This window comes from Pantoea sp., from assembly GCF_028283705.1.
Taxonomy (GTDB): Bacteria; Pseudomonadota; Gammaproteobacteria; order Enterobacterales; family Enterobacteriaceae; genus Pantoea.
Genome location: NZ_JAPWKD010000015.1, coordinates 1 through 115,343, shown reverse-complemented (window position 1 = coordinate 115,343; position 115,343 = coordinate 1). Strand labels below are relative to the sequence as shown.

Below are 115,343 nucleotides of genomic sequence, written 5' to 3'. Positions count from 1 at the left end.
TCGTCACCCACAAATACCGGAATACGTCCGGTAAAAGGCGCTTCCCGCATAAAGTCGCGAATGGCCGCGCCTTTATCGATTCCCTGCGGTTTCAGTTCCACCACGCATTTTCCCGGCTGGAGCGCCAGCTCCGGAAAACGTGCCACCGCCTCTTCAGCCAAACTGATGACGGCCTGTTCATACTCCATCGCCCGACGATAATGCAGCGCAAACGCCATGCCTTTGACTTCCAGTTGCGTGCCGGGCCATTGATCCATGGTCTCCTGCAATTCCCGTTGCAGCGTTTGCGCAATCTCGACGGGCAGTGACTGGCAATGCATCCTGCCGCTGGCATCACGCCGTTCCGCACCATGCACACCCGCTGCCGGGACTTCCAGTGGCGCAACCAGCGCATCCAGTTGCGCAACGGGACGACCAGACACCAGCGCCAGCGCGCCATGGTTCAGATTGGTGAGTTGTTGCAGATGCTGGCGCACCGATGCGGGAATCGAAACCGACTCGGGCTGAGGCTGAATTGCCGCCAGCGTGCCGTCGACATCAAAAAAGAAGGCATATAACCCGCCGCTTAGCGACGGCAGGGTGCTGTTCTCATGTACCGCAGGGGTCACATCACTCCTCCTGTATCAATGGCTGATAGCAATATCGATGTTCGGAGGCAGGTTGGGTGTGATCCGCCAGGGTCAGTGATAAGTCACAAACGGCGGGGAGGGTTTTCCGGCAGGACGGTATTTCGATGGGTAACGCTCCACAAACAAACAAGTTTATTAGCAACACAGCAACCAGACTAAGAACATCGTCAGAGTTAAGTGTAGACGGCGATGGGGATTTTGTCAGACGAGCTTTCCGCCGCAACTAAATTCACTGGTGGAACAACCGGCTAACGATTTAGGGTGAGTACCGGCTTGATCCCGACTCACAATTAATTACACTGTATATAACAACAGTATTTTTGAGTGTCTATTATGAAGTTTCTCTCTCCTGCCCTCACCGCCAAAGTCCTTCACCTGCCGCTGTTTCTGGATGCGGTACCCTGTGGCTTCCCTTCCCCGGCTGCGGATTATGTTGAGCGCAAACTGGATATGAATGAATATCTGGTCGCGCATCCTAACGCCACCTATTTTGTCCGGGTGGAAGGGGATTCGATGCGTGATGCCAATATCAGCGAAGGGGATTTGCTGGTGGTTGATAGCGCGCTGGACGCAAAACATGGCGACATTGTGGTGGCTGCGCTCAACGGTGAATTTACGGTTAAACGGTTACAACGCGTGCCGCGCGTGCAGTTACTGCCGATGAACCCGCGCTACGCGCCGATTATCCCTGGCGAAGAAGAGCAGCTGGAGATATTTGGCGTGGTGACTTTTATCATTTATGCCGCACGTTGAATGTAACGCCCGGTGCAGCGACGCAATTTAGTGTTGCGCAATAAATTGCGTCGCTGCAGAAAACGCATTGTTAACCAGCCATTTCCCGTTTAAACACCGCCAACGTATGCGCTTTTACCCGGACGAACTCCGGGTGGCTCATCATCTCGGCAGTGCGCGGACGGGGTAGCTCAAACGGGACAATTTCGGCAACACGCGTCGGACGGCGCGTCAGCAGCAGGATCTCATCCGCCAGAAACACCGCGTCTTCCAGATCATGCGAGACAATCAGCATTGTCACGCCAGTTGCCAGCTGGACCTGTTGCAGTTTATCGCGGATAAACAGCGTCATCTCAAAATCCAGCGCCGAGAATGGTTCATCCAGAAACATCACTTCTGGTCCGGTTGCCAGCGCACGCATGATGCATACCGTTTGCTGTTGCCCACCGGAAAGTTCATAGGGATAACGCTGCAAATCGAAGCGAATATCAAACATCTCCGCCAACTCTGCCACGCGCTGTTTCACCGCCGCCGCTTTCATCCCCTGCCGTTTTAACGGATAAGCGATGTTCTGCCAGGCGCTTAACCAGGGAAAAAGCGCATCACGGTAGTTCTGAAACACATAACCAATATTGGTCTCGGCCAGGGTTTTACCGTCGAACAAAATTTGCCCGCGATCGACCGGAATCAATCCGGCAATCATGTTCATCAGCGTCGATTTACCACAGCCGTTGGGGCCGAATATCGAAACAATCTTCCCGCGCGGTAAATCGAGGTTGAGATCCTGATATAACGGTTGTCCGGCAAAGCTTTTATCGAGTCCGCGAATCGTCACATGGGTATTGGGCTGAGGATAATCGGGTTTGTTCATGCTTTGCCACTCCAGTGCACACAGCGTTTTTCAATCAACAGAAAACCCAGATTCAGCAGATAACCAAATGCACCGGTGATCAGAATCGATGCGTACATATCTTTAATATTGAATAACTGCTGCGCATCAATAATGCGATGTCCCAGTCCGGTTTCCGAACCAATAAACATCTCGGCGACGATGACGATCACCAGTGCCATCGAAACACCGGTCCGTAACCCGACAAAGGTTTGCGGCAGGCTTTCCATCAGCATGATGTCTTTAAACACATGCCAGCGTGAAACGCCCATCACCTGCGCCGCCATAATGCGCGTCTTCTTTGCGTTCATTACCCCGTAGGCGCTGTTAAACAGAATCACCAGTACCGCCGCAAAAGCGGCAATGGCGATTTTGTTGGTATCGGTAATGCCAAAGATCAGCATAAACAGCGGGATCAGCGCCGAAGAAGGGGTTGAGCGGAAGAAATCCACCAGAAACTCGACGCTACGATACAGTCGCTCGCTACTGCCCAGCATCACCCCCAGAGGGACGCCGAGCACTGCGGCGACAATAAATGCCATCAACGTGCGGTAGAGCGTATCCCCGATGTCCCGATTCATGCTGCCATCAGCCAGCGCGCTAAACAGATAGCCCAGGGTTTCGCCGGGTGAAGGCAGCAATACCGGGTTAAGCCATTTGGCGCTAACCGCCGTCTGCCACAGCAGAAATAACAGCAACGGACCGATCAACGGCAGCAATCTGCGACGCCATATCTGCATCATTGTACTTCTCCTTATGCCCGATAGATCAGGGATTCCACTTGCAGCGGCTTGCTGAAAATTTTCCGTTCAGTGAACACGTCATAAAATTTCTGGAACCATTGCAGGTTGCTGCCGGTTAACTGGTCATACATCACGAATCCCGGCAACGGCACCTCTTTCACCAGCGCGGCCTCAATCCCGGTGTAACCTGCCACATACTGGCGCGCCTCATCCGGTTGTTGCTGGATAAATTTGACCGCGGCACCATAGGCATCAATCACCTGCTTCGCCCGCGCCGGATCGGCCTTGATAAAGCTGCTGGTGAGTGCCGCCGCGCCACCAAACCACGGCGCGCTGGCATCGCCCAGCACATATTTTGCAATCACCCCGGTTTCCAGCACTTTCCCCATGCCCTTCATGCGCGCGACGGTGCCGGTCGGCTCCAGCGTATACACGCCATCAATTTGTCCGGCGGCTAACGAAGGCGCATGCTGCCCCACCGGCAGCTCGATCACTTTGGTATCGGTGAAGCCATTTTTTTCCAGGATGATCTTCGCCATGGTGACGTTCTGAATGCCCGGACCGCTGGCGATACGCTTACCTTTCAGATCGCTGATGGATTTTGCAGTGCTGTTGACGGGTACCAGAAACTCGTCCAGCACCATTTTTTCATTGGAAGGGTTAGAACAGATGATTTTGAACAGGTCCGGGCTGGTAATGGCTCCCAGGCCGAGCGCGCCGGTGGCCGTGCCATTAGCGCAACCATGGATCCGCCCGGTGATCATCGCTTCCACCACCTGCTGCGGGCTGGCAAATTTCACCGCTCGCACATTGACGCCAGCCTGTTTAAACAACCCTTTCTCAATACCGGCATATAACGGCAGACCACCCACAATCGGCCAGTAGCCAATCAGGATTTCGTCATCTGCCGCCTGAGCGGATGGGCTGCCCAGCATGCCGCTGAGCGCGACGCCACCTAATGCCAGCATGGAATATTTCATCATCTGGCGACGCTGAGCGTTAATCTTCTCTTTATCATTGTTGTGCAAGGTGTATTCCCCCAGGTCATTGGCCGGTATGCGGCCTTGTATACAAGCCTGAGGAAATGAATGCAGAAGTTGTGCCAGTTTAATCAGGACGCGTCATGCGCTGCCTGTGCGTCCGTTTATCCGTACCAGAGAAAAGTCATGGTGCACCAGACGCACCATATCCGGACAAGCCTGCATGCGCGGGTGATTATCGATGCCCCAGAAAATACATCATGATGACAACCGCAAACAGCAGCAGATTGATGCCCCCCAGCCCTGCCAGCAGCCATTTAATGCTGTTCAGCATCTTACCTGAGCGCTGATGATGTGTGGCATGCTGTTGCTGTAAATCTGTTAACTGCGCAGCCAGCTGCTGCTCCAGCCGGGTCTGGTGTTCTGTCGAGGTCAGCAGGTGAGCAATAATACGTTTACCCTGCTCCCTGAAGCCGTTCTCCAGTCGCTGTTCGTATTCCTCCCTGGCGATGGCCTGCTCCTCTTGATATTCCTGTTGCGCATCCGCCAGGGTGCTGATGGAAAGTTTGATCTCCCGTTTTAACGATTTTAATGACTCGCCAGCCTGATACGAGACGTTATCATTAATGGTTTCAATGACCGCTTTCTGCTGCGCCAGCTCACGTGTCAGCAAGGTCAGAAACAGTTCCTGCACCAATTCATCCAGCATCCGCTCGTCATTATCCTGCGCAATAACCGGGTCATGTTCCACAGACATGCACTACTCTCCTAATGCTCTGACATATTCGTAGTCTTTCTTTAACGCACGGGCCGCGAGTACCCAGGCCAGTCGCTCAGCCTGACCAATATCCGTACGCATAATGTGTTGTTCGATCAGGATGGCCCGTTCATTTTTTGCCACCCTAATCAGTTCCTGAAAGCGACGACTCTCGCCAATCAGCTGCTGATAATGATCCTCGTCACGCGTATGGCTGTGCGTTAATTCCTGTTGCTGCGCAATGATGCGCGCCAGTTTATTGGCCACCGCCGTCAGTAGCTTGTCTCGCCGGGTGGCGTGGTGTTGTAAACGTTGCTGGCGACGGCGATGTTCATTGATATGTCTCTCCAGCTCACTACGCTGGAAATTAGCGGCTAATGTGGTGATCAGTTTCAGGTGCTGTTTGATCGCGTTGATCGTTTCCTGATAGTCATGCTTATAGTTGCTGGCAAAGAGATAATTATCCGCATGATAGCCATGCAGCTTTTGCTCAATCGCCGTGAAGGCATGGTGGTTAATCTGTTGCGCAGCGAAATGGGCAGGCAGGCGCTTTAACGCCGGATGAAGTGCCATCTCTTCTCTTGCCTCAGCAATCATTTTCAGTAAGGCACTGACCTTTCTTGCTCCCATCGGTGGCACAGCGATAGGTTGATGCGCGCTGCGCGCCTGTCTTTTATTTAGTCGTTCGCGTAGCCGCTGCAATCTGTCCAGGCGTGTCTGGCTCTTTGCCAGATAGGGGGCATATTCAGCCAGAGCGCGCGACAGCTGCTGTTGTTTACGCTGGTAATATTCCCGTTCTTTGTCCAGCGTGCTGTGCAGCTCTGAGTACTGCTGTTGCAACCTGTCCCGGTAGCGGATAATTAATTCAGGTAACGCGTATCCCGTACGTAAACGAGAAAGCGGATGGACCGCCTGCAGCATATTATGGCGCAGGTCGGTTAATATCTGCTCGCGCAACCGCTGGCAATAGTCACCATAATCGTCACCCCCCTCAATCAGGGTTTGCCAGGAGTGACCACATTCGAGCGGATAAATGTGTTCGCGCATTTCCGCCGGGAGTTGCAATTCCAGCGTATTGATTTGCCCAAATAAATAAGCCTGCAGCCAGCATTTATCGGGGGAAACACGACGCAACATTTCCCGGATGGAACTGTTGCTAAAAGTCCGGGTTAACACAATTTTGTAGCGATGTGGCTGCCAGAACCAGTCAGCCAGTAGGTCATTGCCCAACTCCTCGGGTTTCAGAAAGCCTAAATAATCCGCCTTGCCGGTCAGCAGGATCACATCCGCCGAACGAATAAACTGGCTGGCAAGCTGAGACACATATTCCCTTTCATTGTCATCCGCAGCCTGAATACCCGGCAGGTCGCGGATTAACAAGCCATGTTGCCGCTGCTGCGGATGGAAGAAATGTTGCGGAATAAATACGTCAATGCTGTCGAAATCGCGTCTGCCCGCCTGAACCTCTTCACGCAGGCTGGCGAAAATATCTGCCGCCCCGCCATCCGACCAAGCGGTTGTTCCCTGGTCTTTGTGGCTAAAATACCAGGCATCATCCCGTGATATCCGGTAACGGTAAGTTCGCGCCGTTGACGCTTTACCTAATGTCTGCCCACCACGCAGCAGCTGGTTAAGCTCTTTAAAACATTCATCCCTGACGCCCAGTAAGGTCAGAATCAGGGATGTTTTTCCCACCTGCGTCGGACCATAGACAATCACCGATATCTGGCGGGAGATGTCTGCATGAGGCTGGATTAACCGCTCGGCATCAACCTGACGCAGCAGGTTGATGTAGCTATTTTCCGCCCAACGATAGCGCTCACGGCAAATATCACGCCAGATATTGTTTGATACTGGCTTCATACTGCCGGGCTTCCTTCTGTACCGTCGTGAGTCCCTGAATAGCTAACCAGAGATAGCTTTTCTGCGTGAGGACATCCTGCACACCAAATAAACGGTTGAGGTTGATTTCAATCAGCTGACGCAGATCGCCCATCGTGTCCTGATAACGCTCGATGATGACGTTTTCATTATATTGCGCCAGTTCCTTCATCATCCGTTCAATATACCAGGCCTGGGCTTTATCACTCTCACTCACCACGCCCGCCACCTGATACAACGCAAAAACCGCCGCGCCGACCAGCATCGCTTTGCCTGCTATCGCGACAGGCGTAAATACGCCGCTATCCTCATTCTGCGGTGTGCCCACTTCACCATCCAGTGTGCCGTCCGCTGCGTCGGCACCGATAAACGCCATCAGCGCGGTCTTCACCGGGTGGATGCTACTCTGCGCGCTAAAAATCGCGTCGAGAATTTGCTGTGGCCGCAACGCGCTGGTTAGCTCTGACGCTGCGGGCATCGCCTGGTTTATTGCCACCCAACCGCGTGCATATTCCATCGTCATGGCAGGCAGCACTTTTAATAGCGTGGAAAGCTGGTCTAACTGCGGCGGCGCATCCCTTGTTGCAGCCGATCCCAGCAGATGACGCAAAGGGGCCAGCGAGGACGAATTATCCTCCTCAGCCACCGACAAATATCCCATTGTCGCTGCGGGCGAAGTCAACCGTTGGGGTGACAGCGTCTCCTGAGAAAGACCGTAATGCCTTAACTCACGGCGGTTGAGCGTTTCCAGAGCGACCATATTGTGATCGGCCAGAGACTGCTGCTCAAAGCGGGCTTGCCAGGCGTCCAGTACCCGATTTTTGCGTTCACGATCAATCTCCGCTCCCTGCAATATCAGACGACGACCGAGTCCTTTTAAATTATTGGTCAGCCCTTCTTCTTCTTCCTGATAACGACGCTGGCAATAATCAGTGGCTTGTTGCCGATGCCCGTCCGTTTCTCTTTTGATGGCTTTACGCAGCTGCTGTTCATAGCGCTCGGCTGCTTTATCGAACGCTTCAAGAATAGCAACGGTACGCTCCTCGCCACTGTCCTGCTCCGCGTACAGCAGATTCAGGTTATCAATAATATCCGCAACATCGTCATTGACCAGAGCCATCAAACGTTCGATCGCGGCCGCTTCGGAAGCGGCGCTATTATGGATACCTTCAGCAAATGCGGCGCGGAGTTCGCCTGTCCACTGCGCTTTATTATCGACACCGGCAGCGACCACCGGTGATGAGGTCGCATGAAACAGTGCGGCGGCGCTCGCTTTTACCTCGGCCTTCTCCGCATCGTTCAGGCTTTCTGTTTTGGTCACAACGATCACCGGAGAACGATCGGCGAACACACTGCGCAGATCGTTCACCAGCAGGCTTTGGTTCGTATTTGCCATTAACGTCGGATCAGTGACCAGCAACACGCCTCTGGCGTTGACCATGACATGCCGCATCATGCCCTGCCAGCGATGATTCTGGCTGTTGCTGATCTCGTAACCGGGCAGCAGTGCCCAGACCATCTCTTCATCAATAAAACTGTCTGACTTATTAATGATTAATTTCGGATAGAGGATTTTTCCCCCTTCTATCTCCTGATTCACCATTTGCGACCAGTCACGCAGCATCTGTTTCAGCTCATCGCCACTGCGCGGCTGGCTGTCAAAAATTTCACCGGTTTTGTGGTGAGCACAGACATAAATAAATTGCGGATAATCACCCTGCACATCATGCCGCTGCTCAATAAATAACGGTATCTGCTCGCCCCGCCCCGGATTCGCCTCCAGCCAGCTATCGTCAATGCCCAACAGGCTTTTTGCCAGAGTGGTTTTACCCGCGCCCTGCGTACCGGCAATAGCATAGATAGGTTGTTGATGCAGCATCAGCGTCAGCTCAACCTGACGTAACACGTTTAAAATTTTATGGGTATTTTCGCTGCGCTCATTGCATTCAATTGAGACACGCAACGCAGTACGCAATGCTTTTGTGAGGTTTGCTAATGTATGGGTGATGAGTGACATATCTGGCGCGGTGTCCTTGTTCGCAGAGGGATGGCGAGCAGAAAAAGGGTAAAATTCAGGAAATGCTCTTATGAGCATCGGCCTGAGACAGAAAATCTTTAATGAAAGATAACGCGGATTTTTCGCGGGTACGGCAACTAAATTCTCCACAACTTCAAAGCCTTTGCGTTTATCTCCTGCTCACCCCTTGATTGCGAAATACAATTGAAAAATACTGTATATAAACACAGTTAACATGAAATTCATTATGTACGCACTTGTCGATGTCAACTCTTTCTACGCCTCATGCGAAACCGTGTTCCGCCCGGACCTGCGCGGCAAGCCGATTGTGGTGCTGTCCAACAATGACGGCTGCATCATCTCGCTGAGTAAAGAGGCCAAAAAACTCGGTATCAAAATGGGTGCGCCCTACTTTAAGCAGCGTGAAGAATTAATGCGCCATCAGGTGGTGGTGTTCTCCTCCAACTATGCGTTGTATGGCGATATGTCGGCACGTGTGATGGAGACGCTGGAGTTGATTACACCACGCGTTGATGTCTATTCAATTGATGAAGCCTTTGTCGATCTCACTGGCGTCGACAACTGCATCTCACTGGAAGCGTTTGGTCGGCAGATGCGCGATCGTCTGTATAAAGAGACGCATCTGCGGGTCGGCGTAGGTATTGCACCGACCAAAACTCTCGCCAAGCTGGCGAACTGGGCTGCCAAACGCTGGATCAAAGCGGAGAGCGTGATGGACCTTTCCGCCCCGGTGCGTCAGCGCAAGCTGATGGGGATGGTGCCGGTGGATGAAGTGTGGGGCGTCGGTCGCCGCCTGGCGAAAAAGCTCAACCTGATGGGAATTGAAAAAGCCCTGCAACTGGCGGATACCCCGACTACATTGATCCGCAAGCAATTTGGCGTGGTGCTGGAGCGCACGGTACGCGAACTGCGCGGCGAACCCTGTCTGGCGTTTGAGGAGGTGATCCCCAATCGGCAAAACATCCTCTGCTCGCGCTCGTTTGGCGACCGGGTGACCGATTACGGCGATATGCGTGAAGCCATCTGCAACTATGCCGCACGTGCGGCAGAGAAATTACGCAGCGAACGGCAATATTGCCGCCATATCGGTACGTTTATCCGCACCAGCCCGCACGATCCCCATCATCCGTACTATGCCAATTCAGCCAGCACCGCACTGGTCACGCCGACCCAGGATAGCCGTGACATTATCCATGCCGCATTGAGCTGTCTGGATAAAATCTGGATGCCCGGCAAACGCTATCTGAAAGGTGGTGTGATGCTGGGGGATTTTTTCAGTGACGGTGTGGCGCAGTTTGATCTGTTCGCCGACTATCAGCCACGACGCAATAGCGAAGAGTTAATGCAGCTGATCGACAGTCTGAATGCCCACCAACGCGGCGCATTGTGGTTCGCCGGTCAGGGAATGCAGAAAACCTGGTCGATGAAACGAGCAATGCTGTCACCCGCCTATACCACGCGGTTTTCTGATGTGCCGGTGGTGCGTTAACCTGCGCGGCTACGATGTCGGCCAGCTCACTACATTAAACCCCTCTTCCGGCTGCGGGGCGACAAAGTAGCTGTTGATCAGCGCGAACTGCGCATCGGTGGCAGCGAAATCATGTTCACCAGTCGCATTACGTGCATGCAGCCGCGTTTTGCACAGATCATCCGGCACATCGAGAAAATGCAGCTGATGCGCAGCCTCGGCGGTCTGGATCACCGTTTTCATCCACTGCCGGTTTTGCAGCGTATTGGCGGGAAAATCCAGCACCACCGATACCCCACAACGCAGCAGCGAGATCAGGTGTGGCGTCATGGCGTTACGCAGTTTCGCGGCACAGCGGACATAATCCGCCACCTCACGCATTTCATCGGCAAACAGATGCGCCAGCCAGGCATCTTCACTGATGATCACCGCACCCGTTTCCTGAGCCAGCCGATGTGCCAGCGTCGATTTTCCGGCAGCAACTTTGCCGCACAGCAGATGTAAAGTGGCGGGGGATTGTGTTAACGCGCGCGCAGACGCCATAAAGCAGCTCCTTTTAAGATGACGGCTTACCATGCCTGCAATTGACGCGCAGGTAAAGCCCTGTCCAGGGTTCGCTACACTTAAAACATCCTTCAAGAAAAAGGAGCAGCACAATGAACCAGAATCTGCATAAAATCGATTTTCCGGTCAGCAAAGCGCGGAAATATCTGGAGCCAGGACCGGTGGTGCTGGTCAGCTCGCAGTTTGGCGATCAGCACGACATCATGACGCTCGGCTGGCACACTGTCCTGGAGTTCTCGCCGTCGCTGGTGGGCTGTATGATCGCCGGAGGCAATTACAGCCATGAACTGATTCGGCAAAGTGGCCAGTGCGTGATCAACGTTCCCTCATCCGATTTAATCGATAGCGTAGTGGCGATTGGTAACTGCCACGGCGATCGTATCGACAAGTTTGCTGCCTTTAAGCTGACCGCAGAACCCGCGACAAAAGTTAACGCGCCGCTGATTCAGGAGTGCTTCGCCAGTTTTGAGTGTCAGCTGTACGACGATACGATGGTGGATAACTACAATCTGTTTATCTTTGAGGTAGTCAAAGCGCATGTAGCGGAGAAGCCGGAGTTTCCGCCGACCCTGCACTATACCGGTGAAGGTCGTTTTACCGTGATGAGCAATCTGTTGCTCGATAAACACCGCGACTTTAAGCCAGAAATGTTAATCTGAACAAGGTTGATTTCATGAAAGCGCGCCCCCACAGTAACGCTTTCGCCCTGACAGGAGTAAAGACATGGCAATTGAATACGCGGTGATCGCGGGTGGCTGTTTCTGGTGTACCGAAGCGGTATTTAAAGGTCTGATTGGCGTTGAGTCAGTCGAAAGTGGTTATACCGGCGGCACCCGTCCTCATCCCACTTACGAGCAGGTATGCAGCGGCGCCACCGGCCATGCCGAAGCGATCCGTATCGGTTTCGATCCGGCGCAGATAGGCTACGGCGATCTGCTGGATATCAGCTTTGTCACCCATGACCCAACGCAGCTTAACCGCCAGGGCAACGACATCGGCACCCAGTATCGTTCTGCTATCTTCCCGGCCAACGCCGAACAGGAAGCTGAAGCCATCGCGGCTATCGCCCGCGCGCAGGAAGATAATAAAGATCCGATTGTCACCACCATCGAACCACTGGGGGAATGGTATCCGGCGGAAGATTATCACCAGGATTACTGGGATGGCGCAGGTCAGCGCAACGGTTACTGCCTCGCCGTGATCCCACCGAAGTTGCAGAAGCTGAAAAAAAGCTTTGCTAACCGCGTGAAACCACAGAGCGAATGACCGTCCGGGTGCGTGCTTGCACGCACCCCTAAAAAAACCGCGACGATACCTGCCTATGCCAGAACCCTATTCTCCACCGGATTTCCCACCGCGTAAGCGACCGATGAAACTCAATACGCTGGTCACGCTGATGCTTAGCACCGTGATCGCGCTGGTGTTGCTCAGCGTCCACCTTATTTACTTCTTTCAGATTGGTGCCACCACGCGCGCGCAGCTGGAAGATAAAGCCATGGCGGTGGCACGCACCCTGGCCGATTCGCCGGAAGTACAACGCGCACTGTTGCTGCCGCCCAATGTCCTGTTAATTCAGCCCATCGCCGCAGAAATCCAGCAGAGTAATAACCTGCTGTTTGTGGTGGTAACCAATATGCAGGGCATTCGCTATTCCCATCTCAACCCGGAGCTGGTCGGCCAGCATTTTATCGGTGACGATCTCGAACCTGCGTTGCGTGGCCATGAAAATGTCTCGGTGAATCAGGGGGCGCTGGTCAAAGCCCTGCGCGTGTTTACCCCGGTGTATAACGCGCAAAAACAGCAGATTGGCGTGGTGGTGATTGGTATTTCCCTCAGTGCGGTGACTGACCAGATAAACCAGAGCCGCTGGAGCGTGCTATGGACGGTGTTGATTGGCGCGCTGGTGGGTGCACTCGGTACCTTTATTCTGGTGCGGGTGCTGAAACGTATTCTGTTCGGCCTCGAACCACATGAAATCTCCACGCTGTTCGAGCAACGTCAGGCGATCCTCAATTCGGTGAAAGAAGGTGTGGTGGCGGTGGATGACCAGGGCGAGGTCACGCTGGTCAACCAGGCGGCACAAAAACTGCTGAGTGCCGAGATCGCCACCAGCGCCATCAGTGCCGACCGCATTTACGATGCCTCGGTGATCAACACCCATTTGCAGGATGTACTGCAAAGCGGCCGTCCGCGCCGTGATGAGGAATTGAATGTGAACGGCCATGTGTTGCTCAGCAATACGGTGCCGGTGCGCAGTCAGGGACGGATTATCGGCGCGGTGTGCACCTTCAGGGATAAAACGGAAATCAGCCAGCTGATGCAGCGCCTGAGCGGCATGGTAAACTATGTCGATGCGCTGCGTGAACGCTCGCATGAATTTATGAATAAGCTGCATGTGATCCTCGGCCTGCTGCATATGAAAAATTATGCGCAGGTGGAAACTTATGTGCTGAAAACCGCCAATAACTATCAGACCGAAATTGGTTCGCTGGTGCAGAAAATTAAGTCGCCAGTGATTGCCGGGTTCCTGCTGAGCAAGATCAGTCGCGCATCGGATCGCGGGCATAGCCTGACCATCAGCGATGCCAGCTTTTTGCCCGACTGTGGCAACGAGCAACAGATGGCGGTGCTGATTACCGTGATTGGCAATCTGGTGGAGAACGCGCTGGATGCACTGGGTGACCAGACTGAAGGTGAGATCCATGTGATGTTGCATTATCAGAATGGCTGGCTGGCGTGCGAGGTGAGCGATGATGGCCCCGGCATTGATCCATTGATTTTGCCTACCATTTTCGCCAAAGGTTTCTCCACCAAAGGTGACGATCGCGGCGTCGGCCTGTTCCTGCTGAAGCAGCAGACCGAAAGCCTGGGCGGTGACGTCAGCGTGGAGTCAGAACCCGGCGTGTATACACAATTTTTAGTTCAGCTACCCTGGGATGGAGGAAATCAAACCGCATGATCAACGTGTTAGTGGTTGACGATGATGCAATGGTCGCAGAGCTTAATCGCTGCTATATCGGCCAGGTGCCCGGCTTTACCTGCTGTGGTACTGCCGCAACGTTACAGCAGGCGAAAGAGAAGATCCTCAACAGCGAACCTCCGGTCGATCTGGTGCTGCTGGATATTTATATGCAGCAGGAAAACGGCCTCGATCTGCTGCCGGAACTGCGTAAAGCCAACTGCCCGGTGGAGGTGATCATTATCTCTTCGGCTGCGGATGCCGCCACCATCAAGACCTCGCTACATTATGGCGTGGTGGATTATCTGATCAAACCGTTCCAGTTCCCGCGTTTTGAAGAAGCGCTGACCCAGTGGCGGCAGAAAAAATCGCTGATGGATAACCAGCATTATTATCAGCAGTCCGATGTCGATTTACTGATTCACGGTAGCCCGGCGACGCAGCATGACAGCAAGCGCCTGCCGAAAGGACTGACACCCCAGACGCTGCGCACGCTGTGTCAGTGGATTGATGCCCACCCGGGCACAGAATTCTCCACCGATGAGCTGGCGGCGGAAGTGAACATCTCCCGCGTCTCCTGCCGTAAATATCTGATCTGGCTGGCGCAGATTAATATTCTGTTTACCAGCATCCATTACGGTGCCACAGGCCGTCCGGTATACCGCTATCGCCTGCAACCGGAATACCATTCGCTGCTGCAACAGTATTGTCAGTAACGCAGCGGCCACGCGGTGTCCAGTTGCTCAAAGCGAAACTGACGCGGTGAAGAACAGATAATTTCCCTGTCGCGCGTGACAAAAATCGCGTCGAGTTCGGGCTGGTCAGCAAGATACGCCAGCCCCTGCTCCACCCCCATGCCATACAGCAGCGTGGTGTAGATATCGCCATCCAGTGAACGATTGGAAATCACCGTGACGCTCAGCAATTCATTGTCGAGCGGATAGCCGGTACGCGGATCGAAGATATGATGCCAGCAGCGGCCATCCCGTTCGAAATAGCGTTCATAAATACCCGATGTCACCACGGACTTCCCCTGCACCCGTAACACACCAAGCAGCTCATCCTCCCGGCCAAAGGGCTTTTTCAGGCCGATGCCCCACCCTGCGGGATCATGCGGTGGCGACCCCAGCGTCTGGACGTTCCCGCCGAGGTTAATCAGCGCCTGCTGCACGCCCTGCTGGCGTAAAAAGCGTTGCACGCGATCGGCAATGTAACCTTTGGCAATCGCACCGAGATCAATCTCCATGCCGGGCTGTTGCAGGAATACCGATCGTTCAGCTTCATTCAGCACCACCTGACGCGGATCGGTCAGGGGCAGTAACGCCGCGATCGCCTCAGCAGGGGGCACCTCATGGCCCTGGAAACCGATTTTCCAGCGCTTGACCACCGGGCCAATGGTGAAATTGAAGGCACTGCCTGGCATCAGGCTGACCGCGTGGGCGATGCTGATCAGCGCAAACACCGGCTCACTGACCATTACCGGATGGCGGCCCGCAGCGTGGTTGATCGCCATCACTTCAGAATCAGCACGATTGACGGTGAACAGATTCTCCTGCTGTTTAATCAGCCGGAACACCTGTGCCGCAAGGGGTTGGTTATCTTCGAAGAGTTTAAGCAGAATGGGCGACCCCATCAGAACGGCGGAATACGCATAAACGCCTGCGTCTGTAGTCATTATCGCCTCATTCAGGTGTAGCGGCGCGATTTATTGCGCAGGTCTTAAAATCACGCCGCTACGAATGGCTTGTTGTAAGCCGTTGTTTAGCCTAATGCCAGTGCCGCAGCGTTACGTCCGGCTTTGATACCAAAGATGATGATATCAGCAACCGCGTTACCCCCGATACGGTTGGCACCGTGGATACCGCCAACCACTTCACCCGCCGCCCAGGCACCCGGAATCACCTGTTTCTGCGCATCCAGCACTGCGGTGTCGGTATTGATGGTGACACCGCCCATGGTGTGGTGCACCCCTGGGGCGATGCGGATGGCAAAGTAAGGTCCGTGATTGAGCGGATGACGCAGCGCGGTTTTACGGCCAAAGTCTTCGTCATTCTGCTGCTCAACAAACTGGTTGTAACGATTCAGGGTGGTTTGCAGCGCTTCCTGATCCATATTCAGTTTCACCGCCAGCTCGTGCGGAGTGGGGGCGCTGATGACAAAACCTTTGGCAATGTACTCATCCGCCGCTTTGTTGTTCTGACGCACCTGTTCATCAAACATGATCCACGCGCTTTTTTCCGGCAGCGCGATAATCTCGGCGGAAACTTTGTCGCGGGTTTCCATTTCATTGTAGAAACGCTTGCCCGCCTGGCTCACCAGAATCGCACCACCACCACGCATCGCTTCGGAAATCAGGTACGAGGTAGTTTGTTCGACTGTCGGGTGAATCTGGATCTCGCTCATATCGACGGTATCCGCACCTATTTTCTGCAACATGGCGATACCGCTACCGGTGGCCCCTTTGTGGTTGGTGGTGACAAAGCCATCCAGTTCAGGGCGGTATTTCACTACCATTTCACGGTTGGCGCTGAAACCGCCGGTCGCCACAATCACGCTTTTCGCGTTGAGAATACGGCTGTCATTGTACTCATCCACCACTTTCACGCCGCTGACCGCGCCGTTTTCGAACAGGATTTCCGCCACTGAGGTTTCCAGCAACACTTCGATATTGCGCTGGTTAACGTTCTTCACCAAACCACTGATCAGGAAACCACCGACAGCGGAGCGATCTTCCGGACGGTGGGTACGGTCAATACTCATCCCGCCGGTGATGGTGATATCGCACAACTCAATGCCTTTATCAGTCAGCCAGTCAATCGCGCCGGGCGCCTGCTCAACGAACTCACGCAACAGCACCGGGTTGTTTTTGAATTTACCGCCTTTCAGCGTCTCGTCATAAAACAACTCTTTGCTGTCCTCGATGCCTTTCAGGCGCTGATAACGGGTTTCTGCCGCGTTCATACCGACGGACGCTTTGATGGTATTCCCGCCGATAGTCGGCATCTTCTCGATAATCACCACGCGAGCACCATCATCATGCGCCTGGATTGCTGCGGCCAGACCGGCACCGCCGCTACCCACTACCACCACATCGTAATTAACTGGCGCATTCGGGTTACCGCCCTCGTCAATCACATGTTCTTTGCTGGAGGTTGCCAGTGCACGCGAGACGGCTTTTTTCAGCGCCTCACTCTGGGTGGTAGCGCCAGTTACCGCATCCACATGCGGGCTGTTCGCTACCAGAATACGGGAACGCAGGCTTTCAAAGGTACTGGTGAAATCGACGTCCAGCGTGGCATCCGGCACCAGCGAGATATCGGTGATACGGTCGGTATCCAGCGTCACGTTGATTTTCAGTTTCAGCGCTTCAGCTTCCACTTTTTCCTGGAACACGCCCGCTTTGTATTTACGGCCGGTATCGCTGGTATCGCGGATCATCGCGTCCACCAGCGAGAAGCGCCACAGCGGCTCCGGGATAACCAGTTCTTCGCGTTTGGTGCTGTCGATAAACAGCTCCATATGTTCGTTTTTGATCACGCGATCGGCCCAATCCGGGTAGGCGATGCAGGCTTTACCAATCGCCACCAAATCGAAACCGTACTCCAGCGCTTTCTCCGCATCTTCTTTGTTGACCACGCCGCCAACGCCAATCACCGGTACTTTCGCCAGCACAGGTGAACGCAGCGCCCGATATTTGGTGATTAGCGGCGTCGGATCTTTGGTATCGACAATTGACGGACGCAGCAGTTGGCCGACGGAGAAGTGCACATAATCGAGACCGCGCGCCGCCAGTTTTTCCAGCAGGTACATGGTATCGTCAAAACGGATGCCCGGTACTTCCAGCTCTTCCGGCGAGAAACGATAGCCAATGATAAAGTCAGCTGCCGCAAAGCGGTCCGCCATTTTATGGGTGATTTCCAGCACTTCCATGGGGAAGCGGGCGCGGTTGTCGCGGCTGCCGCCCCATTTGTCATCGCGCTGGTTGGAGTTCGGTGAGTAGAACTGCTGAATCAGGTAGGTGTTGGCACCGTGGATCTCAACGCCATCGAAACCGGCTTTGATGGCGCGGTTCACCGCATCACCGAATTTGGTGATCATCACCTCCACTTCTTCCGCCGTTAGCGCCTGGGGAGTCGGTGCGCCTTCACGCGGGGCGGCAAGGGCGCTGGGCGCTACCGGGGTTTTACCACCGATCAGCGCGGGATCCACCATGCGACCACCGTGGTAAATCTGCAAAATCGCTTTGGAACCCTGGGATTTGATGGCGTCGGCAATTTTCGCCAGGCCGGGGATTTTGTTGTCGCTATCGATGGCGATGGCACCGGGGAAGGCCGGGCCTCGGTTGTCGATAAAACAACATTCGACAATCACAGTACCGATGCTGCCCGCACGTACGCGATAGTAGTCCACCAGATCGCTGGTCACACCGCCGTCAAAATAACCGGTACAGGTGGTCATCGGTGCCATCACCAGGCGGTTTTTCAATACAGCGCCTTTCGGCAGAGTGAGTGGATTAAGAATCGGGGTGAGCGTATTCATGATAACAACTCCAAAATTTAAAAGTTTCGAATTCTTTGACAGACGCAGTTATTTCAAATTTATTTAAGAGGTCCGATTTCATACCAACAATATACCAATTTCTTTAGTTACATAATTAATAAGTTTAGTTATTTAACTTTTAAATTATTCTGTAAATAAACACAACAGCTGAATATGCGCCACTTAAAATGTTAGCGAAAGGTTGTCAAAAATCAATTTTTTCATTTACATAGAAATTAATTTATGATAAATCATAACCTTATGAGACACATCTTAGGCAGGAAGGCCCTGTCCCTTGAGCTTCATGGTGTTCTGGCTTCACCAGAAACGAATTAAGCAAAGGTAAAAATATATGACAAAGACAAAAAGGATTTAATACTGAATCGATTTTTTGATCCAGATCAAAATGGAGTTTTTAATAAATCGCATCATATTTACATTACGCAATCTTCTCTCTTCAATATTGCAATTCAGGAAGCATTAAAGACGTAACGGCAGCTTAAAAAAGTATCAGCTGAGCATTAATAACGGTAACACCTGTTGTCCCGGAACGTTAATCGCATTCTCCACAACTTGCAGACCAAAACCATGAAAACACAAACTACCCAGAGTGAACCCCTAAAAGCGCCGCCTGCCGCGCCGGGGAATAAAAACCGGCTCATTATGTTATGCCTGCCGGTGGTGATCGCTGTGCTGCTCCTCCTGGTGCCAACTCCCGCAGGGCTGGAGCCTTACGCCTGGCACTTCTTCGCTATCTTTGTCGGGGTGATTGTCGGCCTGATCTTCGAACCGCTGCCTGGTGCAGTGATTGGCCTGACCGGCGTGGTGGTCATCGCGTTGTTCAGTCAGTATCTGCTGTTCAGCCCGGCGGAACTGGCCGATCCGAAGTTCAAAATGGCCGGCCAGTCGTTCAAATGGGCGGTAAGCGGCTTCGGGAACTCCACCGTGTGGCTGATCTTCGGTGCCTTTATGTTTGCCGCCGGTTACGATAAAACCCAGTTCGGTCGCCGTCTGGCGCTGATTCTGGTGAAATATCTTGGCCGTCGCAGCCTGACGCTGGGTTATGCCATTACCTTTGCTGACCTGTTGCTGGCACCGTTCACTCCTTCTAACACCGCACGTAGTGGCGGGACCATCTATCCGATTATTGCCAACCTGCCTCCGCTGTATGGTTCAAAACCCAATGACCCCAGCGCACGCAAAATTGGTTCTTATCTGATGTGGGTCGCTATCACCGCCACCTGTATCACCAGCTCGATGTTCCTGTCGGCGCTGGCTCCGAACCTGCTGGCGCTGGCGCTGGTAAAAAGCGTAATTGGCTTCGATATCACCTGGGGCATGTGGTTCCTTGCCTTCCTGCCGTTGGGTGTGCTGCTGATCCTGACCATGCCGCTGCTGGCTTACTGGCTCTACCCGCCAGAAGTGAAACTGAATGACGAAGTGCCACGCTGGGCAACTGCCGAGCTGGCGAAACTGGGCAAACTGTCACGCAATGAAATCCTGCTGCTGGTGTTCGTGATTTCCGCGCTGCTGATGTGGATCTTCGCCACCGACTGGATTGAACCGGCGATGGCCGCCCTGCTGGTAATCGTGCTGATGCTGTGGACCGGCGTACTGAACTGGAGCGACATCACCAGTAATAAAGCCGCATGGAACACCTTCGCCTGGTTTGCCACCCTGGTGGCGCTGGCCGATGGTCTGGCTAAAGTTGGCTTTATTGCCTGGCTGGGTAAAGAAGGTGGCCAATTGCTGCAAGGCTATGACCCACAAGTTTCCGCCGTGGTACTGCTGATTGCCTTCTATGTTCTGCACTACCTGTTCGCCAGCACCACCGCGCACACCACCGCGCTGCTGCCTGCCATGCTGACCATTGCGGCGGCTATCCCAGGCATCAATATGCCGGTGTTCTGTCTGATGCTGTGTACCTCACTGGGTGTGATGGGCATCATCACCCCGTACGGTACTGGCCCCAGCCCGATTTACTACGGTAGCGGCTATCTTCCTACCAAAGACTACTGGCGTCTGGGCACCATCTTCGGCGCACTGTTCCTGGTATTGCTGATGGTGATTGCTTATCCGTGGATGGTGCTGATGTTCTGATGATGTTGCTTCGATGTTAAAAATCGCAGCCGCGAAAGAATGTTAAAATGCTATGATACTCGCCAGTCAGCCCCCAGGCCGGGCTGGCGAGAGAAAAAACCTATAACGAATCGCTAATGATGCAGCCCGTCTTCTCTGTAGCTGGCGGGCTTCACATAACTGAGTGAGCCAACATGTCGAATAAACCCTTCTTCTATCAGAATCCTTTTCCTCTCGCCAAAGATGATACTGAGTACTACCTGCTCAGCCGCGATTATGTTTCCGTGGCAAATTTCGATGGCGAAGAAGTACTGAAAGTCGATCCCAAAGCGCTGACTGTGCTGGCACAGCAGGCATTCCATGATGCCTCTTTTATGCTGCGTGCCTCCCATCAGAAACAGGTGGCGGCAATTCTGGCGGATGACGAAGCCAGCCAGAACGACAAATATGTCGCGTTGCAGTTCCTGCGCAACTCCGAAATCGCCGCCAAAGGCGTGCTGCCGACCTGCCAGGACACCGGTACCGCCATTATCATGGGCAAAAAAGGTCAGCGTGTGTGGACCGGTGGCGGCGATGAAGCCGCACTGTCGCAGGGCGTGTATAACACCTTTATCGAAGATAACCTGCGTTACTCACAGAACGCCGCGCTGGATATGTATAAAGAGGTGAATACCGGCACCAACCTGCCCGCGCAGATTGACCTCTACAGCGTCGATGGTGACGAGTATAAGTTCCTGTGTATTGCCAAAGGTGGCGGTTCCGCCAACAAAACCTATCTGTATCAGGAAACCAAAGCGCTGATCACCCCGGCCAAACTGAAGAACTACCTGGTCGACAAAATGATGTCACTCGGCACCGCCGCCTGTCCGCCCTACCATATCGCGTTTGTGATTGGCGGCACCTCAGCAGAAAGCACGCTGAAGACGGTGAAGCTGGCCTCCACCCACTACTACGACTCGCTGCCGACCGAAGGTAATGAACACGGTCAGGCCTTCCGTGATGTGCAGCTGGAGCAGGAACTGCTGGAAGCCTCGCAGAAGCTGGGACTCGGTGCGCAGTTCGGTGGCAAATACTTTGCTCACGATATCCGTGTGGTACGTCTGCCTCGTCATGGCGCCTCCTGCCCGGTTGGCATGGGCGTTTCCTGCTCGGCGGACCGTAACATTAAGGCGAAGATTAACCGCGAAGGGATCTGGATCGAGAAACTGGAAGACAATCCGGGTCGCTTTATCCCGGAAGCGCTGCGTCAGCAGGGCGAAGGCGAAGTGGTGCACGTAGACCTCAATCGCCCGATGTCAGACATTCTCACCCAGCTGTCGTCGTTCCCGGTATCCACCCGTCTGTCATTGAACGGTACCATTATCGTGGCGCGCGACATTGCCCATGCCAAACTGAAAGAACGCATTGATAACGGTGAAGGTCTGCCGCAGTACATCAAGGATCATCCGGTGTATTACGCTGGTCCGGCCAAAACGCCGGAAGGTTATGCGTCTGGGTCACTTGGCCCGACGACCGCCGGTCGTATGGATTCCTATGTAGATCTGCTCCAGGCCAACGGCGGCAGCATGGTGATGCTGGCGAAAGGTAACCGTAGCCAGCAGGTAACCGATGCCTGCCATAAACACGGCGGCTTCTATCTCGGCAGTATCGGCGGTCCGGCCGCGGTACTGGCGCAGCAGAGCATTAAGAGCCTTGAGTGCGTCGAATACCCTGAACTGGGAATGGAAGCGATCTGGAAGATTGAAGTGGAGAACTTCCCGGCGTTTATTCTGGTGGATGATAAAGGTAATGATTTCTTCCAGCAGATCCATAATCAGTGCGCGGCCTGCGTGAAGTAACCTTCCCTGAGGTGCGCAGCAATGCGCACCCTTTCCTCCCCCCGCCGAATTACGCGATAAATCGCGCCGCTACACATTGGTGCACGCTGCACTCTGGCATAGCAGCCGGATGATCACATGAACGCGCGATTTCTTCGCCTCTACGCTAAATCGTTATTAATTAACTGATTAATTTTCTCCTTCTCATGGCACAAATATTGCTCAATTTAATTATCTGATTAATTAAATTCGTGGCATGCGCCACATTCACGCCAACACCAGGAGAACGTTATGACGGTCGATGAAGCGATAGCGCTGTTTGACGCGCAACGCGAAAAGATCTGGTTTGAACAACCGGCAGAAATTGCCGCACTCGGTAGGGGGGAAGTGCCACGCGGCACCGGTGCCCGTGGTCAGTACCTCAGCACCATCATTTTTGCCGAAGGGGAAACCCGCACGCTGGCGGATGAAATGCTGTGGGGGCTGATCCGTGTCGGGGAAGACAACCCGACAGCGGATCTGAAAACCCTGCAATTGCTAATCAAAGAAATCATGGGTTACAAAGCCAACTTCTTTGACTTCGTCAGCCTGCCGGATGCCGCCCGAATGCTGCACACCTATGTCGAGGTGGCTGGCGAGTGTGAAACCCTGAGCGATCTGGTGCGCTTGTCCCACAGCGCCCTGTCCTGGGCTAACCGCCTGCATATGTGGGTTGATTTTATTCTTCCCTGGGGTCTCGGGGACGGTTTTCGTCGCGTTAAAGCCTGACTGGGAGAGAAAACATCATGAAACTGGCTATGCATGTTGCCGACAAGAAGATTTGCGTCATCGAAGTATGGGAAGACAAAGTGCCCAATCTGGCGAAAGTGTTGCGCGAAAAACTGCCGCTGAAAAGCGTGCTGCAACACGGCAAACTGATTGGCGACATGGTGTTCTTCACCCTGCCGATCGTCGCTCCGTGGGAAAACAAATACCTGACGCAGGATGTCGGTAAACTGCGGCGCGAACAGTACGGTGAAGTCACCGGTGCCGTGTGCTACTACAGTCCGCGCCAGCAGATGTGCGTGGTGTATGGCGACGATACAGCTGACGAGCCGCTGCCGATCTCCTATATCGGTCAGGTGATCGAAGGTAAGCTGGAACTGCGCGTCACCGGGCTGGAAACCTGGTTCGATCAGGGCCGCATTGTCGAACTCAGTATTATCGATTAAAGATAAAGCAGTGCCTGCATGGCGCTGTCAATCTGTGCCGATGCCTCCGCAAATCGAGCGGGTGCACCGGCACAATGCCCATAAGGTGAAACCAGCGGACGTAACTCGCCCTGACGCAATTCCGCCACCTCCAGCGCCGCCTCTTCCAGCGTAAAATAGCGATCGTTGTCGCACGGCATGACGATGCAACGCGCGCCAATCTGCGCCAGCGCCGCGCGCCAGTCGCCCCCGGCCAGCAAACCGACATCAGCGTGATACCAGCTATACAGCGCACTCAGCAAATCATTGGCGTCCAGCGCCTGATGATCCCGTTCCCAGTCCACCAGCAGCGCCTCCAGTGAGTCAAAGCCCAGATCGTGCCAGCGTGCCTCGCGGAAGAACCCGGCGGAATAGGCCCAGCCTGCGTAAACCCGGCCAAAAGCCGCCAGGCCGCGCAGCGGCGGCGTTGAGTAATGACCCTCAGCAAACTGCGCGTCACAGCATAGCGCCGCACGCACCCCATCGAGAAATACCTGATTATTCGGCCAGCAACGGGCTGAACCACACACCGCCAGCAGGCTCTGCACCTGTTGCGGTCGCGCCACGGCCAGATGCCATGCCTGCATCGCGCCCATTGACCAGCCATACGCCAGCGCGATTCGATGAATGCCCAGGTGTTCAAACAGTAACCGTTCCTGCGCACGCAGATTATCCAGCAACGTGACGCGGGGGAAAGCCGCACCCGGCTGTAAAACTGAATTGGACGGTGATGTTGAGACGCCATTGCCCAGCTTATTCACCAGCACGATAAACCAGCGCGCTGGGTCGAGGGTTTTCCCGGTGCCAATCAACGGCAGATAGCTGGCATGGGTGCCGCTGTAATAACTAAAAATCACCACCGTGTTGTCGCGATTGGCGTTAAGCTGACCAAAGGTTTGATAGCCGATGCGGGTCTCAAGCAGCGTTTCACCGCTAACCAGCGGCAGCTCGCCGAGTCGATAAAAAGCGCATAAACCCATGCCGTTCTCCGTTATCGATATGATAGAGTTAATTAATTAGTTAATTTCATAAGGATGTCGCCATGAAGGATGCCCCAGCCGCAGAACCCGGCAGCAGGAAACCCCGTAAAACCCAGCGCGACGTGGCAGAGTTGCTGCAATCGTCGGCATTTGATCTGTTTGCTACCCAGAATTACTCATCAGTGCGGATTAAGGATATCGCCACCGCTACCGGGCTGAATTCGGCGCTGATTTATTACTATTTCGGTTCCAAAGAAGACCTGTTTATCAAGGTAATTGAATCGGCGGTGGAACGTGCTTTTGTGCAGTTTGACGACATCAAAGCCAACGCCAATGGCCCGCGTGACCTGATCTTCCTGTGGATCGAAATCCATATTCTTCAGTTCCATCTGTTGCAGAAACTGGCCAAAATCAGCCTCGATTACTCCAGCACCAATGGCCGCATCGCCAGCATCGATAAAGCCATCAAAAAGTTCTACGAAAAAGAATCACTGATTCTGAAGAACACCATTAAAGAAGGGATTGCCAGCGGCCTGTTCCGCGAGGTGAATCCGACCGACATGGCGATGCTGATCTCGACCTATCTGGATGGCGTGCTGTTCCGCAACGTGATGTTCCCCAATTTCAAATACAAGCAGGCGATCAACGTGATGCGCAATTTTGTGTTTGAAAGGCTTGATGCCTGAAAGCGGGCGGCGCGTTGCCTCGCGCCGCGACGTCGCTGCTTAAAAAATGGTGCTATAGCGATCAATTTCCCACTGGCTGACATGCAGGTGATAACTGTTCCACTCCTGCAATTTGTAGTGGATAAACTCTTTCTTCAGCGCATCCCCCAATGTCGCCGCGACAAACGGATCGGCATCAAAGGCTTCCACCGCTTCCAGCAGGTTTTGCGGCAGGAAGTCGATGCCGCGCTCGCGGCGTTCTGCTTCGCTGATGGCATACAGGTTGTCTTCATTCGGCTGACGTGGGTCGATCTTCTCGCGAATCCCTTCCAGACCGGCCGCCAGCGCCAGCGTTGCCGCCAGATAAGGGTTCACCGCGCCATCAGCATTACGCGATTCACAACGCCCGCCGCCTGCCGGGACGCGCACCGCGTTGGTACGGTTATTCGACCCCCACGAGTTAAATACCGGTGCCCATGAGAAGTAGCTCATTGCCCCCTGGCGCACCAGACGTTTGTAGCTGTTCACCGTCGGGGCAAACGCGGCGCAAAGCGCGCGTCCATGTTTCAGCAAACCACCGATAAAGTGATAACCGGTGTCGCTCAGCCCCAGTCCCCAGGGATCATCGGCGCTGGTGGCATCACGTTTAAACAGATTGGCCCCGCTGTTGATGTCATACAGCGACATATTGAAATGCGCGCCAGTGCCGGTTTTATCGGCAAACGGCTTCGGCATGGTGGTAGCAATCAGCCCGCGCTGTTTGGCGTAATGTTTCGCCATAAAGCGGAAGAAGATAAAACGATCGCAGGTGGTCAGCGCGTCAGCATAGTTAAAGTCGAACTCGTATTGCGAGTTGCCGTCTTCATGGTCGAGTGAGTAAAGATCCCAGCCCAGCGCATTAATGGTGGAAGAGACTTCATCCAGCCAGCCAAACTGGTCGACAAAGCCCTGCAAGTCATAGCAGGGTTTATTCAGTTTGTTATCACGCTCCGGCACCACCAGACGCCCGTCTTCCTCACGTTTCAGCAGGTAGATCTCACACTCAATGCCAAGGTTAAAGCCAAAACCCATCGCGTTGGCCTGTTTGATGACATTCTGCAATGCCACCCGGGTGCTGAGCGCATAGGGTTCACCCTTGAAGTGGTTATCGGCGGGCATCCAGGCAATTTTCGGTTCCCACGGCAGCTGGATGATATGGTCGAGATCCGGAACCGAGGTCAGCTCGTCTTCGTGCGGCGACTGGCCCAGACCATCAAGAGCATAACCGGTATAACGTTCCGATCCCTGCGCCATCTGATCCAGATGCCCAATTGGCACCACTTTGCCCTTCGGCACCCCGTGGATATCCACGTACGCCCCCATGCAATACTCCACCCCTTTGGCCATCAGGGCCTGTTTGATCTCGGCGATCTGTTGCGCGGTTTTCATTAATGCCCTGCCTTAGTCATGTTCAACAATAGAATGGGGAATATAGGGTGCATCCAGCGCGGCGATTTCATCCGCGCTCAGCGTCAGATCCAGCGCCGCCAGTGCGTCGCTCAGGTGCAGGGTACGGGTGGCCCCGATCACCGCTGAGACCACCGCCGGACGGCTGTAAAGCCAGGCCAGCGCCACCTGCGCCATCGGCACGCCGCGCGTTTGCGCCACCTGCTCCACCACACGGATCACCGCGTTGTCTGCCTGGACGGTCGCGGCATAGAGAAAATCGGTATAGCTGTCGTCCGCGCCACGCGTGCTGGCTTTCGCCGCATCCACCGGACGTGCCAGACGACCACGCGCCAGCGGGCTCCACGGCGTCACCGCCACACCTTCCGCCAGACACAGCGCCAGCATCTCGCGCTCCTCCTCGCGGTAGATCAGGTTGAGGTGGTTCTGCATGGCGATAAAGCGGCTCCAGCGTTCGTACTTCTGGATTTGCAGTGCTTTGCTGAACTGCCAGGCGAACATCGATGAAGCACCGAGATAACGCACCTTACCTGCCTTCACCAGGTCATGCAGCGCTTCCAGCGTCTCTTCAATCGGCGTGTCGTTGTCCCAGCGATGGATTTCGTACAGGTCGATATAGTCGGTGCCGAGACGACGCAGGCTGTGATCGCACTCCTGCATAATCGCCTTGCGCGATAGTCCTTTGCTGTTCGGGCCGCTGCGCATCGGGTTATATAATTTGCTGGTGATCACCACTTCATCACGCTGTGCAAAATCCCGCAGTGCACGGCCAAGAATTTCTTCACTCGCCCCTTTGGCGTAGATGTTGGCGCTGTCGAAAAAGTTAATCCCCTGCTCCAGCGCCTCGCGGATCAACACCCGGCTGGCCTCTTCATCCAGCGTCCAGCTCCGGCCACTGCGCGCCGGTGGCGCATAGGTCACCGTTCCCAGACAAAGTGCAGAGACCTCCAGGCCAGAGTGGCCCAGCTTCACATAACGCATTGCCTGCTCCTCACTCCGCCATGCGGATTTTCAGGTAATTGGCCAGATGCCAGACGGTGGTTTCAAGGTGGCTTAACCGCCCCGGCCGGGCCAGACGCGAACGGCTGCCGCGTTGCTGCTCGGCATTGATCCACTGGTCTTCATCGATAATGGTCATGCTACCCTGCTTCATACTCGCGGCAGTCTGGGCAAAGTCATCACGCGCAGCGGATTCAGGCGATACCAGCACCACACGATGCCATTGGGTGGCATGCGGGGAGATGGGCAAAATGGCGCTGATGGAAATACGATCCGGGTTGAGTGAAATCAGGCAGTTGGGATACAGCAGCACCAGTTCGCTGTAACGCATCTGCTCCTCGTTCAGGCCGCTAAAGGGTTGCAGTCCTTCGGTCAGAATCTCGCTCAGCTCACCATTTTTGCGCAGTGGCTGATGGCAGATGGTCCAGCCCGGGCCATCATCAATGATGGAGCTGAGGCGACCGGGGAAGCTGTCCTCCAGCGTGGTGCGGTGCACCGCCGCGTGGTGGTAGCACTCCATAAAGGTCTCGATGGCCATCTTCCAGTTGTAGGGGCAGTCGTAATCCAGCGTGTAGGCGGTAACCAGATCGGCAAAGTGATAACGCTCGAAACGCTCTGCCATCGGGGCCAGCCGTTCGGCCATCGACGGCGCATCAGCATTGAAAGTGACGAAAATCATGCCGAATACCACCTCATGGCGAATCTTTGGCAGGCTGCACTGCTGCCGGTCAAAATCCTGCGCCTGATTCATGGATGGCGCACCGCTCAGCTTGCCGTGGGTGTTATAAGTCCAGTTGTGGAAAGGACAGATAAACGATCGGCTGTTACCGCTGCCCTGTGCAATCGGTGCCCAGCGATGCAGACAGACATTGGAGAACACCGCAATACCCTCATCGTTGCGCACAATCAGCAGCGGCTCACCCACTACATCCAGGGTGAAAAAATCATTCAGGTTAGCGACCTGCGAGACATGGCCGACAAACAGCCAGTCCTGGCGGAATACCTTATCTTCTTCGAGGCGGAAAAAGCTGTCGCTGTTATAGGCCTCAGGCGGCAGCGTCTCTGCGCGGCTGGCATCATGTCGCTGCTGTTCCAGCATGCGTTGCAGGATGCTGTCACCGTCGTCAAACACCACATCAATTTTCTCGCGATACATTTCACTCTCCTCTGGTGGTGCGAAGGGTCAATGGACCAAGTTCTTTTTCCAGCAGCGGCAATACGCGTTCGCCAAACAGCGTCAGTGAACGGCGCGCATCGGCAATCGGCATATCGCCAAACTGGAAGAAACAGTTGTAATGGCTGGGGCGGATGGCACGGATCTCCACCAACATGCGCTCGGCGACGGTTTCCGCGTCGCCAATCATCAGGTTGTGACTCACCGTCTCCAGTGACGGCTCATCCGGCAACGGCGGCGCATGGATAAACGCCTGCTCGCTGACGCTGGTGTTCTCGCGCAGGGCGGCGATCATACGGGCCACAAACAACGCCCGCTCGGCAGCGGCATGCGCCTGCTGACGATTTTCCGTGACGTGGATGTACTGCTGCACCGCCACTGGCATGTCGGCATTCAGACCCGCCTGCTGCCAGCCAAGGCGTGCATCCGCCACCATCTGTTGCAGCTTGTGGCTGCCGCGATAACCCGCGGTAAAAAACGGCGTCGCCTGCCAGCTCTGGAACTGCGCAATCAGCTGCGGATTGGACGAGGTGAGATAAAGCGGCGGCAGCGGCTTTTGCAGGGTGTCGAGCAGAAAATCGGTACGCAGTGGCTGGCCGAAACGGTCCGGCGACTGGGTATGTCCCTGAGTCAGGGCATCGCTGATAAACTGCCAGTGCGCCAGCAGTTGCTGACCCCGGGTTTCCACATCTAAACCGTAACGATCAAACTCCCACGCCTGGTAACCACTGCCGATGCCCAGCACCAGCCGTCCTTCCGTCAGGCGATCCACCAGGGCTATCTCCTGCGCGATACGCATTGGTTGATATAACGGCAGCACCACAACGGCGGTGCCTAGACGGATACGTCGGGCATAGCCCGCCATATGTGCCACCAGCATCAGTGGTGATACGCTGAGTGAATAGTTGGTGAAGTGATGCTCGGCAAACCAGGCGGTATCGAAACCGATCTCTTCCGCCAGCAGCACCATACTGCGCATATCCTCAATCACCCCTTGCACACCGCGCGGGTTGTCCTTGTAGGACATCAGATTAAACAGACCGAGTTGCATAATTAGCCCCGCGTCCAGCGATAATGATGTTCAACACGCGCCTGCACCAGACTGAGTACGGTGGTGGCGGCCAGATACCAGATACAGGCGACGATCAGCAACGGAATGTTTTCGTAGGTGCGTGAGTAGATCGCCTGAGCCGAGTAGAGCAAATCCGACAGGGAAATCACGCTCACCAGCGAGGTGGTTTTCAGCATGCCAATCACCTGATTGCCGGTCGGCGGGATGATAAAAGGGATGGCCTGCGGCAGAATCACCCGCTTCAGATACTGGCCGCGCGTCATACCCAGCGCCCGCGCCGCTTCCTGCTGACCATCATCCACCGACGAGATGCCCGCCCGGATAATCTCCGCCATATAAGCCGATTCATTCAGGCCAAGACCGAGGATCGCGGCCGCCAGTGGGGTAATCAGATCGTTAGTGCTGCCGCTCCACAGGGTAAACAGGCCGGGAATACCGAGACTGACCTGCGGATAGAGCGCCGCGAGGTTGTACCAGAAAATCAGCTGCACCAGCACCGGTGTGCCCCGGAAGAACCAAATCCAGCCCCGGCTGAAACCGACTACCAGCGGGTTACTGGAGAGGCGCATCACCGCCAGTACCACGCTGAGCACGATCGCCAGCAGCATAATCACCAGCGTCAGCCAGAAGGTGGTCCACAAGCCGAGCAGGATAGTGGGTGAAAACAGGTATTTGCCCACCGTGCCCCAGGCGAAATTCGGGTTGGTGATCATCGAATGCGCCACCAGCGCCAGCAGCACGGCCAGCACCAGTGCAGAGATCCAGCGGCCTGGATAGCGCTGTGCCACCACGTGGCGGGTATGATCCGCTGTGGCGTTCAGCGGGGAGGTCAATGTTTTATCCGTCATCAGCGTTCTCTTCATCGTTTCAACCGGACAAATTTAATTAACTGATTAATTAAGATCTACAGTTTGCGTCGACATCTGTCAATCACTCTGCGCTCACCGCGTGCACACGGGCGAGGAAATCCCGGGTGCGCGGATGGCGGGGAGCGGCGAAAAAGTGCCTGGATTCAGAGACTTCAATAATCGCGCCGTTATCCATAAAAGCGACACGATTCGCCACATCACGGGCGAAGCCCATCTCGTGGGTGACGATCACCATGGTCATACCGTCGCGTGCCAGATCGCGCATGACCGCCAGCACCTCTCCCACCAGCTCTGGATCGAGCGCACTGGTCGGTTCATCAAACAGCATCAGCGAGGGTTTCATCGCCATGGCACGGGCGATAGCCACCCGTTGCTGTTGACCGCCGGAGAGCGCCGCCGGGCGTGAATGATAACGATGGCTCAGGCCGACGCGATCCAGCAGCGCTTTGGCTTCCGCCATGGCCTGCGCGCGCGGCACTTTTTTCACTGTCATCGGCGCTTCCATTACGTTTTCCAGCGCCGTCATATGGCCGAACAGATTGAAGCGCTGAAACACCATGCCGATATTGACGCGGTTGCGCGCCACGTCGGCCTCCTTCAGCTCGTAAAGCTTGTCCCCTTGCAGGCGATAGCCCACCATGCCGCCATTGACCCACAGCTCGCCGCCATCGATCTTCTCCAGATGATTGATACAGCGCAGAAAGGTGGATTTGCCGGAACCGGACGGACCGATCAGGCACACCACTTCCCCCTGCTCAACGCTGAGATCCACGCCTTTGAGGATCTCCACGCCGTGAAACGATTTGGTGACCTGCCGGGCATCCACCATTAACGTTTTGCTCATCTCGCCTCCTGTTCGGTCATATACCAGGTATTCAGGCCACCGCTGTCGAGGATCAGCATCTGGCCGGTAAAAGACGCCGCCGCATCCGAGGCGAGGAAAGCGACACTGCGCGCTACCTCCTCCCCGCTCACCGGTCGTTGCAGCGGTAGCCGTGCCACCTCGCGTGCCAGCTCCGGTTCGTCAGTGGCCCAGTGGCTATCGGGATCGCGGATCGGCCCCGGACTGATACCGCAGACGCGGATGCCCAGGGACGCCCATTCGATCGACATCTGCGCCGTGAGGTTCACCACCCCGGCTTTCGACGGCCCAAAAGCCCCGGCATTGGGGTAACAACGATGGGCCGAGGCCCCGGCTATGTTGATGATGACGCCCCCCGGTGCCATCAGCCGCACCGTTTCCACACTGATCACAAAGGTGCCGGTCAGCTGGGTATGCAGCACCTGCTGCCATTGTTCGTCGCTCAATTCCAGCAACGGTGCCGAAGCCGAGGCACCGGCGTTATTCACCAGCAGGCACGGCGTACCGAGGGTATGCACCACCTGTGCCAGCACCTGCTGCACCGCATGGCGGTCGGTGATATCAACCTGCCAGAACGCCGCGTCAGCGCCCTGCTGTTGCAATTGCGCAACGGCCTGTTGCGCCGCATCACAATCGTTGCGTACCAGCAACGCGATGGCATAGCCCTGCAGCGCCAGCTCGCGGGCCATGTGCAGCCCGACGCCGCGCGAACCGCCGGTAATCAGCGCGGTTTTTACGCTGTGCATAATGTTGGCTCCTGTGTTAAGGCCTGATGGCGCGCCAGCAGCGATGTGCCACAGATGTAACCCCAGGTCAGATTGGGACCGAGTGTGGTCCCGGCCCCCACCGCTTTGCTGCCGATCGGATTCGCCATCGCCGCACCGGCGCAATATAACCCGGCCAGGGGCTGGCCATCCCGATGCAACACGTTGCCACAGGCATCGGTACGCGGCCCGCCTTTGGTGGCGAGGAAGGTACGGTTAAACGGGATAGCAATAAAAGGCGCATGGCAGATCGGTGCCAAACCGCCCTGCAAGCGCCGGTCTGCTTTGCCATGTGCAGCGCTGAGATGGCGCGAGAAATCCACATCCAGCCCCTGCGCACAGCCCTGATTAAACCGCGCCACACTGGCTTGCAGCGCCCCGTCCGGCAACGCCAGTTGTTGCTCCAGCTGTGCCAACGTTGCGGCCTGGCGGATCCAGCCGGGTGAGCGCCAGCGGTAGTAACGCAGCAATGGCGCACGCCGCAGCAGATGCACATCGCTGATCAGCCATACCGGCAGATGTCGCGGTTGTCCCTGATCATCACGCGCATCCAGCTCGGCCCCCAGATTGAAGACAAATTCATTGGTAAAGCGCTGGCCGTGACGATTCACCAGGATCGCGTTAGGTTCGTAATGAAAGAAGATCGATAGACCACTCCAGGGCTGGCCCGGCAGCGCCGGGATACCACCACTGATAGTGGCCTGATCCATATGTGCCAGCTGCACACCGGCTGCCTCTGCCATACGCTGTCCGTCACCGCTGTTATCCTGCGGGCTGGCGATAAAGTCGTACGGACCGGGAAAGTGCTGACTGCGGCGTTGTTCATCCCATTCAAATCCCCCACTGGCGATCACCACGCCGCAGCGTGCTGTCACCTCCAGCACTTTCCCCTGATGCAGATAACGCACACCGCTGACCTGATGGCTGCCATTCATCAGCAATCGCTCCGCCGCCGCTTCAGTGATCAACTCACAGCCCGCCGCCTGGCAGGCATCAAGCAAACCAGCCACCAGCGCCGCGCCTTTGGTCAGCTCTCCGCGCCACTGGCGACGCAGCAACTGCGGCAGATGACGCAGATGCGTGCGCACTGGCTGGTGCCAGAGATCGCTGCTCAGCAGTTCGTGGTAGGTAAACAGACGCGGCAACGGCGTGGGCCGTAAGCGCCACCGCCGCCGGGGTTGTAACGGCAGCGGTGCCAGCATCCGGCCCTGCTGCACTGCCCCCGCCAGTGGCCACAGAGGATCGCTCTCCCCAGTGAGGGCAAAACGCAGTGCGCTGTGTTGTTCAATAAATGCCAGCATTGACGCGGCCTGTTGCGTCATGGCCTGCCACAGCGCATCTTCGGTGCTTTGCCAGCCATCGGGGGCCGCTGCGCGCAGATAGTCGAGTGCCTGCTGCGCTGAATCTGCCAGCCCGGCTGCGCGCGCATGGTGGTTAGCAGGCACCCAGGTGGCACCACCGGACATCGCCGTGGTGCCACCCAGCCAGGCGCTTTTTTCCAGCACCAGTACGGATAAGCCACCGACCGCCGCGCGCAGCGCTGCACACAGCGCCGCGCCGCCGGATCCGATGATCAGCACATCACACTGGCGTTGCTGCACCGTCATAATGGCTGCGTGCTGGTGAGGTTGATGCCGGGTTTATCCAGCTTCATCGCCTCCAGATCCCACTTCTCCATGATCCTGTCGTAAGTGCCGGTTTCATGCAGCACGTTGAGCGCCTTCAGCAGTACATCCGCCAGCTGAGTGTTCTCTTTCGCCACCACGATGCCGAGGTAGTATTTCGGCATCAGCGGCATCTGCACGGTGCGGATCGGATGTGGCGCTTTTTTCTTAATATCATCGACCGAGGCCGCATCATTGAGGACGAAATCCACGCGTCCCGAATAAAGGCCCAGCAGCACCGCGTCCGCAGAAGGCAATGTCACCTGCTGGATCGCCGGTTTACCGTTTTTGCTACAGTTCGGGCTGTAGATCTCGCTGATGGCTTTTTCAAAGTCAGTGCCGGTCTGTACGCCTACTTTCAGGCCACACAGGGTCAGCGGATCATTGGTGATGGATGTCTCGCTGGCGAGGGTGTACACCTCGCTGGTGGCGTAGGCATAGTTAACAAACGAAACCTGCTTTTCACGTTCGTCACTGTCTGAGATGCACTCCATCGCCACATCGTAGCGACCACTTTTCACCCCAGGGATCAGACCGGCGAAATCAATCGACACCGGTTTGACTTTAACGCCCAGTACCTGGCCGAGTGCATCCCACAGATCCGGCTCGAAACCGACCATGGTTTTATTATCTTCGGCGAAGGATTCGCACGGCGGGTAATGGGCATCGGTGACCAGGTTGAGGGTTTTACTGCTGCGGATTTTTTCCGGCAGCTGGGCATGCAGGTCAGCATGCATTTTCAGCGGTGCGTCAGCCGCCTGAACAGCAGATTGCGTGAGGATAGAAACCAACAGCGATGCAGCAACAACCAGACTTTTCATTCTCATGCTTTTAACTCCAGTAGAAAGGCAACATGCCTGAAGACCCTGATGACTTAAAAAAGCAAAAAACGAAGATGGTGCGCAGGAAGAATTGCAAGCGCTATGCCAGTTTTTAAATAACTGATTAATTAATCATGGGCGCACAGAGCGCAAGGGATAGCGTGCCAGGCGGCGGCTGGTGCGGCCTGGCGCGTTGAACAGAGAATCACCAACGGAGTGCAGAAAGTGAGCTAATGGTGCAGAGATTGACCAGCCTGGATTATTTTGACGGCAGACACCCAGGCAATGCCGGATAGCGCGAGCAGTCAGCGGCGACTGCCTGCTCGCTGTGCGGCGTGCCTGCGGGCGCCCAGCGATAATCCACCATGTAGGCACGATAAACGGTGTTTGATACATAATGGTCGCGCGGCATCGCTTTGCCATAGAACGGACTGACGTATTCCCAGACGATCTGCCCCTGCGGCGTCACCTGAAACAGCCGTCCGTTCTGCCCTTCATTGATCAGCGTGTTGCCATTCGGCAGACGCTGGGCATTGCTGATATAAGCACTATAAAAGGTCGAGATCGCCTGGCCCGATTTCTCACCGGTGTATTCCCAGACAATCTGCCGGGTCTGCGGATTCACCTCAATCACGCGTGATGCAGAGAAAAAGCCCTGCCGGGTGGGTGGAAAACCGGCATTGCCCTGGTTGTCAAAAATCAGCAGATTACCAGCACCAGGTAATCCCGGCCCGATCATATGTACATCGTGTTCACCAATCATCTGATCGAGCGGGCGTGGTAGCGGCGTATCCAGTTTCAGGGCCGGATAATCTGGCCCGATACGCCACACCACTTTGCCGCTGTGACGATCGATAATCACCGCGACATTGCCGTTGCGAGAGTTAAATAGGATGTTGTCCGGGGCAAACCGTTGATCCCCTTGATCGAACCAGTGATTCGGGCCGAGTGGTGCTGCGGTATTCATATGCAGGAAATCGGCATCGTTGCTGTCGCGGAGCATCAAAAGCTGCGCCGCAGAAAAACCCAGTTCATCCAGATGATCGGCCACCGACCAGCTCCACACTTTTTTACCCTGCGGCGAGACCTCTTCAATGCTGTTATCAATAATCCGATAAGGATAACCCGGCAGCTGCCGCAACGCGGCCCCCAGTACCAGAGTATTGCCATTGGGCAGACGCTGGATCTCATGATGCTGATGCACCGGCTGCTGCTGGCTACCGTAGTGCCACTGTACCTTGCCGTTCCAGTCCACTTCCGCCACGCTGGCATTCACCAGCCCGTTACCGGGATTGGCCTCTGTTGCCAGCTTTTGCTGCCGTTCCAGCTGCACCAGCAGATGGCCGGGTTGACCACCGGCCCGATCCAGCGGAACCGGCCAGCTGGGAAAACCTTCGTAATGCCAGCGCTGCACCTCTTTACCGGTCATATCGATCAGGTGGGTTTGGTTATCACTGCCGGGAAACAAGACAAAACCGTTCCAGGCGCGCGCGGGATCGTACCAGGTCACGCCAGTGGGTATGGCGCTGGGAATGGCTAAAGCGGTAAAACTGGCTGCCAGTAGCAGGCCGCCAGACAACCTTGCCGCATATCGCATGGTTCACCATCCTGTGTCTGAGAAATGGAAAAGCCCTTAAAGGGTAGAAGCGAATAGTGACAGGATTAGTCCGAATGGGGCATGGCAGGAAAAAAAGCAGCGGGCGAACCCGCTGCCTGAAGGATCAGAAGAAGCCGAGTGGCTGGGTGCTGTAGCTCACCAATAGGTTTTTGGTTTGCTGATAATGATCGAGCATCATTTTATGGGTTTCGCGGCCAATGCCGGATTTTTTGTAACCGCCAAACGCCGCGTGAGCCGGGTAGAGATGGTAGCAGTTGGTCCACACACGCCCGGCTTTAATCGCGCGTCCCATACGGTAAGCCCGGTTGATATCGCGCGTCCAGACACCGGCACCGAGTCCGTACATGGAATCATTGGCGAGGGCGATGGCTTCCGCTTCATCTTTAAACGTCAGCACCCCGACCACTGGCCCAAAGATTTCCTCCTGGAACACGCGCATGCTGTTGCTACCTTTCAGCAGCGTCGGCTGGATATAGTAGCCGCTGGCAAACTCTTCACCCACGCTTTCAATGCCGCCGCCGTGCAGCACCTGTGCCCCTTCCTGCTGGGCAATTTCCAGATAGGAGAGGATTTTATCAAACTGCTGCTGTGACGCCTGGGCCCCGATCATCGTTTCGGTATCCAGCGGATTGCCCCGTTTAATGGTTTTGATACGTTTCATCACCGCCGCCATAAACGGTTCGAAGATCGATTCCTGCACCAGCGCACGTGACGGGCAGGTACAGACTTCGCCCTGATTCAGGAAGCCCAGCACCACCCCTTCTGCCGCTTTCTCAATGAAGCTCTCCTCCGCCTGCATAATGTCTTCGAAGAAGATATTGGGGGATTTACCGCCCAGCTCGACGGTGGACGGAATCAGGCTTTTCGCCGCCAGTTCGAGGATATGGCCACCGGTGGCAGTCGATCCGGTAAAGGCAATTTTGGCGATGCCGGGATGTGAGGCCAGCGCTTCACCGGCTTCTTTACCGTAACCATGGACCACGTTAATCACGCCGGGTGGCACCAGGTCTTTAATCAACTCCATAAACAGGGTGATGGACAGCGGCGTCTGTTCCGCCGGTTTCAGCACCACGCAGTTACCGGCTCCCAGCGCCGGTGCCAGTTTCCACGCCGCCATCAGCAACGGGAAATTCCACGGGATAATCTGCCCCACCACGCCCAGCGGTTCATGGAAGTGGTAAGACGCGGTGAATTCATCAATTTCCGCCGCCGTCCCTTCCTGGGCGCGCACGCAACCGGCGAAATAGCGGAAGTGGTCCACCGCCAGCGGCATATCGGCGGCGAGGGTTTCGCGCACCGGTTTACCATTATCCCAGGTTTCATTGACGGCCAGGTATTCGAGGTTTTCCTCCAGACGATCGGCGATTTTCAGCAGCACCAGCGAACGAGCCTGCGGCGAGGTTTTTCCCCAGGCATCCGCCGCCTTGTGTGCGGCAGCGATAGCGTTATCGACATCATCACGGTCAGAACGCGGGAACTCACCAATCGGTGACGCATTGATCGGCGAGGTGTTAACGAAGTAGTTACCGTTCACCGGTGGCACAAACTCACCGTTGATAAAGTTGCCATAACGCTGTTGTAGTGTAATCAGAGAACCTTGTTCTCCAGGAGCGGCGTAACGCATGGTTTTCTCCTTGCGGGACAGAAGTGATATGCAACAACTTTGAAACCTGTTATTAACATTGATCGATCAAAGACACGCTGTCAGATCTGCCGATGGGAAACTGTGACCGCGCCGAAGGAAAAAACGGTGCGAGGTTATCTGTTTGAGCGATACGGATAATTCTGAGTTTTGCCTGCCACGCAGCAAAAAGCGAAACATGGCCCTTAAATAGGGTCAATATGAAACAGGACACTAACCAGGAGAAAGAGATGTTGGCTTCAGCCCTGACGTTAATGCGCGCCAAAGCAAACTTTGTTCATCAGTTCATTCGTAACCCCCGCAAGATGGGAAGCATTACCCCCTCCTCCGCCACGTTGTGCCGTACCATGACGGATGCCGTGAACTGGGATCACAGCCTGCGTATTGCCGAGCTGGGGGCGGGAAATGGCGTACTGACGCGGCAGATTCTGGACCGCATGTCACCGCAGGCGCAGCTGGATGTGTTTGAGATCAGCCCGGAGCTGGTCAAGACGCTACGCACCTTGCCGGATGATCGGATGCAGGTTCGCGCCTGTTCAGCGGAGTATTTGTGCGGGGAATATGATGCGATCTTTTCTGGTCTGCCATTACTGTCACTGCCGCCGACCACGCGCGAAGCGATTTTGCGTGCCGTCCATGATGCGCTGGGTCCACATGGCGTGTTTGTGCAGTTTCAGTACACCTCGCTCACGCAGCCCAGCCTGTCACGTTATTTCACCTGGCAGCGCCAGCGGGTGCTGAAAAATGTGCCACCCGCCTGGGTCTATCGCTGCACCCGTCATTACGCGCCCTGAGCCTGCACGCGCGGCTGAGGTCGCGTTTGCTGCCAGAAGCTGCGCAGCAGTTCCCGCGCCCAATCTTCGCCCACCAGCTCGCTGCCATCGTCAGACTCACCCGCTGGCAGACAGGCTAACATGATGTTGCGGCTGAATTCCGGGTGGAATTGCACCGATAACGCCTGTGCGGAATAACGCAAGATCTGGCAACCATCCTGTTCAGAGGACGCCAGGACCTGCGCCTGCGCCGGAGGGGTGATCACTGACTGACGATGCGACAACCAGGCCTCGAAATCATCCGGCAGCGCACCCAGCCAGGGATCATTTTCTGCCTGCGGATGGCGCGTCAGCGCCTTGAGTCCCCGCTCCCAGCCATTGGGGTTGTCGGCCACTTTGCCTCCCAGCGCATAGGCCATCAGCTGATGCCCGTAACACACGCCGAGCAGCGGCAACTCCGCTTCCAGCGCAGCGCGAATCCAGGCGGCGGTGCGTTCACTCCATTCGGCATGGTCGGTGACCATCGCCCAGGAACCGCTGAGGATCGCCCCGCTGATGCTGTCAAACGCAGGTAGCGCATCGCCAAGGTGCGGACGCACAATCACGTAATCAGCAGGCTGTAATGCCAGAGCATCAATAAACCAGGCGGGTTGTTCACCAATTTGCGCCACAACGGCCGGTGGCGGGACTTCAAGTTGAATTAAGGCAAGGGGTAACGCGCGGGTCTGTGTCATTCCGAAGACTGTCCTCTGCAAGGTCATATTTCGGAAAACCAGTCTGACAGTAATTACCTGCAATGTCTTATATTTTTCGCAGTTAAGCATTTACAGAAATTATTTTTACCCGTTCTGCACCAAATACATCGCTTCATGCCATGATTAGCCGGTGAAAACAAAATTTGTGTGAAGGATGACATTGTGGCGGTGCGGCATTTTTTTGTGGTTCTGATGGTGGTCTCCATCTGGGCCTTCAACAACATAGCGATAAAGTGGGGATTACTGGAGCTTCCGCCACTGTTCCTGACCTGGATGCGCTTTGTGGTGGTGGCGATTGTGCTGATCCCCTTTTGCCGCATCACCCGTGAACAATTGCCGTGGCTGCTGGCTCTGGCCTTCACCTTTGGTTTTATGCACTTCTCGCTGTTGTTTGTCGGCATGCGTTATACCGACGCCGGGACCGGTGCGATTGTAGTGCAGCTTGGCACCCCGATCGCCATGCTGCTGGCGATGGTGATACTGAAAGAGAAGTTACGCCTGGTGCAGCTGATTGGCATCGCGATATCCCTGAGTGGCGTGGTGGTTCTGTCCGGCAGCCCGACCATTCCCGCCTGGTGGGTACTTTGCATCCTGCTGTGCAGCGCCACCGGCTGGGCAGTGAGCAATATGATTGTGAAAAAATCCCCGCCAATTAAGCCGCTAACGCTAACAGGATGGATTTCGTTCCTGGCGGTGCCGATTGTCGGTGTGGCGTCCTGGCTCACTGAATCACAACAATTTTATTCTCTGAGCCATGCTGGCTGGCGTGGCTGGTTTGGCATTCTCTACAGCGCCCTTGCTTCGTCGATCGTCGCTTATACCCTGTGGTACGCGCTGCTGAAAAAGTACAACGTCAATCTGATCATGCCCTACTCGCTGCTGACCCCGGTGCTGGCGGTGCTGATGGGGATTGCTATTCTGGGCGATAGCCTGAACAGTTTTAAGATCCTGGGCGCTTCTCTGGTGGTACTGGGTACGGCGATTGCGGTGATTAATCTGCGTAATCTGCGCATGCACGCGCGATTTCCGCGTCTGCGCCGTCGCTGAGCGACTTGTGAACCGCGATTTATCCGGAGGCTTCGCATGGATTATTCACTCGCTGCCGCACTCTGGCAGCAGATGTGGCAGGGATTACGCGGCGCAGACGACACTGCGCCCCCACTGGCCTTTTCCCAACCCGATACCTTTCGTTCCTGCTACGCCGTCAGTGAACTGGCGGCCACCAGCATCGGCCTCGCCACCCAGGCGCTGAGCGATTTACTGGGCCGTCCGGCACCGGTAAGTGTTAATGTGCGGCTGGCCTCGCGCTGGTTCCAGCATAGCTTTATCCCCCTTAATCGCCCACCTGCGGCGCTGTGGGACCCGTTTGCCGGTGACTATGCCACCGCAGATGGCTGGATCCGCCTGCATACCAACGCGTCACATCATCGGCAGGCGATGGAAAGCGTGCTCGGCGTGCATGCGGATCGCACTGCGCTGGCGGCGGAAGTGCTGCGGTGGTCAGCCGGGACGCTGGAACAGGCGGTGGTGGATGCGGGTGGCTGCGCCGCCGAAATGCGCAGCGTGCAGCAGTGGCAACAACATCCGCAGGGGATCGCCGTCAGCCAGGAACCGTTGTTCGCCCGTCAGGCCATGGCGGATGGCCCCCTCCCTGGCTGGGCACTCAGTGCGGCGCGGCCATTGTACGGCATTCGCGTGCTGGACCTGACACGCATCATAGCTGGCCCGGTCGCCACACGTTTTCTCGCCAGCCTTGGTGCCCGGGTGCTGCGTATCGATCCCCTCGACTGGCAGGAACCGACACTGGAAGAGGAGATCACCAGCGGCAAACGCTGCGCCCGGCTGGACCTGAAAAGCCGTGACGGGCTGGCACAGCTACGTAGGTTACTGTCCCAGGCAGATGTGCTGGTGCATGGCTATCGCGCTGATGCGCTGGAGAAACTGGGGCTGGATGCTGCCACACGCCAGCAACTGTCACCGGGGCTGGTGGATGTCAGCCTGAACGCCTGGGGATGGAGTGATCCGTGGCGCAACCGACGCGGTTTTGACAGCCTGGTGCAGATGGCGAGCGGCATTGCACATCAGGGGATGCTGTGGAGCGGAAACACAACACCGACACCCTTACCGGTACAGGCGCTGGATCACGCCACCGGTTATATGCTGGCTGCCGCAGTACTGGAAGGATTACGCCAGCGACGCAGTAACGGCACCGGCTGGCAGGCGCGTTTGTCGCTGGCGCGCACTGCGCTGCTGTTGCAGCAGCACGGTTTTGCGCCTGGCAATGAGCAAACCGGCATCGCCTCGCAACCGGACGATGCCCTGCCCGCGCTGGAAATTACCCACTGGGGCATTGGTGCAAGGCTGCGTGCCGCATCATATTTGCCCGGCACGCCCCAGCTGTGGGCGACACCGGGTGTGCCTCTCGGCAGCAGCGTCGCCCGCTGGTAAGTTACTCCGCGTCGTCTTCGCTTTCCGCCAGCTCGTCGCGCATCGCCTGAATCGCTTCACGGCTCAGCATCGCCAGCGTACGGTAGAACGCGGTGCTGGCATGCGCTTCCACTTTGCCCAGGAACGCACCGCACCACGGCAGCAGGTAATCATCAAACAGCGCCAGTTGTACGGCAGACTCATCTTCCGCCGACTGGTCTTCCAGCCAGGAAGCTGCCAGCAGCAACTGACCGAAATGATCCGCAGGGGCTTCACCCAGCGGCATGCCACGCGAGCTAAGAAACGCGCGCACCTCAGCTTCGGTTGGCCCGTTCGGCCACTGCGATGCGTAAGGCGGCACGCTGCAATCGCTGCCCACGAACAAGGCGTTGTAATCCGCCGCCAGCGCCTGCGGGTCGCTGTTCTGTTGCAACCGGGTCAGCAGCTCATCCTGCTCCAGCGGCCACTGCGCCTGTAATTTGCCTTCACGTAACAAAGTGAACAGCGGCATCAGCAGTGGGTCCTGCGGCTGACGATTGAACAGCGAGCCGATGACGCGGCAAAGAATGGAAAACTCATTCATACAACAGGATTCCTTGAGGAAAAAATTTAAAAATCCGCCAGTTCGACAATATGCTTGCCGGTGCGCAGTTCAAGAAAATCGAGCAGGCGGCGCGGCGTGACATTTAACACGCGATCTTCGGGAAAATCCACTTCCCGCGTAATGCGCAGACAATGCTCGAAATGACCGAGAGTAAAGGCGGTATGGGAATCGGAACCAAACGCCAGACGGCCTCCGGCATCACGCACCGCTTCAGCGATAGCACGACAGTTGGGCTCACTGCCTGGGCGTGAATGGGTGAACGACGAGTTGTTGATCTCCAGCGCCACATCATAATGCGCCGCCGCTTCGGCAATGGCACGGATATCGACCGGAAACTTAGGATTACCCGGATGGCTGATGATATGCACCAGGCCGCCAGCCATCGCCGCGATCATCGCTTCGGTATGGTGGGCTTTATCGCGCGGGGCATACACCGGCTCATGGAAACCGGCCACGATCAAATCCAGCGCATCCAGCATTGGGCCGCTACAGTCGATCTCACCCTGCTGATTTTTGATATTGGCTTCAATGCCACGCAACACACCGACACCATCAATCACGCGCGGCCAGATGCGCATGTTGACGAAGTGCCAGTAATGCGGCGCATCGGCCATATCCGGACCGTGATCGGTAATCGCGAACAGCTTCAGACCGTTTTGTTTCGCCTGCACAACATAGTCATGCAGCGTGCTGTAGGCATGGGTACTGGCAACGGTATGCATATGTAAATCGACGGGATACATCGGTTTCTCCTGACAGGCCGTCTGCAACAGGCAAACGGCAAAGTGATTTAATAACCGCGCTGACGATCAACCAGACCGGGGGCTTGCTGCCCCTGCTCCAGCTTAAGTATGGCATCTGCAATATAATCCATCGCCTCTTGCGGCAACGTCATTGCGGCATTATGTGGCGTAATTGTGACATGCGGATGTGACCAGAGCGGATGCTCTGCCGGTAATGGCTCGGTCTGGAACACATCCAGCGTCGCGGCCGCCAGCTGCCCGCTGTTGAGTGCCGCCAGCAAATCGTCCTCTACCACATGCGCACCACGCGCAATATTGAGGAAAAATGCCCCTTGTGGCAGACAGGCAAACAATTTTTTATCGATCAGGTGGGTGGTTTCTGCTGTGGTCGGCAACAGGTCAATCAACACCTGAGTGCCATCCAGAAAGGCTGCCAGCTGGTCAGCGCCATGAAAGGTTTGTATTCCCGCCAGGGTTTTCGGCGATCGGCTCCAGCAACGCACCGGAAACCCCCACTGGACCAGGCTCTCTGCCACGCTGCGGCCCAGTACGCCCGCGCCGAGGATGCCAATGGTGAAATTTTCCCGCGTGTAACCATCAAGCTGCTGCCACTGCGCCTGCTGTTGCAGGCGTTGATAGTCAGCGAAGCGACGAAACCAGCCCAGCACACACCAGGTCGCATATTCCTGCATCTGCTGCGCCATACCGGTATCTTCCAGCCGGAATAGCGGCACGTTGTCTCCTAACATGTGCGGGTGAAGCTGTACCTGATTGAGGATTTCGTCTACGCCCGCACCCATGCCAAATACGCCTTTTAATGCGCGTCCACTCAGCATTTCCACTGGCGGCGATCGCACCACCGCGTAATCCGCCGGAGCGTTATCGCCTGACTGCCAGTAACGCACCTGCGCCTGCGGCAATCGCTGTTGTAACCCACTGAGCCAGCTCTCGGGGTCTATCGATGGGTGATACCAGATGATCTCCATACTGCTCTCCATTTTTTTTCTTTCAGACTCAGGGAAATAGCGCCGCAGGGCAAGTAAAAACCTTAGCGTTAATGCAATTTCTGCCGTGATTAATTCAGGGTGCTTCACATTTCCGGCGCTGCGGGCGGCCATCCCTCCCGATAGCGACTAAAGTTGTTTGGGTGGTCAATGCGTTAGCGCACCACTTTTTCGGACAAGGAGAAAAACCGATGATAAAAAATGTCGTATTCACGCCGGGGCATTTTCGCCTGTTGCTCAGTACCGCCCTGCTGATGGGAGCCGTCACTGCCGGGGCCGCAGATAACAACCGGATGCTCAGTAGCCAGCCACAACCACCCGACGTGCGTCTCGGCCCCCTCTTCAATGCCGTTCAGCAGGCTAAATTTTATCCGGACCAGAAAACCTTTGCCGACGCGGTCCCGAAATATAATCCCTCTTCGATTCTTGCCGACTGGCAGATGCAAAAGAACCAGCGCAACTTCGATTTAAAGCATTTCGTCGATGCCAACTTCACCCTGCCTGCCGCACAGGATAACTATGTACCGCCAGCCGGGCAGAGCCTGCGCGCGCACATTGATGGCCTGTGGCCGGTCCTGACGCGTTCAACACCCAACACCGGCCAGTACGATTCGCTGCTGCCGCTACCGAAACCTTATGTGGTTCCCGGTGGTCGCTTCCGTGAGGTTTATTACTGGGACAGCTACTTCACCATGCTCGGCCTGGCGGAGAGCGGTCACTGGGATCGGGTACAGGATATGGTAGATAACTTCGCCTCTGAGCTCGATCGTTACGGTCATATCCCCAACGGCAACCGCAGCTACTATCTGAGCCGCTCCCAACCACCTTTTTTTAGCCTGATGATTGATTTGCTGGCAAGCCATGACGGTGATGGCGTGTATACCAAGTATCTGCCGCAGTTGCAGAAGGAATATGACTACTGGATGGCAGGCAGTGACAACGTCGCCGCAGGCCAGGCCAGCCAGAGGGTGATCAAACTGAGCGACGGCACCCTGCTTAACCGCTACTGGGACGATCGCGATGTGCCACGTACCGAATCCTGGCTGGATGACGTCAACACCGCGCAGAAGGCACCGCAACGCGATAAAAAGCAGGTGTACCGCGATCTGCGTGCAGGTGCAGCCTCCGGCTGGGATTTCAGTTCCCGCTGGTTTACTGATGCGCATAATCTGGCCTCGATCCGCACCACGCAGCTGGCACCTGTTGATCTGAACAGTTTGCTGTTCCATCTGGAACAGACCTTAGCCAAAGCGGAGAAGCTGGCGAAAAACAACGATCGGGCACAGCAGTTTGCCGCGCAGGCAGAGAAACGCCAGGCGGCGATTAATCGTTATCTGTGGAATGAGCAGCAGGGTTGGTACGCCGATTACAACTGGCAGAAAAAGCAGGTGCAACCGCAGCTAACCGCCGCCACCCTGTTCCCGCTTTATATACAGCTCGCCAGTGATAAACAGGCGGATCGCACGGCTAGCGCAGTGGAGAAACAGCTGCTGAAACCCGGTGGACTGGTGACCACCACGGTGAATAACGGCCAGCAATGGGATGCACCGAATGGCTGGGCCCCCCTGCAATGGGTAGCCGTGACCGGGCTGGAACATTATAAGCAGCCGCAGCTGGCACAGCAGATTGGTCAGCGCTTCCTGCAAAACGTCCAGATGACCTATGACAAACAGCACAAGCTGGTAGAAAAATACGTGGTGGAAGGTGCCCAGCTTGGTGGTGGCGGCGGTGGTGAATATCCCCTGCAGGACGGCTTCGGCTGGACTAATGGCGTGACGCTGATGCTGCTCGACAAATATTGTCCAAAAGATAAAACCTGTAATAGCGCACGGGATATTCCCAATATGCCGACGCTGACTGCCACACATTAATCGCCAGGCCCTCGTAGCGGCGCGATTAATCGCACCGCTACACCCCCCTTTCAGTCCGTGCAGCTGTTAATTTTCCTCACAGCGAGATGATGATTTTTTTACATCTTGAAATGACCTTATCTAAAAGATAATAATTCTCACTCTAATTTTTATTTCTATTAACGCTTTCTGGCAGCCCACTGCCTTTTTCTGTCTAAGGACTTATCATGACCCGCCTGTTTACCCTCAATCGTTGCCGTGTGTTGTGCACGCTGGCACTGGCGTTACCCGGCCTCAGTTTCGCCGAGGATGCGCTGGTGGTGACCGCTCAACCTCAGGAGAGCGCCACCTCGCCAACCCAGGGTTACCTGGCCACCCGCAGCAGCGGCGCGAGTAAAACCGACCAGCCACTCATCACCACACCACAGTCAATTTCGGTGGTCACACGGCAACAGATGGAAGACCAGGGGGCAACCGATCTTAATCAGGCCTTGAATTACACTCCCGGCGTGTTTACCAACTTTGGCGGTGCCGCCACCCGTTATGACACCATCTCGCTGCGCGGCTTCCACGGTGGTGATGTGGATAACACCTTCCTCGACGGCCTGCGCGTGATGAGTGATGGCGGCAGTTTCAATGTGTTGCAGGTGGATCCCTGGTTCCTCGATCGCATCGACGTGATCAAAGGTCCTTCCTCGGCGTTATATGGTCAGACGGTACCCGGCGGCCTGGTGAATATGGTGAGCAAACGCCCGCAGTTCGCCGAAGAGGGGCACTTCCGGCTGTCAACCGGCACCCATGCCACCAACAGCGCCGCCTTTGATTACACCAATGCAATCAACGATCAATGGGCGTTTCGTCTCACCGGTATCACCCGCAACAGCGACACGCAATACGATCATACCCGCGAAGAGAAATACGCCATTTCGCCCCAGCTGATGTGGCAGCCGGACGAAGATACCAGCCTGATTCTGCGTGCTTACCTGCAAAAAGATCCTTCCGGTGGTTATCACGGGTCCGTCCCTGCCGAAGGTACGCTGTACAGCCATAATGGCCGCAAGCTGAGCGACAGTTTCTATGAAGGGGATAGTGCCCTCGATCAATTCAAACGTCATGAGCAGATCTATAGCTATGATTTCTCCCATCGTTTCAATGAAGTGTGGTCGGTGCATACCACCGGCAGCTACAGCCACTCCAATGTTGATCTGGACCAGGTCTACCAGATTGGCTGGGATGCCACCAACCCGGACCTGCTGACCCGTTATTATTCCGGTGAGCGCTCCTCGCTGTCAGCGTGGGCGACGGATAACCAGTTGCAGGCAGATTTCAGCACCGGCGCATTGCAGCATCGTGTCACCCTCGGCGCTGAGTATCATCGTTATAAGAACGATATTTTGAGTGCCAGCGGCTATGCCAGCTCACTCAATCCGTGGACCGGCGAAGCGGTGGGTACCATGCCGGATTATGACTGGGCCGCAGAGACGCGCCGTTACTATCAAACCGGTCTCTATTTACAGGATGAGTTACAGCTGGATCGCTGGCATATGGATCTTTCCGGCCGTTATGATCGTATCGTCTCCGAAAATGGCACCAGCCGCCGCCAGGACGACCATATCAGTGGCCGTGCAGCCCTGCTGTATGCCTTCGATAATGGTATTTCGCCTTATGTCAGCTGGAGCCAGGCAATTACGCCAGCCTCGCTGACCGATCCCAATGGCAACCAGTTGAAACCGACCACCTCCGAGCAATATGAGGCCGGGGTGAAATACCAGCCGGTGGGCACACGGGATATGTACTCGGTTGCGGTGTACGACCTGACACAGAACGATGTCGCCAACCGTGACGTGATATCCGGCACCTATACGCCTTCTGGCAAGGTCCATTCACAGGGGATCGAACTGGAGGCACGCAATCAGCTCACTCCGCGCTTCAGCACCCTCGCCGGTTATACCCTGAACCATCTGCGCTTTAAGGACTCGGTGGATGGTAACGATGGTCATACGCCTTACGTCACCCCCAACAGCATGGCGTCCTTCTGGGGTCATTATCAGTTTGATTATGGTCTGAGTGCCGGTGCGGGGATACGTTACATTGGCAAGCAATGGGCAGATAACGAAAACACCACGCGTCTGCCGTCGGTGACGCTGTTTGATGCTTCAGTGCGTGCTGATTTAAGCGCGTGGAACTCAGGTCTGAAAGGGGCGTGGTTGCAGGTGACAGCCAATAACCTGACTGACCGTAAATACCTTGCGGCCTGTTATGGTACCGGTTATTGCTACCGTGGTGCGGAACGTACCGTGACGGCAACGATTGGTTATGATTTTTAACTGACAGGTCGGCATGAATGCCGACCTGTCAGGCGTAAGGTGCGCATTCATGCGCACCTGTGATTGATTTCGGTAATAACTAACTGCGAACTTTACGGTAAATCCACAGCACCACGATGGAACCAATGACCGCCACCACGAAGCTGCCGAAGTTAAATCCATCCACCTTACCAAAGCCAAACAGGGTACTGATCCAGCCGCCGACAACCGCACCTACCACGCCGAGAACCACGGTCATAATAAATCCGCCGCCGTCTTTACCTGGCATAATCCATTTAGCAATAATCCCGGCAATCAGGCCAAAAATAATCCATGAAATGATACCCATTTGTTGCTCCTTACTTTATTAATCAAGGTGTTCACAGCGATAAGTATAGTCCGGGATTTTTGATCTGCTGCACAAACGCAACGGGAAAAAATAGTTAGCAGACTAAAGCTTCTTTATCCTGTACCGATAACAGTCGCAAAGCCGCGCAGGCGTGATGGTAACGATCGGAAAGTGGAGCAGGACGTGAAAGAAGCCGATAAAGAACAATATCTGAAACGAGGCACATTGGCGGTTCTGAATGTGATGAAAGACCTGTTACGTTATCAGACCCCGCTGATGGTGAGCGTCTCCCACAGTCAGTTTATTAGCCGAATGCTGGCAACGGACGAAGATCAGGTTATCTTCGACCTCGGCAGCAATGCGCAGGATAACGCTCTGGCGTTAAGTAGCGGCGAAGTCAACATCGCGGCAGAAACCCAGGGAGCGAAGGTAGAATTCAGCCTGAGTGGTTTGCAGCAAGTGACTTATGAAGGGCTGCCTGCCTTCAGTGCCCCTTTGCCGGAGCTGGTGTGGCAAATTCAGCGCCGCGAATTTTTTCGCGTCAGCGCACCACTGGAGCCGGCATTCTGGTGCCACAGTGAATGGCCGGACGGCAACAAAGTGCGTTTTCGTTTGCAGGATCTGTCGCTGGGTGGCATTGGAGTGCTGGTGGATGAAAAGCTGCCCGAAGGCCTGAGCCAGGGCGACTCGTTTAAAAATCTGCGCGTCGAACTGGGGGAATATGGTCATTTTGAGGTGACGGCACAACTGCTGCATATTGGCGAGCGCAGCACCGTCACCAGCAAAAATGAAACCCGCATCACCCCGCGTCTGAGTTTTCGCTTTACTGCGATCGAACCGGTGCAGGAGCGCCAGCTGCAGCAGGTGATCTTTGCGCTGGAACGCCTGGCACGTGACAAGGCAAATCGATTCCAGTAACCATCACGGCGCGGCCTGCCCGCGCCGCACTGTTCCAGACTAATGGGGCTGATAACGGCAGCGTGAGACTGCGTCCAGCCAGCCTTTATAGTTTTCCTGTATCTGTTTCGCCCGCTCCTCACGTGGATAGATCACGCTGCCACCCTGCAACGCCGCCATTTCACTGCCCTGCTGCCACCAGCTCAGCGTACGTCCGGCCAGCAATGCTGCGCCCAGCGCCGACACTTCCGGCGTCGGTGCCCGGTGCAGCGGACGCTGTAGCACATCGGCCTGCAGCTGCATCAGCCAGCTGTTTTCCGTGGCGCTGCCATCCACGCACAGCGTCGCCAGCTGCACGCCACTCGCCTGTTCCATGGCGAAAAACACATCGGCGATCTGAAAGGTGATCGATTCCAGTGCCACCCGCGCCAGCACCTCAGGTGTCGCCGCATCGGTTAAGCCGCATAACATGCCGCGTGCTTTCAGATCCCACCAGGGCGCGCCCAACCCGGACAGCGCCGGAACAAAATAGACACCCTGGTTATCTGGCGTGCTTTGCGCCATGCGTGTCAGTTCCCGCGGATCGCTGACACCAATCATGCGCCCGAGCCAGGCTGCACCAGAACCGGTGTGGGTGATATTGCCCTCAAAGGCAAAACGCAAAGTGCCGTCATGCCAGGCCACCGTGGTGCTGAGGCCGTTTTCCGTCAGCAACGGCGTAGCCATCGACATCATCAGTGACGATCCGGTGCCGTAAGTGGCCTTCACCACCTCCTCGCTGCCGTTGCGCTGTGCCTGTAACGCCGCATGGGAATCACCGATACGCGCCAGCAGCGGCGTACCGGGTGCTAAACCGGGGATATCGCCAAGGGTCACCACTCCCTGCGCACTGGCAGAAGGAACAATTTGTGGCAGGGCAGCGCGCGGAATATGAAACAACGCCAGCAGCTCATCATCCCAGTCACCCGCGTGCAGGCTATACAACTGGGTGCGGGCCGCATTGGCATGGTCGGTCACAAAACACTCGCCGCCGGTGAGTTGCCAGCTTAACCAGCTATCAACAGTGCCGATGCACAGCTCTCCTGCCTGCGCGCGCGCCAGACCGTCCGGCAGCGTCGCCAGCATGCCGGTCAGTTTGGCGGCGGGAAACATCGGGTCAACCGCCAGCCCGGTCAGGCCGGTGATGCGTGCCGCTTTGCCCGCCTGGCGCAAATCACGGCAGAACGATTCGGAACGGCGGTCCTGCCAGCTCACCAGCGGGGTGAGCGGCTGCCCGTCACGCCGCTGCCAGATCAGCACCGACTCACGTTGATTGCTGATCGCCACGGCGGCTACCGGTGCGCCGCCGCATTGTGCCAGGCAATCCGTCACCGCCTGTTTTACCGCCTGCCAGATCGCCAGTGGGTCCTGCTCCGCCAGCCCCGGTTGTGGATGGGCCAGCGTCAGCGGCTGGCTGCCACGCGCCACTACCGTGCCACTGCGGTCCACGGCTATCGCTTTGGCGTTGGTGGTGCCCTCATCAATCGCCAGTATTAACGGCCCTGCCATGTTCACGCTCCTGCGCAAATGCGCACTGCATTGTTCACTACGCCAGCAGCATCAATGCTATGCCGGGCACGGGTAGAGGCGCGATCTCCGGCGATGGCGTATTGCCCATCCGGGATACCCAGCCGTAACAGCGGGATGCCACAGCCCCCTTCGGCCAGCACTTCCGCCACCAGGCTGCCTACGCCGCCGTTAACGTTATGTTCTTCCACGGTGATCACCGCTGGATAGTGATTTAACAGGTCGCGCAGCTGTTGGGTATCACAAGGGCGAATCGATGGAATGGCGATCACACCTGCATCGATCCCCTGCGTCTGCAACTGCTCTGCCGCTGTGACAATTTCGTGTACCGTCGATCCCATCGCCACCAGCGCAATGTCGCGCCCGGTGCGCAATACATCAATCTGGCCCGGGCGGAACTGGTAGTTTTCATCGTGCAGTTGCGGCAAGTCTTTACCATCAAGACGGATATACACCGGCCCGACATGTTCCAGCGCGTAATCAATGATCTGACGACACTCCAGCGGGCAGGAAGGCGCATAGATTTCGATGTTGCCAAAGCCACGCATCACGGCGATGTCGTCAATGCTGTGGTGGGTGCTGGCCAGCGGGCCGTAACTGGCCCCGGCATTCAGGCCGAACAGCTTGACGTTGGTGTTGTTGTAGCAAACATCGACTTTCACCTGTTCATTGGCGCGTGAAATCAGAAAAGGCGCAGCGTTACAGGTCGCCGCCACTTTGCCGCCGATCGCCAGCCCGGCAGCAGTGCCCACCAGGGTTTGCTCGGCGATGCCGACATTCACCAGCCGATCCGGGAATGCCTTGATAAAGGGCGATATTTTGGCGGTAGATGTCGAATCCGCCACCACCGGCACCAGATCGATACCACGATTGACCGCGTCAATAAACGCGTTGACCATCACGTTGGCCAGGTGTTGTGCATTACTCATCTTTCAGCTCCTCCAGTGCCTGTGCGACTTCTTCTCCCTTCGGTACCCGGTGATGCCACTCGGCCTTGCTTTGAATAAACGAAACACCAAAGCCTTTTTCGGTATCAGCCACCACCACCTGGGGTTTGCCATTGCGCGGCAGGTTTTCCAGCGTCTCCACTACTGCCGCCATATCGTTACCGTTGCATTCGGTGACTTCTAAGCCGAATGCACGCCATTTTTCCGGCAGAGGATCGGTGTTCATGATGTCGCGCGTATGTCCTGCCAGCTGTAACTTGTTCTTATCGTTGATAATCACCAGGTTATCGAGGCCATAATGCGCCGCCACCAGCGCCGCTTCCCAGTTACTGCCCTCCGCCAGTTCACCGTCGCCGGTCACCACATAAATCATGCGGTTGCTACCATCCTTTTTCGCTGCCAGCGCGATCCCGACAGCCACCGGTAAACCGTGGCCGAGTGCGCCGGTATTCAGCTCGACACCCGGGGTTTTTTGTCGTACCGGGTGGCCCGGCAGGTGCGAATCGGCATGCTGATAGGTCGGCAGCCAGTCGCCAGGGAAATAGCCCGCTTCCGCCAGCACGCAGTAATAACCGCCCACCGCATGGCCTTTAGACTGGATATAGATGTCGCGCTGCGAATCGTTAGTCCGATCGGGCGCACAATTGAGAATGCGGAAATAGAGGGCTGTCAGGATTTCCACCTGCGACAGATCGGCGCCGGTGTGTCCACCTGCCGGGCTGCCCGCATTGAGCTGGATAATCCGCCGACGCACCGCCCGCGCTTTGGCAGTCAGCTCAGCCACAGAGTATTTGAAAGGATTCATGGTTACCTCTGAATTTTAAATCGAATCTGAATATATATTCCTGCATAGCAAAAAAAGGGGGACAGACAAGGGCCGCCTGCACCCCAACCGATTAAACTTTTGCGTTGCTGCCCCCCTCCTCGATCAGCGCCTTCTGCGCCACTACCGCGGCTTTTTGCTGCATCCGGCTTTGCATCTGGTCAATGATCACCGCGACAATAATCACGATGCCTTTAATCACCATTTGCCAGAATTCGCTAACTCCCATCATGATTAAACCATCGGCGAGAAAGCCGATAACGAAGGCCCCCACCAGCGTGCCGAGAATAGTGCCGCGCCCCCCTGCCAGCGAAGTACCGCCCAGCACCACTGCCGCGATGGCGTTCATTTCAAACGAGGTGCCGTTGGCGGGATGGCTGGCCACCAGCTGCGATGACACCACAATCCCGGCGATCGCTGCACAGAATCCGGACAAGGTATAAACCCAGATTTTCACCTGCTTCACCTTCACCCCGGAGAGTTCTGCCGCCCGCTCGTTATCGCCAATCGCATACACCTGGCGGCCAAACGGCAACCGCCGGGCGATATAGGCGATCACCAGCGCCAGCAGCACCATCATCCAGATGGCCCACGGCAGGCCGAGAAAGTACCCGGCACCGATTTTGTCAAAGCCGGTATTGCCGAGCAGCGGATTGCCTTGCAGGCCAGGAAACGTCTCGCCGCCGGAGGTGAGCATCGCGGTACCGCGCAGGATGTACATGGTGCCAAGGGTGCAGATAAAGGGTGCGACGTTATAGCGCGTAATGATCCAGCCGTTGGCGGCACCAATTAAGGCTCCTGCCAGCAAAACCAGCGGCACAATTACCCACACGCTGGGGAAGATGGCGATACCAAACATCGGCAGCACGATACCTTTGGTGATCAGCCAGCCCGCGATCATGCCGCACAACCCGAGCGTCGCACCGATGGAGAGATCAATACCGGCGGTGATAATGACAAAGGTGATCCCCAACGCCAGGAAGGCGTTGATGGCGATATGCTTCACCATAATCACCATGCTGCCGAGTGCGAGAAAATCCGGCACCGTCACCGAGAAGAAACCCACGATCAGGAACAACGCGATAAAGGTGCGCAGTTTTAATAGCAGCAGAATCAGCCCTTCGCGTGAGTTAAAGGCTTTTGCTGGCTGGGCGGCGAACGCCACGGCGCTGTTGCTTTTCATCTTCAGAACCCCTGTGCGCTTGCTTTAACCAGCGCCGCTTCTTCTGCTTCTGCGCGCGGAAGATCGGCTGTAAGTTTGCCGCCGGACATCACCAGAATACGGTCGGCGACGGCCATGATTTCTTTCAGATCGGAGGTGGAAAACAGCACCGCAATGCCCTGCTCCGACAGGCGTACCATCATGCGGAACACCTCTGCTTTGGCCCCGACATCAATGCCGCGACTCGGTTCGTCCAACAGTAGCAGGCGCGGATTGGTTAACAGCGAGCGACCAATCACCACCTTCTGTTGATTACCGCCGCTTAAAGCGCTGATGGCCACCTCCGGCGATGACACTTTGATCGCCAGATTGCCCACCGTGCTGTTCACCGCTTCGCGTTCCGCCTGCTGGGCAATGACCATGCGGTGCGACAGGCGTCGCCACAGGCTGGCGATGGTCAGATTGCTGGCGACAGAAGAGATGGGAAAGATCCCGGCACGTTTACGATCTTCCGGCACCAGGCTCATCCCCATGCGGATACGTTCTGCGGTTGGCAAACGCGTAGGCAACGGCTTGCTATCGAGCCATAGCTTGCCGAGATAGTTACGCTGGCTACCCAGCAGGCACTCGAACAGCTCGGTACGCCCGGCACCCATTAGCCCGTAGATGCCGACAATCTCCCCGGAACGCACATGGAAGCTGACATCATCCACCAGCGTGTTGCCATTCGGGCTGACACAGGTGATGTGTTCTGCCTCCAGCACCGCCGCGCCAAACTGGCGATTCGGCGGCAGAAAGTTGCTAACCGGTTCGCTGCCGAGCATCTCGCGCACAATCCACGGCACATCGATCTCGCTCACCTGCGCTTCCGCCTGAAAGCGACCGTCGCGCAGAATGGTGATCACATCACCAATCGCCATCAGCTCCTCCAGCCGGTGCGAGATATAAATAATCGAGACGCCCTGGCGCGTCAGTTCACGGATCACCCGGAACAGAATCTCCACTTCGGTTTTACTCAGCGCCGAGGTGGGTTCGTCGAGGATCAGGATGTCGGCGTCCTCCGCCAGCGCTTTGGCGATTTCCACCAGTTGCTGCTGTCCGACTTTGAGGTTGCCCACCTTTTCCTGCGGCGAGATCGGCTGATCAAGGCGCTGCATCAGCGCGGCGGTGCGGCGCGCCTGTTCTGCTTCGTTGATCGGGCGGATACCACGCTGAATCTCGCGCCCGAGAAAAATGTTTTCAGACACGCTGAGGTTTTCAAACAGGTTCAGCTCCTGATGCACCATGCCGATGCCGTGTCGTGCCGCATCGCGTGTACTCGCGAACACCACTTTCTGTCCGTTAAGAAACATTTCGCCGGTAGTAGGCTGCTGGACTCCGGCAAGAATTTTCATCAGCGTCGATTTACCGGCACCGTTTTCGCCGATAATGACGTTCACTTTGCCGCGCCAGACACGATAATCCACCCGATCCAGCGCCAGCGTGCCGGGAAACAACATCGAGATATGATTCGCCTGCAGGATAATTTCGTCGCTCATCATCCGTTCCCCTGTTGCAACTGCACAGCCACCACTTCATCCACCGTACCCGGCCCCATGGTGACCGCCAGAATCGCCTGTAGCGGTTTACCCACCCAGCTGGCATCCACCGTGGGTAGCTGTTTCACCGCGTGGCGATTGAGTGCTTTGGTCAGCTGTGCGTACTGCACCTGATTGGTGAACTCTTCGAAACGGAAGCCCGCCGCATCACGAATCGCATTGCTGCGCAACACCGGACCGATCAACACCTTCACCGGTTTACCATTGATGGTGACGGTCAGGACGCGCTCGCGATCGTTGCTGCTATCCAACGCCGTCACCATGCCGCCGGCGCGCACAAACACGCTTTCGCTGGTGCCCGCTTTCAACGTATGGCTTTTGGTTTCCATATCACCCCAGCTCAGCGCCTGTTTTTCTGCTGGCTGTGCGACCCGGCTTTGCCAGCTTTCTTCCGCGATTTGCTGCGGCGTCTGATTGGTGTAACCCGGTTTCGCGTGGGGATCTTTCGGCATGATGGGATTGCCGTTTGCATCAAGATCCACCACGGTGCATGCCGTCAGCAGCAACGTCAGCGCCGCCATGATCAATCTGCCTGCTGCCTTGCCCTTCATGCCGACCTCCGCGTTACTGCGCCAGACGGAAGGTTTTCAGCTTCGCAGCGTTGCTGTCGTCGATCAGCACGCAATCCATCAGCTGTTTCTCTTCCTTCTGCGCTTTGCCGTGGGTCAGGTAGTAATCCGCCTGTTCCACCGCCATCTGCGCCTGATCCCAGCCCGGCTGTAATACCGTGGCTTTGATATTACCTTTATTCAGGATCGAGTCGCGGGTGTAATCACTGCCGTCAAAACCGACCACAATCACGTTGGTTTTGCCTGCGGCTTTCAGTGCGGCTTCCGCACCCAGTGCCATGGTGTCATTACCAGAGATCACCCCGACAATATTCGGGTTCTTCTGCAGAATGGTTTCCATACGGCTAAAGGCTTCAGTCTGGCTCCAGTTGGCGCTCTGCTGTGCCACCATTTTCATGTCTGTGTAATCATCCAGCACATCGTGGTAGCCCTGCGAACGCACGCCAGCATTGGTGTCGGATTCCTTACCCAGCAGCTCAACATAATCGCCCTTTCCGCCCAGCAATTTAGCGAACTTCTCTGCGCCCAGCTGCGCGCCCTGATAGTTGTTGGAGACGATTTGCGCTACCGCCACACCGGTTTTATTGATTTCACGATCAATCAGGAAGGTGGGGATACCGGCATCTTTGGCTTTCTGTACCGGCCCGACGGTGGCATCCGCCCCGGCGTTATCCAGGATGATCGCTTTGGCTTTGCGCGCAATGGCCGTTTCGATCAACTGGTTTTGCTTGTTGACGTCATCATCGTGTGAAGCGACCAGCGTGGTATAACCGAGGGCTTTGGCTTTTTCCTGCGCACCATCCGCTTCGGCTTTAAAAAACGGGTTATCGTGTGACGGGGTAATAATGGCCAGCAGGCCCTTATCCGCTGCCTGCGAGGCAGCAGACAACGTCAGGAGTGAAGCCAGCAGGGTAACTTTGACGAGGTTCGCGTTCATTGTTTTTTCTCCGCTTGAATATATATTCAATTGCGATTTTATATGCATAATGACTATGCACCCGCCAATGGATGTCGTCCAATGCCGGATCCTGAAAAAGCGAAAACGATCACAAATTGTTCTGCGTTGTTATTTCTCAGCGGGTGATTAACAATACCAGGCAGATCTGAAGAGGGAAAAAACCATGGCAAAACAGGACGAACAACGGCTGATGGTGAAAATTGCCACCCTGTATTACCTTGAGGGGATGAAGCAATCGGACATCGCGCAGCTGCTGAAACTGTCGCAATCCTTTGTCTCACGCATCCTCAACCGCAGTGTGAAAGAAGGTGTTGTTAAAATCAGTGTGGTACCCCCGGCCAACGTGTTTCCCGAGCTGGAGAAAGCCATTGAGCAGGCTTACCAGCTGCCGCAGGCAATTGTGGTGGATGTGCCGGAGCAGGCATCCGCCCTGCAAATTAAGCAATCCATTGGCTCGGCGGCGGCACATTATCTGGAAACCCGTTTACGCGCCGATGAGTTGATCGGCATCTCCTCCTGGAGCGGCACCATCCGCGCCATGGTGGATGCGCTGCATCCGCTTAATGCCCCTTGTCGCGGCGTGATCCAGCTGCTGGGCGGTGTGGGGACCAACGGCAATGTGCAGGCCACTATCCTGACACAGAATCTGGCGGCGCTGTTGAATTGTCCGGCATGGCTGCTGCCGTCTCAGTCGATTGAACATTCAGTGCAGGATCGCCAGCGCTTGTCGGTTAACCCTGATGTTGCGGTGGTACTGGAGAAATTTGAGCAGGTGGACCTGGCGATTGTCGGCATTGGCGATCTCGAACCCTCGGCGCTGCTGCGTAATTCCGGCAACTATTACGACGAAGAGATGTTGCGCACCCTGGCGCAACGCGGTGCGGTGGGCGATATATGCCTGCATTACTTTGATGCCGAGGGGAAACCGGTGCTGAGCACGGCAGAAGATCCGGTGATTGGGATGGAACTGGCGCAGGTCAAAAGTTGCCCGCAAGTGGTGGCGCTGGCCGGTGGTAAGGAAAAAGCCCAGGCGATTCGCGGCGCATTACGCGGCGGCTACGTGAATGTGCTGATTGTCGATTATCCCACCGCCAGACTTCTGCTGGAAGGATAATCGTCAGACGTTAACCGATGGTGCGATACGCTGTGGTGACTTTCCACAAGTAACGCGGTGCCTGGGCCGCCGGATGTTTGTTCTGCACATGCTGATAAAACTCGTCCGGACTCATGGCATTGATCATCGCAATGGCGCGGTCACGGTCACGCGAGAAGGTGCGCAACAACGCCCCTGCCCCGTTGGCATAGGAGACAATGGTGGCGTAACGCAATGTTAGCGGATTACGGATGCCTGCTAATTCTGATTCCTGCAGGATACGGATATAGGCGGTGCCGATATCAATATTTTTTGCGGGATCGCGGAGTTCAGAGGAGCTTGGCTGACCACGACGTCCCTGGGCGCGATACACCGCACGGCCCGCTGTGGAGGCTTTAATCTGCATCAGCCCAACCGCATTGGAGCGGCTGGTCACGGTGGGGTTGCCCCCCGACTCGACACTAATAATGGCGCTGATTAACTTCTCATCAACACCATAATGACTGGCGGCATCTTCAGTAAACATGGACCATGCGTCATTGATTTTCGACGGTGGTGCCTGGGTTAAAGGTGTATTTTTCTCTGGAGTCACAACGGTTTGCGGTTCGCTGGCACATCCCGCCAGCAACAGCGCAGAGAGCATAAGTAGTCGGATTTTCACTGAATTTTGTATTCCGCAATAGATTCGGCGCAAGCTATCATACCTGGCTTACGACCAGGTAAAATTGCCGTTTGTCCTAAATACGTAAAAAACCTTGCCAGATCGTGACTTCCGTAACGCATTTCGTCATCATCGGCAAGCCAGCCCACAGCAGGATGAGAGTTATGGTTGCCCCCCGTTCGATACGTCTGATCGCCCCTTCCGGTTACTGCCACAATCAGGATGCCGCCCAGCGCGCAGTGACGCGTTTGCAGGCTGAGGGGCATCATCTTGAAAATCAAACCGTCATTGCACGCCGTTTTCAGCGTTTTGCCGGTGATGACCAACAACGGCTGGACGACGTCAATCAGCTGGCCTCACTCAGCCCGTTGCCGGACATTGTGCTGGCGGTACGCGGCGGTTATGGCGCGTCACGGCTGCTGGATAACCTTGACTACGTGGGTTTACAGCGCCAGTTGCTGAACCAGCCGGTTGCCTTGTGTGGTCACAGCGATTTCACTGCCATTCAGCTGGCGTTGCTGGCGCAGACCGGGCTCATCACTTTCAGCGGACCGATGCTGGCAGGCAATTTTGGCGCCGAGGCATTATCTGATTTTACCGTTAGCCACTTTTGGCAGGCGCTGACATCACCTACAGTCAATCTTAACTGGCGTAGCAGCAGCCCAGATGAAGGACGCTGGCAGGGAACTTTATGGGGCGGCAATCTGGCGATGATTTGCTCGCTGATTGGCACGCCCTGGTTGCCGCAGATTGAAGATGGCATTCTGGTGATCGAGGATGTGAATGAACATCCTTTCCGCATTGAACGCATGCTGATTCAGCTACATCAAAGCGGCATCCTGGCGCGGCAAAAGGCGATCGTTACCGGCAGCTTCACCAGCACCTCCCTTTCTGACTACGACAACGGCTTTGATTTTGCCACCGTCTGGCAGCGTATCCGGGATGAGTATCAGCTACCGGTGATCAGCGATTTGGCTTTTGGTCATGCAGCCGACACCGTCACGCTCCCCCTTGGTGCCAGCGCCAGTTTGCAGATTCGTAACGGAGAAGCTCAGTTCGCCTTTACCGGCCACCCGACATTGCGCTAACGGCATTGCCGCAGGAGACCGACAATGAAGCCGCTATACGACGATTTGTGGATCTCCACACCTGAATTTCCCGCCGAAGAGGCGGAAAGTGATCTGATGATGCATGGGTTTATGCTGCGCCATCCGCGCGGCAACCTGCTGATTGGCCGGGTTGAAAACCCGCTCGATCACGAAGTGCTGGCCGATACTGGCGGTGTCATTCGTCATTATCTCACCCACTGGCATGAGGCCGCGCCGGGTGCGCTGGTGATTCAGCAGCGTTTTAATAGCGCGCTATATTGTCACAACCGTGCGCTTGGGCCCGTCAGCCGAGTGATAGAACCGGATGACACCTTCAGCCAGCAGGAAGCGCATTTCGGCGATTTTCATCTGTTACCCACCCCTGGCCACACCCCCGGCAGCAGTAGTTATCTCTACCACTCTCCGTATGGGCGTACCTATTTGTTTGTGGGGGATACCCTGACGCGTGAACATAACCGCTGGATTAGCGTACTGGTGCCGGAGAGCAATCCGGCTGAGCTGCTCCAGTCACTCGATCTGTATCGTTCATTGCGCCCGGACGTGGTGTTGATGAGCACCACGCGGGGTCATCTGGCATGGCAGAAAATGACGCTGCAAAGCTGGCTGGCGGCCATTGATGAAGCGGAACAGGCGCCGCTGGATTTACGCCAGCAGCCGCCAGGTTAATCAGAGGGTTTTGCTCAGGTAATGGCGCTGATGGTGGCGCGGATAATTATCCAGGCTAAAACGCAGCGTATAACCCAGTTTTTCGTAAAAAGGCCGGGCCTGGAAGCTGGCGGTATCCACCTGGGCATAACGGCAGCCACGCGCACGCGCTTCTTCTTCCGCCGCCTGCATCAATTTACTGCCCACACCCTGACCACGCAGGGCATCACTCACCCACAACATATCAATGCGCAACCAGTTGCCAGCAGTGGAGCCTGTCAGCCCGGCCAGTTTTTTACCCTCATCATCGGTGACAAACACGCCAATCGATTTCAATTCATCAATATTGATAAAGCGGCTGTTAAACGCAGTTAGCCCCAGTCGAACTTCATCAAGATCCTGATGTGTCACCTTTTCCGTAACCTTGAGTTGCATTGGCGGCTCCTTGTGGCGGCAGTTCATTATGAAGGTGGATGCTGGTTATCGCCGTAACGCTCCAGCGAGAGGATATCAATATCGCGTTTTTCAGTGCGATCGCAGGGCAACAGCTTATCGCTGTCGGCGTAAACGAAAAAGGTGTCGCCGTTGTTTTTATTGACGATCAACTGATCGCCATTGCGGAAGCGAGTGATTGCCACCTTATCACCATCCTGCAAATGGGTACGTTGCTGACCAGCCGCAATCTGGAAATGGTGTGTCGGCCACATCAACATGCTGAGGCCATATTCGGCACGCGAGACTGTCATGGTCGGGCGTCCGGGACAGGTGATCTGGAATTCGCTTTCACTCCAGGCTGGCGCGACCTGGCACGCCAGCAGACCAACGACAATAGCTATCGCCTTCATTGGATTCTCCGCTGAGGTTAGATGATGATTTCATTGGGGTTTTACGGAGAGTATCACAGAATACTGCGTTGTGGCGCTAAATGGCCCGCCAGATGCGGGCCGCAACGCTATCGCACGACTAAATCATTGATCGACAGAAGACATGTCTTTGATCTGACTTTGATTTATCTGCTGTTCTTTGCCGTAGATATCTTTGTAAGTAATCATGCCAGTGTCCTTATCCACCACTGGTTTGCCCTCGGTGACAATGGTTTGACCATCATTGGTATGCATAACATGATCAGAAGCGCAGCCTGCCAGCAGCAGACCCAGACTAAAAGTACCAATCAGAAACAGTGTCTTTTTCATCTCATCCTCCTTTTGGACTCATCATCAGGTTTAGCACAGCCGGAGGACGATCGAACCAGGATAAGGATTAATGTGACCCCAACCGCTTTTTTCTCTGCCGGAAATCCGACGATCATATGGAAAACCCTGTCCGGGAAAACTCACGAAATAATCATGAAGCCGCTTTATCTGGTCATTCTAGAATCGTCAGGGCAACACATCCTAATTTAATGGCAAATGAGGAATAACATGAACGACTTCAATATATCCCGTGGCGAATTCTATCGCACTCACCGTGATGAATCACCCAAAGCAAAATGTTTTAGTGGCCTGCTGGGTTGCAAAAAAGTCAGCAATAATGACCAGATCAACATGGAAAGTTATACAAAATATAATGCCAACAATGACGAAATTGATGGCGTTCATATCCATGCCGAACCCGTAAAAGAAGCGCACCTGATGGCCACGCTTGATGCCGTAGATAAAACCATGAATGACATCATTACAGAACGTAAGAAAGAAGGGAAAAATCCACCTCTATTTTTTATCTGCTGGGATCATGATAATACATTAAAGCAACGCTCCTCTGATGGTGGTCAGGTGCTGGTTGGCACACCCGATGAAAACAAACAGCAGCTTGTCATTAACCGTTTCAGGGAAGTCAATGAAAGAGCGGTCTTTCGCTGTGTCATTTCCTGCCGACTTGGCGCACCCGAAAATGCCTGTGATATCCCGGAATTTTTAGCCAAATATGGTCTCTCTGATGCCTTATCAAAGGAAACATTTTTTGAACCTGTTCCAGAAAAAACACAGGGAAGATTTCCACAATTCACTTACGCTTTAACAGATCGTGTAGATAATAAAAACATCGATGTTCATTACCAGGATGCTGTTTATATTGACAAATATGGATCATATAAAATGCCAATTGCCTGCAATATCGTCGAAGCATATTGCAACAGGAACAACGTATCTGATGAAGATGTTATTATTCTCTTCCCTGACGATACGCCAACACAGCATGAGTTTGCTGAATACTATATAACGGGTACGCCACAAAAAGTTACCTGCGTTTCAATTTTGGCAGCAAGACCTTCCAGTACTTAAATAAAGGGTACCTCCGGTCGGGAGCAGAAATGCCTGATCCCTGTGATTTTACACAGTATAAAACCCGATAATGCGTTATTATTGCGACCGGAGGATATTATGAGAGATGAAAACGCGCTGTTTGCCCGCCTGGCGCAATCACCCTTTCGCCGTCGCTTCCATCTGGGAGCGAAAGAACGTCAATATTGTCTGGATAAGGGACCGGATATCATCGACCAGCACGCTACGGATTTTATCGCGCGTCGTCTGGCGGAAGCCGAACCGCACAACGATGGCAAACAAACACCGATGCGCGGTCACCCGGTGTTTATCGCCCAACATGCGACCGCAACCTGTTGTCGGGGCTGCCTGGCGAAATGGCACGGTATTGCCGCACACCAGCCACTTTCCATGGAGCAGCAGCATTATATCGTGCGGGTGATCCACCGCTGGCTGGTGGGAGAAATGAATCAGTGAAGAAACTCGCGCCGTGTGGACCTGACGGCGCGCTGCTGGCCCTACTCTTCGGCGGCAACCTCAGCCGCCACTAACATCAGCGCCAGACCGGCGTCATCAGGATTGAATTGCTGCATCACCTCACGCAGCGCCGAAACACAGTTCATGACCTGCTGTTTTTGATCGGCTTCGAGTTTATCAATGGCGTGCTGAAGAATCATTAGACTGGCTTCTTCTTCTTTCATTACTTTTCCCTTGTTCTGCTAAGCTGATGCGCAATGTTGGCAAGAATACCGTTTATCTGCTAGCAAAGTCACCCTTTAACATTCCCCTCGCTTAACGATTACACAAATAGCAAATGGGAAGCGGCACCAGACCTGCTATGATCAGCATATCGTGGTCATGGTGCAGACTTTGCTGCCACGGCAAACCAGGGATCGAATCAGGAACAGGACCATGTTGCGAATCACCGTAGTTCTCACCTTATTGTTACTGGCTGGCTGCAGTTCCACCCCAAAAGGCGTGGATTGTCCCGGCGAGGTCGCCACTATTTATGGCCAGGCGATGGGCAACACCGAAGCGCGTATTTTTGACCTGGTTAACGCGTTTTCTGTCACCAAAGATGATGTCACCGTGCAAAGCGGCAGATTGCACTCCTCTGACCGTTTTCAGTATGTTCCCTCGGCAGTGACGCCCGAAGGCTATTACGCCCAACGACTGTCGGATAAACAGTTCCGTCTAATCAACCCCTATCAAAACACCATGATCACCTGGACATGCCCGTAAGCCGTGCGTCGCAGGTTAACGTTTCTTTTATCTTTTCTCTGACAGGAGTCACTATGAGATTTGCTGTGCGTGTTGTATCGCTGTTGTTTGTTATCACCCTGCCGTCTCTGGCCTTTGCCGACGATTGCTGGCAAACGCGAGCCGGTATCGATATGGGTTCTGGCACCACCAAAATTGCCGTCACTGAAGTCAATATCTGCCAACATCAACTGGGAAAAGTATTATTTGAGGACCAGCGCCCGATTGGTTTCAACGACGCCCTGGCCCACTCCGGCAACAATCAGCTGAATGAGGCGATCCAGCAGCAGGGATTGCATGCCTTACAACAGCTGGTGACGCAAGCGCAACGCTATCATCCACGACGTATCAGCGGCGTTGCGACTGCCGTTTTTCGTTCTGCCGGTAACGGCCAGGCGGTGATTGATCGTTTCAATCAGCAGGCGGGCGTGCAGCTGAAAATTATCAGCCAACAGCAGGAAGCTGAGCTGGGTTTCCGCTCCGCTAAAGCGGCCCTCAATGACCCTAAAGTCCGCGATGAAGATCTGTTGGTGTGGGATATTGGTGGCGGCTCAATGCAGATGACAGCCTGGCGCGAACAGCAGGGGAAAGCGGTATCCGATGTGTATCAGGGTAAGCTGGCTTCGGTGACGCTGAAAAATTTCATTGTTGATGTGTTGAAAAACCAGCCTTCCGCGACCTCTCCGAATCCCATCGGCTCCTGGCGCCCTTCCGTACTGCGTTTTGTCGAGTTTTATGCCCACAACGATGTCCCGGCGCAAATTAAACAGGACCTCAGCAACCGTCGGGTGATCGGTATCGGGGGTGTGCACGGTTTTTCTATTAAGAATCAGCTGAAAATCAGAGGCAATCAATACGATCTGGCAGCGCTTGAGCAGGCGTCAAAGCAACAGGTCTGGAAAGGCGATAGCGAACTGACTGGCGATTATCGCGCCACCGACGTGAGCAATTTGCTGCTGGTCGAAGGATATATGCACGCTCTGGACATTAAGGATGTCACGGTGGTGAAAGCCAGCCTGATTCAGGGTGTGCTGCTGGAATAAATCAGGCCGGACGTCCGGTATTTTTATCATGGCTTGACCAGCCGGATAGCATGTTCCAGCATACGTTGCTCATCGCGCTCATCATGGGCGCGATGGTGGCGGGTTCGCTTCAGCAGGTCAGTGATTTCTTCTCTTTTGGTTTCGTGCCCGCATTCCGCCAGCACAATCACCGCATCACCAATCACCCGGCAAACTTCGTCATAATCGTCCTCATTCAATACGTCACGTTTCATCACTCCTCCTGACGCTGGTTACCTGTACCAAGCCTGGACAGAATTCCGCTTTCCTGCAAACCCCTGTTACAACCCGTTGTTCCTCACGGTTGCTGGTGACGTATTCCCTGACTACGCTGAAAGAGAGATTCACAACCATCAGGGAGTCATTTATGACTGGAAAAGCGGAAGCAAAACTGAATGAAGCAGCAGGGGCAGTAGAAGAGAAAGTGGGCGAAGTCACTGGTTCTCGCCGCCATCAGCTCAAAGGCGCAGCCCGACGTTATCCGGCAAAAGCCAGCTATGCGGCCCAGGATGCTGCTGATTGCGTTATTAAAAGCGTACGTGAAAATCCGGTGACCGGATTAGCACTGGCAGCCAGTGTCGGCATAGTCGTCGGTTTCCTGCTGGGAAGGAAATAAGCATTTCAGGTTGCGCATGGAGGCGCAAATATCATCGTGCTGACTGTTCGTCTATTTTTATTATTCTGCCCGACCTGGAAATTTCTCCTGCCACTTCTCTCATTCTTATTATTGCAAAGAACTTCCTCAAGCTCCTTTTGACATATTTTGTTTATTCTTGTTACGGAATTAAACACTGGAGATTTAGGGATGAAGAAGTTATCAGTAATTGCAATAGCGACATTATCAGCGATTTATGGTGGTAATGCATTTGCGGTCGAAGTCACACCTGACGAAAGTGGCACCATTGCAGAGAATCATAGTGGTAGCGCAGGTGATGTAAGCCGCCATCGTGGTGACCGACTGAAAACAAAAATACAATGGAAAGCATGGAGTAGTGATATGGAGGGGCTGCATCCGCACAGCCCCAAAAATTACCAGGTTTACAAAGTTGAATATGCTAACCCAGGTGATATTTATCCTTCATCAGGGAATAGCAGCAACCTTATTCTCAGTGAAAATGAGAATGGATTTGCAGCGAATCTGGAAAAGAATGTTCCCTTTCAGCTCAACAGCAATAAGATCGTCGGCATGTACTTCGATGAGTGGGCTTATTGGGAACGCTCGTATACCGCCGATTTAGTTCCGGCGAAAAACCTTACTCATATATTCTGGAGCTTCCTCGGTCTTTGTGATTTTGGTGCACAACGTCCGGGTAATGTGACCTTGCCAGTGACCAACAATACCGGACTGATCGCTGAGGGTAACGAGCGCGGGCAAAAAATCCTTAAAGCCATGTGCGGCCAGGGTAATTTCCCGGTTGAGACCGGAGAAACCAGCTGGGCGGGTAATGATACACCGGCTAAACAGCAGGGTGATTTTTCTGTCTCTCGTTACGATCCTCAGGCCTCATATTTTGGTTTGAAGGCGCTGGAAAGAATGAAGAAAGCGAACCCGCAGCTGAAAGTGATGCTCTCCGTCGGCGGCTGGTCAATGAGTGCGCCGTTCCACGCCATGGTAGAAACCAAAGAAGGACGTGATATTTTCGTTAAATCCATTCTGAATTTCCTGAGCGAATATCCTTTCGTGGACGGTATCGATCTGGACTGGGAATTCATTGGTTTTACCGGAACGTCAGCCATGGGCGACCTGGCGATTGATGGTTATCAGAATGAAAGAGAACACTATACAGCGCTGGTCAAACAACTTCGTTCCGCGATGGATACCCAATATAGCGGCGCGCAACGTAAACAACTGAGTGCAGCCGTCAGCGCCTCACCCGCTAAACTCGCCGCAATCGACTTCAACAGCCTGAAAGATGATTTTGATTTTATCAATATCATGACTTACGACATGTACGGTGCCTTTGCCCGTAACCCGGGCCATCATGCGGGAGTCTATGCCAAACCGATTGCCGGAACCTATTACCAACAAGGTAATCAGAACAAAATCAAAGACGAAGCGGGCAATATCGTTATTGACGGCCAGGGTAACGATATGACTGGCGAACAGGCGCAACGCGGTTTCAGTGCCGAAGGCGCAGTGAAAGCCATTCTCGATAATAACCCGGACTTCCCCTCCGAAAAACTGGTGGTAGGTGCCGCAGCCTATAGCCGGGGCTGGCATAGTGTCAGCGTCAAACCGCAGCATGACAAACTTTTCTGGCATGGGATTGCCAATGGCGAAGAGGTCAGCCGTAAAGGGCTTGGCAGTAATGGGACCTTTGAAAATGGTGTGACTGACTATCGCGAATTGTACGACACCTTTATCAGCAAGAAGCAGGATACCTATTACGATAAACAAGCTGAAGCTGCCTATATCTGGAAACCCATTGCCTCGGTAAATGGTAATCCAACGGCTCAGGTTGAAACCTTTGACTCGCAGCGTTCAGTTATTGCCAAAGGTGACCTGCTTAAAAAATATAAATTAGGTGGCCTGTTTGTCTGGGCGGCCAGTAACGATAATGGTTTGATTCTGAATAGTATGAACGCGGCCGTTTGTAATAAGCTGGCGAACGGCAGCTACTATAACTTTACCGAAGACTATAACGGTGTTGTTGATACCAGGGTTATCGATTCGCAGCAGGGTATCCCGACCAAAGTCAATGAGATCCTCTCCGGGCCGGCCAGTTACAACTTTAACGGCCAAGACTTCTGCACCTCCAGCGCCGACGAAAGTCTGGCCCCGGTGGTATCGCTGAATACCACGACGCTCTCCGTCGTCGGTACCAATGATATGGGTTTTGGCTATACGGTTACCGGCAGCAGTAATCAGCAGGATGTGAGCTGGAAGTGGGAACGTACGGAGGGTAACAGCGAAATTACGCTTAAATCCTACGATAAAGAATCCGCTGAAATTGTGGTACCCAAGGGACTGTTCGATGTCTCAGCAACATTCCGTTTGACCGCCACTAACAGCAAGCAAAAATCCGGCGAAGCCATCGTAACCATTAACGTGGTGAAACCCGACGTCGAGATTACCGGTGCAGACAGTATGCCATCCGCCAATCCGGCCCAAATGCAGGCCAGGGCGAATTTTGACCAGGCCAGTTATCAATGGACCCTGAAACAGGGCTCCCAGATTGTGGCTAATGGTATTGACCAGAATGGACAGATTAAAGCTGGTCTGGCCGCCGGGAACTACCTTGTCGAAGTCAATGCTTCGAGTGTGAAAGGTGCGCGCTCCGCCACGCAAACTCATCCGATTGAAGTCACTCAGGAGGCACAAAACCATGATCAGGCATTTATTGATGCTCTGGGATTAGTCATCCTCCCCACAGACAACGGCAGCAACGTCACTTTTGCCGGTGGCGTGTCTTCTTCTGCCACAGCAACCAGCGTGCCGACCTATCAATGGACACTTCCATCGGGTGCCCAGGGTGGCAGCAATGGGCTGGCTACACAGAGTTTTACGGTTAACAAAACCAATCAGGTACAGAACCTGAAAGTCACTGTGTCCGTCGCTGCTGGTAAAGAATCCCGCACACTGGTGAAAGATATCACCGTTCCGGCACTCTCTGATTCCACGGGGTATCCGGAATGGGTTTATGGTAGCGACTATAAAGCCGGTGATGTGGTGCAACATAAAGGCAAGCTGTTCCAATGTGTCATTGCAGGCTGGTGTAGCCAGACCGGTGAATGGTCTCAGTTACATTACGAGCCAGAAACAGGTATCAGCTGGACTCAGGCCTGGAAGTACTACAACAAGTAACATTGCAGAGTTAACCACTCATCTTCGCTGCGATCATTGCGATCGCAGCTTTTTTATTCATCAACATTCAGGCTCCAGCCAGCATTACTGATGGTATCCCACATCATCACGCCTTTCCTGAATATGTTCATCCGGCGTTTCTGCCACATCCGCCATACCGTTGTTACCAGCATTGAAGTGACGACCACTGTACACATGCATACTGGGGGGCGCGGGTACCGGCTGCGCACAGGATCCAAATGACAGCAACAGAAAAAACCAGGCAGCTAGCGGCATCTTCATCATTATCCACTCACCCACAAAATGATCCAAAAGTGCGCCTAGCTTGCCTGAGGCTTTGCAAATTAGTGTCAGTGCAGCGCAAAGCTGCGTGTTGAGCCTTGAGCAGATGCGAAAAATCAGGCCTGTGATTTACGGGTTTTGTAGCGCGCCACCATGGTCATTAACGCCTGATAAATCAGGCCAGCATACAGGCTCATCACTATCGCCAGGCCGGGTTCTTTTCCCTGCGCTTGCCAGGAAACAAACCACATAAAAATGCCCCATAGCAGTGAAAAAACCAGCCAGCCCTTAATGAATTTCATTACACCCTGCATAACCCCTCCTGTCATTGAGCGCTGACGATAACGGTTTACCCGACAAAAAACACCGTTCAGCTATCGGGAATGTTATCTGCATCACCCTGGATTATTTTCTGAAGGAAAAGATTGACAATCCGGGCGGTAAACAGGCACCCTTTTTGCGGCTTTACAGTCATATATCAAACACCCCAGATGGAATAACGGCAATAATCACAAACTTTTGCCTGATATTTACCTAAATAATGGAATATAACATGCTTAAAAATACCCTGACGATAAGCGCCATCGCGCTATCATTGGTTTTTCTTAGTGGTTGCGCCCAATCGGACAATAGCGCAAAACGCCATGCTATTCATTTTGTTCATACTATTGATGACAATGATCCTAATTTCAGAATGAATAAAGCGGATTCAATCCGCCTGATGACGCCTTTTTTCGAACAGTTCTGGCAACAGGGGAAAAAAGATCGTGAGGCCGGACTGACGGCAACGGATATACAACAACGCGTTAATTATTACCGTAGTGATGAATTCATAAAATCCATTCATGGCACATCCCAGTTCGCCGGTAAAGAATACAAGGAAAATGTATCGCCCCGCTGGCGAGAAAATATGACCAAGGCAATATCGGGCACCTATATGGATGGTTTTGAAGGACGGGAATGATTGTGAATAACCATTTGGGCAAATGAAAAAATGAGTAAAGGTGCGACAGCAGGCATCCTGTTATTCAGTACCCTAACTCGTTATTGGTGTCGTTTAATCATTCTGTTACGGGGTCATATATGACCCCGTAACCCAGAATACTAACAAAAGTCGCATATACTCCCTTGTGAAATTATCGTTTATATATCTGAAGATGCAGGAATTAATCTTAGATCCGAGGCTAATTTTATAGCATGTTTTGCATTAACAGCATCTAACTTGAACACAATTTTTGCCATATGAAATTTTACAGTAGAAACTGCCATATTCAGATGAACTGCAATTTCCTTGTATGTTTTTCCTGTCGCGGCCCAGTAAAGAATTTCATTTTCTCTTTTTGTGAAAAAAATATCATATTTATTGTCATTTTTTTTAGTCAAATCATATAAAAACAATAATTTCTGATGCGTTTTTACGAAATAAGACAGAACTTGATCAATGTTCGATGAATATAATCCCACCCCATCAATTACATTATCATTAAAAATTGACAACAGAGCGAGATTGTCATTATTGTCGTGAATGATATATGTATGTCCACTATTAATATCGAACTCCATAGCATGCAACATGACTTTTTTAAAGGCAGGCTTTGACGAGATAATGATTTCCTCACTCCAGCCAAAACCCTCCACTCTAGTCAATGCCTTCATTACTACCGGATCTGCCATTTGATGACTATGTTTAACATATAAGTCAAACCACTCAGGGTAATTATTAATGATACAGATGTCATTCAAGTCCTTTTTGCTTATAATAAAGTATCCATACTTATAACCTTTAAGCTTCGGATAGTTTCTCTCTAAAAAAATTTTGACCTGTTCATTTATATATTCATTAGCATAAAAATTTAACATTGCATGTCCTTTGCTTCCGGTTAGTTTAACATCCCATCAGTCATACTTCATAAAGCTGTAGAGTATAGATCACTTGCGGTCATGTGATTGCCGTAATGTTATGATCGCCATCACTAAACGACACCCGGATAAAGTTGTCGCATTGGTTTCCTTTTCTTACAATGTCGGAAATCCTTCTTCCATAATGGAGTCGGCAGATAAAGGCGATATGGAATCTGTCAGGAAAAAATGCTTCAGTACATCTATGTATATAAACATGATGCTAAGGGGGATAAGGTGGGAAAACCTAAGGTCCTTGCTCCTCTTTATCACCGCCGGATTGAAGAATCAGTACCTTTTAATTAATGGATATATATCATGATAAAAAGTCTTTTTGCCGGTGCATTGTTAACTCTCGCAGTGGCGGGCAGCGCTTATGCTGCCACAGATACAGAAATGGATGTCAGAATTGACCAGTTGATGGGGGAAGGAACACATCAACAATACCATGACTTCTTTGATAAGTTGCAGAAAGCAGTCGCTGATAAAGATAGTAAAACAATCGCTTCATTGGTTGATTACCCAATTACCGTATACGTTAATAAACGCAAAACGAATATCAAAAATACACAGAATCTCATTCGTGTGTACGATAAGGTTTTTGATAAGAAATTTAGCGAAATAATTCTTGAAAAAAAATATTCAGACCTCTTTGCAAGAGATATCGGTGTAATGGTCGGTGATACTGGCGAATTATGGTACAGCGGCATCTGTACAAAAAAAGATTGCAGCAAATTCGTTATACGAATTATTGCTATTAACAATAATTACTAGCCAATATTATTTATGTTAGTCCTTATAAGATTCAAGGTATCGATACCAATTATTGTTGGGTCACAAAACCCAACAAAAACGGGAGCCATTGGCTCCCGTTCTACATTCCACCCAAAAAGGCAGCTTACATATTCGCGATAATCGCGTCACCAAACTCTGAACATTTCAGCAGTTTAGCGCCTTCCATCAGACGTTCGAAGTCATAGGTCACGGTTTTGTTGGCGATTGCGCCTTCCATACCTTTAACAATCAGGTCTGCGGCTTCGAACCACTCCAGATGACGCAGCATCATTTCTGCGGACAGGATGACGGAACCCGGGTTCACTTTATCCTGGCCTGCATACTTCGGTGCAGTACCGTGAGTTGCTTCGAACAGTGCGCATTCATCACCGATGTTTGCACCCGGTGCGATACCGATGCCGCCAACCTGCGCCGCCAGGGCGTCAGAAATGTAGTCACCGTTCAGGTTCATACAGGCGATAACATCATACTCAGCCGGACGCAGCAGGATCTGCTGCAGGAAGGCGTCAGCGATCACGTCTTTCACGATGATCTCTTTGCCGGTGTTCGGGTTTTTGAACTTCATCCACGGGCCGCCATCGATCAGCTCACCGCCGAATTCTTCTTTCACCAGCTGGTAGCCCCAGTCTTTGAAAGAACCTTCGGTGAACTTCATGATGTTGCCTTTGTGAACCAGCGTCAGGGAATCACGATCGTTAGTGATGGTGTATTCCACGGCAGCACGCACCAGACGTTTGGTACCTTCTTCTGAACACGGCTTCACGCCGATACCACACTGCTGCGGGAAGCGAATTTTCTTCACGCCCATCTCTTCACGCAGGAATTTGATCACTTTGTCAGCTTCAGGCGTACCGGCTTTCCACTCGATACCCGCATAGATATCTTCGGAGTTTTCACGGAAGATCACCATATCGGTATCTTCAGGACGTTTTACCGGGCTTGGGGTGCCTTTGTAGTAGCGAACCGGACGCAGACAAACGTACAGATCCAGCTCCTGACGCAGTGCAACGTTCAGAGAACGAATACCGCCACCAACCGGAGTGGTCAGCGGACCTTTGATGGCAACGCGGTATTCTTTGATTAAATCGAGGGTTTCCTGCGGCAGCCAGACATCCTGGCCATAGAGTTCTACTGACTTCTCACCGGTGTAAATTTCCATCCAGGAAATTTTTCGCTCGCCGTTGTAGGCTTTCTTCACAGCGGCATCAACCACCTTCAGCATCACGGGGGAAACGTCAACACCGATGCCGTCACCTTCAATGTAGGGGATGACCGGGTTATTTGGCACTACCAGTTTGCCCTGATCCAGGGTGATTTTCTGACCTTCCGCCGGAACAACTACTTTGCTTTCCATTAACCTCTCCTTCGAGCGATTTTTTGTTAATGATTTGTAAGATGCGCGTCAATACTACTTGAATATTTCCGCCGCGCCAATCACCGCAGTTTCGCGTTATAATGCGCTGATTGTCACCAACTGCAAAGCCCATGCGAAAAACTTCCCAACGAATTCACCAGGATAAACGATTCAGCGCCCCGTCACGCAAGCCTGTCCGCCGTGATACGCGGCCTCGGGGTCCAGTGCGCGTCATACTCTTTAACAAACCTTTCGATGTTTTACCGCAATTCAGCGATGAGGCTGGACGCCGGACGTTGAAGGATTTTGTGCCGGTAACCGACGTCTACGCCGCGGGACGCCTCGATCGCGACAGCGAAGGGCTGATGATTTTAACCAACGATGGCGCGCTACAGGCGCAGCTGACCCAGCCAGGCAAACGCACCGGGAAAATCTATTTTGTGCAGGTGGAAGGCGAACCGCAGGAATCAGATTTATCCCGCCTGCGCAGCGGCGTGACCTTAAATGATGGCCCGACCCTGCCCGCAGGCGTCGAACGGGTACCAGAGCCGGAGTGGCTCTGGCCGCGCCAGCCGCCGATCCGCGAACGCAAAGCCATTCCGGTTAGCTGGCTGAAAATCACCTTATATGAAGGCCGTAACCGCCAGGTGCGGCGTATGACGGCGCACATTGGTTTCCCTACCCTGCGCTTGATCCGTTTCGCCATGGGGGAACATCAGCTGGATAATCTGGCACCGGGTGAGTGGCGTGATATTAGTCCGAATTTTATAACTTCAGGTTAACAATCCGGGAGGATCGATGTTTAAACCTCATGTCACCGTCGCCTGCATCGTGCAGGCGGAAGGTCAGTTACTGGTGGTGGAAGAACGCATTCGCGGGCGCGCCACCTGGAACCAACCCGCCGGTCATCTGGAGGCGGATGAGACCCTGCTGGAAGCCGCACAACGCGAGTTATTCGAAGAAACCGGTATTGATGCCGCACCGCACTATTTTCTTGGCGTACAGCAATGGATCGCCCCGGATAATACGCCTTTTGTGCGGTTTCTGTTTGGCCTGGATTTGGCACAACGTGCCGCTACCACCCCGCATGATGATGACATCGATTGCTGCTGGTGGTTGACGCCAGAGCAGATTATCACTGCGGATAACCTGCGTTCACCGCTGGTGGCTGAAAGTGTGCGATTGTGGCAACAGGGAGCGCGTTACCCCTTACAACTGGTCGCACCGTTCCAGTGGCCGTTTCACGAGGGTGCGCACCCGGCTTCCGCGTGCTAGAATACGCCGCCTGTTTTTATCGTAATTTAAGAGTGTGTCATGTCTGACAACAGCCAGAAAAAAGTGATCGTCGGTATGTCCGGCGGCGTCGATTCTTCCGTTTCCGCCTGGTTACTGCAACAGCAGGGCTATAAGGTGGAGGGCCTGTTCATGAAGAACTGGGAGGAAGACGACGGCGAGGAGTATTGTACTGCCGCTGAAGACCTGGCTGATGCGCAGGCCGTCTGCGACAAACTCGGTATCAAACTGCATAAGGTCAACTTCGCCGCAGAGTACTGGGACAATGTTTTTGAACATTTCCTCGAAGAGTACAAAGCGGGCCGTACGCCGAATCCCGACATTCTGTGTAATAAAGAGATCAAGTTTAAAGCGTTTCTTGAATTCGCCGCAGAAGATCTCGGTGCTGACTTTATCGCCACCGGCCATTATGTCCGCCGTCAGGATGTTGATGGTCAGAGCCGCCTGCTGCGCGGCCTGGATGGCAACAAAGATCAAAGCTACTTCCTCTACACCCTCAGCCACCAGCAGGTCGCACAAAGCCTGTTCCCGGTCGGCGAGCTGGAAAAACCGGAAGTTCGCCGCATTGCCGAGCAGCTTGATCTGATCACCGCGAAGAAAAAAGACTCCACCGGCATCTGCTTTATCGGCGAACGCAAATTCCGCGATTTCCTTGGCCGTTATCTGCCTGCCCAGCCGGGTGCCATTGAAACCGTTGATGGCGAGATCGTCGGTGAACATCAGGGTCTGATGTATCACACTCTGGGTCAGCGTAAGGGGCTGGGTATTGGCGGACGTAAAGAAAGCAATGACGATCCCTGGTACGTGGTCGATAAAGATGTCGAACGCAATCGCCTGATTGTGGCACAGGGCGGCGATCATCCGCGCCTGATGTCCGTGGGCCTGATTGCCCAGCAGCTGCATTGGGTTGATCGCCAGCCGATCACCGCCCCACTGCGCTGCACGGTGAAAACCCGTTACCGCCAGACCGACATCCCCTGCGAAATTATCCCGCTGGGTGATGACCGTATTGAAGTCCGTTTTGATGAGCCGGTTGCTGCTGTTACGCCGGGACAATCTGCCGTGTTCTACCTGGGTGAAGTGTGCCTGGGTGGCGGCATTATCGAACAGCGTCTGCCCTGGGCAGCGGCCTGAGGTCGGCGTTGCCGACGCGTATACAGGAGTAGCCGTGGCTAAGAACTATTATGAGATTACGCTGGCGCTGGCGGGCGTGTGTCAGGCGGCCCATCTGGTGCAGCAGCTGGCGCATCAGGGCAATTGTAATAACGCCGCACTGAATGTCTCGCTGCGCAGCCTGCTGGATCTCAATCCTGGCTCAACGCTGGCGGTGTATGACAATGATGAAGCCAACCTGCGACTCGGTCTGGAAACCATGATGGCGGTGCTGAACAGCAGCAGCCGTCAGGGTGCAGGCGCGGAGTTGATGCGCTATACCCTGAGTCTGGTGGTGCTGGAGCGCAAGCTGCACAGCAATAAACAAGCACTCAACACCCTGGCCCAGCGCATCAGCCAGCTTGATCGTCAGCTGGCGCATTATGAGTTGGAATCCGACACCATCACCAGCGCCATGGCCGCCATTTATGTTGATGTAATCAGCCCACTTGGCCCGCGCATTCAGGTGACCGGCTCGCCACAGGTATTGCAGAGCAGCCAGATCCAGAACCGGGTACGCGCCACCTTGCTGGCGGGCATCCGTTCTGCCGTATTATGGCAGCAGGTTGGTGGTGGCCGCCTGCAGCTGATGTTCTCGCGCCAACGCTTGCTGCGTGAGGCAAAAACCATTTTATCCCGGCTGGGAACGGCGTATTAAGCGCCCTTCCGGCATCACGCTTTGTTAAACGATTCAGGAGTTGCACTGATGGAATTATCCTCTCTGACCGCCGTCTCACCTGTCGATGGTCGTTACGGCGATAAAGTCAGCCCACTGCGCGCGATTTTCAGCGAATACGGTTTGCTGAAATTCCGCGTTGAGGTTGAAGTTCGCTGGTTACAGAAACTGGCCGCGACCGCAGAGATCAAGGAAGTTCCTGCATTTGATGCTGACGCAAACGCTTTCCTTGATGCGATTGTCACTCATTTCAACGAAACCGACGCTGCACGCATTAAAACCATCGAGCGCACCACCAACCACGACGTAAAAGCGGTGGAATACTTTCTGAAAGAGAAAGTGGCTGATGTACCGGCACTGCACGCGGTCTCTGAATTTATCCACTTTGCCTGCACCTCTGAAGATATCAACAACCTGTCGCATGCGCTGATGCTGGAAACGGCACGCCGTGAGGTGATCCTGCCTTACTGGAGCAAAATCATTGCGGCAGTGAAAGGCCTGGCGCAGGAATATCGCGACATCCCGCTGCTGTCACGTACCCACGGTCAGCCCGCTACCCCTTCCACCATGGGTAAAGAGATGGCTAACGTCGCCTACCGCATGGAGCGTCAGCTGCGTCAGCTCAGCAACATCGAAGTGCTGGGTAAAATCAATGGCGCGGTCGGTAACTATAACGCCCATATCGCCGCCTACCCGGAAGTGGACTGGCACCAGCTGAGCGAAGCCTTTGTCACCTCACTGGGCATCACCTGGAACCCGTACACCACGCAGATCGAACCGCATGACTACATTGCTGAAATGTTTGACTGCATGGCGCGTTTCAACACCATTTTGATCGACTTTGACCGTGATATCTGGGGCTACGTTGCCCTGAATCACTTCAAACAAAAGACCATCGCCGGTGAAATCGGTTCTTCCACCATGCCACATAAAGTTAACCCGATTGACTTCGAAAACTCCGAAGGCAACCTTGGTCTGGCCAATGCGGTGATGCAGCATCTGGCAAGCAAACTGCCGGTGTCGCGCTGGCAGCGTGATTTGACCGACTCCACCGTACTGCGTAATCTCGGTGTTGGCGTCGGCTATGCGCTGATCGCCTACCAGGCGACGCTGAAAGGTATATCCAAGCTGGAAGTGAACCGTGACCGTCTGCTTGACGAGCTGGATCACAACTGGGAAGTACTGGCTGAGCCGATTCAGACCGTGATGCGCCGTTACGGCATCGAGAAGCCGTACGAAAAACTGAAAGAACTGACCCGCGGCAAACGCGTTGATGCCGCCGGTATGCAGGCGTTTATTGATGGTCTTGAACTGCCGGAAGAGGAGAAAGTGCGTCTGAAGCAGATGACGCCTGCCAACTACCTTGGCCGTGCCGTGCAGATGGTTGATGATCTGAAATAATCACCCGTTAACACAGGCGTGTCACGGCTCGCCTGTGTTAATCTGCGGTTTAGCTGGTTTCGCATATACTTTGCTCCATCAATGAGTTGAAAGTAAGGAAAAACTATGCGTGTTCTGGTCGTGGAAGATAATGCGCTGCTGCGTCATCACCTTGCCGTGCAATTGCGCGAAATGGGTCACCAGGTGGATGCCGCAGAAGATGCGAAAGAAGCTGATTATTTCCTCCAGGAGCATATTCCGGACATCGCGCTGGTTGATCTGGGCCTGCCGGACGAAGATGGTATGTCACTGATCCGCCGCTGGCGTGGCGAAGCCATTCGTCAGCCAATTCTGGTGCTTACCGCCCGTGAAGGCTGGCAGGCAAAAGTCGAAGCGCTGGAAGCCGGTGCCGACGACTATGTCACCAAACCGTTCCATATCGAAGAAGTTGCAGCCCGTTTGCAGGCGTTAATGCGTCGTAACAGCGGCCATGCTTCGCAAATCATCTCAATGCCACCGTTCCAGGTTGATCTCTCGCGTCGCGAGCTGACGGTAAATGATGAGCCGGTTAAACTGACGGCCTTTGAATACACCATCGTCGAAACCCTGATCCGCAACGCCGGAAAAGTGGTCAGCAAAGACTCGCTGATGCTGCAACTCTATCCTGATGCTGAATTACGTGAAAGCCACACCATTGATGTACTGATGGGTCGTTTACGTAAAAAAATTCTCGCGCTCTACCCGACTGAAGTGATCAACACGGTACGCGGTCAGGGCTATCGTTTCGATCTCTGATCAATGGACTGGTTTCATCGCCTGCGCCCCTTTTCCCTGCGCGCCCGCTTTCTGCTGGCGACGGCAGCCATTGTGCTGTTTCTGTCGCTCTCCTATGGCATGGTGGCGGTAGTGGGTTATGTGGTGAGTTTCGACAAAAACACCTATCGTGTGATGCGCGGCGAAAGCAACCTATTCTTTACCCTTGCGCAGTGGCAGGACAACCGGCTGACCATTGCCCAGCCAGAGCGTATGACGCTCAACTTCCCGACGCTGGTTTTTATCTACGATGAACACGGCAAACTGCTGTGGCAGCAGCGCGATGTGCCGGAAATCCGCCGCAAAATTCGGCGCGAGTGGCTACTCAAGCCTGACTTCTACGAAATAGACACCAGCAACCGCACCAGCCTGGCAGCGATGGGTAACAACCTGGTGGCGCAGAAACAGCTTCACGCCCTGGACACTAACAGCAACGATACCTTTACCCACTCGGTCGCGGTCAACCGCTATGACGCCACCACCAACTTACCGGCGCTGACCATTGTGGTGGTCGATTCGATCCCACAGGAACTCCAGCATTCCGATGTGGTTTGGTCATGGTTCAGCTACGTGCTGGCAGCCAATCTGCTGCTGGTAATCCCGCTGCTGTGGCTGGCCGCGCACTGGAGTCTGCGGCCGATTGGGCATCTCACTTCTCAGGTGCGCGAGCTGGAAACCGGTCAGCGGGAGAATCTGGATGATAATCCTCCCCAGGAACTGCGCAGTCTGGTACGCAACCTGAATTTATTGCTCACCAATGAGCGCCAGCGTTATACCCGCTATCGCACCACGCTTTCCGACCTTACTCACAGCCTGAAGACGCCGCTGGCGGTGTTGCAAAGTACGTTGCGTTCGCTGCGCAGCGGTAAAGACCTGACAGTGGAACAGGCGGAGCCGGTGATGCTGGAGCAAATCAGCCGTATCTCGCAGCAGATCGGTTATTACCTGCATCGTGCCAGTATGCAGGCCGATCACAACCCGTTGCAGCGCGATTTGCATTCCGTCTCAGCGCTACTCGATAGCCTGTGTTCAGCGCTGAATAAGGTTTATCAGCGTAAAGGGGTGGAAATCACCCTCGATATCTCTCCCGAACTGACCTTTATCGGCGATCAGAATGACTTTATGGAAGTGCTGGGCAATGTGCTGGATAACGCCTGCAAATATTGCCTGGAGTTTATTGAAGTCAGTGCACGGCAAACCGATAAAGCGTTGCATCTGTTTATCGACGATGATGGACCCGGTATCCCCGAAAGTAAGCGCGATTTAATCTTCGTGCGCGGTCAGCGCGCCGACACCCTGCGACCAGGCCAGGGCTTAGGTCTGGCCGTGGTTCGCGACATTCTGGAGCAGTACGCCGGTCAGGTTATCGCCACCACCAGCCCGCTTGGGGGCGCGCGTATGGAAGTCATTTTCCAGCGTCAGGAAGTTGAACATCGTCGCGAGTAGAAAGGCGCGCGGGCTGTTATACTTGCAGGCATTCATGGCCCTAACCGGAACCCTTCTATGGATTATCAGCTCGATCTTAACTGGCCCGACTTTATTCAGCGCTACTGGCAAAAACGCCCGGTGGTGCTTAAACGTGGTTTTAAAAACTTTATTGACCCAATTTCTCCTGATGAGCTGGCCGGTCTGGCAATGGAAAACGAGGTGGACAGCCGCCTGGTGAGCCATGACAACGGTAAATGGCAGGTGAGCCATGGTCCGTTTGAAAGCTACGATCATCTCGGTGAAAACAACTGGTCGCTGCTGGTACAGGCAGTGAACCACTGGCATGAGCCTTCTGCGGCGCTGATGCGCCCATTCCGCTTCCTGCCCGACTGGCGTATTGACGATCTGATGATCTCTTTTGCCGTGCCTGGCGGCGGTGTGGGTCCGCATTTCGACCAGTACGATGTGTTTATCATTCAGGGCACCGGTCGTCGTCGCTGGCGTGTCGGCGAGAAAGTGCCGATGAAGCAGCATTGCCCGCATCCCGACCTGCTCCAGGTGGAACCCTTTGACGCCATCATTGATGAAGAGATGGAACCGGGTGACATCCTCTATATCCCGCCGGGATTCCCGCACGAAGGTTATTCACTGGAAAACGCGCTGAACTATTCGGTAGGTTTCCGTGCGCCAAGCGGTCGCGAGCTGATCAGCGGTTTTGCCGACTACGTGCTGGCTCACGAACTGGGCAGCTATCGCTATAGCGATCCCGATGTGCCGACGCGTGAATGTCCGTCACAAATTCTTCCTTCCGAGGTGGAGGGTATCCGTGCCGCGATGCTGGATGTGATCAATCAGCCCGAACAGTTTAACCAGTGGTTTGGCGAATTTATTTCGCAGTCACGCCACGAGCTGGATATCGCACCGCCGGAGCCGCCATATCAGCCAGATGAAATCTATGATGCGCTGCAACAGGGTGATGCCCTGACGCGCCTCGGTGGGTTACGCGTGCTGACGCTGGGTGATGCGGTATTCGTCAACGGCGAGCGCGTGGCCTGTAGCCACCCGGAAGTGCTGGCGGCGCTGGCACATCGTCAGGTACTCACGCTGGAAGACTTTGGTGAAGCACTGAACGATCCTTCACTTCTGGCGCAGGTCGCCGCGCTGGTGAACAGCGGTTATTGGTACTTCGCTGATTAACAACATGCACTGAGCCGTAGCGGCGCGATTCATCGCGCAATTCCGTGCGTTATATCGGAAAAAACGCGCGATAAATCGCGCCGCTACGGTTTATTTCTTCTCAGCCACCAGCGCCGAAATGCGCACAATCACATCCACCGCCTGCGCCATCACGTTCAGTGAAGCGAACTCGTGTTTGCCGTGATAGTTGTAGCCACCGGTAAACAAGTTCGGGCACGGCAGTCCTTTCCACGACAACGCTGAACCGTCGGTGCCACCGCGAATCGGTTTCACGTTTGGTTCAATGCCACAGTCACGCATCGCCTGCAACGCCAGTTCGATAATGTGCGGATGCGGTTCCACTTTCTCGCGCATATTACGGTAGCTGTCGCTGATCTCGACTTTTATCGTGCATTCCGCATGCAACCCCTTGCTGACCCGACGCCCGATATCTTCCAGCAGTTGCTTACGTTTGGCGTAATTATCCGCATCGAAGTCACGGATGATATACATCATCTCCGCGTGTTCCACGGTGCCTTTCATGGTATGCAGATGGTAAAAGCCTTCATAGCCTTCGGTGAACTGCGGCTTTTCGTTGGCCGGTACTTCGGCGTGGAAACGCATTGCCAGTTCCAGCGCGTTCACCATCACCCCTTTGGCAGTACCCGGATGCACGTTGTTACCGACAATCTTGACTGTCGCTGATGCCGCATTGAAGTTCTCAAACTCGAACTCACCCAGATCGCTACCATCCACGGTATAAGCCCAGTCGGCGGCAAACTCTTCGATATCGAAGTATGACGGACCACGGCCAATCTCTTCGTCCGGCGTAAAGGCAACACGAATCGCACCATGCGGAATGTCCCCCTGAGCGAGGCGTGCCATGGCGGTCATGATTTCCGCCACCCCGGCTTTATCATCCGCTCCGAGCAGCGTTTTACCATCGGTGGTGATCAGCGTATGGCCGATTAACTTATGCAGCACCGGGAACATCACCGGTGAAAGAATTTCATCACCGTTGCCAAGGGCAATATCTCCGCCGCGGTAATTTTCAATAATCTGCGGATTAACGTTTTTCGCTGTGAAATCCGGTGAGGTATCCATATGCGAAATAAAACCGATCACCGGGGTCGGCCAGTCAACATTCGCCGGTAAGGTGCCCATAACACAGCAATGGTCACTTAACGTCACATCCACAAAACCTAAAGCCAGCAGCTCTTCCTGGAGCTGACGCGCCAGCGTCCACTGCCCTTCGCTGCTTGGTACCTGCCGTGCCTGTGGTTTGGATTGGGTTTCAATCGCCACATAACTGAGAAAGCGCTCAAGTAATTGATCCATCGGTCATCCCTCTAAAGAACCTGCATTTATTATCATTGGTCACTGGCGACGCGTTGTTGCGTCAAATCATTATCCATCAGGTTAGTCCCGTCATGATGATTTGCTCAATCATCGGATGCAGAAAGATTTCCCGTGCCGCTTCGTCTCGCTACAGCATACTCCGTTCTTTTTCAGACTTTTCAAGGTAATTCCACGTGGAAACATGGCATTGGCGCATTTTTCAGGTATTATCCCGCCCTTCATCACGGCTGGCCGCTGCGTGCGACTATGCTGTAATCAGATCATTTTCAGACTGAGTGACTAAAATGACGCAAACATGCGCACAACAGGCGCTGGTTACGCTTTCTGGCATCAGTAAAGCCTTCGATGATAAATCCATCATCTCCGATTTCCAGCTGACTATCCGTCATGGTGAATTTATCACCCTGCTCGGTCCCTCCGGCTGCGGTAAAACCACCATTCTGCGCCTGATCGCCGGGCTGGAAGATGCCGACCAGGGTCGCATCATCCTCGATGGCAATGACATTACCGACACGCCTGCCGAGCACCGCCATATCAATACGGTGTTCCAGAGCTATGCGTTGTTCCCTCATATGTCGGTGTTTGAAAACGTGGCGTTTGGCCTGCGGATGCAGAAAACCCCGGCGGCGGAGATAAACCGTCGCGTCAATGACGCGCTGGCCATGGTGCAACTGGAAAGTTTTGCCGACAGGCGTCCTCATCAGCTGTCAGGTGGTCAGCAACAGCGTGTCGCCATTGCGCGTGCGGTGGTGAATCGCCCCAAAGTGTTACTGCTGGACGAATCGCTCTCCGCGCTGGATTACAAGCTGCGTAAACAGATGCAGAACGAGCTAAAAGCGTTGCAGCGCAAGCTCGGCATCACCTTTGTGTTCGTCACTCACGACCAGGAAGAAGCGCTGACCATGTCCGATCGCATCGTGGTGATGCGCGATGGCCGTATCGAGCAGGACGGTACGCCACGCGAGATCTACGAAGAACCGGCCAATTTGTTTGTCGCGCGCTTTATCGGCGAAATCAACGTGTTTGACGCTGAGGTGGTGAGCAGTGACAACGCCCCCAGCGTGCGCGCCAGGGTGGAAGGGCGGGAATGTGATATCCACTGCCCTTTCCCGGTGGTGCCTGGTGACAAATTACATGTCCTGCTGCGCCCGGAAGATTTGCGCGTTGAAGAGATCGATCACGACAGCCGCAGCGAGCATCTGGTGGGCTACGTGCGTGAGCGGAACTATAAAGGGATGACGCTGGAATCCACCGTTGAACTGGAAAATGGCAAGCTCCTGACGGTGAGCGAATTTTTCAATGAGGACGACCCCGATTTTGACCATTCGCTGAACCAGAAAATGGCGGTGAGCTGGGTGCAGAGCTGGGAGGTGGTGCTGCCGTATGAAGCTGATGCGTAACCGCCTGCAAAGCGCCATCGTGGTGATGATTGTCGGCTGGCTGACGCTATTTGTGTTGCTGCCGAATCTGATGATTTTTGTCACCAGTTTTCTGACGCGCGACGATGCACATTTTGTCAGCATGGTGTTTACCCTCAGCAACTACAGCCGTCTGCTCGATCCGCTCTACGCCGAAGTGTTGCTGCACTCGCTGAATATGGCGATCATCGCCACCCTGTGCTGCCTGCTGCTCGGTTATCCCTTTGCCTGGTGCCTGACAAAATTACCTGAGCGCCTGCGCCCGCTGATGTTGTTTCTGCTAATTGTGCCGTTCTGGACCAACTCATTGATCCGCATCTACGGCCTGAAAATTTTTCTCAGCACCCGGGGCTGGCTGAACGAGTTTCTGCTGTGGCTGGGCGTCATCGACCAGCCCTTTCGCATCATGTACACGCCAGAAGCGGTGATCCTGGGGCTTATCTATATTCTGCTGCCGTTTATGGTGCTGCCGCTCTACTCCAGCCTGGAAAAACTGGATAAAGCCTGTCTGGAGGCCGCCCGCGACCTCGGGGCCAATACGCTGCAACGTTTTATACGCATCATTCTGCCGCTCACTATGCCCGGTATCGTCGCCGGTTGTCTGCTGGTGTTGATCCCGGCGATGGGGCTGTTTTATGTTTCTGACCTGATGGGTGGCGCGAAAAATCTGTTGATTGGCAACGTGATCAAAAGTCAGTTCCTCAATATTCGCGACTGGCCATTTGGTGCCGCGACCAGCATCGTCATGACGCTATTGATGGGGCTGATGTTGCTGTTTTACTGGCGCGCTGCACGCCTGCTGAATAACAAAGTGGAGCTGCAATGATGGCTCGCTGGTTACGCGCTAGCTTTATGGCGGTGATTTACGCCTGGTTTTATATTCCAATCATTATCCTGATCGTCAATTCGTTCAACGCCTCACGCTTCGGCATCAACTGGCAGGGCTTCAGTACCCAGTGGTATGCCTTGCTGGTGAATAACGACAGCCTGTTGCAGGCGGCACAGCACTCGCTGCTGATGGGGGTGTTATCAGCCAGCTGCGCCACGCTGATTGGCTCGCTGACGGCGGTGGCGCTGTATCGCTACCGTTTTCGCGGAAAACCTTTCGTCAGCGGCATGCTGTTTGTGGTGATGATGTCACCGGACATTGTGATGGCGATTTCGCTGCTGGTGCTATTTATGCTGCTCGGCATCTCGCTGGGGTTCTGGTCGCTGTTGTTTTCTCACATCACCTTTTGCCTGCCGTTTGTGGTGATCACCGTTTACTCGCGCCTGAAAGGCTTTGATGTGCGGATGCTGGAAGCAGCAAAAGATCTGGGTGCCAGTGAAATCACTATTTTGCGCAAGATTCTGCTGCCGCTGGCGCTACCTGCGGTGGCGGCGGGCTGGCTGTTGAGCTTTACCCTGTCGATGGACGATGTGGTGGTCTCTTCCTTCGTCACCGGCCCGACGTTTGAAATTCTGCCGTTGAAAATTTATTCGATGGTGAAAGTCGGTGTATCACCTGAGGTGAATGCACTGGCCACTATTTTGCTGCTGCTGTCGCTGCTATTGGTGACAGCCAGCCAGCTGTTATTGCGGGATAAAACCAAATAGAGGACAACCGATGAAAAAATGGTCTCACTGGCTGGCGGCTGGGGCGCTGGCACTGGGTATGCAGAGTGCGCAGGCTGATGACAGCAACACGCTCTATTTCTACAACTGGACCGAATATGTCCCACCGGGCCTGCTGGAGCAGTTCACCAAAGAAACCGGCATCAAGGTGATTTATTCCACCTACGAATCCAATGAAAGCATGTATGCCAAGCTGAAAACCTGGAAAGATGGCGCTTACGACCTGGTGGTGCCCTCCACCTATTTCATCGCCAAAATGCGCAATGAAGGCATGCTGCAAAAGATTGATAAGTCGCAGCTGAGCAACTTTCACAACCTCGATCCGAACCTGCTGAATAAGCCGTTCGATCCCAATAATGACTATTCGATTCCCTATATCTGGGGTGCCACCGCCATTGGCGTCAATACCGATGCGATCGACCCGAAAAGCATCACCAGCTGGGCGGATTTGTGGAAACCGGAATACAAGCAGAGCCTGCTGCTGACCGATGACGCGCGTGAAGTCTTCCAGATGGCGCTGCGCAAGCTGGGCTATTCGGGCAACACACGCGACCCGAAAGAGATCGAAGCCGCTTACGAAGAGTTGAAGAAACTGATGCCAAACGTGCTGGCATTTAACTCCGATAACCCTGGCAACCCTTATATGGAAGGCGAGGTGAATCTCGGCATGATCTGGAACGGTTCAGCGTATGTGGCCCGTCAGGCCGGTACACCGTTGCAGGTGGTATGGCCGAAAGAAGGCGGCATTTTCTGGATGGATAATCTGGCCATCCCGGCTAATGCGAAAAACAAAGCTGGCGCGCTGAAGTTAATTAACTTCCTGTTGCGCCCGGACGTGGCGGCAAAAGTGGCGGAAACCATCGGCTATCCGACGCCGAATCTGGCGGCGAAAAAACTGCTGCCGCAGGCGGTTGCCAGCGATCCATCGTTGTATCCGTCAGCAGAGGTGATTAAAAACGGTGAGTGGCAGAATGATGTGGGGGATGCCAGCGTACAGTACGAGACGTTGTTCCAGAAATTAAAAGCAGGGCAATAGTCTTTCATTTGGTGCGTATAAATACGCACCCTACAAAGATGTTGGGTCGGCATTCATGCCGACCTGATAAATCAACCGCTTATTTATACAACCCACGCAGAAAGGTGTGCACAAACGCCGGGACCACTTCACTTGCCAGACCATACTGGCTTTCAGCAAACTCGTTACCCACCTGGCTCGGTTCCAGGTTGAGTTCCACGGTATGCGCACCCTGCACCTTAGCCTCATGGACAAAACCGGCGGCCGGATAGACGTGGCCGGAAGTACCGATGGCAATAAACAGATTCGCGCGATCCAGCGCCTGATAAATCTCTTCCATGCCCAGCGGCATTTCGCCAAACCACACCACGTGCGGGCGCAGCAGTGACGGGAACTGACAACAGGTACAGCGATCGTCCGAGGTAATATCCTCTTGCCAGTCAATCACCTGGCCGCTACTGACGCAACGCACCTTCAGCAGCTCACCGTGCATATGCAGAACGCGCTGGCTTCCGGCGCGTTCGTGCAAATCATCAATATTCTGCGTCACCAGCAGGAAATTATCCCCCAACACCTGCTCCAGCTCCGCCAGTGCCCGGTGTGCCGCATTCGGCTGGATCTCCGGCTGTTGCAGCTGGCGACGGCGCGCATTGTAGAACGCCTGCACCAGCGCCGGATCGCGCCGGAAGCCTTCCGGGGTCGCCACATCTTCCACCCGATGCTCTTCCCATAAACCATCGGCAGCACGGAAGGTACGAATACCCGATTCCGCCGAGATCCCCGCGCCGGTCAGCACCACCACATGTGGCAACGGATGCGCCGCCAGCTCCGCTTTCCGGTCGCGCTCAAAAATACGCTGACGAAAACGCTGATGCACTTTGCGACGCGTCTTTTTATAGCGGGCGAGTCGTACGCGGCGACGAAGTGTGCGCATAAAGGCTCCTTAATCTGCGCAACCGCTCTGCCGCCGTTGCGCTGGTTTGCTGTTATTGCCCGCTTAATACGCGGGCTGGATCGATGCGGCTGGCGCGCCGCGCCGGGTACCAGCTGGCCAGCAGGCTCAAAATTATAGCTGTAGCCAGCACCGAAATCACATCCAGCCAGTGCAGTTCTGACGGCAGGAAATCAATAAAATAGATATCCCCTGCCAGCAGCTGATGGCCGGTGAGATGCTCCAGTCCGCGCATAATCGGTGTCAGATTGAGCGCCACCACCACGCCAACCACCACGCCGCTGACGCTACCCAGCAATCCGGCCAGCAGACCGTACCAGATAAAGATGGCACGAATCAGACCATCTTTGGCACCGAGGGTACGCAGCACCGCGATATCGCTGCTTTTATCCTTCACCGCCATCACCAGCGTTGACACGATATTGAAACAGGCCACACCAATCACCAGCACCATCGCCAGATACATAATGGCGCGAATCATCTGGATATCACGATACATATAACCGTATGTGCCAATCCAGCTGCGGATATAGACGTAAGAATGCGTCACTTCACCGGCATCACGCACCAGCTTCTGCGCTTTGAACGGGTCGTTCATTTTCAGCGCGATACCGCTGACGCTGTCACCCATATCCAGATAGTTCTGCGCATCGGCCAGCGGCACCAGCGCCAGACTGTGATCGAGCATACCGCTCAGTTGCAGAATGCCGCTCACCTGCAAACGAATACGTTTGGGTTCCAACAGCTTATTCTGACCATCATTGTTGGGGATCATGATGGTGATCCAGTCGCCCTGTTTCACATTCAGCGATGTCGCAATACCGCCACCGAGAATAATCTGCTGTTTACCGGCGGCAAACTGCGACCAGGCGTTATCGGCGACAAAGCGCGGCAGCGCGCTCAGGCGCGGCTCCTGCTGCGGATCGACCCCTTTGACCTGCAAAGCCTGTAACTTCGCACCGCTCTCAATCAGCCCGGTGAAGTTCACATAGGGGGCTGCGGCGGCGATACCCGGCACCTGCTCAATCGGGGTAATCATCGGCTGCCAGTTACGGAACGGCTGATTAACCGGCTCAATTTCCCCATGAGGCACCACCGCCAAAATGCGGCTGTTGAGCTCACGTTCGAAGCCGTTCATCGCACTTAAGCCGATGATCAGCACCGCCACGCCCAGCGCGATACCGACCGTTGAGATAATTGAGATCAGCGACACCATGCCGCCACGCCGACGGCCACGGCTAAAACGCAGCCCCAGCAGCAGGGATAACGAAGGCGTCATTACAGCGCTCCCAGCGTCAAATGTTCGCTCAGCTGGCCGTCACGCATCTCCATCTGACGGCTGAGACGTTTTGCCAGCTGCAAATCATGGGTCACCACCAGGAAGGCAGTGCCCTGGCGGGTGTTCAGTTCACCCAGCAGCTCAAAAATCGCATCGGCGTTGCGCGCATCGAGGTTACCGGTCGGCTCATCGGCCATCACCAGACGCGGACGATTCACCAGCGCACGGGCAATCGCCACACGCTGGCGTTCACCACCGGACAGCTCCGAGGGGCGATGCGCCGCACGTTTTTCCAGCCCCACCGCCGCCAGCATCTCACGGGCGCGGGCCTCCGCTTCGCCTTTGGCACTTTTGCCAATCAGCAGCGGCATCGCCACGTTTTCCAGCGCGGTGAAGTCCGGCAGCAGATGGTGGAACTGATAGATAAAGCCCAGCTCGCGGTTACGCAGCTCGGCCTTCGCGGAGGAGGACATGGCATTCAGCGATTTGCCGTCGAACACCACATCACCGGAGGTCGGGGCATCCAGACCACCCAGCAGATGCAGCAAGGTACTTTTGCCAGAACCGGAGCTGCCGACAATCGCCGTCAGTTCACCAGGCTGGAGACTGAAAGCCACGTTGCGTAGCACATCGGTCTGCACGCTGCCTTCCTGATAGCGTTTACACAGGTCACGACACTGCAACAATGGGGTGTTACTCATAACGTAAGGCCTCAGCGGGTTGAACGGCGGCAGCGCGCCATGACGGATAAAGAGTGGAAAGCAGCGCCACGGCCATCGACACCAGCGCAATGGTGACCACCTGCCAGACGTTGATGTCCACCGGCAAGGCGGCACCATCCAGGAACAGGCCAATCACCGGCAGCAGATGGTTTAACTGGCTGGCGAGCAACACCCCGAGCAGTGTGCCAAGCAGCGCACCGATAATGCCCGCGCTGGCCCCCTGCACCATAAACACCGCCACAATCTGACGGCGGGTTAAGCCCTGGGTTTGCAGAATCGCCACTTCGGCCTGCTTTTCCATAATCAGCAGCCCGAGCGACGTAATGATGTTAAAGGCGGCGACGGCAATGATCAGACTGAGCAGCAGCCCCATCATATTTTTCTCCATGCGCACCGCCTGGAACAGGTCACCTTTACGCTCACGCCAGTCTTTCCATACCAGTCCATCGGCCAGTTTCTGCTGGCTCAGCGCATCTACGCTGAGCGGTTTATCCAGCCACAGACGCCAGCCGGTGATGTTACCGAGCGGATAACGCATCACGCGTGAGGCATCCTGTTGGTTGACGAGGATCTGGTAGCCATCGACTTCGCTATTGGCAGCGTAAGTCCCCGCAACGGTAAAGATACGCTGGCTGGGAACGCGGCCAACCGGGGTGAACTGGCTGACAGAAGGCACCATCAGACGCAGTTGATCGCCGCGCTTAACGCCCAGTTGCCCCGCCAGCTGCTCACCGAGGATAACGTTATATTGGCCTGCCTGGAGCACGCTCTGCTGGGTATTGACCAGATACGGGGTGAGCGGATCTTTCTCATCCGGGTTGATGCCGAGCATCACACCCACGGAGACATTGTGCGCACTCTGCAACACCACATCGGCAGTGGTGAGCGGCGCGATGCGTGTCACGCCTTGCAAATTAAGGCTTTGCGGCGTCAGCTGTTGCGGATTGATGCTGCCTTTGTCGCTGGTGACCAGCGCCTGCGGCATCAGACCGAGGATGTTGCCTTCCAGCTCACGCTCGAAGCCGTTCATCACCGAAAGCACCGTCACCAACGCCAGCACGCCCAGCGTGATACCGATGGTCGAAAGCCAGGAGACGAAGCGACCGAAACGGTCTGAAGCACGTCCACGCATGTAGCGCAGGCCGATGAATAACGCGACTGGTTGATACATGAGATCCGTCTTGGCAGTAGCCTGAAAATAAGTAGAGGGATGATAAAGGAGCCGTCTCCTTTATGAAACCTCTAACCCTCTGAGTCTGCGGCAAAGTTGCGTCAAAATACGTCACCCTGCAGGTCATTGCACAAAATAGTGACAAAATAATGACGTTAATTGTGCGTTTATTGAGCAGCCGCTGGGGTAAACTTAACGATGTAGTAATGTTGATTGTGGGGGTACAACATATGTTTAAGTTTCCCAAAGGCAGTATTGTGAAACATAAATCGGGAGAAATAAAAGGCGAGGTTGTTAACGTTTTTGAACAGGGAGATGCGCCAACCGGTTATTACGTGAAGTGGGACGATGGTAATCACAGCTACCATCTGGAACAGGAACTCTCCTGGGCCAACATTGACCGCCCGCGTATGCACTATACACAGCAATCGATTAAGTAACGCAACCGGAAAAAAGCACCGCGACAGGTGATCCTCAGGGCGGATTATGGAATGATGACGCCCTGGAATAAAAGGAGAGAATGTCGAGACCCCATGTCCGAACAGAGTCGTTATACCCTGCCAGCGAAAGCCGGTGACCATCGTCAACTCGGTCAACTGCCAGGTGCCGCTCAGGCGGTGGAGTGTGCCAGCATCACCGAACGCCATACAGGTCCGGTGCTGATGATTACCCCGGATATGCAATCTGCCCTGCGTCTGCAGGAGGAGATTCGCCAGTTCACCGATCTGCCGGTCAGTAACCTCGCCGACTGGGAAACGCTGCCCTACGACAGCTTCTCGCCCCATCAGGATATTATCTCCGCCCGCCTTTCCACCTTATATCAGTTACCGACGCTGACGCATGGCATGCTAATCATGCCGGTAAACACGTTGATGCAACGCGTTTGCCCGCACAGTTTTTTGCACGGCCACGCGCTGGTAATGCAGAAAGGCCAGCAGCTCTCGCGTGATGCCCTGCGTGACCAGCTGGAGCAGGCCGGTTACCGCCATGTTGATCAGGTGATGGAGCACGGTGAATACGCCACGCGCGGCGCACTGCTCGACCTGTTCCCGATGGGCAGCGACCAGCCGTACCGCATTGATTTCTTTGATGACGAGATCGACAGCCTGCGTCTGTTTGACGTCGATACCCAGCGCACGCTGGAAGCGGTCGATGCCATCAATCTGTTGCCAGCGCACGAATTTCCCACCGATAAAGCCGCCATTGAACAGTTCCGCAGCCGCTGGCGCGAAACCTTTGATGTGCGCCGGGAACCGGAACACGTTTATCAGCAGGTAAGCAAAGGCACCCTGCCCGCCGGGATTGAATACTGGCAACCGCTGTTTTTCGAACAGCCCCTCTCGACGCTATTTAACTACCTGCCCGCCAACACGCTGATTATCAACAGCGGCGATCTGGAAAGCAGCGCGCAGCGTTTCTGGCAGGACGTTAATGCCCGCTTCGAAAATCGCCGTATTGACCCGATGCGTCCCCTGCTGGAACCGGTGGCGCTGTGGTTGCGCCCGGATGCGTTGCTGGGTGAGCTGAAAGCCTGGCCGCGTATCCAGTTAAGCCACGAAACACTGCCGGACAAAGCCGCCAACACCAATCTCGGCTATCAAGCGCTGCCGGAGTTGACGGTGCAGGCACAGGCAAAAGCGCCGCTCGACCTGTTACGCCAGTTCCTCGAACAGTTTACCGGTCCGGTGGTGTTCTCGGTGGAGAGCGAGGGCCGCCGCGAAAGCCTGCAGGAATTACTGGCGCGTATTAAACTGCGCCCGCAGCCGATCACCCGTCTGGCGGACGCCAGCCAGCACGCGCACAGCCTGATGATTGGTGCCAGTGAGCGCGGCTTTATCGATAGCGAACGTCAGCTGGCTTTTATCTGCGAAAGCGATTTGCTGGGCGAGCGCGTCAGCCGCCGTCGTCAGGATAATCGTCGTACCATCAACCCGGATGTGCTGATCCGCAACCTGGCGGAGTTGCATCCCGGCCAGCCGGTGGTGCATCTGGAACACGGCGTGGGACGCTATATCGGCCTCACCACCCTTGAGGCTGGCGGTATCGAGGCGGAATACCTGATGCTGTCCTACGCCGGTGACGCCAAACTTTACGTACCGGTGTCGTCGCTGCATCTGATCAGCCGTTATGCCGGGGGAGCCGACGAAAACGCACCGTTGCACAAACTGGGCAGCGATGCCTGGTCACGCGCGCGTCAGAAGGCAGCGGAGAAAGTACGCGACGTGGCGGCAGAATTGCTGGATATCTACGCGCAGCGCGCCGCCAAAGCCGGTTACGCTTTTAAGCACGACCGCGATCAATATCAGCTGTTCTGCGAAGGTTTTCCATTTGAGACCACGCCGGATCAGGCGCAGGCCATCAATGCGGTACTGAGCGATATGTGCCAGCCGCTGGCGATGGACCGTCTGGTGTGCGGTGATGTTGGCTTCGGTAAAACCGAAGTGGCGATGCGCGCCGCGTTTCTGGCGGTGGAAAACGGCAAACAGGTGGCGGTGCTGGTGCCCACCACCCTGCTGGCGCAGCAGCATTACGATAACTTCCGCGATCGCTTCGCCAACTGGCCGGTGCGTATTGAGATGTTGTCCCGCTTCCGCAGCGCGAAAGAACAAAACCAGATCCTCGAACAGGCGTCTGAAGGCAAAGTGGATATTCTGATCGGCACCCATAAGCTGCTGATGAGTGACCTGAAATGGCACGATCTCGGCCTGTTGATTGTCGATGAAGAACACCGTTTCGGTGTTCGCCATAAGGAGCGTATCAAAGCGATGCGTGCCGATGTCGATATTCTGACCCTCACCGCCACCCCGATCCCGCGAACCCTGAATATGGCAATGAGCGGCATGCGCGATCTGTCGATCATCGCCACGCCACCGGCGCGCCGTCTGGCGGTGAAAACCTTTGTTCGTGAGTTTGACAGCCTGGTGGTGCGTGAGGCGATCCTGCGTGAAGTGCTGCGTGGCGGCCAGGTTTACTACCTGTTCAACGACGTTGAAAACATTGAAAAAGCCGCCCAGCGCCTGGCAGAACTGGTTCCGGAAGCGCGCATCGCCATCGGTCACGGTCAAATGCGTGAACGCGACCTGGAACGGGTGATGAATGATTTCCACCATCAACGTTTTAACGTGCTGGTATGCACCACCATTATCGAAACCGGTATCGACGTGCCGAGCGCCAATACCATCATCATCGAACGCGCCGACCATTTTGGCCTGGCGCAGCTGCACCAGTTACGTGGTCGAGTGGGTCGTTCGCACCATCAGGCTTACGCCTGGTTGCTGACACCGCATCCCAAAGCCATGACCACCGATGCGCAGAAACGACTGGAAGCCATCGCTTCTCTGGAAGATTTGGGTGCCGGTTTTGCCCTGGCGACCCACGATCTGGAGATCCGCGGTGCCGGGGAATTGCTGGGTGAAGATCAGAGCGGCCAGATGGAAACCATCGGCTTCACGCTGTATATGGAGCTGCTGGAAAGCGCGGTTGACGCGCTGAAGGCCGGGCGCGAGCCGTCGCTGGAAGATCTTACCAGCAACCAGACGGAGATCGAGATGCGTATGCCCGCCCTGCTGCCGGATGACTTCATCCCCGATGTGAACACGCGCCTGTCGTTGTACAAACGCATCGCCAGCGCCGGTGATGATGGCGAGCTGGCCGAGCTGAAAGTGGAGATGATTGATCGTTTCGGCAGCTTACCCGATGCGGCACGTAACCTGCTGGATATCGCCGCGTTGCGTTTAGTGGCACGCGAGCTGGGGGTACGACGCATTGAGGCCAGCGAAAAAGGCGGCTTCTTTGAATTCGCCCCGCAGAATCATGTCGATCCTGGCTGGCTGATTGGTCTGCTGCAAAAAGACCCGAAACAATGGAAGCTGGATGGTCCAACGCGCCTGAAATTCACCCGCGATTTAGCCGAACGTAAGTCGCGCATGGACTGGGTGCAAAAATTCGTTGGCGATCTGGCGAATCATCGCGTGTAGACATCTCTGCCTGACATAATGGCGCGATTTATCGCGCCTTTTTTCTCTGCGTTGGATAATTATTCGGTTCCTGACTATCTTTGCATGAGTCCATTTTTTACCAGAGTGGGTTTATGCTTTTTCGCAAGGAAGTCAGCGAACATTTACAATCACGCTACGCCGGACCTGTTCTGCTGTTAACCGGCTGGCCGGTGTGGGTAACGTTATTCGTCACCTCGATTCTGCTCGCCAGCCTGCTGCTTTTCCTGTGGCTGGGCAGCTATACGCGACGGGCCAGCGTCAGTGGCGAAGTGATCACCTGGCCGCACACCATCAACCTTTTCGCGCCGGAACAGGGCGTGGTTTCCCGCCTGCTGGTCTCCACCGGCCAGGTGGTCAGCGCCGGTACCCCGCTGTATGCGCTGGATATCAGCCGCGTCTCTCCCTCCGGCAATCTCAGCGCCACCACGCGGGCATTGCTGATCAAACAGCAACAACAAATGGACGATATGGTGCGCCAGCTGGAGCAAAACCGCCGCGCGACGCTCACCACCGTTCAGCAGCAACTTGACCAGTTACGCAACGCCCGACAGCAAACCCAGAAGATGGTGGACTCAGCCACGGCAGGACTCGACGTGATGCGCAGCAGCATGAACGACTATAGCCGGTTTATCCGCAAGGGACTGATCACCACCGACCAGCAAAACAATCAACGTTATCTTTTTTACCAACAGCTTAGCGTGTGGCACAGCCTGAATTCTCAGCGGGTGCAACAGGATATGCAGATCGCCGATCTTCTCAGCCAGCAGGTCACCCGTGCCGCTGATTTTGATGGGCAGCTGGCGCAGTACCACATTCGCCAGGCCGATATCGCACGTCAGTTGGCAGAAGCCGATGCCGGTAGCGAACGCCTGATTACCGCCCCCGCAGCGGGACGCATCTCATCGCTGAGCGTGACGGCAGGACAGATGGTCAGCGATGGCGATAGCCTCGCGCAGCTGGTGCCTGCCGGAGACGACACACCGAGTCTCATTATCTGGCTCCCCAACGACAGCGTGCCCTATATCAAACCGGGCGACACGATAAACATCAGCTATGCCGCGTATCCAGCGGAAAAATATGGCCAGTTTCCGGGCAAGGTGCTGTCAGTGTCCGCCGCGCCAGTGCCGCTGCGGGAACTCAACAGCTACGGCAGCGCGCCCCGCTTAGCAAACGGGCAGCTGGCAGGCGCATGGTTTAAAGCCAGTGTGGCGCTGAGTCAGCGAGGTTTGCGCTGGCAGGGCCAAAATCTGCCGCTGGCCAGCGGTATGCAATTGCAGGCCACGGTCTTTCTCGAAAAGCGTCCGCTGTACCAGTGGATGCTGTCTCCCTATTACTTCCTGAAAAACAGCATAACGGGGCCTGTTAGTGACCAACGGTGAAATGAAGGAGCTGTTCTCCCGTCTGCATATCAGCCTGCGTCGTCGCATGCCGGTGATCCTGCAAACGGAAGCCGCTGAATGCGGCCTGGCCTGCCTGGCAATGATCGCTCGCTGGTATCGATTGCCCGCAGACCTGCGCTTGTTACGTCAGCACTCGGGCATCTCCTCGCGGGGGGCCACTCTGCGTACGGTGATCGACACCGCGGCAGTCGCCGGTATGAAATCACGCGCGTTGCGTCTGGAAATGGATAATCTCCGTGCGCTCAAGCTGCCCTGTATTCTGCACTGGGACCTCAACCATTTTGTGGTACTGGTAGCGGTGCGTCGTAATCGCGTGGTGATTCACGATCCGGCAGCCGGTCATCGCGTCCTCGGCATGCAGGAGGTCTCTCTGCATTTTACCGGTGTGGCGCTGGAACTCTGGCCGACAGGGGATGTACCACAAGGCGCACCACCCCGCCCCCGTCTTTCCCTCTGGTCGCTGACCGGACGCATTGCCGGCCTGAGCACCACCCTCATCAAACTGTTTTGCTTCTCCATGCTGGTGGAATCCGCCAGCCTGCTGCTACCCGTCGGTATGCAAATGGTGCTGGATCATGCCATTCCGGCCAGTGATACCGGCTTGCTGACGCTGATTTGCCTGGGGCTGTTGTTTTTTGTGCTGTTCCGTACCGCCGTCAGTGCGCTGCGCGGCTGGACATCGCTGGTGATGAGCACGCTGATCAGTGTGCAGGGCAAGGCGAGGTTGTTTGACCATTTGCTGGCGCTGCCAACCGAATGGTTTGAAAAGCGCAAACTGGGGGATGTTCAGTCTCGCTTCACCTCGCTGGAGACGTTGCAAACCACCCTGACCAGCAATGTGGTCAGCGGCATCATGGACGGCATCATGACCGTGGGATTGATGATTATGATGCTGCTGTATGGCGGGAGCCTGTTATGGGTGGTGCTGGCCTTCACCCTGCTGTGGTGCCTGTTCCGGCTGGGTACCTATCGGGCCTGGCGGCAGGCCTCGGAGGAGCAGATCGTTCGCAATGCCCGTTCCGGCTCGCATTTTATGGAGTCGCTTTACGGTATCCACACCATTAAGGCGCTGGGATTGCCTGCGCTCCGGGCGCAGCACTGGCTTAATCTGAATATCGAAAACGCCAATGCCACGATAAGCAAAACACGCTATGAAATGCTGTTTGCCGGTGGTAACAACCTGATCGCCACGTTGCAGCAAATTACCTTGTTGTGGCTCGGGGCCAGCGCAGTGATTGCCGGGGATATGACGCTGGGGATGTTTGTCGCGTTCAGTACCTATCGCGGGCAATTTTCTGACCGCACCGCCAGCCTGCTGGAAACGTTGCTCCAGTTACGAATGCTGTCATTGCATAAGGATCGCGTGGCGGATATTGTGCTGGCCGAACCGGAAACCCCCGTCGGCGAGCCCGTTCATCCGTTGCTCAGCCACGGCGAACCCGCTGCACTCGCGGTTAAAGGACTGTCTTTTCAATATGATCCTTTCAGTCCCCTGCTGTTCAGCGACGTCAATCTGGCGATTGATGCCGGGGAGTGCGTGGCCATCACGGGGCCTTCCGGCAGAGGGAAAACCACGCTTCTCAAAATGATGGCCGGTCTGCTCAAACCCAGCGCCGGGGAAATTTATGTCAATGGCATCAATATCCGCACCAGTGGCGTGGCGAACTGGCAGGCCTGCATCGCCTGCGTATTGCAGGAGGATACGCTGCTGGCCGGGTCCGTAGCGGAAAATATCTGCGCGTTTGATACCCAGCCAGACGAGGAGTGGATCAAAGCCTGCGCCAGTCTCAGCCAAATCCATGATGATATTCTGGCGATGCCGATGGGCTATCAGACGCTGATCAGTGAACTGGGCAGCAGCCTCTCCGGCGGACAGAAGCAGAGACTGCTGATTGCCCGCGCGTTATATCGTCGGCCTCAGGTGTTATTCCTCGATGAAGCCACCAGCCACCTCGATGTGGATAATGAGACGCGAATAAATGCCGCCATCCGGGCGTTGAATATTACCCGTGTGATGATTGCCCATCGGCCATCCACGATAGCCTCGGCAGACCGGGTGATTGATATGGCAACCTGGCCGGCAGGAAAATAAATTATTCAGGTGATCTCTGAGTTTTTCCCTGAATAGTTGTTTCCTCAGTGTCACTTATATCGAAACGGCTGGACCTGAATTAAAATTTATTTTTATCAACACAGCAAAGAGTTATATGCCTTAACAACTATTTTTTCAGTACCATCTTTTAATCCAGAGAATGCCGTCTATCCTGAATATGAGGCTTTTAAATATGAAAGCCGATTCCTGAAGATCGTTATTATCCAGTCCACCATTTTGACAATCTGGAGTCTGACTATGAACGAATCAATGCGTGAGCTATCTGAACAGGAAATTTCACAAGTTAGTGGAGGAGCACTTTCTATTCCTGGCGTCGCTGATGTGAGTGGCACCATCGGTGGCCTCACCACGACAATTACTGGCCTGCTTGGCTCTGTCCTGAGTACCGTTGGCGGAGTGGTTAGTGGTCTTGGCGCAACCCTGAGCGGGTTGACCAATAATTCAGGTATCTGATTTATAATAAAATCAATTATCTGTCAAAGCCTCAGGGATGAGGCGTAAAAATATATAAAACCCCGCCATTAAATATTAAAAATAACCCCGCCGCCACCCAGGACAATAAAAACATCCATAGCACCAGAACGTCGATAAAAACCAATCTGTTTTTTAAGCCATTATTTGACAAAAAGCGTCAATAATATTTACGCATTCCCGCCATCACGCGAAAAAGAATATGAAAAAGGCAGCCTTAAAGGCTGCCTTTACGCTGTGAAATGTCTTTGCCCAATCAGGCCTGATTCGAATTCAGGATTAGCTGACCATTACGGTCGAGCGGAATGCGGGTGCCAGGGTCTTTTTCCATACGGATTTTGCCCTGCTGGTCACCTATTTTATAGGTCACATCATAACCCAGCATTTTGTCCTGTTTGTCATACACCGTTTTACAACGCTGTTCCGTGGTGGTGTAGGTATCACGATCCTGCATACCTGCCTGCACCTGGTTACCGGCGTAACCCCCTGCCAGAGCGCCTGCCACCGTCGCCACACTGCGGCCACGTCCGCCACCAAACTGGTGACCCAGCACACCACCCGCTACCGCGCCCAGCACCGAACCGGTCAGACGGTTCTCATCCTGTACCGGACGACGATGAGTAAGGGTCACGTTGCGACATTCCTGTCGCGGCTGCTTGATACTCTCTTTGATCGGTGTCGCTGAGAGCACCTGAGCATATTGCGGGCCACGGTCAAAGACATCCATGCTGGCAACAGCAGCAACACCTAAGGCCGCCGCTACGCCGATACCGATACCCGCTAACATTGATTTGTTCACAGGAATGTCCTCCTGAAAGTTGTTACCGCGCAATCCTGCCGCGCACAGCATCCTGTGCAGCTGGGACATAACCGGCGTGCGCGACGCGCCGTGTCTGTTGAGATAAGTTTTACAGATGGCCCGATTTTGCAACATCAGATTAATGGAGGAAACGCAGCGCAAAGCCGCCAGGGCCAGCTTTTCAGAGAGTTCTGAGAGCAGCGGGAACCGCCCTCTTCCATCAGACAGGCTTATGTTTTTCAATAGGTTAAGGTGGATACAGCGAGGATCGGGCGGCAAACGCCGCCCGGAATACATCAGTGCAGCTTGAGGCGTGGGCGCAGTACGCGGTTGAGGCTACCCACCAGCATCATCAGACCGGTTTTGAAATAACCGTGGAGCGCAATCTGGTGCATACGATACAGGGAAATGTAGACGAAACGGGCAATACGCCCTTCCACCATCATTGATCCACGCATCAGGTTACCCATCAGGCTGCCGACAGTACTGAAGCGCGACAGCGACACCAGTGAACCATGATCTTTGTAGACATAGGCCTTCAGCGGCTTGCCTTTCATTTGGGCAAGGATATTTTCCAGCGCCAGTGACGCCATCTGATGTGCCGATTGCGCACGCGGTGGTACGAAGCCACCGGACGGCAGTGCGCAGGAAGCGCAGTCACCGATGGCATAGATGTCCTCATCACGCGAGGTTTGCAGCGTATCTTTCACCACCAGCTGATTGATACGGTTGGTTTCCAGCCCGCCAATCTCTTTCATAAAGTCTGGTGCTTTGATACCCGCTGCCCACACCATCAAATCGGCGGCAATAAATTCGCCACCTTTGGTATTCAGGCCGTTAGCATCGGCACTGGTCACCATGGTCTGCGTTAACACGCGGACACCAAGTTTGGTCAGTTCATGATGCGCCGCTGCCGAGATACGCGGCGGCAACGCAGGCAGAATACGCTCGCCCGCTTCCACCAGCGTCACGTTCAGCGCCGAGTTATCCAGCCCTTTGTAACCGTAGCTATGCAGCTGTTTCACCGCGTTGTGCAGCTCCGCCGACAGTTCAACGCCGGTCGCGCCACCACCAACAATCGCGATGTTCACTTTATCCAGACGGCCTTCGCTGGCCGAGAATTTCAGGAACAGATTCAGCATTTCATTGTGGAAACGACGTGCCTGGTGCGGGTTATCGAGGAAAATGCAGTGATCTTTCACGCCCGGCGTACCGAAATCATTCGAGGTGCTGCCCAGCGCCATCACCAGCGTGTCATACGCCAGCTCACGCTGCGGGACCAACACTTCACCTTCGGGGTCGAGAATTTCGGCCAGCCCGATGGTTTTGTTATCGCGGTTAATCTGGGTCAGTGAACCCAGCTGGAACTGGAAACCGTGGTTACGCGCATGCGCCAGATAGCTGAGCGCATCAATTCCTTCGTCCATCGATCCGGTGGCAACTTCATGCAGCAGCGGTTTCCACAAATGGCTGTGGTTACGATCAACCAGAATAATCTCGGCTTTCTTTTTCCGGCCCAGCTTATGTCCGAGCTGGGTGGCCAGCTCTAAGCCGCCGGCACCACCGCCGACAATAACGATTTTTTTCATAGATGTAGTCAACAAAGACCCCCTCAAAGTTGTAAACCAAAAGTTAATTAATGGTTACTAAAAACCTTAATAAACATAGGGTTGGCGAAGTTAAATCGCGAGCTGGGGGCAGAATATCATGGCGGGATCGGGATATCACAACAAAATTGATGTACATCAATCTTTCAGCGGCATTATCAGAATGTTACATAAACATTGCGCCGCAGAGCGCGGCGCAGGCAGGATTAACCCAATGTTTTGAAGGCTTTGATCCGCTGAAGATGCGGTGCGATATTCCTGAATTTATGGCTGGCCTCTTCATCCCAGACAATTTCATAGAAATGGTGCAACGCTGCGGCGCTGCGTTGATTATCCAGCGCTTCATCGTGGCGTGACAGAATCGTCAGGCAATGGTCGCGGTTCTTTTCGCGGAAGTTACTCACGCATTTGGTGGCGATATCAACATACTCTTCCGGGCGATCAATTTTGCCCTCCATGTTTTCTTCGGGAAACAGGTTGGGATTGAGGATCACCTGGCGGATACCACAGAGAAAACCGATGCGCTCGGCCCAGTAGCCACCCAGCCCGACACCACAAATCAGCGGTCGCGGATCGGCAGCCTGCTGCAACAACTTGTCAGACTCCTTCAGCAGAAACTGCATATCATGCTTCGGGTGGAGCGTGCTGTAACTGATCAGCCTGACGTCCGGGTCAATAAACTGCAGTTGCAGCACCTTTTCATGGTTGCCCGGACTGCTTGAATCAAAACCGTGCAAATAGATGATCATGATTATCCTCAGCGTGGTGAACGTTCCGGGCAGTGGCGTTATCTGCCCGACGCTTTATGTGCCAGCCAGCGGCTTTGCAGCTCGCTCAGCTGGCGCTGATTCTGCTGCCAGCGGGTACTTTCCTGCAGGCTTTGACGCGTGAATCGTCCCTGATGGTATAACTGTGCCACCCGCGTCGCCCCGATCGGGGTCAAATTATCCAGCACACTGATGGCACCCTGGCGGTGATTACACACCAGAATCATATCGCATCCGGCATTTAGAGACTGCTGCGCGCGCTCGGCATAGCTACCCATCACCGCAGCACCTTCCATCGACAGATCGTCGGAGAAAATCACCCCGTCAAAACCCAGTTCGTTACGCAATACCGTTTTCAGCCAGTAGGGTGAGCCGCTGGCAGGCAGTGGATCCACCTGAGTATAGATAACGTGGGCAGGCATCACTGCATCCAACGCGCGCTCGTCAATCAGTTGCTGGAAGATCGCCATATCATGCTGACGCAGAGTCGCGGCATCGCGCGGGTCGCGCGGTGTCTCTTTGTGCGAATCGGCACTCACCGCGCCATGGCCGGGGAAATGTTTGCCGGTGGTTTTCATGCCCGCTTCGTGCATCCCGGCGATAAAGCGCCGTGCGACCTGCAAAGCAATCGCCGGATCGTTATGGAAAGAACGATCGCCGATGGCTGCGCTGATATGCCCAATGTCCAGCACCGGCGCAAAACTGATGTCGATATCCATCGCAATCATCTCGGCCGCCATTTGCCAGCCTGCCTGCTGCGCCAGTTCACCGGCGGCGGGCAGCTCGTGCAGCGCAGCAAAAGATTGCATCGCCGGTAAGGTGGTGAAGCCATCACGAAAACGCTGTACACGCCCCCCTTCCTGATCCACTGCCACCACCAGCCGGGTATGGGATGCCGCGCGAATCTGGCGCACCAGCTCAGCCAGCTGTGCCGGATCATGGTAGTTACGGGCAAACAGAATCAGGCCGCCAACCAGCGGATGTTGCAGAATTTCCCGTTCTTCGGCATCGAGTTCATAGCTCTCGACATCCAGCATCAGCGGTCCGGGTGTATTCATCGTCATAACATCAATCCTGTAGCGCGAATGAAGCGCGCGATATTAAAGGTCTTGCCAGCTGGCGCGAGCCAGTTGCTGTAAAGTTTCATCCTGGGTCTGCTCGGCACGCAGTTGATACCAGCTGGCCATCAACAGGTGCAGCCAGGGTTGCCAGCGACGAATTTGCTGCTGCAACCGGGCTGGTGCCAGTTGCATGGTCTGGGCATAGGCCGCGACCCATTCTGTCTGCTGGTGAGGATCGACCGCGCAAATGGCCGCCAGTTCCAGCGCCACATCGCCATCCGCCGCATATTCCCAGTCAATCAGGCGCAGCCCGTCCGTGGTGACAATCAGATTGCCCGCGTGGACATCCATATGAATCGGCGCGAGGCGCAACGGATGCGGCTCACCCACCGCCATCAGGTGCTGCAAACGACGCTGCCAACGCCAGTGTTTGTGCTGGCACAGCTGCCAGTAACGTTGTAACAGCGGCGTCAGGGTCAGACGGTACCCGGTCAGCGGTTGCTGGTGCAGACGTTGCAGCAACGCCACCACCGCCGCCCGCTGCTGGCTGAAGGCGGATACCGGCAGCATCTCACCCGGCAGCCACTCCAGCAACAGCCAGGGATCGCGCCAGCCAAAGGGACGCGGAGCCAGCTGCGAAACCTGTAACTTTTGCAGCAGACGGTATTCACGCTGACGCTCAACAAACGGAATCACTGCCTGTGGTGCACGTCGCGCCAGTAACGTCCCCTGCTCGCTGGTGATACGCGCACTCTGTCCGCTTAGCCCCGGCAGCGTGAAAAAATGACCGGCAGCTTGCGCCGTCGGCCATTGTTGCTGAATCAGATATTGCAGCTGTGGATCAGGGTTGTGCGACACCGTTACCTGACCAGATAATTTCGCCGGTCTGCACCAGCATCAGCAGCATCTGAATCGTCGGCGTTTTCACATCGCCCTGCGCGGTGCTGTACAACACGTATTGCGCATTGACGTTGCGCGCCAGGCCCATCGCCTTGCTGCGTGAGTTCAGGCTATCGTCAGCCGACAAACCCAGCGCCTGCTTCGCCTGAGTCAGCTGTTGCGGCGTCACCAGCGTGAATTTGCCGTTATTCGCCAGGGCATTCTGGATCGCATCGGTGGCGTTGTCAGATTGCAGCGAACCATTGGTGTTATTTTTCATCCGATCCACCAGCAGCACACTACCCGGATTCACCCCGGCCGATTGCACCATATTGGCAATCAACGGCTGCACACTGGCGTTCCAGTTGATGGTTTTCAACTTCGGCGGCTGTGGCACGGTTTGCGGTGGCTGTTGCGGCGGCGTCGGCGGCGGAACAGGTTGGGTCGGCGTGGTCGGTGTGGTGGGTTCCACCGGGGCCGGGGTTTGCTGTTTTATCACACAGCCGGTCAGCATCAGCGCAAATAACAGCGCGCTGGAACGTTGTAAACTGCGAATCACGGATTACTCCTCAGAGATAAAGATAGAGACGCACCTTGCTGGCGGTCGGATTACCGATTTGCGAAGCCGCTTCAATGCTGCCATGCGCGGGTACCGTCAGCGTTTGCGCCGGTTCGCGCGGGGTGATTTCCAGCCCCTTGTCGTCATACCAGTAATAACGATAATGCAGGGTAACCGGCGTTTCGCGTTGATTATAGAGCACGCTCGACGCTCGCAACTGCCCATCACGCGAGGCCAGGGTTGGCTCATCGGTAATAATGCCTGCGGACAGCACCGACGCTTCCATCACCAGCGACTGCGAAGTATTGATCATCGGCTTGTCACTGCTGCAGCCCGCAAGGGTCAGCAATAACAGGCCGCTCAGCCATTGACGCATAGCAAGGTCCGCCTGAGGGTTAGCCAGCCAGCATCGGTCCAAGCGGTTTGCCGCCCAGCAGATGCATATGGATGTGGTAAACCTCCTGGCCGCCGTGGCGGTTGCAATTCATGATCAGGCGATAGCCATCTTCGGCGATCCCCTCGTCACGGGCAATTTTGGCCGCAACGGTGATCATGCGCCCCAGCGCTTGCTCGTGTGCGGCCTGCGCATCGTTGGCAGTGGGGATTAAAACGTTAGGGATGATCAGAATATGAGTGGGCGCTTTGGGTGCGATATCGCGGAAGGCGGTGACCAGTTCGTCCTGATAAACCACGTCGGCGGGAATTTCGCGACGGATGATTTTACTGAAAATGGTTTCTTCAGCCATGATGCATTTCCTTAAAGCCTGGAGTTCAGTCAGGCAGTATGCGGGAGGAATTCTGCTTCTTTCAACCTCAGGACCATTTTTCTTACATTAAATGGCTGCGTTTACACCACTTTTTGCTTCCTGCTCACCATGATGTGGCCTGCTTCGCATTTCTGACAGATCTCCCAACAAAAAATGAAACGCTGTTTTATAAATTAGATTTATCACGGCTGTTTCTTTGCGATTTTGCCACTTGTGCAGACAACCTTGCCAAATCACGAAGGTTTGGCACGTCTTCCCGCTCTACTTTCTAACCAATCCGAGCCAGTTGTCCGGAGTGATGAGGGATGTACACCACATTTGTCTCAGGGAGAACCTGCAATGCGCTCTCGTAAGATTGGTCTGGGCCACTATCTGGCCTATGGTTCCGGGGATTTTCTCGGTGCTGGCACCACGGCGTTAACCGCTGCCTGGCTGCTTTACTTCTACACCACGTTTTGTGGGCTGACGCCCATTGAAGCGACCTTTATCTTTGCGGCCGCCCGCGTGCTGGATGCGCTGGTCAGTCCGCTAATGGGCTTCCTGACCGACAATTTTGGTTCGACATGGCTCGGTAAACGCTTTGGTCGTCGCAAGTTCTTTATCCTGCTGGGTATCCCCTGCGTCTTCAGCTATAGCCTGATGTGGATAGCCGATATGCATTTCTGGTGGTATCTGCTGACCTATCTGCTGTTCGACATCGTCTACACCATGATTCTGGTGCCTTATGAAACGCTGGTGCCGGAGATGACCGATGATTTTAAACAGAAAACCCGCTTTTCCGGTGCGCGCATCGCGCTGGCACAGTTGTCTGCTATTCTGGCGGCGTTTCTGCCCGGCATTCTGATCGGCTGGTTCGGCAAAGACAACCCACTGTCATTCTTCTATGCCAGCCTGGTGTTTTCGTTGATTTGCGCGCTGGTACTGACGCTGGTGTGGCGTTTTACCTGGGAGCGGCAACCGCAGGACTTCTCCGCAGAATCGCTACGTGCCGAACAGGAAAAAGCGCAACTTACGCTGCTGCAAAGCCTGAAGCGGCTGTATATCGAACTTGCCTCAACGCTGCGCATTCGACTCTTTCGCCAGCATCTCGGCATGTACCTCGGCGGCTATATCGCACAGGACGTGTTTAACGCGGTTTTTACCTGGTACGTGGTGCTTGTGCTGATGCAAAGCGCGCAAATCGCCTCCAGCCTGATGGGCACCATGGCGGTGCTGCAATTTATTGCGGTAATGGGGATGATTCCGCTGTGCATCCGTCTGGGACCGGCCCCAGCCTACCGTCTGGTGGTGGTGCTGTTCGGCCTTAGCGCCCTCTCCTATGCCGCGCTGTGGTACGCCGGGATGAACAACAGCATGACGCTGCTGGTGCTGCTTTCCGGCCTGGCCGGGCTGGGGCGTGGCGGTATCAACTATGTTCCCTGGAATACCTACACCTATATCGCTGACGTGGATGAAGTGATCACCGGCCAGCGACGTGAAGGTATTTTTGCTGGCATTATGACCCTGACGCGTAAAGCGTCCCAGGCCGGTGCCGTGATGCTGGTCGGCATCGTGTTGCAACTGGCGGGTTTTGTCTCCGGTCAGACTATCCAGGTCCCGGCAGTGGGTCATACCATCCTGGCGATCCTCAGTATTGGTACCGTCTGCGTGCTCACCTGCGGGTTTCTGGTGTCGTTGCGCTTTAAACTCAATCTGCATACCCACACGGTGCTGCGCGCCGAGACGCTGAAGATGCGCGAAGCCGGACGCGTGGTACCGGAACGCATCACCCCGGAAGCGCGCGAGATTGTCGAAACTCTCGCCGGTATGCCTTACGAGTATCTGTGGGGCAACAACAACGTGGGCTACCTCAATCGCCACCAACCCGCTGCCCCCCCTTACCCCGTAAGCAGGGCACGTTGCATCCCCTGCCTGCCTCTTCAAAACGATAGGAATGAATCATGACGGTATTCCCTGTAAAGCATAGTGACCTGTTACGCCAGCCGGAGTATCTGCTGCCGCGCAAGGAACTGGTGCAGTTGATCCATCAACTTACGCAGAATCTGGTGAATATTACTGACCAGAGCGGTGAGTTTTTGCTGCGCCTCGATGATGGTCGCGTTATTGACACCAAAGGCTGGGCTGGCTGGGAGTGGACACATGGCATCGGGTTGTATGGCATGCTGCATTATTACCAGCAGACCGGGGATCAGGCCACGTTACAGATCATTGACGAATGGTTCAGTACCCGGCTGGCTGAGGGGACGCCAACCAAAAACGTCAATACCGTCTGCCCCTTCCTGACGCTGGCTTACCGCTATGAAGAAACGCGCAACCCGGCGTGGCGACCGGTGCTGGAGCGCTGGGCAGAATGGGTCATGTATGATATGCCGCGCACCGAAAGCGGTGGGCTGCAACATATCGTCTATAACAACGAGAATACGCAGCAACTGTGGGACGATACGCTGATGATGAGCGTGATGGCGCTGGCGAAGATCGGTCAGCTGCTGGAGCGCCCGGAGTTTGTTGAGGAGGCCAGCTATCAGTTTCTGCTTCATACCCAATACCTGATGGATCGCCACAGTGGCTTATGGTTCCACGGCTGGAACTTCGATGGTCGCCATAACTTTGCCAATGCGCGCTGGGCGCGCGGCAACAGCTGGGTCACCATCGTCATTCCCGACTTCCTTGAAATGATGAACTGGCCGGAACAGCATGCCACCCGCCGTTTTCTGCAACAGGTGCTGGAGAATCAGGTGAAAGCGCTGGCCGGTTGTCAGCATAGCAGCGGCCTGTGGCATACCCTGCTGGATGATCCGCACAGTTACCCCGAGGCTTCGGCTACCGCGGGTTTTGCCTACGGCATTCTGAAGGCGGTACGTAAACGTTATTTGTCACGCGACTATCTGCCGCTGGCAGAAAAAGCCCTGCGCGGGGTGATCGCCAACATTGACGAGGACGGAGAACTGAAACAGGTATCGTTTGGTACCGCGATGGGCAGCGATCTGGATTATTACCGCCAGGTCCCGCTGACCTCAATGCCTTATGGTCAGGCGATGGCGCTGCTGTGTCTGACGGAATATTTGCGGGTGTATTTATAAAAAAAACGGCCCCGTCAGGGGCCGCTGTGACTTACATATTACGAATATAATCGTCCATCTCGGTTTTCAGGTTATCCGACTTGGTGCCGAAAATTGCCTGAACACCCGAACCGGCTATCACCACACCACGCGCACCAAGGCTTTTCAGCTCACTCTGGTCCACTTTACCCACGTCCGCCACGCTAACGCGCAGACGAGTGATACAGGCATCGAGGTTGGTGATGTTTTCTTTACCACCGAACGCGGTGACCAGTTTGCCCGCCATTTCACTGCCGGTCGCACTGCTCTGCTCAACGGCGTTATCTTCACGGCCCGGTGTTTTCAGGTTCAGTTTGACAATCAGTACGCGGAACACGGTGTAGTAAATCAGGCCGTAGATGATACCCACAATCGGGAACAGCCAGATTTTGCTGCTGTTGCCGCTCAGCACGATAAAGTCGATCAGACCGTGTGAGAAGCTGGTGCCATCACGCATGCCGAGCAGGATACAGATCGGGAATGCCAGGCCAGCCAGAATCGCGTGAATCACGTACAGGATCGGCGCAACAAACATGAAGGAGAACTCGATCGGCTCGGTGATACCGGTCAGGAACGAGGTCAGCGCAGCGGAGATCATGATACCGCCGACTTTGGCACGGTTTTCCGGTTTTGCAGAGTGCCAGATAGCGATGGCAGCAGCAGGCAGACCGTACATTTTGAACAGGAAGCCACCTGACAGTTTACCTGCGGTCGGGTCACCCGCCATATAACGCGGAATGTCACCGTGGAACACCTGGCCAGCCGCGTTAGTGAATTCACCAATCTGCATCTGGAAAGGGACGTTCCAGATATGGTGCAGACCAAACGGCACCAGTGAACGCTCAACCACGCCGTAGATACCGAAGGCGACAACCGGGTTCTGATAGGCTGCCCATTGTGAGAAGTCCTGAATGGCGGAACCGACCGGTGGCCAAATGAAGGACAGCAGCACACCCAGCACGATAGCTGCCAGGCCCGAAATAATCGGAACAAAGCGCTTACCGGCAAAGAAGCCAAGGTATTCCGGCAACTTGATACGGTAGAAGCGGTTAAACATATACGCCGCGATGGAACCGGCGATAATCCCGCCCAGTACCCCGGTATCGGCCAGATGTTTGGCATCGATCTCAGCAGCCGGCAGATGCAGCACCAGCGGAGCAACCACCGCCATGGTTTTCACCATGATGCCGTAAGCCACCACCGCCGCCAGCGCGGAAACACCGTCGTTATTGGTAAAGCCGAGCGCCACACCGATGGCAAAAATCAGCGGCATGTTGGCAAATACCGAACCACCTGCTTCAGCCATCACATGCGAAACTACGGCAGGCAACCAGCTAAAATTAGCTGAACCCACACCTAATAAAATACCGGCAATCGGCAAAACCGATACCGGTAACATCAGCGACTTACCTACTTTTTGCAGGTTCGCAAATGCGTTTTTGAACATAGCCTGAAGCTCCTGAGTATGAGTGCATTTCGCGCAGTGCGCGTGGTAACGGGGGGAGGACCCTTTACCGGGATGACGCTGAGCGTCTTTTGATTTATTACGAAGAGTAAAATAAATAGAATTTTCTTACTTTGACGGCTATCACGTTTCGCTCATCACACCGTCTGGCTTTCAGGTAATTCTCACTGACTTGCTGATATTTACCGCAAAAAAGCACTGGCTGCGCCCTTAAGGGCGCAACACATCGGATGAATTTCTGATTAATTACAGAGTTTGAAATAAAGTGCGTTAACCGCCGAGACGGCTCATCGGGATATGAAACAGACGGGAGAAATTGCTGGTTGTGGTTGCAGCCAATGTCTCAATATCGACGCCCTTCAGCACCGCCATATAATCGGCCACGTCACGGGTAAACGCTGGCTGGTTCTCTTTGCCGCGATGCGGCACAGGTGCCAGATAGGGGGAATCGGTCTCCACCAGCATCCTGTCCAGCGGAACATAGCGCGCCGCATCACGGATTTGCTCCGCGTTGCGGAACGTCAGAATGCCGGAGAAGGAGATATAAAAACCCATATCCAGCAATTTTGCTGCGGTTTCTTTATCTTCGGTAAAGCAGTGCAGTACACCACCACACTTCTCAACCTGCTCCTCACGCAGGATCGCCAGCGTATCTTCACGCGCATCACGGGTATGGACGATGATCGGCTTGTTCAGTGCTATTCCGGTGCGGATATGTTCACGGAACGAAGCCTGCTGCTGCTCTTTGGTTTCCTGCTGGTAAAAATAGTCCAGCCCGGTCTCACCCAGCGCCACCACACGATCCTCCGCCGCCAGGCGTCGGAATTCCTCAACATCGTAAGGCGTTTCCTGATTCAGTGGATGAACACCACAAGCCAGCGCGATGTTTTCACGCTCGCCAACCAGCTTCGTCATCGTGTAGTAATCCCGGTAGCGTGGTGGCAATCGCCAGCATAAACTTCACATCACGTGACGCCGCTTTGGTAATCACATCATCCAGATCGCGGTGCTGCTTTTCGTAATCCAGGCCATCGAGATGGCAATGGGAATCGACAATAAACATACTTCTCTCTTTTTACGCTTAGCTGAGCGTCGCTGGTGTCAGCAGACGGCTCCAGCTCAACAAACGATCGGTCAACATTAATTCACGATTGAGCGCTGCCACCTGCTGCAGCTGCTCGCGGCATTGCATCCACAACTGCACGCTGGCATTCAGGGCGCTGCTGTTGAGCTGTTGTGCCAGCATCGTCACCACATCCGGACGATCACCGTTGCTTAACCAGCGATTTGCCCCCTGCTGCACTTTCATCGCATCCACCAGCAACGAAAGCAGCCAGGCCAGACGGTCGGCCACATCATCACTGTTTAACGATGGCAGCAGTTGCAACACATCCTGCGACAATGCGCCGGACAATGCGTCACACAACGCCTGACGAACCTGCCAGCGCTCAGGCTGTAACAACGCCAGCGCTGCTGCGGGTGCCCCGTTGCTCAAACGCAACGCCGCACGCAGCGTTTCTTCGGGCTGGGAAATCTGTTTTTGCAACCATTGCAGGCTATGAACCTCCTCAGGAGGCGAGAGATGCCAGGTCATACAACGGCTGCGTAGCGTGGCGAGCAAACGTGACGGCTCGCGGGTACTCAGGAAGAACCACGTATTGGCGGGCGGTTCTTCCAGGGTTTTCAGCAACGCATTGGCGGCGGCTTCGGTCAGCTGTGCCGCGTCAGGCAGCCACACCACTTTCGCCCCGCCCTGCTGGGCAAAATGGTACAGCTTTTCCGTGACGTCACGCACCGCATCAATCCCCAGCGAGGATTTTCCCTTCTCGGCCTCAAGACGATACCAGTCAGGATGCGTATGCGCCTGCATCAAATGGCAACCGTGGCAGTGACCACAGCTTTTTAATCCCTCGGGTTGTTGGCACATCAGCCAGCGACTGATGCCCCAAACCAGCGCATCGTCCCCCATGCCATCAATAGCCTGAATTAACAGCGCATGATGCGCCTGATTGCTCTGATGGCGGGCAATAATTTGCCGATACGGCTGGTTTAGCCACGGATACCAGTTCATGCCGTTTGACCTGCCAGCCAGTGACGTACGGCGGACTGGATTGACTGCGTCACCTGTGGCAACGACTGCGTGGCATCAATAGTGATGATGGTGGGATCTTCCGCAGCCAGCGCCAGATAACGCTCACGGGTGCGTTCAAAAAAGCGCAGCGATTCCTGCTCGATACGGTCCAGCTCGCCACGCGCCCGCGCCCGCTGCAAACCAATTTCCGGGGTGACATCGAGATACAAGGTACAATCCGGGCGGAATTCACCCAGCACGGCGTCACGTAAGGTACTCATCAGTTGAGTATCCAGGCCGCGTCCGCCGCCCTGATAGGCCTGGGACGAGAGATCGTGACGATCGCCCATCACCCAGGCGCCGCGCGCCAGTGCAGGTTTAATTACCGTTTCCACCAGCTGGACACGGGCAGCGTAGAGCATCAGCAATTCGGCTTTATCGGTAAGCGTTTCGCCATCAATCCCTTGCTTGACCAGCACACGCAGCTGTTCCGCCAGCGGTGTACCGCCCGGTTCACGCGTGAATACCAGATCATCAATGCCCTGCTCGCGTAGCACGGAAACCACCGCATCACGCGCTGTGGTTTTGCCCGCTCCTTCCAGACCTTCGATGACGATAAACTTACTTTTCATTTTTTTCCTTCATTGCCAGCCGATACGCCTGCACGGCCTTATTATGGCTGACCAGATTGGTGGTAAAGGTGTGACCACCTTTACCATCCGCCACAAAATAGAGGTAATTGCTTTTTTCCGGGTGCGCCGCCGCTTCCAGAGAAGCCCGCCCGGCATCGCAATCGGACCCGGAGGCATGCCGCTGATGGTATAAGTATTGTAATCGGTTGGCGTGTCGAGATCTTTACGTGTTAGCGTGCCTGTATAGCTATCGCCCATGCCGTAAATCACAGTCGGATCGGTCTGCAGCTTCATGCCAATCCGCAAGCGGTTGATAAACACCGAAGCCACCCGCGCACGCTCTTCGCTGACACCGGTTTCTTTCTCGATGATCGACGCCATCGTCACCAGATCCTGCTCTTTCTTATAAGGCAGATTGTCCATGCGGCTCTGCCAGATCTCATCCACCAGCTTGTTCATGCGCGCATGGGCGCGTTCCAGCAGCGCCACATCGCTGGTGTTGGCGGTGTAGAGATAAGTATCGGGATAAAAGCCGCCTTCCAGCTGGCTGGCATCAATTTTCAGCGCTGCCGCTACCGTGGCAAATTGATCATCTTGCAGGGTGTGTTTGAGATAAGGGGCAGCGCGCAGTTGCTCCAGCCACTCTTTCAGGCGGGAACCTTCGACAAAACGCAACGGGAACTGCGCTTCCTTGCCACTTGCCAGCAGCTCAAGCATCTGGCGCACCGTCATGCCTTGCGTGAAGCGATAGGTACCGGCTTTAAATTCGCCAGCTCAGGCTCCAGCTTCAGCAACGGCCAAACCACAGACGTTGGTGCAATCACATGCTCACTTTACAGCTGCGCTTCGAGCGCCACACGGCCCGTGCCCGCTGGCAGCGTGAAAATAGTTTCTTGGTGAAGGTTAACGGTGCCATCGGCGAAACGTTCAATCTGCCAATAACCAAAGGCCGCAGCCGAGGCCAACAGAATCCACGAGCGTCGGCGAAAATTTTTTTCATTCGAGTCATGGACTGCTCCATTTAATCTGACAACTGGCGAACAGTTGCTGGTACAGCGAACGTGCGGTGAACGAAACGTCGTCAATACTACGCACGGGTAAAACTGGCATCAGGGCATTGCATATCACCACTTCATCTGCGGCAAGGATGCGATCCCTATTACCATCAATCAGCTGACAAGCCTGGCCTGTAGCCACCATCTGCGCCATCAGAAAACGCCGCATAATGCCAGCAACGCCAGCCTGATCGAGACATGGCGTGAATATCTTATCGCCCTCACGCCAGAATAAATTGGCCGCACAGCATTCCACCACCGTCCCCTCAGTGTCAAGCACCAGCGCCTCGTCGGCTTCCGTCTGGTCAAGATGGTGGCGAATCAGCACCTGCTCCAGCCGGTTAAGGTGTTTAATTCCGGCCAGCAGCGGGTTGCGTGCCAGCGGTACCGGGCTGGTCACCAGTCTTGCGCCTTGTTGTTGCAGTGCCTGATAATGGTGGGGCCAGGGAGAGAGGGAGATAATGCGCGTGGGATGACTGCATCCATTCCGACTGTAGCCACGCCCGCCAGCACCGGGCGTCAGAATAACTTTCAATACCGCCCGCTCCTGCCCTTGTGCGGCGCTACACATTTCAACTTCGAGTTGCTGCCAGTCAGGCTCTGCCATCAGCAGGCGTTCACAACCCAGCTGCAGACGTCGCAGATGCGCGGCAAGAAGCTGAACATGACCGTTTACCACCGCATGCGGTGGTAAAACAGCCGTCGCCAAACTGTACGGCACGATCGCGCGCCGCAAGCTGCGACTGTTCTCCACCATTTATCCACATCATAACGGCCTCAATGAGATTGACATTGCTTTGAATAGTATTGAAGGCGGAGTGAATCAGGAACACGCGACTACGCTGACATAAGGTATAACAAAAAAGGCCCGCATTGCGGGCCTCTATTCAGGCAAAACGATTTACACCTTGCGGAAGATCAGCGAACCGTTGGTTCCACCGAATCCGAAGGAGTTACACAGCGTATATTCCATGCCGCTGACCTGGCGTGCGGTATGAGGCACGAAATCCAGATCGCAACCTTCATCCGGGTTGTCGAGGTTGATGGTCGGCGGAATCGCCTGGTCGCGCAGTGCCAGAATCGAGTAGATCGACTCAACCGCGCCTGCTGCACCGAGCAAGTGGCCGGTCATCGATTTGGTCGAACTCACCATCACACGACTTGCAGCGTCACCAAAGATGGTTTTCACCGCCTGGGTTTCTGCTTTATCGCCCGCAGGCGTCGAGGTGCCGTGCGCGTTCACGTAGCCGATTTTCGCCGGATCAAGCTGAGCATCACGCAGAGCATTTACCATCGCCTGCGCTGCACCTGCACCGTCTTCCGGCGGAGAGGTCATATGGTAAGCGTCGCTGCTCATGCCGAAGCCGATCAGTTCTGCGTAAATTTTCGCACCGCGTTTTTTCGCGTGCTCATACTCTTCCAGCACGACGATACCTGCACCATCGCCCAGCACAAAACCATCACGATCTTTATCCCACGGACGACTTGCCGCCTGCGGGTTCTCGTTACGGGTTGAGAGCGCACGCGCTGCGCCAAATCCACCTACGCCTAGCGGCGTACTGGCTTTTTCTGCGCCACCCGCAAGCATGACATCAGCATCGTTGTAAGCAATGATACGCGCTGCATGGCCAATGTTATGAACCCCTGAAGTACAGGCTGTGGCAATAGAGATGCTCGGACCTCGCAGACCCAACATGATAGTCAGATGACCTGCGACCAT

At 54.9% G+C, this 115,343-nt stretch carries 108 protein-coding genes and 3 pseudogenes (1 of these 111 running past the window's edge); 47 read left to right on the top strand and 64 right to left on the bottom strand.

The features are described from left to right. Positions 1-608: the 5' portion of a trehalose-phosphatase gene (gene otsB, locus PW844_RS13285; protein WP_299452300.1), read on the bottom strand. It extends 181 nt beyond the left edge of the window; the window shows 608 of its 789 coding nt (coding positions 1-608); it begins with the start codon at positions 606-608; the stop codon falls past the left edge of the window. Positions 609-962: 354 nt separating this feature from the next. Between otsB and umuD the strand changes: the two genes are divergently transcribed. Then, positions 963-1,382 (top strand): translesion error-prone DNA polymerase V autoproteolytic subunit, encoded by a 420-nt coding sequence (gene umuD / locus PW844_RS13280; protein ID WP_299452298.1) that lies wholly within the window; start codon positions 963-965, stop codon positions 1,380-1,382. A 70-nt stretch (positions 1,383-1,452) separates the two neighbouring features. Here umuD and PW844_RS13275 read toward each other — a convergent pair whose 3' ends face one another. From PW844_RS13275 to PW844_RS13250, 6 genes are all read right to left on the bottom strand, one after another. Next, complete coding sequence (locus tag PW844_RS13275) at positions 1,453-2,232, bottom strand: ABC transporter ATP-binding protein (RefSeq protein ID WP_299452295.1); 780 nt, start codon at positions 2,230-2,232, stop codon at positions 1,453-1,455. Beyond that, positions 2,229-2,993, bottom strand: coding sequence for an ABC transporter permease (locus PW844_RS13270; protein WP_208714729.1), 765 nt, complete (start codon positions 2,991-2,993; stop codon positions 2,229-2,231). The genes PW844_RS13275 and PW844_RS13270 overlap by 4 nt, the downstream gene beginning before the upstream one ends. 11 nt (positions 2,994-3,004) lie before the next feature. Further along, positions 3,005-4,021 carry an ABC transporter substrate-binding protein gene (locus PW844_RS13265; RefSeq protein WP_299452290.1) on the bottom strand — a complete coding sequence of 339 codons (1,017 nt, stop codon included), beginning with the start codon at positions 4,019-4,021 and terminating at the stop codon, positions 3,005-3,007. Between the two features lie 187 nt (positions 4,022-4,208). Beyond that, on the bottom strand, positions 4,209-4,730 hold the full coding sequence (locus PW844_RS13260) for a hypothetical protein (RefSeq protein ID WP_299452287.1): 522 nt from the start codon (positions 4,728-4,730) through the stop codon (positions 4,209-4,211). Positions 4,731-4,733: 3 nt separating this feature from the next. Further along, positions 4,734-6,593 carry a hypothetical protein gene (locus PW844_RS13255; protein ID WP_299452285.1) on the bottom strand — a complete coding sequence of 620 codons (1,860 nt, stop codon included), beginning with the start codon at positions 6,591-6,593 and terminating at the stop codon, positions 4,734-4,736. Then, the gene (locus PW844_RS13250; protein ID WP_299452283.1) at positions 6,562-8,628 is read right to left on the bottom strand and encodes a hypothetical protein; all 2,067 of its coding nucleotides are present in this window, start codon (positions 8,626-8,628) and stop codon (positions 6,562-6,564) included. Before PW844_RS13250 ends, PW844_RS13255 begins: the two co-directional genes overlap by 32 nt. 247 nt (positions 8,629-8,875) lie before the next feature. Here PW844_RS13250 and umuC point away from each other — a divergent pair, with 247 nt between their 5' ends. Then, positions 8,876-10,138, top strand: a complete 1,263-nt coding sequence (gene umuC, locus PW844_RS13245; protein WP_299452281.1) for a translesion error-prone DNA polymerase V subunit UmuC — start codon at positions 8,876-8,878, stop codon at positions 10,136-10,138. Positions 10,139-10,147: 9 nt separating this feature from the next. Here the strand turns inward: umuC and PW844_RS13240 are convergent, their stop codons facing one another. After that, the gene (locus PW844_RS13240; RefSeq protein ID WP_299452279.1) at positions 10,148-10,660 is read right to left on the bottom strand and encodes an ATP-binding protein; all 513 of its coding nucleotides are present in this window, start codon (positions 10,658-10,660) and stop codon (positions 10,148-10,150) included. Between the two features lie 113 nt (positions 10,661-10,773). Here PW844_RS13240 and PW844_RS13235 point away from each other — a divergent pair, with 113 nt between their 5' ends. The 4 genes from PW844_RS13235 (at position 10,774) to dcuR (ending at position 14,356) form a co-directional block, all read left to right on the top strand. Then, the gene (locus tag PW844_RS13235) at positions 10,774-11,340 is read left to right on the top strand and encodes a flavin reductase family protein (protein ID WP_299452277.1); all 567 of its coding nucleotides are present in this window, start codon (positions 10,774-10,776) and stop codon (positions 11,338-11,340) included. 64 nt (positions 11,341-11,404) lie between these two features. Then, positions 11,405-11,947, top strand: coding sequence for a peptide-methionine (S)-S-oxide reductase MsrA (gene msrA, locus PW844_RS13230; RefSeq protein WP_299452274.1), 543 nt, complete (start codon positions 11,405-11,407; stop codon positions 11,945-11,947). Positions 11,948-12,050: 103 nt separating this feature from the next. Next, positions 12,051-13,640: a sensor histidine kinase gene (locus PW844_RS13225; protein WP_299453150.1), complete on the top strand. Its 1,590-nt coding sequence runs from the start codon at positions 12,051-12,053 to the stop codon at positions 13,638-13,640. Then, positions 13,637-14,356, top strand: coding sequence for a two-component system response regulator DcuR (gene dcuR / locus PW844_RS13220; protein ID WP_084873982.1), 720 nt, complete (start codon positions 13,637-13,639; stop codon positions 14,354-14,356). Before PW844_RS13225 ends, dcuR begins: the two co-directional genes overlap by 4 nt. On the opposite strand, the gene PW844_RS13215 is transcribed toward dcuR, so the two are convergent. Beyond that, complete coding sequence (locus PW844_RS13215; protein WP_299452270.1) at positions 14,350-15,315, bottom strand: FAD:protein FMN transferase; 966 nt, start codon at positions 15,313-15,315, stop codon at positions 14,350-14,352. The genes dcuR and PW844_RS13215 overlap by 7 nt on opposite strands. 86 nt (positions 15,316-15,401) lie before the next feature. Further along, positions 15,402-18,179 carry a flavocytochrome c gene (locus PW844_RS13210; protein ID WP_299452268.1) on the bottom strand — a complete coding sequence of 926 codons (2,778 nt, stop codon included), beginning with the start codon at positions 18,177-18,179 and terminating at the stop codon, positions 15,402-15,404. Between the two features lie 588 nt (positions 18,180-18,767). Here PW844_RS13210 and PW844_RS13205 point away from each other — a divergent pair. The 4 genes from PW844_RS13205 to PW844_RS13190 all read left to right on the top strand — a co-directional run bounded on the left by PW844_RS13205 (position 18,768) and on the right by PW844_RS13190 (position 23,286). Beyond that, positions 18,768-20,279, top strand: coding sequence for an anion permease (locus tag PW844_RS13205; RefSeq protein ID WP_299452266.1), 1,512 nt, complete (start codon positions 18,768-18,770; stop codon positions 20,277-20,279). Positions 20,280-20,452: 173 nt separating this feature from the next. Beyond that, complete coding sequence (gene fumA, locus PW844_RS13200) at positions 20,453-22,096, top strand: class I fumarate hydratase FumA (protein ID WP_299452264.1); 1,644 nt, start codon at positions 20,453-20,455, stop codon at positions 22,094-22,096. A 270-nt stretch (positions 22,097-22,366) separates the two neighbouring features. Then, complete coding sequence (locus PW844_RS13195) at positions 22,367-22,843, top strand: hypothetical protein (RefSeq protein ID WP_084873978.1); 477 nt, start codon at positions 22,367-22,369, stop codon at positions 22,841-22,843. Positions 22,844-22,860: 17 nt separating this feature from the next. Then, entirely contained in the window at positions 22,861-23,286 is a 426-nt protein-coding gene (locus PW844_RS13190) for a DUF3830 family protein (protein WP_299452259.1), read from the top strand. Here the strand turns inward: PW844_RS13190 and PW844_RS13185 are convergent. After that, positions 23,283-24,284, bottom strand: coding sequence for an alpha/beta fold hydrolase (locus tag PW844_RS13185; protein ID WP_299452257.1), 1,002 nt, complete (start codon positions 24,282-24,284; stop codon positions 23,283-23,285). The two genes, PW844_RS13190 and PW844_RS13185, sit on opposite strands and share 4 nt — an antisense overlap. Positions 24,285-24,346: 62 nt before the next feature. Between PW844_RS13185 and PW844_RS13180 the strand changes: the two genes are divergently transcribed. Next, positions 24,347-24,970 carry a TetR/AcrR family transcriptional regulator gene (locus PW844_RS13180; protein ID WP_299452254.1) on the top strand — a complete coding sequence of 208 codons (624 nt, stop codon included), beginning with the start codon at positions 24,347-24,349 and terminating at the stop codon, positions 24,968-24,970. A gap of 39 nt (positions 24,971-25,009) precedes the next feature. On the opposite strand, the gene glnT is transcribed toward PW844_RS13180, so the two are convergent. The 11 genes from glnT to PW844_RS13125 all read right to left on the bottom strand — a co-directional run bounded on the left by glnT (position 25,010) and on the right by PW844_RS13125 (position 37,862). Next, on the bottom strand, positions 25,010-26,377 hold the full coding sequence (gene glnT / locus PW844_RS13175) for a type III glutamate--ammonia ligase (protein ID WP_299452252.1): 1,368 nt from the start codon (positions 26,375-26,377) through the stop codon (positions 25,010-25,012). A 12-nt stretch (positions 26,378-26,389) separates the two neighbouring features. Further along, entirely contained in the window at positions 26,390-27,376 is a 987-nt protein-coding gene (locus tag PW844_RS13170; protein WP_299452250.1) for an aldo/keto reductase, read from the bottom strand. A gap of 10 nt (positions 27,377-27,386) precedes the next feature. Then, positions 27,387-28,550, bottom strand: coding sequence for an aromatic ring-hydroxylating dioxygenase subunit alpha (locus tag PW844_RS13165; RefSeq protein WP_299452246.1), 1,164 nt, complete (start codon positions 28,548-28,550; stop codon positions 27,387-27,389). Between the two features lies 1 nt (position 28,551). Beyond that, on the bottom strand, positions 28,552-29,619 hold the full coding sequence (locus tag PW844_RS13160; RefSeq protein ID WP_299452243.1) for an LLM class flavin-dependent oxidoreductase: 1,068 nt from the start codon (positions 29,617-29,619) through the stop codon (positions 28,552-28,554). A 2-nt stretch (positions 29,620-29,621) separates the two neighbouring features. Further along, positions 29,622-30,503, bottom strand: a complete 882-nt coding sequence (locus PW844_RS13155; protein WP_299452241.1) for an amino acid ABC transporter permease — start codon at positions 30,501-30,503, stop codon at positions 29,622-29,624. Between the two features lie 67 nt (positions 30,504-30,570). Then, entirely contained in the window at positions 30,571-31,353 is a 783-nt protein-coding gene (locus PW844_RS13150; RefSeq protein WP_299452239.1) for an amino acid ABC transporter ATP-binding protein, read from the bottom strand. Beyond that, positions 31,350-32,117, bottom strand: a complete 768-nt coding sequence (locus PW844_RS13145; RefSeq protein WP_299452237.1) for an SDR family NAD(P)-dependent oxidoreductase — start codon at positions 32,115-32,117, stop codon at positions 31,350-31,352. Before PW844_RS13145 ends, PW844_RS13150 begins: the two co-directional genes overlap by 4 nt. Beyond that, the gene (locus PW844_RS13140; RefSeq protein WP_299452234.1) at positions 32,105-33,742 is read right to left on the bottom strand and encodes an FAD-dependent oxidoreductase; all 1,638 of its coding nucleotides are present in this window, start codon (positions 33,740-33,742) and stop codon (positions 32,105-32,107) included. Before PW844_RS13140 ends, PW844_RS13145 begins: the two co-directional genes overlap by 13 nt. Then, complete coding sequence (locus PW844_RS13135; RefSeq protein ID WP_299452232.1) at positions 33,739-34,626, bottom strand: ABC transporter substrate-binding protein; 888 nt, start codon at positions 34,624-34,626, stop codon at positions 33,739-33,741. The genes PW844_RS13140 and PW844_RS13135 overlap by 4 nt, the downstream gene beginning before the upstream one ends. A gap of 253 nt (positions 34,627-34,879) precedes the next feature. Then, entirely contained in the window at positions 34,880-36,217 is a 1,338-nt protein-coding gene (locus PW844_RS13130) for an aryl-sulfate sulfotransferase (RefSeq protein ID WP_299452230.1), read from the bottom strand. Positions 36,218-36,341: 124 nt separating this feature from the next. Further along, the gene (locus PW844_RS13125) at positions 36,342-37,862 is read right to left on the bottom strand and encodes an aldehyde dehydrogenase family protein (protein WP_084873965.1); all 1,521 of its coding nucleotides are present in this window, start codon (positions 37,860-37,862) and stop codon (positions 36,342-36,344) included. 248 nt (positions 37,863-38,110) lie between these two features. On the opposite strand from PW844_RS13125, the gene PW844_RS13120 reads away from it, so the two are divergent. Next, on the top strand, positions 38,111-38,674 hold the full coding sequence (locus PW844_RS13120; RefSeq protein ID WP_299452226.1) for a methyltransferase domain-containing protein: 564 nt from the start codon (positions 38,111-38,113) through the stop codon (positions 38,672-38,674). Here the strand turns inward: PW844_RS13120 and PW844_RS13115 are convergent. Further along, positions 38,662-39,387 carry a glutamine amidotransferase gene (locus PW844_RS13115; protein WP_299452224.1) on the bottom strand — a complete coding sequence of 242 codons (726 nt, stop codon included), beginning with the start codon at positions 39,385-39,387 and terminating at the stop codon, positions 38,662-38,664. The genes PW844_RS13120 and PW844_RS13115 overlap by 13 nt on opposite strands. Positions 39,388-39,570: 183 nt before the next feature. Between PW844_RS13115 and PW844_RS13110 the strand changes: the two genes are divergently transcribed. Further along, entirely contained in the window at positions 39,571-40,455 is an 885-nt protein-coding gene (locus tag PW844_RS13110; RefSeq protein WP_208717104.1) for an EamA family transporter, read from the top strand. A 36-nt stretch (positions 40,456-40,491) separates the two neighbouring features. Further along, positions 40,492-41,856, top strand: a complete 1,365-nt coding sequence (locus tag PW844_RS13105) for a CoA transferase (RefSeq protein ID WP_299452222.1) — start codon at positions 40,492-40,494, stop codon at positions 41,854-41,856. Position 41,857: 1 nt separating this feature from the next. On the opposite strand, the gene PW844_RS13100 is transcribed toward PW844_RS13105, so the two are convergent. From PW844_RS13100 to ghrA, 3 genes are read right to left on the bottom strand one after another with little or no spacing between them, the layout of a single operon-like run. Then, the gene (locus tag PW844_RS13100; RefSeq protein ID WP_299452220.1) at positions 41,858-42,418 is read right to left on the bottom strand and encodes a molecular chaperone; all 561 of its coding nucleotides are present in this window, start codon (positions 42,416-42,418) and stop codon (positions 41,858-41,860) included. A gap of 26 nt (positions 42,419-42,444) precedes the next feature. After that, positions 42,445-43,182, bottom strand: a complete 738-nt coding sequence (locus PW844_RS13095) for a phosphatase (protein WP_299452218.1) — start codon at positions 43,180-43,182, stop codon at positions 42,445-42,447. A gap of 47 nt (positions 43,183-43,229) precedes the next feature. Then, complete coding sequence (gene ghrA / locus PW844_RS13090) at positions 43,230-44,168, bottom strand: glyoxylate/hydroxypyruvate reductase GhrA (RefSeq protein WP_299452216.1); 939 nt, start codon at positions 44,166-44,168, stop codon at positions 43,230-43,232. Positions 44,169-44,377: 209 nt separating this feature from the next. Between ghrA and treA the strand changes: the two genes are divergently transcribed. After that, the gene (gene treA / locus PW844_RS13085; RefSeq protein ID WP_299452214.1) at positions 44,378-46,057 is read left to right on the top strand and encodes an alpha,alpha-trehalase TreA; all 1,680 of its coding nucleotides are present in this window, start codon (positions 44,378-44,380) and stop codon (positions 46,055-46,057) included. 206 nt (positions 46,058-46,263) lie between these two features. Next, complete coding sequence (locus PW844_RS13080) at positions 46,264-48,363, top strand: TonB-dependent siderophore receptor (RefSeq protein ID WP_299452212.1); 2,100 nt, start codon at positions 46,264-46,266, stop codon at positions 48,361-48,363. Positions 48,364-48,442: 79 nt separating this feature from the next. On the opposite strand, the gene PW844_RS13075 is transcribed toward PW844_RS13080, so the two are convergent. Next, positions 48,443-48,691, bottom strand: a complete 249-nt coding sequence (locus PW844_RS13075; RefSeq protein WP_299452209.1) for a GlsB/YeaQ/YmgE family stress response membrane protein — start codon at positions 48,689-48,691, stop codon at positions 48,443-48,445. 183 nt (positions 48,692-48,874) lie between these two features. On the opposite strand from PW844_RS13075, the gene PW844_RS13070 reads away from it, so the two are divergent. After that, entirely contained in the window at positions 48,875-49,609 is a 735-nt protein-coding gene (locus PW844_RS13070; protein WP_299452207.1) for a flagellar brake protein, read from the top strand. A gap of 39 nt (positions 49,610-49,648) precedes the next feature. Here PW844_RS13070 and PW844_RS13065 read toward each other — a convergent pair whose 3' ends face one another. The 7 genes from PW844_RS13065 to PW844_RS13035 all read right to left on the bottom strand — a co-directional run bounded on the left by PW844_RS13065 (position 49,649) and on the right by PW844_RS13035 (position 57,190). Continuing rightward, positions 49,649-51,136 carry an FGGY family carbohydrate kinase gene (locus PW844_RS13065; protein ID WP_299452204.1) on the bottom strand — a complete coding sequence of 496 codons (1,488 nt, stop codon included), beginning with the start codon at positions 51,134-51,136 and terminating at the stop codon, positions 49,649-49,651. Between the two features lie 2 nt (positions 51,137-51,138). Further along, the gene (locus tag PW844_RS13060) at positions 51,139-52,083 is read right to left on the bottom strand and encodes a transketolase C-terminal domain-containing protein (protein WP_299452201.1); all 945 of its coding nucleotides are present in this window, start codon (positions 52,081-52,083) and stop codon (positions 51,139-51,141) included. After that, positions 52,076-52,906 carry a transketolase gene (locus PW844_RS13055; protein ID WP_299452198.1) on the bottom strand — a complete coding sequence of 277 codons (831 nt, stop codon included), beginning with the start codon at positions 52,904-52,906 and terminating at the stop codon, positions 52,076-52,078. Before PW844_RS13055 ends, PW844_RS13060 begins: the two co-directional genes overlap by 8 nt. A 91-nt stretch (positions 52,907-52,997) precedes the next feature. Beyond that, positions 52,998-54,107, bottom strand: coding sequence for an ABC transporter permease (locus PW844_RS13050; RefSeq protein WP_208714696.1), 1,110 nt, complete (start codon positions 54,105-54,107; stop codon positions 52,998-53,000). 2 nt (positions 54,108-54,109) lie between these two features. After that, on the bottom strand, positions 54,110-55,624 hold the full coding sequence (locus tag PW844_RS13045) for a sugar ABC transporter ATP-binding protein (protein ID WP_299453146.1): 1,515 nt from the start codon (positions 55,622-55,624) through the stop codon (positions 54,110-54,112). Next, positions 55,624-56,235 (bottom strand): DUF2291 family protein, encoded by a 612-nt coding sequence (locus PW844_RS13040; protein WP_299452194.1) that lies wholly within the window; start codon positions 56,233-56,235, stop codon positions 55,624-55,626. The genes PW844_RS13045 and PW844_RS13040 overlap by 1 nt, the downstream gene beginning before the upstream one ends. A gap of 13 nt (positions 56,236-56,248) precedes the next feature. Further along, positions 56,249-57,190: a D-ribose ABC transporter substrate-binding protein gene (locus tag PW844_RS13035; RefSeq protein WP_299452191.1), complete on the bottom strand. Its 942-nt coding sequence runs from the start codon at positions 57,188-57,190 to the stop codon at positions 56,249-56,251. Between the two features lie 184 nt (positions 57,191-57,374). Here PW844_RS13035 and PW844_RS13030 point away from each other — a divergent pair, with 184 nt between their 5' ends. Continuing rightward, positions 57,375-58,325 carry a sugar-binding transcriptional regulator gene (locus tag PW844_RS13030; protein WP_299452188.1) on the top strand — a complete coding sequence of 317 codons (951 nt, stop codon included), beginning with the start codon at positions 57,375-57,377 and terminating at the stop codon, positions 58,323-58,325. Between the two features lie 10 nt (positions 58,326-58,335). On the opposite strand, the gene emtA is transcribed toward PW844_RS13030, so the two are convergent. Then, a complete protein-coding gene (gene emtA / locus PW844_RS13025) occupies positions 58,336-58,977 on the bottom strand; it encodes a membrane-bound lytic murein transglycosylase EmtA (protein ID WP_139810970.1) in 642 nt (213 codons plus the stop codon). 152 nt (positions 58,978-59,129) lie between these two features. Between emtA and ldcA the strand changes: the two genes are divergently transcribed. Then, positions 59,130-60,053: a muramoyltetrapeptide carboxypeptidase gene (gene ldcA / locus PW844_RS13020; protein ID WP_299452185.1), complete on the top strand. Its 924-nt coding sequence runs from the start codon at positions 59,130-59,132 to the stop codon at positions 60,051-60,053. Positions 60,054-60,077: 24 nt separating this feature from the next. Beyond that, positions 60,078-60,740 (top strand): MBL fold metallo-hydrolase, encoded by a 663-nt coding sequence (locus PW844_RS13015; protein ID WP_084873943.1) that lies wholly within the window; start codon positions 60,078-60,080, stop codon positions 60,738-60,740. Here PW844_RS13015 and PW844_RS13010 read toward each other — a convergent pair whose 3' ends face one another. The 3 genes from PW844_RS13010 to PW844_RS13000 all read right to left on the bottom strand — a co-directional run bounded on the left by PW844_RS13010 (position 60,741) and on the right by PW844_RS13000 (position 61,912). Further along, positions 60,741-61,154 (bottom strand): GNAT family N-acetyltransferase, encoded by a 414-nt coding sequence (locus tag PW844_RS13010; protein WP_299452181.1) that lies wholly within the window; start codon positions 61,152-61,154, stop codon positions 60,741-60,743. 26 nt (positions 61,155-61,180) lie between these two features. After that, entirely contained in the window at positions 61,181-61,564 is a 384-nt protein-coding gene (locus PW844_RS13005) for a hypothetical protein (protein WP_299452178.1), read from the bottom strand. 123 nt (positions 61,565-61,687) lie between these two features. After that, on the bottom strand, positions 61,688-61,912 hold the full coding sequence (locus tag PW844_RS13000; RefSeq protein WP_084873940.1) for a YgdI/YgdR family lipoprotein: 225 nt from the start codon (positions 61,910-61,912) through the stop codon (positions 61,688-61,690). 228 nt (positions 61,913-62,140) lie between these two features. On the opposite strand from PW844_RS13000, the gene PW844_RS12995 reads away from it, so the two are divergent. Next, positions 62,141-62,998 (top strand): hypothetical protein, encoded by an 858-nt coding sequence (locus PW844_RS12995; RefSeq protein WP_299452173.1) that lies wholly within the window; start codon positions 62,141-62,143, stop codon positions 62,996-62,998. Positions 62,999-63,097: 99 nt separating this feature from the next. After that, positions 63,098-63,454 (top strand): DUF4186 domain-containing protein, encoded by a 357-nt coding sequence (locus PW844_RS12990; RefSeq protein WP_299452170.1) that lies wholly within the window; start codon positions 63,098-63,100, stop codon positions 63,452-63,454. 41 nt (positions 63,455-63,495) lie between these two features. Here PW844_RS12990 and PW844_RS12985 read toward each other — a convergent pair whose 3' ends face one another. Further along, the gene (locus tag PW844_RS12985; protein ID WP_299452167.1) at positions 63,496-63,678 is read right to left on the bottom strand and encodes a hypothetical protein; all 183 of its coding nucleotides are present in this window, start codon (positions 63,676-63,678) and stop codon (positions 63,496-63,498) included. A gap of 211 nt (positions 63,679-63,889) precedes the next feature. Between PW844_RS12985 and PW844_RS12980 the strand changes: the two genes are divergently transcribed. Both PW844_RS12980 and PW844_RS12975 read left to right on the top strand, forming a co-directional pair. After that, complete coding sequence (locus PW844_RS12980) at positions 63,890-64,219, top strand: hypothetical protein (RefSeq protein ID WP_299452165.1); 330 nt, start codon at positions 63,890-63,892, stop codon at positions 64,217-64,219. Positions 64,220-64,272: 53 nt separating this feature from the next. Continuing rightward, positions 64,273-65,280: a phosphatase gene (locus PW844_RS12975; protein ID WP_299452162.1), complete on the top strand. Its 1,008-nt coding sequence runs from the start codon at positions 64,273-64,275 to the stop codon at positions 65,278-65,280. A 26-nt stretch (positions 65,281-65,306) separates the two neighbouring features. Here the strand turns inward: PW844_RS12975 and PW844_RS12970 are convergent, their stop codons facing one another. Then, positions 65,307-65,513, bottom strand: a complete 207-nt coding sequence (locus PW844_RS12970; protein WP_299452160.1) for a DUF2767 family protein — start codon at positions 65,511-65,513, stop codon at positions 65,307-65,309. Positions 65,514-65,665: 152 nt separating this feature from the next. Here PW844_RS12970 and PW844_RS12965 point away from each other — a divergent pair, with 152 nt between their 5' ends. Both PW844_RS12965 and PW844_RS12960 read left to right on the top strand, forming a co-directional pair. Beyond that, complete coding sequence (locus PW844_RS12965) at positions 65,666-65,914, top strand: DUF883 family protein (protein WP_084873934.1); 249 nt, start codon at positions 65,666-65,668, stop codon at positions 65,912-65,914. Between the two features lie 189 nt (positions 65,915-66,103). Next, positions 66,104-69,103 carry a glycoside hydrolase family 18 protein gene (locus tag PW844_RS12960; protein ID WP_299452154.1) on the top strand — a complete coding sequence of 1,000 codons (3,000 nt, stop codon included), beginning with the start codon at positions 66,104-66,106 and terminating at the stop codon, positions 69,101-69,103. Positions 69,104-69,187: 84 nt separating this feature from the next. On the opposite strand, the gene PW844_RS12955 is transcribed toward PW844_RS12960, so the two are convergent. Beyond that, a complete protein-coding gene (locus tag PW844_RS12955) occupies positions 69,188-69,388 on the bottom strand; it encodes a hypothetical protein (RefSeq protein WP_299452151.1) in 201 nt (66 codons plus the stop codon). A gap of 113 nt (positions 69,389-69,501) precedes the next feature. Continuing rightward, positions 69,502-69,699: a DUF6404 family protein gene (locus PW844_RS12950; RefSeq protein ID WP_084873931.1), complete on the bottom strand. Its 198-nt coding sequence runs from the start codon at positions 69,697-69,699 to the stop codon at positions 69,502-69,504. A gap of 239 nt (positions 69,700-69,938) precedes the next feature. Here PW844_RS12950 and PW844_RS12945 point away from each other — a divergent pair, with 239 nt between their 5' ends. After that, complete coding sequence (locus tag PW844_RS12945; RefSeq protein WP_299452145.1) at positions 69,939-70,349, top strand: Exc2 family lipoprotein; 411 nt, start codon at positions 69,939-69,941, stop codon at positions 70,347-70,349. A gap of 179 nt (positions 70,350-70,528) precedes the next feature. Here the strand turns inward: PW844_RS12945 and PW844_RS12940 are convergent, their stop codons facing one another. Next, on the bottom strand, positions 70,529-71,245 hold the full coding sequence (locus tag PW844_RS12940; RefSeq protein WP_299452144.1) for a LuxR family transcriptional regulator: 717 nt from the start codon (positions 71,243-71,245) through the stop codon (positions 70,529-70,531). A gap of 357 nt (positions 71,246-71,602) precedes the next feature. Between PW844_RS12940 and PW844_RS12935 the strand changes: the two genes are divergently transcribed. Next, a complete protein-coding gene (locus PW844_RS12935) occupies positions 71,603-72,058 on the top strand; it encodes a hypothetical protein (protein ID WP_299452143.1) in 456 nt (151 codons plus the stop codon). A 124-nt stretch (positions 72,059-72,182) separates the two neighbouring features. Here PW844_RS12935 and icd read toward each other — a convergent pair whose 3' ends face one another. Then, on the bottom strand, positions 72,183-73,433 hold the full coding sequence (gene icd / locus PW844_RS12930; RefSeq protein WP_084873924.1) for an NADP-dependent isocitrate dehydrogenase: 1,251 nt from the start codon (positions 73,431-73,433) through the stop codon (positions 72,183-72,185). 131 nt (positions 73,434-73,564) lie between these two features. Here icd and rluE point away from each other — a divergent pair, with 131 nt between their 5' ends. The 8 genes from rluE to PW844_RS12890 all read left to right on the top strand — a co-directional run bounded on the left by rluE (position 73,565) and on the right by PW844_RS12890 (position 81,372). After that, positions 73,565-74,215: a 23S rRNA pseudouridine(2457) synthase RluE gene (gene rluE / locus PW844_RS12925; RefSeq protein WP_299452141.1), complete on the top strand. Its 651-nt coding sequence runs from the start codon at positions 73,565-73,567 to the stop codon at positions 74,213-74,215. A gap of 16 nt (positions 74,216-74,231) precedes the next feature. Then, the gene (locus tag PW844_RS12920; protein ID WP_299452139.1) at positions 74,232-74,708 is read left to right on the top strand and encodes an NUDIX domain-containing protein; all 477 of its coding nucleotides are present in this window, start codon (positions 74,232-74,234) and stop codon (positions 74,706-74,708) included. A 39-nt stretch (positions 74,709-74,747) separates the two neighbouring features. Further along, on the top strand, positions 74,748-75,860 hold the full coding sequence (gene mnmA / locus PW844_RS12915) for a tRNA 2-thiouridine(34) synthase MnmA (protein WP_084873921.1): 1,113 nt from the start codon (positions 74,748-74,750) through the stop codon (positions 75,858-75,860). Positions 75,861-75,894: 34 nt separating this feature from the next. Beyond that, complete coding sequence (hflD, locus tag PW844_RS12910; protein ID WP_299452136.1) at positions 75,895-76,536, top strand: high frequency lysogenization protein HflD; 642 nt, start codon at positions 75,895-75,897, stop codon at positions 76,534-76,536. 48 nt (positions 76,537-76,584) lie between these two features. Next, positions 76,585-77,955: an adenylosuccinate lyase gene (gene purB / locus PW844_RS12905; protein ID WP_299452134.1), complete on the top strand. Its 1,371-nt coding sequence runs from the start codon at positions 76,585-76,587 to the stop codon at positions 77,953-77,955. Positions 77,956-78,060: 105 nt separating this feature from the next. Then, entirely contained in the window at positions 78,061-78,729 is a 669-nt protein-coding gene (gene phoP / locus PW844_RS12900) for a two-component system response regulator PhoP (protein ID WP_208714670.1), read from the top strand. Between the two features lie 3 nt (positions 78,730-78,732). Further along, positions 78,733-80,193 carry a two-component system sensor histidine kinase PhoQ gene (phoQ, locus tag PW844_RS12895; RefSeq protein ID WP_299452128.1) on the top strand — a complete coding sequence of 487 codons (1,461 nt, stop codon included), beginning with the start codon at positions 78,733-78,735 and terminating at the stop codon, positions 80,191-80,193. 57 nt (positions 80,194-80,250) lie between these two features. After that, positions 80,251-81,372: a cupin domain-containing protein gene (locus PW844_RS12890; RefSeq protein ID WP_299452125.1), complete on the top strand. Its 1,122-nt coding sequence runs from the start codon at positions 80,251-80,253 to the stop codon at positions 81,370-81,372. 90 nt (positions 81,373-81,462) lie between these two features. Here PW844_RS12890 and pepT read toward each other — a convergent pair whose 3' ends face one another. Beyond that, entirely contained in the window at positions 81,463-82,689 is a 1,227-nt protein-coding gene (gene pepT, locus PW844_RS12885; protein WP_299452123.1) for a peptidase T, read from the bottom strand. A 305-nt stretch (positions 82,690-82,994) separates the two neighbouring features. Here pepT and potA point away from each other — a divergent pair, with 305 nt between their 5' ends. From potA to potD, 4 genes are read left to right on the top strand one after another with little or no spacing between them, the layout of a single operon-like run. After that, positions 82,995-84,110 carry a spermidine/putrescine ABC transporter ATP-binding protein PotA gene (gene potA, locus PW844_RS12880; protein WP_299452121.1) on the top strand — a complete coding sequence of 372 codons (1,116 nt, stop codon included), beginning with the start codon at positions 82,995-82,997 and terminating at the stop codon, positions 84,108-84,110. Next, positions 84,103-84,954: a spermidine/putrescine ABC transporter permease PotB gene (potB, locus tag PW844_RS12875; RefSeq protein WP_299453140.1), complete on the top strand. Its 852-nt coding sequence runs from the start codon at positions 84,103-84,105 to the stop codon at positions 84,952-84,954. Before potA ends, potB begins: the two co-directional genes overlap by 8 nt. Beyond that, positions 84,951-85,724 carry a spermidine/putrescine ABC transporter permease PotC gene (gene potC, locus PW844_RS12870; protein WP_299452118.1) on the top strand — a complete coding sequence of 258 codons (774 nt, stop codon included), beginning with the start codon at positions 84,951-84,953 and terminating at the stop codon, positions 85,722-85,724. The genes potB and potC overlap by 4 nt, the downstream gene beginning before the upstream one ends. A gap of 10 nt (positions 85,725-85,734) precedes the next feature. Then, positions 85,735-86,778 (top strand): spermidine/putrescine ABC transporter substrate-binding protein PotD, encoded by a 1,044-nt coding sequence (gene potD / locus PW844_RS12865; protein WP_299452115.1) that lies wholly within the window; start codon positions 85,735-85,737, stop codon positions 86,776-86,778. 79 nt (positions 86,779-86,857) lie between these two features. Here potD and cobB read toward each other — a convergent pair whose 3' ends face one another. Genes cobB through lolC form a run of 4 tightly spaced genes read right to left on the bottom strand, consistent with a single transcriptional unit; the run spans position 86,858 to position 90,881 of the window. Continuing rightward, the gene (gene cobB / locus PW844_RS12860; protein WP_299452112.1) at positions 86,858-87,691 is read right to left on the bottom strand and encodes a Sir2 family NAD+-dependent deacetylase; all 834 of its coding nucleotides are present in this window, start codon (positions 87,689-87,691) and stop codon (positions 86,858-86,860) included. Between the two features lie 52 nt (positions 87,692-87,743). After that, positions 87,744-88,988, bottom strand: coding sequence for a lipoprotein-releasing ABC transporter permease subunit LolE (lolE, locus tag PW844_RS12855; protein WP_299452110.1), 1,245 nt, complete (start codon positions 88,986-88,988; stop codon positions 87,744-87,746). Further along, a complete protein-coding gene (gene lolD, locus PW844_RS12850) occupies positions 88,988-89,689 on the bottom strand; it encodes a lipoprotein-releasing ABC transporter ATP-binding protein LolD (protein WP_084873908.1) in 702 nt (233 codons plus the stop codon). The genes lolE and lolD overlap by 1 nt, the downstream gene beginning before the upstream one ends. Further along, the gene (gene lolC / locus PW844_RS12845) at positions 89,682-90,881 is read right to left on the bottom strand and encodes a lipoprotein-releasing ABC transporter permease subunit LolC (protein ID WP_299452107.1); all 1,200 of its coding nucleotides are present in this window, start codon (positions 90,879-90,881) and stop codon (positions 89,682-89,684) included. The genes lolD and lolC overlap by 8 nt, the downstream gene beginning before the upstream one ends. Positions 90,882-91,111: 230 nt before the next feature. On the opposite strand from lolC, the gene PW844_RS12840 reads away from it, so the two are divergent. The 5 genes from PW844_RS12840 (at position 91,112) to PW844_RS12820 (ending at position 98,845) form a co-directional block, all read left to right on the top strand. Beyond that, positions 91,112-91,321 carry a hypothetical protein gene (locus PW844_RS12840; protein ID WP_084878417.1) on the top strand — a complete coding sequence of 70 codons (210 nt, stop codon included), beginning with the start codon at positions 91,112-91,114 and terminating at the stop codon, positions 91,319-91,321. Positions 91,322-91,414: 93 nt separating this feature from the next. Further along, on the top strand, positions 91,415-94,858 hold the full coding sequence (gene mfd / locus PW844_RS12835; protein ID WP_299452105.1) for a transcription-repair coupling factor: 3,444 nt from the start codon (positions 91,415-91,417) through the stop codon (positions 94,856-94,858). Positions 94,859-94,971: 113 nt separating this feature from the next. Further along, positions 94,972-96,258, top strand: a complete 1,287-nt coding sequence (locus PW844_RS12830) for an HlyD family secretion protein (protein WP_299452102.1) — start codon at positions 94,972-94,974, stop codon at positions 96,256-96,258. Beyond that, positions 96,245-98,371 carry a peptidase domain-containing ABC transporter gene (locus tag PW844_RS12825; protein WP_299452100.1) on the top strand — a complete coding sequence of 709 codons (2,127 nt, stop codon included), beginning with the start codon at positions 96,245-96,247 and terminating at the stop codon, positions 98,369-98,371. The genes PW844_RS12830 and PW844_RS12825 overlap by 14 nt, the downstream gene beginning before the upstream one ends. 258 nt (positions 98,372-98,629) lie before the next feature. After that, entirely contained in the window at positions 98,630-98,845 is a 216-nt protein-coding gene (locus PW844_RS12820; protein ID WP_299452098.1) for a hypothetical protein, read from the top strand. Positions 98,846-99,119: 274 nt separating this feature from the next. Here PW844_RS12820 and PW844_RS12815 read toward each other — a convergent pair whose 3' ends face one another. The 8 genes from PW844_RS12815 to hinT form a co-directional block, all read right to left on the bottom strand. Next, the gene (locus PW844_RS12815) at positions 99,120-99,662 is read right to left on the bottom strand and encodes a glycine zipper 2TM domain-containing protein (protein ID WP_084873904.1); all 543 of its coding nucleotides are present in this window, start codon (positions 99,660-99,662) and stop codon (positions 99,120-99,122) included. A 296-nt stretch (positions 99,663-99,958) separates the two neighbouring features. Then, the gene (locus PW844_RS12810; protein WP_299452089.1) at positions 99,959-101,263 is read right to left on the bottom strand and encodes an NAD(P)/FAD-dependent oxidoreductase; all 1,305 of its coding nucleotides are present in this window, start codon (positions 101,261-101,263) and stop codon (positions 99,959-99,961) included. Positions 101,264-101,475: 212 nt separating this feature from the next. Further along, on the bottom strand, positions 101,476-102,018 hold the full coding sequence (gene ycfP, locus PW844_RS12805) for an alpha/beta hydrolase YcfP (protein WP_299452087.1): 543 nt from the start codon (positions 102,016-102,018) through the stop codon (positions 101,476-101,478). 38 nt (positions 102,019-102,056) lie between these two features. Further along, positions 102,057-103,100 carry a beta-N-acetylhexosaminidase gene (nagZ, locus tag PW844_RS12800; RefSeq protein WP_299452084.1) on the bottom strand — a complete coding sequence of 348 codons (1,044 nt, stop codon included), beginning with the start codon at positions 103,098-103,100 and terminating at the stop codon, positions 102,057-102,059. A gap of 36 nt (positions 103,101-103,136) precedes the next feature. After that, positions 103,137-103,955, bottom strand: coding sequence for a thiamine kinase (thiK, locus tag PW844_RS12795; RefSeq protein WP_299452082.1), 819 nt, complete (start codon positions 103,953-103,955; stop codon positions 103,137-103,139). After that, complete coding sequence (lpoB, locus tag PW844_RS12790) at positions 103,939-104,535, bottom strand: penicillin-binding protein activator LpoB (RefSeq protein ID WP_299452079.1); 597 nt, start codon at positions 104,533-104,535, stop codon at positions 103,939-103,941. The genes thiK and lpoB overlap by 17 nt, the downstream gene beginning before the upstream one ends. A 10-nt stretch (positions 104,536-104,545) precedes the next feature. After that, positions 104,546-104,911, bottom strand: a complete 366-nt coding sequence (locus tag PW844_RS12785; protein WP_084873898.1) for a YcfL family protein — start codon at positions 104,909-104,911, stop codon at positions 104,546-104,548. A 19-nt stretch (positions 104,912-104,930) separates the two neighbouring features. Beyond that, positions 104,931-105,281, bottom strand: a complete 351-nt coding sequence (gene hinT, locus PW844_RS12780) for a purine nucleoside phosphoramidase (protein ID WP_084873897.1) — start codon at positions 105,279-105,281, stop codon at positions 104,931-104,933. A 360-nt stretch (positions 105,282-105,641) separates the two neighbouring features. On the opposite strand from hinT, the gene PW844_RS12775 reads away from it, so the two are divergent. Together PW844_RS12775 and PW844_RS12770 are read left to right on the top strand one after the other, a co-directional pair. Continuing rightward, a complete protein-coding gene (locus tag PW844_RS12775; protein ID WP_299452074.1) occupies positions 105,642-107,246 on the top strand; it encodes an MFS transporter in 1,605 nt (534 codons plus the stop codon). After that, positions 107,243-108,382: a glycoside hydrolase family 88 protein gene (locus tag PW844_RS12770; protein ID WP_299452071.1), complete on the top strand. Its 1,140-nt coding sequence runs from the start codon at positions 107,243-107,245 to the stop codon at positions 108,380-108,382. The genes PW844_RS12775 and PW844_RS12770 overlap by 4 nt, the downstream gene beginning before the upstream one ends. A gap of 31 nt (positions 108,383-108,413) precedes the next feature. On the opposite strand, the gene ptsG is transcribed toward PW844_RS12770, so the two are convergent. From ptsG to PW844_RS12735, 7 genes and pseudogenes are all read right to left on the bottom strand, one after another. Beyond that, positions 108,414-109,847, bottom strand: a complete 1,434-nt coding sequence (gene ptsG / locus PW844_RS12765) for a PTS glucose transporter subunit IIBC (protein ID WP_208714648.1) — start codon at positions 109,845-109,847, stop codon at positions 108,414-108,416. Between the two features lie 288 nt (positions 109,848-110,135). Continuing rightward, positions 110,136-110,928 (bottom strand): annotated as a pseudogene (locus PW844_RS12760) (metal-dependent hydrolase). Between the two features lie 18 nt (positions 110,929-110,946). Continuing rightward, a complete protein-coding gene (gene holB / locus PW844_RS12755; protein WP_299452067.1) occupies positions 110,947-111,936 on the bottom strand; it encodes a DNA polymerase III subunit delta' in 990 nt (329 codons plus the stop codon). After that, a complete protein-coding gene (tmk, locus tag PW844_RS12750; protein WP_299452065.1) occupies positions 111,933-112,568 on the bottom strand; it encodes a dTMP kinase in 636 nt (211 codons plus the stop codon). Before tmk ends, holB begins: the two co-directional genes overlap by 4 nt. Continuing rightward, positions 112,558-113,568: pseudogene (mltG, locus tag PW844_RS12745) on the bottom strand (endolytic transglycosylase MltG). Before mltG ends, tmk begins: the two are co-directional and overlap by 11 nt. 5 nt (positions 113,569-113,573) lie before the next feature. Then, positions 113,574-114,390 (bottom strand): annotated as a pseudogene (gene pabC, locus PW844_RS12740) (aminodeoxychorismate lyase). Between the two features lie 134 nt (positions 114,391-114,524). Beyond that, the coding region (locus PW844_RS12735) for a beta-ketoacyl-ACP synthase II (protein WP_299452062.1) at positions 114,525-115,343 on the bottom strand (819 nt) is incomplete at its 5' end.

Coding starts and splice junctions, on each gene's coding strand:
- umuD (WP_299452298.1), top strand. CDS start 963: ATGAAGTTTCTCTCTCCTGCCCTCACCGCCAAAGTCCTTCACCTGCCG.
- PW844_RS13275 (WP_299452295.1), bottom strand. CDS start 2,232: ATGAACAAACCCGATTATCCTCAGCCCAATACCCATGTGACGATTCGC.
- PW844_RS13270 (WP_208714729.1), bottom strand. CDS start 2,993: ATGATGCAGATATGGCGTCGCAGATTGCTGCCGTTGATCGGTCCGTTG.
- PW844_RS13260 (WP_299452287.1), bottom strand. CDS start 4,730: ATGTCTGTGGAACATGACCCGGTTATTGCGCAGGATAATGACGAGCGG.
- PW844_RS13255 (WP_299452285.1), bottom strand. CDS start 6,593: ATGAAGCCAGTATCAAACAATATCTGGCGTGATATTTGCCGTGAGCGC.
- PW844_RS13250 (WP_299452283.1), bottom strand. CDS start 8,628: ATGTCACTCATCACCCATACATTAGCAAACCTCACAAAAGCATTGCGT.
- umuC (WP_299452281.1), top strand. CDS start 8,876: ATGTACGCACTTGTCGATGTCAACTCTTTCTACGCCTCATGCGAAACC.
- PW844_RS13240 (WP_299452279.1), bottom strand. CDS start 10,660: ATGGCGTCTGCGCGCGCGTTAACACAATCCCCCGCCACTTTACATCTG.
- PW844_RS13235 (WP_299452277.1), top strand. CDS start 10,774: ATGAACCAGAATCTGCATAAAATCGATTTTCCGGTCAGCAAAGCGCGG.
- msrA (WP_299452274.1), top strand. CDS start 11,405: ATGGCAATTGAATACGCGGTGATCGCGGGTGGCTGTTTCTGGTGTACC.
- PW844_RS13225 (WP_299453150.1), top strand. CDS start 12,051: ATGAAACTCAATACGCTGGTCACGCTGATGCTTAGCACCGTGATCGCG.
- dcuR (WP_084873982.1), top strand. CDS start 13,637: ATGATCAACGTGTTAGTGGTTGACGATGATGCAATGGTCGCAGAGCTT.
- PW844_RS13215 (WP_299452270.1), bottom strand. CDS start 15,315: ATGACTACAGACGCAGGCGTTTATGCGTATTCCGCCGTTCTGATGGGG.
- PW844_RS13210 (WP_299452268.1), bottom strand. CDS start 18,179: ATGAATACGCTCACCCCGATTCTTAATCCACTCACTCTGCCGAAAGGC.
- PW844_RS13205 (WP_299452266.1), top strand. CDS start 18,768: ATGAAAACACAAACTACCCAGAGTGAACCCCTAAAAGCGCCGCCTGCC.
- fumA (WP_299452264.1), top strand. CDS start 20,453: ATGTCGAATAAACCCTTCTTCTATCAGAATCCTTTTCCTCTCGCCAAA.
- PW844_RS13195 (WP_084873978.1), top strand. CDS start 22,367: ATGACGGTCGATGAAGCGATAGCGCTGTTTGACGCGCAACGCGAAAAG.
- PW844_RS13190 (WP_299452259.1), top strand. CDS start 22,861: ATGAAACTGGCTATGCATGTTGCCGACAAGAAGATTTGCGTCATCGAA.
- PW844_RS13185 (WP_299452257.1), bottom strand. CDS start 24,284: ATGGGTTTATGCGCTTTTTATCGACTCGGCGAGCTGCCGCTGGTTAGC.
- PW844_RS13180 (WP_299452254.1), top strand. CDS start 24,347: ATGAAGGATGCCCCAGCCGCAGAACCCGGCAGCAGGAAACCCCGTAAA.
- glnT (WP_299452252.1), bottom strand. CDS start 26,377: ATGAAAACCGCGCAACAGATCGCCGAGATCAAACAGGCCCTGATGGCC.
- PW844_RS13170 (WP_299452250.1), bottom strand. CDS start 27,376: ATGCGTTATGTGAAGCTGGGCCACTCTGGCCTGGAGGTCTCTGCACTT.
- PW844_RS13165 (WP_299452246.1), bottom strand. CDS start 28,550: ATGTATCGCGAGAAAATTGATGTGGTGTTTGACGACGGTGACAGCATC.
- PW844_RS13160 (WP_299452243.1), bottom strand. CDS start 29,619: ATGCAACTCGGTCTGTTTAATCTGATGTCCTACAAGGACAACCCGCGC.
- PW844_RS13155 (WP_299452241.1), bottom strand. CDS start 30,503: ATGAAGAGAACGCTGATGACGGATAAAACATTGACCTCCCCGCTGAAC.
- PW844_RS13150 (WP_299452239.1), bottom strand. CDS start 31,353: ATGAGCAAAACGTTAATGGTGGATGCCCGGCAGGTCACCAAATCGTTT.
- PW844_RS13145 (WP_299452237.1), bottom strand. CDS start 32,117: ATGCACAGCGTAAAAACCGCGCTGATTACCGGCGGTTCGCGCGGCGTC.
- PW844_RS13140 (WP_299452234.1), bottom strand. CDS start 33,742: ATGACGGTGCAGCAACGCCAGTGTGATGTGCTGATCATCGGATCCGGC.
- PW844_RS13135 (WP_299452232.1), bottom strand. CDS start 34,626: ATGAGAATGAAAAGTCTGGTTGTTGCTGCATCGCTGTTGGTTTCTATC.
- PW844_RS13130 (WP_299452230.1), bottom strand. CDS start 36,217: ATGCGATATGCGGCAAGGTTGTCTGGCGGCCTGCTACTGGCAGCCAGT.
- PW844_RS13125 (WP_084873965.1), bottom strand. CDS start 37,862: ATGCGTTACGCCGCTCCTGGAGAACAAGGTTCTCTGATTACACTACAA.
- PW844_RS13120 (WP_299452226.1), top strand. CDS start 38,111: ATGTTGGCTTCAGCCCTGACGTTAATGCGCGCCAAAGCAAACTTTGTT.
- PW844_RS13115 (WP_299452224.1), bottom strand. CDS start 39,387: ATGACACAGACCCGCGCGTTACCCCTTGCCTTAATTCAACTTGAAGTC.
- PW844_RS13105 (WP_299452222.1), top strand. CDS start 40,492: ATGGATTATTCACTCGCTGCCGCACTCTGGCAGCAGATGTGGCAGGGA.
- PW844_RS13100 (WP_299452220.1), bottom strand. CDS start 42,418: ATGAATGAGTTTTCCATTCTTTGCCGCGTCATCGGCTCGCTGTTCAAT.
- PW844_RS13095 (WP_299452218.1), bottom strand. CDS start 43,182: ATGTATCCCGTCGATTTACATATGCATACCGTTGCCAGTACCCATGCC.
- ghrA (WP_299452216.1), bottom strand. CDS start 44,168: ATGGAGATCATCTGGTATCACCCATCGATAGACCCCGAGAGCTGGCTC.
- treA (WP_299452214.1), top strand. CDS start 44,378: ATGATAAAAAATGTCGTATTCACGCCGGGGCATTTTCGCCTGTTGCTC.
- PW844_RS13080 (WP_299452212.1), top strand. CDS start 46,264: ATGACCCGCCTGTTTACCCTCAATCGTTGCCGTGTGTTGTGCACGCTG.
- PW844_RS13075 (WP_299452209.1), bottom strand. CDS start 48,691: ATGGGTATCATTTCATGGATTATTTTTGGCCTGATTGCCGGGATTATT.
- PW844_RS13065 (WP_299452204.1), bottom strand. CDS start 51,136: ATGGCAGGGCCGTTAATACTGGCGATTGATGAGGGCACCACCAACGCC.
- PW844_RS13060 (WP_299452201.1), bottom strand. CDS start 52,083: ATGAGTAATGCACAACACCTGGCCAACGTGATGGTCAACGCGTTTATT.
- PW844_RS13055 (WP_299452198.1), bottom strand. CDS start 52,906: ATGAATCCTTTCAAATACTCTGTGGCTGAGCTGACTGCCAAAGCGCGG.
- PW844_RS13050 (WP_208714696.1), bottom strand. CDS start 54,107: ATGAAAAGCAACAGCGCCGTGGCGTTCGCCGCCCAGCCAGCAAAAGCC.
- PW844_RS13045 (WP_299453146.1), bottom strand. CDS start 55,624: ATGAGCGACGAAATTATCCTGCAGGCGAATCATATCTCGATGTTGTTT.
- PW844_RS13040 (WP_299452194.1), bottom strand. CDS start 56,235: ATGAAGGGCAAGGCAGCAGGCAGATTGATCATGGCGGCGCTGACGTTG.
- PW844_RS13035 (WP_299452191.1), bottom strand. CDS start 57,190: ATGAACGCGAACCTCGTCAAAGTTACCCTGCTGGCTTCACTCCTGACG.
- PW844_RS13030 (WP_299452188.1), top strand. CDS start 57,375: ATGGCAAAACAGGACGAACAACGGCTGATGGTGAAAATTGCCACCCTG.
- ldcA (WP_299452185.1), top strand. CDS start 59,130: ATGGTTGCCCCCCGTTCGATACGTCTGATCGCCCCTTCCGGTTACTGC.
- PW844_RS13015 (WP_084873943.1), top strand. CDS start 60,078: ATGAAGCCGCTATACGACGATTTGTGGATCTCCACACCTGAATTTCCC.
- PW844_RS13010 (WP_299452181.1), bottom strand. CDS start 61,154: ATGCAACTCAAGGTTACGGAAAAGGTGACACATCAGGATCTTGATGAA.
- PW844_RS13005 (WP_299452178.1), bottom strand. CDS start 61,564: ATGAAGGCGATAGCTATTGTCGTTGGTCTGCTGGCGTGCCAGGTCGCG.
- PW844_RS13000 (WP_084873940.1), bottom strand. CDS start 61,912: ATGAAAAAGACACTGTTTCTGATTGGTACTTTTAGTCTGGGTCTGCTG.
- PW844_RS12995 (WP_299452173.1), top strand. CDS start 62,141: ATGAACGACTTCAATATATCCCGTGGCGAATTCTATCGCACTCACCGT.
- PW844_RS12990 (WP_299452170.1), top strand. CDS start 63,098: ATGAGAGATGAAAACGCGCTGTTTGCCCGCCTGGCGCAATCACCCTTT.
- PW844_RS12985 (WP_299452167.1), bottom strand. CDS start 63,678: ATGAAAGAAGAAGAAGCCAGTCTAATGATTCTTCAGCACGCCATTGAT.
- PW844_RS12980 (WP_299452165.1), top strand. CDS start 63,890: ATGTTGCGAATCACCGTAGTTCTCACCTTATTGTTACTGGCTGGCTGC.
- PW844_RS12975 (WP_299452162.1), top strand. CDS start 64,273: ATGAGATTTGCTGTGCGTGTTGTATCGCTGTTGTTTGTTATCACCCTG.
- PW844_RS12970 (WP_299452160.1), bottom strand. CDS start 65,513: ATGAAACGTGACGTATTGAATGAGGACGATTATGACGAAGTTTGCCGG.
- PW844_RS12965 (WP_084873934.1), top strand. CDS start 65,666: ATGACTGGAAAAGCGGAAGCAAAACTGAATGAAGCAGCAGGGGCAGTA.
- PW844_RS12960 (WP_299452154.1), top strand. CDS start 66,104: ATGAAGAAGTTATCAGTAATTGCAATAGCGACATTATCAGCGATTTAT.
- PW844_RS12955 (WP_299452151.1), bottom strand. CDS start 69,388: ATGATGAAGATGCCGCTAGCTGCCTGGTTTTTTCTGTTGCTGTCATTT.
- PW844_RS12950 (WP_084873931.1), bottom strand. CDS start 69,699: ATGCAGGGTGTAATGAAATTCATTAAGGGCTGGCTGGTTTTTTCACTG.
- PW844_RS12945 (WP_299452145.1), top strand. CDS start 69,939: ATGCTTAAAAATACCCTGACGATAAGCGCCATCGCGCTATCATTGGTT.
- PW844_RS12940 (WP_299452144.1), bottom strand. CDS start 71,245: ATGTTAAATTTTTATGCTAATGAATATATAAATGAACAGGTCAAAATT.
- PW844_RS12935 (WP_299452143.1), top strand. CDS start 71,603: ATGATAAAAAGTCTTTTTGCCGGTGCATTGTTAACTCTCGCAGTGGCG.
- icd (WP_084873924.1), bottom strand. CDS start 73,433: ATGGAAAGCAAAGTAGTTGTTCCGGCGGAAGGTCAGAAAATCACCCTG.
- rluE (WP_299452141.1), top strand. CDS start 73,565: ATGCGAAAAACTTCCCAACGAATTCACCAGGATAAACGATTCAGCGCC.
- PW844_RS12920 (WP_299452139.1), top strand. CDS start 74,232: ATGTTTAAACCTCATGTCACCGTCGCCTGCATCGTGCAGGCGGAAGGT.
- mnmA (WP_084873921.1), top strand. CDS start 74,748: ATGTCTGACAACAGCCAGAAAAAAGTGATCGTCGGTATGTCCGGCGGC.
- purB (WP_299452134.1), top strand. CDS start 76,585: ATGGAATTATCCTCTCTGACCGCCGTCTCACCTGTCGATGGTCGTTAC.
- phoP (WP_208714670.1), top strand. CDS start 78,061: ATGCGTGTTCTGGTCGTGGAAGATAATGCGCTGCTGCGTCATCACCTT.
- phoQ (WP_299452128.1), top strand. CDS start 78,733: ATGGACTGGTTTCATCGCCTGCGCCCCTTTTCCCTGCGCGCCCGCTTT.
- PW844_RS12890 (WP_299452125.1), top strand. CDS start 80,251: ATGGATTATCAGCTCGATCTTAACTGGCCCGACTTTATTCAGCGCTAC.
- pepT (WP_299452123.1), bottom strand. CDS start 82,689: ATGGATCAATTACTTGAGCGCTTTCTCAGTTATGTGGCGATTGAAACC.
- potA (WP_299452121.1), top strand. CDS start 82,995: ATGACGCAAACATGCGCACAACAGGCGCTGGTTACGCTTTCTGGCATC.
- potB (WP_299453140.1), top strand. CDS start 84,103: ATGCGTAACCGCCTGCAAAGCGCCATCGTGGTGATGATTGTCGGCTGG.
- potC (WP_299452118.1), top strand. CDS start 84,951: ATGATGGCTCGCTGGTTACGCGCTAGCTTTATGGCGGTGATTTACGCC.
- potD (WP_299452115.1), top strand. CDS start 85,735: ATGAAAAAATGGTCTCACTGGCTGGCGGCTGGGGCGCTGGCACTGGGT.
- cobB (WP_299452112.1), bottom strand. CDS start 87,691: ATGCGCACACTTCGTCGCCGCGTACGACTCGCCCGCTATAAAAAGACG.
- lolE (WP_299452110.1), bottom strand. CDS start 88,988: ATGACGCCTTCGTTATCCCTGCTGCTGGGGCTGCGTTTTAGCCGTGGC.
- lolD (WP_084873908.1), bottom strand. CDS start 89,689: ATGAGTAACACCCCATTGTTGCAGTGTCGTGACCTGTGTAAACGCTAT.
- lolC (WP_299452107.1), bottom strand. CDS start 90,881: ATGTATCAACCAGTCGCGTTATTCATCGGCCTGCGCTACATGCGTGGA.
- PW844_RS12840 (WP_084878417.1), top strand. CDS start 91,112: ATGTTTAAGTTTCCCAAAGGCAGTATTGTGAAACATAAATCGGGAGAA.
- mfd (WP_299452105.1), top strand. CDS start 91,415: ATGTCCGAACAGAGTCGTTATACCCTGCCAGCGAAAGCCGGTGACCAT.
- PW844_RS12830 (WP_299452102.1), top strand. CDS start 94,972: ATGCTTTTTCGCAAGGAAGTCAGCGAACATTTACAATCACGCTACGCC.
- PW844_RS12820 (WP_299452098.1), top strand. CDS start 98,630: ATGAACGAATCAATGCGTGAGCTATCTGAACAGGAAATTTCACAAGTT.
- ycfP (WP_299452087.1), bottom strand. CDS start 102,018: ATGATCATCTATTTGCACGGTTTTGATTCAAGCAGTCCGGGCAACCAT.
- nagZ (WP_299452084.1), bottom strand. CDS start 103,100: ATGACGATGAATACACCCGGACCGCTGATGCTGGATGTCGAGAGCTAT.
- PW844_RS12785 (WP_084873898.1), bottom strand. CDS start 104,911: ATGCGTCAATGGCTGAGCGGCCTGTTATTGCTGACCCTTGCGGGCTGC.
- hinT (WP_084873897.1), bottom strand. CDS start 105,281: ATGGCTGAAGAAACCATTTTCAGTAAAATCATCCGTCGCGAAATTCCC.
- PW844_RS12775 (WP_299452074.1), top strand. CDS start 105,642: ATGCGCTCTCGTAAGATTGGTCTGGGCCACTATCTGGCCTATGGTTCC.
- PW844_RS12770 (WP_299452071.1), top strand. CDS start 107,243: ATGACGGTATTCCCTGTAAAGCATAGTGACCTGTTACGCCAGCCGGAG.
- ptsG (WP_208714648.1), bottom strand. CDS start 109,847: ATGTTCAAAAACGCATTTGCGAACCTGCAAAAAGTAGGTAAGTCGCTG.
- holB (WP_299452067.1), bottom strand. CDS start 111,936: ATGAACTGGTATCCGTGGCTAAACCAGCCGTATCGGCAAATTATTGCC.
- tmk (WP_299452065.1), bottom strand. CDS start 112,568: ATGAAAAGTAAGTTTATCGTCATCGAAGGTCTGGAAGGAGCGGGCAAA.